The 115,343-nt window shown below is 42.2% G+C and carries 112 protein-coding genes and 1 pseudogene (2 of these 113 only partly in view); 45 read left to right on the top strand and 68 right to left on the bottom strand.

Annotation, left to right across the window (positions count from 1 at the left end; genetic code table 11):
- The 25 genes from IL356_RS14795 to IL356_RS14675 form a co-directional block, all read right to left on the bottom strand.
- Positions 1-118, bottom strand: the 5' portion of a protein-coding gene (locus IL356_RS14795; RefSeq protein ID WP_121848304.1) for a heavy-metal-associated domain-containing protein. 113 nt of this gene lie to the left of the window's left edge; only the first 118 of its 231 coding nucleotides appear in the window; its start codon is at positions 116-118; its stop codon lies beyond the left edge, outside the window.
- A 371-nt stretch (positions 119-489) separates the two neighbouring features.
- On the bottom strand, positions 490-1,056 hold the full coding sequence (locus IL356_RS14790) for a helix-turn-helix domain-containing protein (protein WP_121848303.1): 567 nt from the start codon (positions 1,054-1,056) through the stop codon (positions 490-492).
- Between the two features lie 262 nt (positions 1,057-1,318).
- Positions 1,319-3,139: an efflux RND transporter periplasmic adaptor subunit gene (locus IL356_RS14785; RefSeq protein WP_121848302.1), complete on the bottom strand. Its 1,821-nt coding sequence runs from the start codon at positions 3,137-3,139 to the stop codon at positions 1,319-1,321.
- A gap of 37 nt (positions 3,140-3,176) precedes the next feature.
- Complete coding sequence (locus IL356_RS14780) at positions 3,177-3,320, bottom strand: hypothetical protein (RefSeq protein WP_162987835.1); 144 nt, start codon at positions 3,318-3,320, stop codon at positions 3,177-3,179.
- 30 nt (positions 3,321-3,350) lie between these two features.
- Positions 3,351-4,055, bottom strand: coding sequence for a PepSY domain-containing protein (locus IL356_RS14775; RefSeq protein WP_121848301.1), 705 nt, complete (start codon positions 4,053-4,055; stop codon positions 3,351-3,353).
- A 25-nt stretch (positions 4,056-4,080) separates the two neighbouring features.
- Positions 4,081-5,307, bottom strand: a complete 1,227-nt coding sequence (locus IL356_RS14770; RefSeq protein WP_121848300.1) for a permease — start codon at positions 5,305-5,307, stop codon at positions 4,081-4,083.
- A gap of 86 nt (positions 5,308-5,393) precedes the next feature.
- Complete coding sequence (locus tag IL356_RS14765; RefSeq protein WP_121848299.1) at positions 5,394-5,972, bottom strand: DUF2911 domain-containing protein; 579 nt, start codon at positions 5,970-5,972, stop codon at positions 5,394-5,396.
- A 6-nt stretch (positions 5,973-5,978) separates the two neighbouring features.
- The gene (locus tag IL356_RS14760; RefSeq protein WP_121848298.1) at positions 5,979-6,455 is read right to left on the bottom strand and encodes a YybH family protein; all 477 of its coding nucleotides are present in this window, start codon (positions 6,453-6,455) and stop codon (positions 5,979-5,981) included.
- 18 nt (positions 6,456-6,473) lie between these two features.
- On the bottom strand, positions 6,474-7,022 hold the full coding sequence (locus tag IL356_RS14755; RefSeq protein ID WP_121848297.1) for an ion channel: 549 nt from the start codon (positions 7,020-7,022) through the stop codon (positions 6,474-6,476).
- A gap of 48 nt (positions 7,023-7,070) precedes the next feature.
- Entirely contained in the window at positions 7,071-7,622 is a 552-nt protein-coding gene (locus IL356_RS14750) for a YceI family protein (RefSeq protein WP_121848296.1), read from the bottom strand.
- Positions 7,615-9,141: an FMN-binding glutamate synthase family protein gene (locus IL356_RS14745; protein WP_121848295.1), complete on the bottom strand. Its 1,527-nt coding sequence runs from the start codon at positions 9,139-9,141 to the stop codon at positions 7,615-7,617. Before IL356_RS14745 ends, IL356_RS14750 begins: the two co-directional genes overlap by 8 nt.
- A 10-nt stretch (positions 9,142-9,151) precedes the next feature.
- Positions 9,152-9,826 (bottom strand): DUF2231 domain-containing protein, encoded by a 675-nt coding sequence (locus IL356_RS14740; RefSeq protein WP_225621510.1) that lies wholly within the window; start codon positions 9,824-9,826, stop codon positions 9,152-9,154.
- 322 nt (positions 9,827-10,148) lie between these two features.
- Positions 10,149-10,688 (bottom strand): hypothetical protein, encoded by a 540-nt coding sequence (locus tag IL356_RS14735; protein WP_121848293.1) that lies wholly within the window; start codon positions 10,686-10,688, stop codon positions 10,149-10,151.
- Positions 10,689-10,838: 150 nt separating this feature from the next.
- Entirely contained in the window at positions 10,839-11,360 is a 522-nt protein-coding gene (locus IL356_RS14730) for a DUF3347 domain-containing protein (protein WP_121848292.1), read from the bottom strand.
- Positions 11,361-11,376: 16 nt separating this feature from the next.
- A complete protein-coding gene (locus IL356_RS14725) occupies positions 11,377-11,832 on the bottom strand; it encodes a heme-binding domain-containing protein (protein ID WP_240467932.1) in 456 nt (151 codons plus the stop codon).
- Positions 11,833-12,486, bottom strand: coding sequence for a DUF3347 domain-containing protein (locus IL356_RS14720; RefSeq protein ID WP_121848291.1), 654 nt, complete (start codon positions 12,484-12,486; stop codon positions 11,833-11,835).
- Positions 12,487-12,507: 21 nt separating this feature from the next.
- Positions 12,508-12,981 (bottom strand): DUF302 domain-containing protein, encoded by a 474-nt coding sequence (locus IL356_RS14715; RefSeq protein WP_121848290.1) that lies wholly within the window; start codon positions 12,979-12,981, stop codon positions 12,508-12,510.
- A gap of 10 nt (positions 12,982-12,991) precedes the next feature.
- On the bottom strand, positions 12,992-13,378 hold the full coding sequence (locus IL356_RS14710) for a DUF302 domain-containing protein (protein WP_121848289.1): 387 nt from the start codon (positions 13,376-13,378) through the stop codon (positions 12,992-12,994).
- 4 nt (positions 13,379-13,382) lie between these two features.
- Positions 13,383-13,472, bottom strand: coding sequence for an SHOCT domain-containing protein (locus IL356_RS20155; RefSeq protein WP_225621523.1), 90 nt, complete (start codon positions 13,470-13,472; stop codon positions 13,383-13,385).
- 160 nt (positions 13,473-13,632) lie between these two features.
- Positions 13,633-14,169: a hypothetical protein gene (locus IL356_RS14700; RefSeq protein WP_225621509.1), complete on the bottom strand. Its 537-nt coding sequence runs from the start codon at positions 14,167-14,169 to the stop codon at positions 13,633-13,635.
- 41 nt (positions 14,170-14,210) lie between these two features.
- On the bottom strand, positions 14,211-15,533 hold the full coding sequence (locus IL356_RS14695; RefSeq protein ID WP_192466561.1) for an APC family permease: 1,323 nt from the start codon (positions 15,531-15,533) through the stop codon (positions 14,211-14,213).
- 3 nt (positions 15,534-15,536) lie between these two features.
- On the bottom strand, positions 15,537-17,993 hold the full coding sequence (locus IL356_RS14690) for a multicopper oxidase domain-containing protein (RefSeq protein ID WP_121848286.1): 2,457 nt from the start codon (positions 17,991-17,993) through the stop codon (positions 15,537-15,539).
- A 75-nt stretch (positions 17,994-18,068) separates the two neighbouring features.
- Positions 18,069-19,286: a TolC family protein gene (locus tag IL356_RS14685; RefSeq protein WP_121850657.1), complete on the bottom strand. Its 1,218-nt coding sequence runs from the start codon at positions 19,284-19,286 to the stop codon at positions 18,069-18,071.
- Positions 19,283-23,047, bottom strand: a complete 3,765-nt coding sequence (locus IL356_RS14680) for an efflux RND transporter permease subunit (RefSeq protein ID WP_067033771.1) — start codon at positions 23,045-23,047, stop codon at positions 19,283-19,285. The genes IL356_RS14685 and IL356_RS14680 overlap by 4 nt, the downstream gene beginning before the upstream one ends.
- Before the next feature lie 104 nt (positions 23,048-23,151).
- On the bottom strand, positions 23,152-23,568 hold the full coding sequence (locus tag IL356_RS14675) for an HYC_CC_PP family protein (protein WP_121848285.1): 417 nt from the start codon (positions 23,566-23,568) through the stop codon (positions 23,152-23,154).
- Positions 23,569-23,836: 268 nt separating this feature from the next.
- Between IL356_RS14675 and IL356_RS14670 the strand changes: the two genes are divergently transcribed.
- Positions 23,837-26,071: a TonB-dependent receptor family protein gene (locus IL356_RS14670; RefSeq protein WP_162987834.1), complete on the top strand. Its 2,235-nt coding sequence runs from the start codon at positions 23,837-23,839 to the stop codon at positions 26,069-26,071.
- Positions 26,072-26,134: 63 nt separating this feature from the next.
- Here the strand turns inward: IL356_RS14670 and IL356_RS14665 are convergent, their stop codons facing one another.
- Positions 26,135-26,719 (bottom strand): RNA polymerase sigma factor, encoded by a 585-nt coding sequence (locus tag IL356_RS14665; RefSeq protein WP_121848283.1) that lies wholly within the window; start codon positions 26,717-26,719, stop codon positions 26,135-26,137.
- Between the two features lie 115 nt (positions 26,720-26,834).
- Here IL356_RS14665 and IL356_RS14660 point away from each other — a divergent pair, with 115 nt between their 5' ends.
- The 5 genes from IL356_RS14660 to IL356_RS14640 all read left to right on the top strand — a co-directional run bounded on the left by IL356_RS14660 (position 26,835) and on the right by IL356_RS14640 (position 36,184).
- Positions 26,835-27,986: a FecR family protein gene (locus IL356_RS14660; protein ID WP_121848282.1), complete on the top strand. Its 1,152-nt coding sequence runs from the start codon at positions 26,835-26,837 to the stop codon at positions 27,984-27,986.
- 104 nt (positions 27,987-28,090) lie between these two features.
- A complete protein-coding gene (locus IL356_RS14655; RefSeq protein WP_121848281.1) occupies positions 28,091-31,354 on the top strand; it encodes a SusC/RagA family TonB-linked outer membrane protein in 3,264 nt (1,087 codons plus the stop codon).
- 19 nt (positions 31,355-31,373) lie between these two features.
- Positions 31,374-32,711, top strand: a complete 1,338-nt coding sequence (locus IL356_RS14650) for a hypothetical protein (RefSeq protein ID WP_121848280.1) — start codon at positions 31,374-31,376, stop codon at positions 32,709-32,711.
- Positions 32,712-32,808: 97 nt separating this feature from the next.
- Positions 32,809-35,379 carry a spermidine synthase gene (locus tag IL356_RS14645; RefSeq protein ID WP_121848279.1) on the top strand — a complete coding sequence of 857 codons (2,571 nt, stop codon included), beginning with the start codon at positions 32,809-32,811 and terminating at the stop codon, positions 35,377-35,379.
- 1 nt (position 35,380) lies between these two features.
- Complete coding sequence (locus tag IL356_RS14640) at positions 35,381-36,184, top strand: DUF6503 family protein (protein ID WP_162987833.1); 804 nt, start codon at positions 35,381-35,383, stop codon at positions 36,182-36,184.
- An 11-nt stretch (positions 36,185-36,195) separates the two neighbouring features.
- Here IL356_RS14640 and IL356_RS14635 read toward each other — a convergent pair whose 3' ends face one another.
- Positions 36,196-36,639, bottom strand: a complete 444-nt coding sequence (locus tag IL356_RS14635; protein WP_094997503.1) for a QcrA and Rieske domain-containing protein — start codon at positions 36,637-36,639, stop codon at positions 36,196-36,198.
- A gap of 421 nt (positions 36,640-37,060) precedes the next feature.
- Here IL356_RS14635 and IL356_RS14630 point away from each other — a divergent pair, with 421 nt between their 5' ends.
- From IL356_RS14630 to IL356_RS14440, 39 genes are all read left to right on the top strand, one after another.
- A complete protein-coding gene (locus IL356_RS14630) occupies positions 37,061-37,480 on the top strand; it encodes an HYC_CC_PP family protein (protein ID WP_094997502.1) in 420 nt (139 codons plus the stop codon).
- A gap of 179 nt (positions 37,481-37,659) precedes the next feature.
- Positions 37,660-38,241: a helix-turn-helix domain-containing protein gene (locus IL356_RS14625; RefSeq protein ID WP_094997501.1), complete on the top strand. Its 582-nt coding sequence runs from the start codon at positions 37,660-37,662 to the stop codon at positions 38,239-38,241.
- A gap of 72 nt (positions 38,242-38,313) precedes the next feature.
- A complete protein-coding gene (locus tag IL356_RS14620; protein WP_121848277.1) occupies positions 38,314-38,721 on the top strand; it encodes a c-type cytochrome in 408 nt (135 codons plus the stop codon).
- The gene (locus IL356_RS14615) at positions 38,718-39,875 is read left to right on the top strand and encodes a porin family protein (protein WP_121848276.1); all 1,158 of its coding nucleotides are present in this window, start codon (positions 38,718-38,720) and stop codon (positions 39,873-39,875) included. Before IL356_RS14620 ends, IL356_RS14615 begins: the two co-directional genes overlap by 4 nt.
- Before the next feature lie 22 nt (positions 39,876-39,897).
- Positions 39,898-40,218, top strand: a complete 321-nt coding sequence (locus IL356_RS14610; RefSeq protein WP_094997498.1) for a hypothetical protein — start codon at positions 39,898-39,900, stop codon at positions 40,216-40,218.
- A gap of 97 nt (positions 40,219-40,315) precedes the next feature.
- Entirely contained in the window at positions 40,316-40,786 is a 471-nt protein-coding gene (locus tag IL356_RS14605) for a hypothetical protein (protein ID WP_121848275.1), read from the top strand.
- 34 nt (positions 40,787-40,820) lie between these two features.
- Positions 40,821-41,090, top strand: coding sequence for a hypothetical protein (locus IL356_RS14600; protein WP_225621508.1), 270 nt, complete (start codon positions 40,821-40,823; stop codon positions 41,088-41,090).
- A 15-nt stretch (positions 41,091-41,105) separates the two neighbouring features.
- Positions 41,106-41,321, top strand: a complete 216-nt coding sequence (locus IL356_RS14595) for a heavy-metal-associated domain-containing protein (protein ID WP_094997495.1) — start codon at positions 41,106-41,108, stop codon at positions 41,319-41,321.
- Between the two features lie 27 nt (positions 41,322-41,348).
- On the top strand, positions 41,349-41,567 hold the full coding sequence (locus IL356_RS14590) for an SHOCT domain-containing protein (RefSeq protein WP_094997494.1): 219 nt from the start codon (positions 41,349-41,351) through the stop codon (positions 41,565-41,567).
- A 39-nt stretch (positions 41,568-41,606) separates the two neighbouring features.
- A complete protein-coding gene (locus IL356_RS14585; protein WP_094997493.1) occupies positions 41,607-41,822 on the top strand; it encodes an SHOCT domain-containing protein in 216 nt (71 codons plus the stop codon).
- 66 nt (positions 41,823-41,888) lie between these two features.
- Complete coding sequence (locus IL356_RS14580) at positions 41,889-42,335, top strand: hypothetical protein (RefSeq protein ID WP_094997492.1); 447 nt, start codon at positions 41,889-41,891, stop codon at positions 42,333-42,335.
- Positions 42,336-42,413: 78 nt separating this feature from the next.
- On the top strand, positions 42,414-42,689 hold the full coding sequence (locus tag IL356_RS14575; RefSeq protein WP_121848274.1) for a DUF5676 family membrane protein: 276 nt from the start codon (positions 42,414-42,416) through the stop codon (positions 42,687-42,689).
- Between the two features lie 359 nt (positions 42,690-43,048).
- A complete protein-coding gene (locus IL356_RS14570; RefSeq protein ID WP_225621507.1) occupies positions 43,049-43,657 on the top strand; it encodes a lycopene cyclase domain-containing protein in 609 nt (202 codons plus the stop codon).
- 54 nt (positions 43,658-43,711) lie between these two features.
- On the top strand, positions 43,712-44,188 hold the full coding sequence (locus IL356_RS14565) for a universal stress protein (protein ID WP_121848272.1): 477 nt from the start codon (positions 43,712-43,714) through the stop codon (positions 44,186-44,188).
- 7 nt (positions 44,189-44,195) lie between these two features.
- Complete coding sequence (locus IL356_RS14560; protein ID WP_121848271.1) at positions 44,196-45,611, top strand: NAD(P)/FAD-dependent oxidoreductase; 1,416 nt, start codon at positions 44,196-44,198, stop codon at positions 45,609-45,611.
- The gene (gene nhaA / locus IL356_RS14555; protein ID WP_121848270.1) at positions 45,604-46,932 is read left to right on the top strand and encodes a Na+/H+ antiporter NhaA; all 1,329 of its coding nucleotides are present in this window, start codon (positions 45,604-45,606) and stop codon (positions 46,930-46,932) included. The genes IL356_RS14560 and nhaA overlap by 8 nt, the downstream gene beginning before the upstream one ends.
- Before the next feature lie 10 nt (positions 46,933-46,942).
- Positions 46,943-47,959 (top strand): type II glyceraldehyde-3-phosphate dehydrogenase, encoded by a 1,017-nt coding sequence (locus tag IL356_RS14550; RefSeq protein ID WP_121848269.1) that lies wholly within the window; start codon positions 46,943-46,945, stop codon positions 47,957-47,959.
- An 8-nt stretch (positions 47,960-47,967) separates the two neighbouring features.
- Entirely contained in the window at positions 47,968-49,029 is a 1,062-nt protein-coding gene (locus IL356_RS14545; protein WP_121848268.1) for a class I fructose-bisphosphate aldolase, read from the top strand.
- A 13-nt stretch (positions 49,030-49,042) separates the two neighbouring features.
- The gene (locus IL356_RS14540; protein WP_094999230.1) at positions 49,043-50,407 is read left to right on the top strand and encodes a dicarboxylate/amino acid:cation symporter; all 1,365 of its coding nucleotides are present in this window, start codon (positions 49,043-49,045) and stop codon (positions 50,405-50,407) included.
- Positions 50,408-50,426: 19 nt separating this feature from the next.
- Positions 50,427-52,124: an alpha-amylase family glycosyl hydrolase gene (locus IL356_RS14535; RefSeq protein WP_094997484.1), complete on the top strand. Its 1,698-nt coding sequence runs from the start codon at positions 50,427-50,429 to the stop codon at positions 52,122-52,124.
- A 17-nt stretch (positions 52,125-52,141) separates the two neighbouring features.
- Positions 52,142-54,682, top strand: a complete 2,541-nt coding sequence (gene glgP, locus IL356_RS14530) for an alpha-glucan family phosphorylase (protein WP_094997483.1) — start codon at positions 52,142-52,144, stop codon at positions 54,680-54,682.
- A 26-nt stretch (positions 54,683-54,708) separates the two neighbouring features.
- Positions 54,709-54,927, top strand: a complete 219-nt coding sequence (locus IL356_RS14525) for a hypothetical protein (RefSeq protein ID WP_094997482.1) — start codon at positions 54,709-54,711, stop codon at positions 54,925-54,927.
- Positions 54,928-55,000: 73 nt separating this feature from the next.
- Positions 55,001-56,227, top strand: a complete 1,227-nt coding sequence (locus IL356_RS14520) for an acetate/propionate family kinase (protein ID WP_121848267.1) — start codon at positions 55,001-55,003, stop codon at positions 56,225-56,227.
- A 12-nt stretch (positions 56,228-56,239) separates the two neighbouring features.
- Positions 56,240-58,624: a phosphoketolase family protein gene (locus IL356_RS14515; RefSeq protein ID WP_094997480.1), complete on the top strand. Its 2,385-nt coding sequence runs from the start codon at positions 56,240-56,242 to the stop codon at positions 58,622-58,624.
- Between the two features lie 52 nt (positions 58,625-58,676).
- Positions 58,677-59,672: a 2-hydroxyacid dehydrogenase gene (locus IL356_RS14510; RefSeq protein WP_121848266.1), complete on the top strand. Its 996-nt coding sequence runs from the start codon at positions 58,677-58,679 to the stop codon at positions 59,670-59,672.
- A gap of 57 nt (positions 59,673-59,729) precedes the next feature.
- On the top strand, positions 59,730-60,560 hold the full coding sequence (locus IL356_RS14505; RefSeq protein ID WP_094997478.1) for a universal stress protein: 831 nt from the start codon (positions 59,730-59,732) through the stop codon (positions 60,558-60,560).
- Between the two features lie 20 nt (positions 60,561-60,580).
- Complete coding sequence (locus IL356_RS14500; protein ID WP_121848265.1) at positions 60,581-61,135, top strand: potassium channel family protein; 555 nt, start codon at positions 60,581-60,583, stop codon at positions 61,133-61,135.
- Positions 61,128-61,967 carry an ATP cone domain-containing protein gene (locus IL356_RS14495; RefSeq protein WP_121848264.1) on the top strand — a complete coding sequence of 280 codons (840 nt, stop codon included), beginning with the start codon at positions 61,128-61,130 and terminating at the stop codon, positions 61,965-61,967. The genes IL356_RS14500 and IL356_RS14495 overlap by 8 nt, the downstream gene beginning before the upstream one ends.
- Before the next feature lie 36 nt (positions 61,968-62,003).
- Positions 62,004-62,258 (top strand): hypothetical protein, encoded by a 255-nt coding sequence (locus tag IL356_RS14490; RefSeq protein WP_121848263.1) that lies wholly within the window; start codon positions 62,004-62,006, stop codon positions 62,256-62,258.
- Positions 62,259-62,271: 13 nt separating this feature from the next.
- The gene (locus IL356_RS14485) at positions 62,272-63,663 is read left to right on the top strand and encodes an MBL fold metallo-hydrolase RNA specificity domain-containing protein (RefSeq protein WP_121848262.1); all 1,392 of its coding nucleotides are present in this window, start codon (positions 62,272-62,274) and stop codon (positions 63,661-63,663) included.
- A gap of 70 nt (positions 63,664-63,733) precedes the next feature.
- Complete coding sequence (locus IL356_RS14480; protein WP_121848261.1) at positions 63,734-65,236, top strand: thymidine phosphorylase family protein; 1,503 nt, start codon at positions 63,734-63,736, stop codon at positions 65,234-65,236.
- Positions 65,237-65,248: 12 nt separating this feature from the next.
- The gene (locus IL356_RS14475; RefSeq protein WP_121848260.1) at positions 65,249-66,142 is read left to right on the top strand and encodes a ribose-phosphate pyrophosphokinase; all 894 of its coding nucleotides are present in this window, start codon (positions 65,249-65,251) and stop codon (positions 66,140-66,142) included.
- Positions 66,139-66,789 carry a hypothetical protein gene (locus IL356_RS14470; protein WP_094997471.1) on the top strand — a complete coding sequence of 217 codons (651 nt, stop codon included), beginning with the start codon at positions 66,139-66,141 and terminating at the stop codon, positions 66,787-66,789. The genes IL356_RS14475 and IL356_RS14470 overlap by 4 nt, the downstream gene beginning before the upstream one ends.
- A gap of 6 nt (positions 66,790-66,795) precedes the next feature.
- Entirely contained in the window at positions 66,796-67,089 is a 294-nt protein-coding gene (locus tag IL356_RS14465) for a phosphoribosylpyrophosphate synthetase (RefSeq protein ID WP_094997470.1), read from the top strand.
- Positions 67,090-67,154: 65 nt separating this feature from the next.
- Positions 67,155-69,257: a copper-translocating P-type ATPase gene (locus tag IL356_RS14460; RefSeq protein WP_121850656.1), complete on the top strand. Its 2,103-nt coding sequence runs from the start codon at positions 67,155-67,157 to the stop codon at positions 69,255-69,257.
- Complete coding sequence (locus IL356_RS14455) at positions 69,257-70,516, top strand: MFS transporter (RefSeq protein WP_121848259.1); 1,260 nt, start codon at positions 69,257-69,259, stop codon at positions 70,514-70,516. The genes IL356_RS14460 and IL356_RS14455 overlap by 1 nt, the downstream gene beginning before the upstream one ends.
- Before the next feature lie 2 nt (positions 70,517-70,518).
- Positions 70,519-71,712, top strand: coding sequence for a phospholipase D-like domain-containing protein (locus tag IL356_RS14450; protein WP_121848258.1), 1,194 nt, complete (start codon positions 70,519-70,521; stop codon positions 71,710-71,712).
- Positions 71,713-71,886: 174 nt separating this feature from the next.
- Complete coding sequence (locus tag IL356_RS14445; RefSeq protein ID WP_067035861.1) at positions 71,887-72,339, top strand: pyridoxamine 5'-phosphate oxidase family protein; 453 nt, start codon at positions 71,887-71,889, stop codon at positions 72,337-72,339.
- A 199-nt stretch (positions 72,340-72,538) separates the two neighbouring features.
- On the top strand, positions 72,539-73,045 hold the full coding sequence (locus IL356_RS14440) for a hypothetical protein (protein ID WP_162987832.1): 507 nt from the start codon (positions 72,539-72,541) through the stop codon (positions 73,043-73,045).
- A gap of 25 nt (positions 73,046-73,070) precedes the next feature.
- On the opposite strand, the gene IL356_RS14435 is transcribed toward IL356_RS14440, so the two are convergent.
- From IL356_RS14435 to IL356_RS14220, 41 genes and pseudogenes are all read right to left on the bottom strand, one after another.
- Positions 73,071-73,889, bottom strand: coding sequence for an NHL repeat-containing protein (locus IL356_RS14435; RefSeq protein WP_121848256.1), 819 nt, complete (start codon positions 73,887-73,889; stop codon positions 73,071-73,073).
- Positions 73,879-74,220: a hypothetical protein gene (locus tag IL356_RS14430; RefSeq protein ID WP_162987831.1), complete on the bottom strand. Its 342-nt coding sequence runs from the start codon at positions 74,218-74,220 to the stop codon at positions 73,879-73,881. The genes IL356_RS14435 and IL356_RS14430 overlap by 11 nt, the downstream gene beginning before the upstream one ends.
- 5 nt (positions 74,221-74,225) lie before the next feature.
- The gene (locus IL356_RS14425; RefSeq protein ID WP_121850655.1) at positions 74,226-74,711 is read right to left on the bottom strand and encodes a heavy-metal-associated domain-containing protein; all 486 of its coding nucleotides are present in this window, start codon (positions 74,709-74,711) and stop codon (positions 74,226-74,228) included.
- A 25-nt stretch (positions 74,712-74,736) separates the two neighbouring features.
- The gene (locus tag IL356_RS14420) at positions 74,737-75,606 is read right to left on the bottom strand and encodes a hypothetical protein (RefSeq protein WP_225621506.1); all 870 of its coding nucleotides are present in this window, start codon (positions 75,604-75,606) and stop codon (positions 74,737-74,739) included.
- Between the two features lie 18 nt (positions 75,607-75,624).
- A complete protein-coding gene (locus IL356_RS14415; protein ID WP_094997464.1) occupies positions 75,625-75,894 on the bottom strand; it encodes a thioredoxin family protein in 270 nt (89 codons plus the stop codon).
- Between the two features lie 157 nt (positions 75,895-76,051).
- Positions 76,052-76,414, bottom strand: coding sequence for a metal-sensitive transcriptional regulator (locus tag IL356_RS14410; protein WP_121848254.1), 363 nt, complete (start codon positions 76,412-76,414; stop codon positions 76,052-76,054).
- 66 nt (positions 76,415-76,480) lie between these two features.
- Entirely contained in the window at positions 76,481-76,696 is a 216-nt protein-coding gene (locus IL356_RS20150) for a GDCCVxC domain-containing (seleno)protein (protein ID WP_094997462.1), read from the bottom strand.
- A 1-nt stretch (position 76,697) separates the two neighbouring features.
- Positions 76,698-77,321, bottom strand: a complete 624-nt coding sequence (locus tag IL356_RS14405; protein ID WP_094997461.1) for a class I SAM-dependent methyltransferase — start codon at positions 77,319-77,321, stop codon at positions 76,698-76,700.
- 16 nt (positions 77,322-77,337) lie between these two features.
- Complete coding sequence (locus tag IL356_RS14400) at positions 77,338-78,684, bottom strand: dihydrolipoyl dehydrogenase family protein (protein WP_121848253.1); 1,347 nt, start codon at positions 78,682-78,684, stop codon at positions 77,338-77,340.
- A complete protein-coding gene (gene merTP, locus IL356_RS14395) occupies positions 78,685-79,308 on the bottom strand; it encodes a mercuric transport protein MerTP (RefSeq protein ID WP_121848252.1) in 624 nt (207 codons plus the stop codon).
- A 1-nt stretch (position 79,309) separates the two neighbouring features.
- Positions 79,310-79,681, bottom strand: a complete 372-nt coding sequence (locus IL356_RS14390; protein WP_094997458.1) for an ArsR/SmtB family transcription factor — start codon at positions 79,679-79,681, stop codon at positions 79,310-79,312.
- Between the two features lie 146 nt (positions 79,682-79,827).
- The gene (locus tag IL356_RS14385; RefSeq protein WP_225621505.1) at positions 79,828-81,042 is read right to left on the bottom strand and encodes a hypothetical protein; all 1,215 of its coding nucleotides are present in this window, start codon (positions 81,040-81,042) and stop codon (positions 79,828-79,830) included.
- Positions 81,032-81,352 carry a QcrA and Rieske domain-containing protein gene (locus IL356_RS14380; protein WP_162987830.1) on the bottom strand — a complete coding sequence of 107 codons (321 nt, stop codon included), beginning with the start codon at positions 81,350-81,352 and terminating at the stop codon, positions 81,032-81,034. Before IL356_RS14380 ends, IL356_RS14385 begins: the two co-directional genes overlap by 11 nt.
- Positions 81,353-81,472: 120 nt before the next feature.
- Positions 81,473-82,672 (bottom strand): di-heme oxidoredictase family protein, encoded by a 1,200-nt coding sequence (locus IL356_RS14375; RefSeq protein WP_121848250.1) that lies wholly within the window; start codon positions 82,670-82,672, stop codon positions 81,473-81,475.
- Positions 82,673-82,859: 187 nt separating this feature from the next.
- The gene (locus IL356_RS14370; RefSeq protein WP_121848249.1) at positions 82,860-84,827 is read right to left on the bottom strand and encodes a heavy metal translocating P-type ATPase; all 1,968 of its coding nucleotides are present in this window, start codon (positions 84,825-84,827) and stop codon (positions 82,860-82,862) included.
- 3 nt (positions 84,828-84,830) lie between these two features.
- Complete coding sequence (locus tag IL356_RS14365) at positions 84,831-85,187, bottom strand: SpoIIAA family protein (RefSeq protein ID WP_121848248.1); 357 nt, start codon at positions 85,185-85,187, stop codon at positions 84,831-84,833.
- A gap of 57 nt (positions 85,188-85,244) precedes the next feature.
- A pseudogene (locus IL356_RS14360) lies at positions 85,245-85,511 on the bottom strand (Fur family transcriptional regulator); the annotation flags it as partial.
- A 150-nt stretch (positions 85,512-85,661) separates the two neighbouring features.
- On the bottom strand, positions 85,662-91,070 hold the full coding sequence (locus IL356_RS20315) for a PQQ-dependent sugar dehydrogenase (protein WP_121848247.1): 5,409 nt from the start codon (positions 91,068-91,070) through the stop codon (positions 85,662-85,664).
- Between the two features lie 452 nt (positions 91,071-91,522).
- On the bottom strand, positions 91,523-92,365 hold the full coding sequence (locus IL356_RS14330; RefSeq protein WP_121848246.1) for a universal stress protein: 843 nt from the start codon (positions 92,363-92,365) through the stop codon (positions 91,523-91,525).
- A 275-nt stretch (positions 92,366-92,640) separates the two neighbouring features.
- Complete coding sequence (locus IL356_RS14325; protein WP_162987829.1) at positions 92,641-92,817, bottom strand: hypothetical protein; 177 nt, start codon at positions 92,815-92,817, stop codon at positions 92,641-92,643.
- A gap of 14 nt (positions 92,818-92,831) precedes the next feature.
- The gene (locus IL356_RS14320) at positions 92,832-93,005 is read right to left on the bottom strand and encodes a hypothetical protein (protein WP_162987828.1); all 174 of its coding nucleotides are present in this window, start codon (positions 93,003-93,005) and stop codon (positions 92,832-92,834) included.
- Between the two features lie 3 nt (positions 93,006-93,008).
- Positions 93,009-94,007 (bottom strand): sodium:calcium antiporter, encoded by a 999-nt coding sequence (locus tag IL356_RS14315; protein WP_121848244.1) that lies wholly within the window; start codon positions 94,005-94,007, stop codon positions 93,009-93,011.
- On the bottom strand, positions 94,004-94,915 hold the full coding sequence (locus IL356_RS14310) for a cation diffusion facilitator family transporter (RefSeq protein WP_081894367.1): 912 nt from the start codon (positions 94,913-94,915) through the stop codon (positions 94,004-94,006). Before IL356_RS14310 ends, IL356_RS14315 begins: the two co-directional genes overlap by 4 nt.
- A gap of 36 nt (positions 94,916-94,951) precedes the next feature.
- Positions 94,952-95,752 (bottom strand): cation transporter, encoded by an 801-nt coding sequence (locus IL356_RS14305; RefSeq protein ID WP_121848243.1) that lies wholly within the window; start codon positions 95,750-95,752, stop codon positions 94,952-94,954.
- A gap of 43 nt (positions 95,753-95,795) precedes the next feature.
- A complete protein-coding gene (locus tag IL356_RS14300; protein WP_121848242.1) occupies positions 95,796-96,005 on the bottom strand; it encodes a hypothetical protein in 210 nt (69 codons plus the stop codon).
- A gap of 18 nt (positions 96,006-96,023) precedes the next feature.
- Entirely contained in the window at positions 96,024-97,427 is a 1,404-nt protein-coding gene (lpdA, locus tag IL356_RS14295) for a dihydrolipoyl dehydrogenase (RefSeq protein WP_121848241.1), read from the bottom strand.
- 87 nt (positions 97,428-97,514) lie between these two features.
- Entirely contained in the window at positions 97,515-97,949 is a 435-nt protein-coding gene (locus IL356_RS14290; protein WP_121848240.1) for a Fur family transcriptional regulator, read from the bottom strand.
- Between the two features lie 39 nt (positions 97,950-97,988).
- Positions 97,989-99,977, bottom strand: coding sequence for a heavy metal translocating P-type ATPase (locus tag IL356_RS14285; RefSeq protein ID WP_121848239.1), 1,989 nt, complete (start codon positions 99,975-99,977; stop codon positions 97,989-97,991).
- A gap of 26 nt (positions 99,978-100,003) precedes the next feature.
- Complete coding sequence (locus tag IL356_RS14280) at positions 100,004-100,360, bottom strand: SpoIIAA family protein (RefSeq protein WP_121848238.1); 357 nt, start codon at positions 100,358-100,360, stop codon at positions 100,004-100,006.
- Positions 100,361-100,452: 92 nt separating this feature from the next.
- A complete protein-coding gene (locus IL356_RS14275) occupies positions 100,453-101,223 on the bottom strand; it encodes an AlbA family DNA-binding domain-containing protein (protein ID WP_121848237.1) in 771 nt (256 codons plus the stop codon).
- A gap of 14 nt (positions 101,224-101,237) precedes the next feature.
- Positions 101,238-101,588: a SpoIIAA family protein gene (locus IL356_RS14270; protein ID WP_121848236.1), complete on the bottom strand. Its 351-nt coding sequence runs from the start codon at positions 101,586-101,588 to the stop codon at positions 101,238-101,240.
- A gap of 33 nt (positions 101,589-101,621) precedes the next feature.
- Positions 101,622-102,044, bottom strand: a complete 423-nt coding sequence (locus tag IL356_RS14265; protein ID WP_121848235.1) for a Fur family transcriptional regulator — start codon at positions 102,042-102,044, stop codon at positions 101,622-101,624.
- Between the two features lie 11 nt (positions 102,045-102,055).
- Positions 102,056-102,394 (bottom strand): P-II family nitrogen regulator, encoded by a 339-nt coding sequence (locus IL356_RS14260; RefSeq protein ID WP_121848234.1) that lies wholly within the window; start codon positions 102,392-102,394, stop codon positions 102,056-102,058.
- A gap of 114 nt (positions 102,395-102,508) precedes the next feature.
- Complete coding sequence (locus IL356_RS14255; protein ID WP_121850653.1) at positions 102,509-103,753, bottom strand: efflux RND transporter periplasmic adaptor subunit; 1,245 nt, start codon at positions 103,751-103,753, stop codon at positions 102,509-102,511.
- 16 nt (positions 103,754-103,769) lie between these two features.
- Positions 103,770-108,173, bottom strand: coding sequence for a CusA/CzcA family heavy metal efflux RND transporter (locus IL356_RS14250; protein WP_121848233.1), 4,404 nt, complete (start codon positions 108,171-108,173; stop codon positions 103,770-103,772).
- 117 nt (positions 108,174-108,290) lie between these two features.
- Complete coding sequence (locus IL356_RS14245) at positions 108,291-108,599, bottom strand: DUF6660 family protein (RefSeq protein WP_121848232.1); 309 nt, start codon at positions 108,597-108,599, stop codon at positions 108,291-108,293.
- A gap of 118 nt (positions 108,600-108,717) precedes the next feature.
- Entirely contained in the window at positions 108,718-110,394 is a 1,677-nt protein-coding gene (locus IL356_RS14240) for a DUF6035 family protein (protein WP_121848231.1), read from the bottom strand.
- A 5-nt stretch (positions 110,395-110,399) separates the two neighbouring features.
- Positions 110,400-111,278: a HEPN domain-containing protein gene (locus IL356_RS14235; protein WP_121848230.1), complete on the bottom strand. Its 879-nt coding sequence runs from the start codon at positions 111,276-111,278 to the stop codon at positions 110,400-110,402.
- A gap of 627 nt (positions 111,279-111,905) precedes the next feature.
- On the bottom strand, positions 111,906-114,884 hold the full coding sequence (locus IL356_RS14230) for a TrlF family AAA-like ATPase (RefSeq protein ID WP_121848229.1): 2,979 nt from the start codon (positions 114,882-114,884) through the stop codon (positions 111,906-111,908).
- A gap of 122 nt (positions 114,885-115,006) precedes the next feature.
- A complete protein-coding gene (locus tag IL356_RS14225; protein ID WP_162987827.1) occupies positions 115,007-115,252 on the bottom strand; it encodes a hypothetical protein in 246 nt (81 codons plus the stop codon).
- Positions 115,253-115,329: 77 nt separating this feature from the next.
- Positions 115,330-115,343: the 3' portion of a trypco2 family protein gene (locus IL356_RS14220; RefSeq protein WP_121848227.1), read on the bottom strand. It continues 715 nt past the right edge of the window; 14 of the gene's 729 nt are visible here — the last part of the coding sequence; the start codon falls outside the window, past its right edge — the gene reads right to left on this strand; its stop codon occupies positions 115,330-115,332.

The raw sequence follows: 115,343 nt of genomic DNA, 5'->3' as shown, positions 1-115,343 counted from the left end.
CGGCATTTTTCAAATCGACCGATACATCGGCTACTCCTGCGACATTTAGAATTGCTTCTTCTACATGATCTCTACAACCGTTACAGGTCATTCCCTTTATTTCATATCTTTTTTTCATGACGTAATTTATTTCAGTTTTTTTCGTGAAACCGGAAATTTTCCGATTTCGTAAGTATTTATTACTTTTTAATTATTTTCTGCACGCTAAAGGCCTTCATGATTTTTTCGCGAAAAAGAATTCATCACTTTGGCCAACCGGCGATAACCAATTTGGTTATTCTATTCATGGTTCTGAGTTATTCTTTTGTGCTACACCAAACCATTAAAAGAATGTGCATAATGAATAGTACTCCAAAATAATGCTTACAGTAAAAATCATATGTTTCTAATAAAAAAAACATTGACCCATTTGAGAATTGGGACATTCATCTAAAGCAACCCGACATAAGCGTTTCTTTGCGAACTTATGGCAAAACCTTATAGTAGAAATTATATGTCATCCAACGATTTCCTGTTTTTATCTATACTTTTTTTGAATTGCGAAGGGGTCATTCCCGTTACCTTTTTAAACTGGTTGCTTAAATAAGCCACACTGCTGTACCCCAGGTGATAGGCAATTTCGCTCAAGGTAAGTTCGTCATACACCAATAATTCCTTTACCCTTTCAATCTTTTGGTTGATGATATACTGTTCAAAAGTGATGCTTTCCACGGATGAAAAAAGGGAACTTAAGTACTTGTATTCAAGATGGAGTTTTTCGCTTATATAGTCCGCCCATTTAATATCCAATCCATCGGAAGAGTGATGGATTTTGTCCACGACCAAGGTTTTCATCTGTTCTATAAGTTGACTTTTACGGTCGTTTATCAAGCTGAATCCGGATTCCTGAAGTCCTATGGACAAGGCCAATTTTTTCTTTAAAGCAAGTGTTGCAGGCAATTCCACTTCTCCCAATTTTATAGATACATATGGAATTTCCAAATCCTTCAAAATATTGGATACTGCCGCTATACATCTGGGGCAGACCATATTTTTTATGTGGATGATGTTGCTCATGTTATTCCGGTTTCAACTTCTATCATAAGGAAAGTTACTATGAAAATGCATTGATAATTACTAATATAGTGGCTATAAGAAATAATAGCACTATCGCCAGTATTCCGTAAATTTTATCTTTCTTATCGATATTGTTTTGCGGTTTTTTTCTCTCTTCCTTTCTCCTTTTCCTTCTGTTCTCGCTCATCGTCATCCGACTTTTTTAAAGTAAAAAAGCGGAACTTAGTACCTATTGGCCACATCCGCCTTTTACGGAAATTAATTATTCCAAAGTAGCTTTTACCTCTCCACAGGTCATCATCGCTTCTCCATAATATGGGTTTCGAATCTCCTTTTCCAGGCTTAGCCAATTGGCTCCCTTATTGCTATCTGCCATCGGGCAAAAGCTGTTGTACACTTTTTGATTGACTCCAAAAAGCTGAACACCGCTGATCAAGTGGGCCGATAGATGTTTAAAGTGGTCCCTTTGCTCCTTGATCTCAGAAGTGCTGGCCATTGCATTGGACGATGCTTTGAGCTCTTTTTGAATGGTCATCCAATGATCATGGGCCTCTTTGTCTTTTAGCAACTTCATATCGACTTTGGCCAAACTTTCTTCCATTTGTTTTGCTTCTTTTTGTGCGGCCGCGCCATCATCATTTACCAAAGCATCCTTAACATCTATATAGGCTTCGAAAACCTGCTTCAACTGACCTTGAAACTCACTTGATACTTCAATCCTTTTTTTCATCTTAGAATGGTCGGTGCCCGTACTTGTTGAGGGTTCCATTTTATCTCCTTCCTGCATACCCAAATGACCCTCATGCCCGGTCATGGTTTTGCCTCCCTCTGCGTTCATCATCGATTTTTTACCCTGTAACTGTGCGGCCGCATCAACGGTAAATGTTCCGTTGGTCACAATTTGATCCCCCTTTTCAAGCCCGCTAATTATTGTATAGGTATCGCCATTGGTACTTCCAAGGGCAACTTCGCGCATTTCAAAGACAGGCTCATTGGGATTGGTCTTTACATAAACCACCGATCGTTCCCCTGTCCACATTACGGCACTGGCCGGTATGATAACGGTATTCTCCATCTGCATTTCGGCAGCATTGATCGTACCTTCCACGAACATACCCGGCTTCAAGAGATTATCCTTATTGTTAAGTATTGCCCTTACCATGACCGTTCTTGTAGAAGAATTAAGTAACGGGTCTACAAAGGATATTTTTGCCGTAAATTCTTCATTGGGATAGGCATTCGTCGTTATCTTGACCTCCTGACCCTCCTTCAACGATGCTATCTGATTTTCATAGGCATCGAATACCGCCCAAACGGAATTTAAGTTGGCAATTTTGTACAAAGGCTGCCCTTGTTTTACATAATCTCCTTCTTCAACCATGATATCGGTAATCGTTCCTGAAACTGTGGCATAGACTGGAAAGTTTTCCTGCACTTTGCCCACTTCTTCTATCTTATCTATTTGATTGTCAGAAAGCTTCCATAATTTTAATTTATTGCGAACGGCATTGTATAATGCCGGTTGCGATTCCTTCATGGATGCGGCCGTCAACAGCTCTTGTTGTGCGCTTACCAATTCTGGGGAATAGATGGTTGCCAAAAGTTTGCCCTTGGCAACGTTCTCTCCGGTATAATTCACATTTAGCCGTTCAATGCGACCCGCAAAATATGTAGCTTGGGTAGCATTGGCTTCTTCGTTCTCGCGAATCTTTCCTGAGAGTTTAAGTGAACTCCCATCCGAACCACCTGTACCAACGGTAGAGGTGCGTATATTGGCCAAGGCCAAGGCGTTGTCCGTCATTTTTATTTCATTGGCACTAAGCCCCGTCTCTCCGGTTTCAGCAGGAATGAGATCCATACCGCAGATTGGGCAGTCTCCCGGTTCGGGTTGCATAATCTGTGGGTGCATGGAGCAGGTCCACATCTGATTCTCGGATTCTCCGGAATGGTCATGGCTATCGGACATATCCGAAAGATCTTTTATAGCCGATTGATCGGCCTCAGCGTTTGAGAAAATAAAATATCCCCCCAATAAACCGACCGCTAAGGCGGCTACTACAATGTAAATGATGTTCTTGTTCATGATATTGAAGATTGAAATGTTATTGTTTCTTAAAAATTTATACGGATTCACTAATAGTTTTCAAAACCAGTACAATGAGCGTATGTACTATAAAAAGTATGATAATGCCCGCTAAAATATAGGCGCCTTCCTTTTCAAATGGCACTTTTCTAATCTCGCCGTTCGGGTTTTTTTCTTCCATAAATTACGTCTCCATTCATTAAATTACTTTCTAAATCTGTTTTTTTATCTTTCGAATAGATGGCGATGATATATACCATAGGACAAAGCCGCTCAACACGGTTATTAGTCCCAAAAGCGAAAATGACCTTAACAAAAGGGTGTTGAAATTATCTCTTGTGTCATAGTCCATGGTATGGGTCATCCACAGAAAGTCGAACCAGCGCCAATCTCTATGCCGCACCGTTTGAAACGCCCCATTTTCGACAGCCACATAAGCCTTTAAATTTTTTGGTGTTTCATACGAAATCTCATAAGCCGGTAGGGGACGTCCTCGATATTCGTGGTGGTCTCCGACTTCTTCTATCCTTTTTATTGCGGCTATTTTAAGCTCTGGAAGTATATATCTTTGTGCTACCTCTCGGGCTTCTTCTTTAGTGATACCGTCCTTTTCCTCTCCTGTTTTGGCATTATAAAGCTTTGCTTCGTTTATCCAATAGTAAGGTTCTTTTGCTATTTCCAATAATTCCAGCGTTTGGATGGGTTGCTTACTATTTAATTGGCCTGTACCCAATAAATCTGAAAAAGCCGTCTGTTTTGGCTTCTGGTTTTTGAACTGGTCGCCGTGTATCTCATCAATATCCGTCCAGCTAAAATACATACCGCTAATCGTCCACATCAGGAACTGAATACCCAAAAAGATACCCAAGTAACGGTGGGCTTTTCGAATCCATTTTGCTGTTTTGCTGTTGACCATATTTGTTTTATTCTATATCCGAATTTTAGTTCACTAAAAATTTTACAATAAGTCCCCCAGCGAGCCATATATAACAGATGAAGGCTGCATATTTTAAAACACTTTCCAACAATGGACTCTTGGGTGCCATCTCGCTCATTGAATGTTCTACATCTTTTTTCTTGAAAAAACCCAGATAAACGAGATAGGCTGAAATGATGAGAAAAGCAACGTTCAAGAAAAAGGTATAATCAATCTTGAAAAATTCGCTATCCTGAATCTTCACCTGTGATGAATCTGGTAGTATATTCAATGCATCAAACCCATAATGCAGCGTCAATGCCGTACCAATTAATGCTGTAAACAATAAAAACGTGATAAACAATGACATTTTCCAACCATAATACTTTGCATTGATTCTCAGTACTGGAAAAACCACCAAATCACTAAAAATAAAGGCCATTACGCCAGCAAAACTCACGCCTTTTCCAAAGAGCAAGGCAGCTAACGGAATGTTGCCCATTGAGCCAATAAAAGTCAAAAATGCGGCGACTGGCCCAACAACGATATGTTCCAGAATTTCCAGAAATGTGAAATCTGTATTACCCTGACCGCTATTGATAAATAAGGTCTTAAAGAACGAATCTGGCACAAAAGCCGCTGTTATACCTGCAATGGTAAAACCTACGGTTACATCCTTCCAGACCATTTGCCATTCCATCTTATATTTTTTGGCAACGCGCGCCCAACTGTCTTCGTTCTTGATTTGTTTCTTCCAATCTTTGGAACCGTCCATCTCATCATCATCTTCATTTTCGAGATTTTTTCGTGCTTTCTCAATTAGTTTTTTAGGATTGATGAGTCGTATCAGAATCCACGAAATACCAATCAAGAGAATACCACCTACATATTCGCCCACCACGAACTGCCATCCTAAGAATATGGAAATAATAATCCCCAATTCTATGACGAGATTGGTCGATGCCAACAGAAAGGCAATGGAAGACACAAAACTTGCCCCTTTCTTAAAAATAGATTTTGTACCTGCCAAAGCCGAAAAACTGCACGAGCTACTTATAAAGCCGAAAAACGTGCCCAAAAGCACACTTTTGCCTTCATTTTCGCCCATTGTTTTTTGCATCCGCTTTTCGGTCACGAAAATCTGTATCATACTACTGATGATATAACCCAAAATGAATGCCCAAAGCGCCATCCAGAAAAATCCGGTGGTCGTATAGGCGGCTTCGCCCCATTGTTTTAAAAATTCGTTCACGGTTTAAACTGTATTAGTTTTTTATTCGTTGATGATACACGTGTTTTTAATTTCTTTATCATTGAGCTTTGGTTGACCATATCTTGCTATTTTACTTTGAATGGAATTACTACTTTAAATTTTTCCCAAGCTAATGTTATGTCACCTTCCGTATCACTAATTTTATTGATATTATATTCTAAGTGTTCCTTCAGGCTATCCGCAATAATCGGTGTCACCTTAAATCGTATTACATCATCTTTTTCGTCATATTCATCCTTTCCGTGCTGGTTCCAATTGGAATTTAAAATGATGGTCCATTCTTCTTTTGAAGGAATGGTAAAAAATCCATATTTACCTGCTTTCAGTTCCTTACCATCTATTTCTAAATTCGTATCTGTCTCTATCCACGTAGCCATATGTGCCCCAGCTTGCCAGACTTGGTCATACGCCAGCAAACCACCAAAAATCATCCTGTCCCTAACCCCTGGCGATGAATAATCAATATGGATGTGCGCATTACCAATGGTCGCCATTGCAAAGGTGTGGGGGCTTAACACTTTTTTTGGCGGTTGTTCTATGGTTGTTTCTTTCGACTGTTCCGGCAATGGCTCGGTTTTCTTCTCTTTACAACTGATAATAAGAAGAAGACCGAACACTATACTAATTGAAATATATCTACTCATCGGTTGTTACTTAGTATTTCTTGAAGATGAATGGGTTTTTATTATTTTCCATTTTCCATCTATTTTTTTAAGGATTGAGGTTGCTACCCCTTTTTTCTTTATGGTCCGGCTATTTCCCTTGTCGTCCGGATTGAGGACAATGGTATATACGTATGTTTCGGTAGTAAAGGCATAGGGTACATCTACCTTTACATCGATTTCATAATCTGAAAATTCAAATTTTTCAAAGTGACCCAATTCCGGTCCTAAATGATGTTCTATATAGTGGCTGTACGTACCCTCGACGCCTCCCGATTCAAAAACCTCGGAATCCTCGGTAAATAATTCGAAAGTACCATCGGTCGTTAGGTTTTGTAGGGCATCCTTATAGCTTTTCATTACTGTAAGCACTGCTTCTTTTTCTGTTTTTGCATCTTGTCCAAATAGTGGGCTCGTCGCTATTATGAGCAACATTACCACCGTAGTTAATTTTAGTGTTTTCATACTTTTAGTTTTTAAAGGTTATTTATTTACTCGAATTCTATTCACATTTGCGATACCAAAGACCAGGACGAAAAACCGCAGTGCCACTTCAAGCGCCACCAGGATTTTCGCGGGTAAGGAAATTGGGACTATATCACCATATCCTACTGATGAGAATGTTATCAAACTGAAATAGGATAAATCAAAAAATACCGACAGTCCATCATTGCCAATACTGTTGTTCATTTTAAAATGAATAGCATCCACAAACTGCAACGCTGTGTAATCTATTGCAAACGAGAAAACTATCAACACAATCAGGTATCCGAACAACACCAGTACGTGGCTCAATAGATGGCTCTGACCAATTATCTTCATTAGTTGGTTAAAGGACAAGGCTATAATGAATCCTATCTTTAGTAATGTTAAGGCCAGTAGGATAATCATAGCATAAGACCCTTCCATAGTAGGTAGCGCATACAGTTCGATTACTGAAGCAATAAGCAGCACCAATAGAACATACTTTGAGCTGTTGAAAAGCTGCCCATAAAACGCCCTTGTGGTTTCTATGTCTTTTTCTTTATCCATTCTTATTTGTTATCTGTAAAAATCTCATCATAGGTCTTTGTTTCGTTCTCATTTTTTCTTCTCAAGAAGCGCATCCACACTCAAGTCATGCTTGTCATTAACCTTTATAAATGTAAAACTGGGGCGTTCTAAATTATAATCGGTAATCAACAAGGACCAAGAAGCTTTTAACTGAATTGTTTCTTCTGAAACAAGTTTCAACTCAATAGGAATTGTTATTTCCCGTGTAACTCCCGCAAGGGTAAAATCGCCCATTGCGCTGAGCGTTTGTGCCGCTTTTTCGTCAAAATCAAAATCGTCTTTAAGCTTTCCTTCAAAAACGACATTGGGATTTTTTTCCGCTTTTACCAACTCGTACATATGTCCATCCCGTTTTTCATTGTCTGTCTTTATGGATTTTACAGGTACCGAAAAGTTCAACGCACCGTCCTTAAAATCAATGGTGCCCTGTAAATCATCAGATTTACCGATATAGGAATTAAGGGGCATTTTTGCCTTAAAGGATGCGCTTCCTTCCTTTAGTACAAAGTTTTGGGCGTTAATAGCCACGTTGCCAGAAAACAACAGTATTATTAAAAAATACATTGCATTTTTATCCATTGCTTTTTATTTTTCGACCATTCAATCCGTTTGAATATAACTCTTGGTATGTTTTTGTCCCGTTTTCATTGATTCGGCGGACAATGAACTTCTTGTCGATACCTTTTCTACTTTCAAGCCCCATTGATTTTAGCAGCTCCTTAAAAGCTTCCATGGTGTTTTTATGGTAGTTGGCTACTTTGGTCTTTTTATCTTCTACTACCAATGATGCGACCCTTGAAGGTTCCATTGTGGTGATTCCCGTAGGGCAGGTATCCAGATTGCATTTTAAGGATTGTACGCAGCCCAAGGCAAACATCATCCCTCTGGCACTATAGCAAGCATCGGCACCAAGTGCCAACATTCTATAGATATCAAAAGCTGAAATTATTTTTCCTGCCGCCATTACTTTTATTTCATCTCGCAATCCATACTTTTTAAGAATGCCGTTTGCAAAATGTACGGCTTTAATTATTGGCATTCCAGCCCAATGTAGCGATTCCATATGTGCAGCACCGGAACCACCTTCTGCGCCGTCAATGGCTACAAAATCTGGATAGTTTTGCTTTTCAGCAAAAGTGCGAACCATTCGTTCGAATTCGTCTTTCTGTCCGATGCACATTTTAATCCCTATGGGTTTTCCTCCAGACAGCTTTCTTAAATTTTGTACAAAGGCAATCATTTCCAAATCAGTACTAAATTCAGCGTGAGTTGGTGGCGATAGAATTTCGGTTCCTTTTTCTACGTCCCTGTACTTTGCGATTTCCTCGGTATTTTTTTTGGCAGGAAGAATGGCACCAAAACCGGGTTTTGCACCTTGTGAGACTTTTATCTCAATCATTTTGACCACCTCATTGGATGCGATTTCCGCAAATTTTTTAGGGTCAAAATTTCCTTCTGCATCTCGGCATCCAAAATATCCAGTGCCAAATTGAAAAATAACATCGGCTCCATATTCCTGATGGTAGGGCGTAAATCCACCTTCGCCAGTATTTTGGGCAAAGCCTGCGATTTTTGCACCGCCATTAAAAGCAAGGGTCGCATTTTTACTTATGGAACCATAGCTCATCCCTGCCAGATTTAGGATGCTTGCCGAATAGTGTTTTGAGCATTTTGAACTCCCTATGGTAACCCTAAAATCATCTTTGATTTCCTTTGCAGGATACGTGGAATGGGTAAACCATTCGCGACCAACTTCGTTATACGGAATCTGCGTTCCAAAGGGTTGGTTTTTGACTACGTCTGCGGCACGTTTATAAACAATTTCTTTCTGTATCCAATTGAAAGGTTTTCCCTCTGTTCTATTCAATAAAACCGTTTCTTGAACGACGTGACGTTGTTTTTCCAATAGATTGGTAATTCTTCCCAGCAAAGGATAGGTGCGTCTTATATTATTGGATTTTTGAAAATAGTCCTTAGTGCCGAGAAGCATAAAAGGTGCGATCAACAGCGCAAGCCACCATAAATGAGGCTTCCACATTATAAGTCCTGCAAGTACCACTAGCAGCGTTATCGACGATATTAAAAATATTCTTCTCATGCTTTATTTTTTAATGCGAATGGCTTTCTTCCTCTGGCGTTTCAGTTTCCAAATACTGGCCCTGTGGGCCAACGCCCTGAATATAAACGAGCTGAGCGCCATAATGTCCTGCTTGTGAAACGGAGAACGCCGAAAAGGCCATAACAAGGAGAACGGCTATTTCAAAACCTCGATTCAGTTTTATCCAAAAAAGGCTGATAACCTTCAATACTGCGGCCAGAGCGCTCGACCAAATGGTCCAATCTGCATATTTATCATGGTTATCCAATACTTTTTGGGCTATATCCGTAAGGCCATGGGTATGCGGGTGTACAAAAGTTCCCGCTACGTAGGCCCCAATAAAACCAGTACCAATAAGAAACAAGATAACCCAGTCCAAGTTCCTTTTAAGGACGAACAGCTGAATACCTTGGAGCAATGCCGCAAACAAAAGGAGTACGATAGGAAAATGCACCACCAACGGATGTAAATTGTCGAATTCATCCAAAGCCACCTCCTCCTTGTTTATGGGCTTTTCAGCGTGGATTTCGGTATGTTGCTGTAGTTTTTCGGACAATTCAAGAGCATAAAAGGTTCCCAAACTATTCGCCGAATATCCCGAATTGTTCCCAATGGACTCAGGGGCACTTGCATGAAGCGACATTAGGCTTAAAAGCAGTACTAAAAATGAAACTGTTTTTTTCATAATCAATCGTTTTTATGATGAACTATTCATAATCTGTAAAATAAGCGCACCTATAACAATAGTGCCTATAATGATGTAAATGGTATAGTTGAACCACTTTTTCCAACCTTGTTTCCCTGACTTTTCCGGGCCATTTTTACAACAATCTTTCATTTCAATCCTAATTCTGTTTATTGTGCCTGTCAAGGGAAGGGCGTTAAACACTAAATCAACCAAATTTCCCTTCCCATAACAGGACTTTTTCTTCATTAAAAAAATCAGGGCGGTCAGGAACTACACTAAATAACTAACCAATAAAAACACATTCCCGACCGACCCAGATTTACTTTTCCAAATTCACTTCGTTTATAAAGTTTTTTCCAATCACAAAAATTAAATAGGGCAACACGGCAAATTGTAATAGTGGCGACAGTCCCACATTAACCCATGGTACAATAGGCATTGCCTCTGCATAAGCCCAATCGCCACGTGAGGTATGCCAAATTTCTCCCAAAATTGCACCAGCACTTCCGATAAAAATCAACGGGAATATTTTATTGATACCCATTGACCTTGTCCAAAAGACATTTTTATATACCAAACCAAATCCGAAAAGCAGGATAAGCACCATCAACATATCAGCTACAGATGCGAGGGCACAAAACGATATATGTTGCCAATCGTATTCAAAACCTTCATAGAGCGGACCTTGCGCCAGCTCCCAGATAAAATTGAACGAAAACGCTATTACTGCAATACCGATGATATAGTTGTTATAATTTTTTTTGTCCCGTACCTGTTTGGCAAAATAGAGATATAGCAGAACGACCGAGGTCAGCACAATGGTTGGTACTACAAAAATGTCAAGGCTTAATGCTTCCATTTAGGTTTTGCTTACGTTAAATCTTTTTTTGCATTTTATTTTTTTAATACTCATAAAGCTGTACTCAGCAACATTCAACTATTAATACCTGAAAAGGGTAAGCATTTTAAACACTAACCATTAACTATATTCAACCTCCCCAATCAGGTTTTACTTCTCTATTACGGCCGTCACTTTTCCGCAGCTGAGCATTTTTGCCCCATAATACGGGTTGCGGATGTCTTTAATGGCGGATAACCAATACGCACCCCCGTTCAAGGCCATAGGGCAGAAATCCTTATAGATTTTCCCCGATGTAACAGTTCCTTTCAACAAGGTTTCTATTTCATTGCTCAAATCGGAAAAAGCCTTTCGCTGTCTCTCTAAATTGTCGGTAGCAGCGATTTTTTGCGAGGCCGATAATGCCGCATCGGAACCCTCGACTTTTTCAAGTGCTTCGTTCAACATTACCGCTCCCTTTTGGGCATCGCCCGAATTGGAACCGACCAAGTCATTTTTAATGTGCTCGTAATGTTCGTAGGCATTGGCGATGTTCTTGTCGTTAAATTCCAACTCGACCACTTTCATCTCCATCTTGCTATGGTCATGGTTCAGTTCTATTTTGTGCTGTGCGTAGCCCATTGTAGTCCCCAACATGAGCAGGGTTACTACACCATGTTTTAAATTCTTCATTTGTTGAATTTTTAGTTTATAAACTGTCCTTTAATTTTGAAACCCAATCGAGAACGGTTTTCCTCTTGTCCTCCGAAAGTTTTGCTTCCCTATGAATTAGTGTATAAGACCAAAGGGGCATTTCTCCATTTTCTATCTGACTTATGATCGATTTTAACTTGCTATTCTTTCTTCTGTTTGAATAATCGGCCCATTCGTTAAAATTCAATTCTTCCTTGCCATGGGTAACATGATCCTCCAAAAACCAGGCAACGGGTTGCACTTTGTTGTACCAAGGATAATCCGTGTTGTTGCTATGGCAATCGTAGCAAGAGGTCTTGATGATGTTCTCCACTTGTTTCGGCACATCGTTTACCAGCATAAAATCAGTTTTTGGTATTGTGTCGCTTTGGTTTCGGGAAGTGGAAAAAAACTGTATCCCCACAAACCCGACCAAAAGCACAAGCACTATGATTTTTACACTTTTCTTCACTTAGTTGATTTCCTTTTGTACACTACCGCAGCTCATCATTTTTGCGCCGTAATACGGATTTTTTATTTCCTTGGTAGCACTCAACCATTGCGCTCCTTTGTTGTTATTGTACATGGGGCAATAGGCCTGATAAAGTGTTCGATCTGAACCTGTGATCGCCAAAAGGTCAATGACATCTTTGCTCAAGACATCAAAATGTTCACGCTGGTGCCCGATGTCACTTTTCGCGATATGTTCTGCATGTTCGGTGGCATCTTCAATAATGTCTTTCAACTCATCTTGCTGTTCATCACTGAATTTGCTCGTATCGAGGTTCTTTAGGCTGCCTTCAAGCTTTTCCCCTGCCTTTGCGGCCCCATCTTTGTCATCGGACACAAGAGCATTCTTTAGGTCTAGGTAATTGGCAATAAGTGTTGTTGATTTTGATGCGTGCTGTGCGTTGCCCATCATTTTATCCGACGATTCCATATCGCCATGATCCATTTTGCTATGGTCTTCTTCCATTGCGCCATCCATATGACTATTGTCATCCATTTGTTCCGAATGGTGGCCGTCTTCGTCGTTGTGCTCTTTTTTAGCGTCTTTACATGAAGTAGCCGTAAGGGCTACCAATGCAATTGCCATAATACTTGTTGTTACTTTTGATTTTCTCATGATTATTGATTTTGATGTTAATTATAGTTTTACGTTTTGCTGCTCAATAGTGTCGAGCAATTTTTTCAAGATATTCTTTGTATTTTTCGCCACCTCCATTATTTCTTTTTTCTTAGCGGAAGACCAAGTGATATCGGTATTTTCTATCGACACTTCGATAATCGTGTTATGTTCCACTTCCTTAATGGTTACGTTGCACGGAAAAAGAACGCTCATTTGAACATCCTTTGAGATTAGGTTTAATGCAGTTTCTTTTTCACATACCATTAGAATGAGGTGCCGAGGTATCTTTTCCATATCTGAACTCAGATACTCTCGCACGTCAAATTCGGCAATAAGGTCAAGACCTAACTTTTTCAAGCCATTTTTTACGTTTTGTACGGTTTCCTCAAATGTCAAACTACCATACCTCCGCGTAATGCAATACGGGGTGCTCTGACTTTCTGAATAATCTTGTTGCGAGACCTGTTTGTTTTTACCCTTACTATTTTCCATTGTTCCGCTTCTAAAGTTTATCGATTACATTTTCCAATTTGGCGGTAATATCACTTGCGATTTCGGCCAATATTTCATTGTCGACGGCTTGCATCGACGCCATTGGGTTTACCGCCGCCACCTCTACATTCCCTTTCGATACTTCCTGCACGATTACATTGCAAGGCAACATAGTACCTATCTTATCTTCGGCTTCCAGTGCCTTATGGGCATAGGGCGGATTACAAGCACCAAGTATTCTGTATTTTTTGAAGTCCACGTCCAGTTTCTTCTTCAAGGTTTCCTTGACATCGATTTCGGTCAGGATGCCAAAACCTTCGTTTTTCAGTTCTTCCGTTACCCTCTCGATTACCTTTTCAAAGTCTTCGTTAAGGGTCTTGTTGAAATAATATTCCATCGTTTTAATTTTTAGAGTTAATAGTTCGTTTTTGTTCTTCGTATTCTTCTTTGGATATTTCGCCCTTGGCGAACCGGTTGTCGAGTGTTTTCATAGGGTCCTCGATATTTCTAGGGCCTCTCCTATTTTTTCCATTAAACAGGAAAAAAACCAACACCAAAATGACCGGTATCAATACCCACCACCACATCATCATAATTGTAGAATTTTAATAGTTATTTTCTGTTTTTCAATCCACCTCGGTATTCGAAGGCTTACGCTCCTTTATTTTTCATTTTTTCTTTCATCATTTTCATCATCTCTGGATTTTTTTCCATCATTTTCTGCATCATTTCTTCCATCATATCAGGATTCTCATCCATCATATTTTTCATTCTTTCCTTCATCTCTTTTTTCATCATTTCATTAATATGTATTTTTTCCATCAGCATCTTACGGCCCTTTTCGCTTTCCATCATCTTATCGAGAATTTTGGACTCCATCTTTTTCTTCATTTCTGGGTTCTTCTCCATCATCTTCTGCATATGGGACTGCATTTTTTCCTTCATCTCAGGGTTTTTATCCATCACCATTTTCATATCCCCAGATTCCATCTGCTCCATATGAGCCTTCATTAGCATCTTTTTGGATTCTTCATTTTTTCTTGCCTCACTGATGAAGTTGGTAAATTGTACAGGGTTAGAAATAATTTCTTGATAGATGGCATTTCTGTTTTCATCCACCCGCATGGTCTCGGCAGCATTGAAAGTTGATTTACAGCCTACCATCGTTGCTACTAATCCGATTGTCATTAAAATCATTTTTGTTTTCATCTTTTCATTTTTCAGGTTAATCAATCATTTGTTTTTTCTACTTTTTCATTGTTGCCATTTCTTTTTAAAAACCATTTTTCCCCGGTAAAAACGAGTATTATAAGCACGGCCGCTACAACCACCACCAACAGATCACTGGATATTTTGATCCATAAAAAAGCTCCCAGAACAATAAGATCAAGTATAATAGCGGTACCGATTATTGCAGCATTCGCTTGTATTTCTTTTCGTAGGTTTTTCAAAACACCCCAATGGATTCCAATATCCATGACCAAATAGAGTATGGCCCCTAAAGATGCAATTCTTGTCAAATCAAAAAGAACGGTCAATGCAATTGCCGAGACTACGGTATAGACAAGCATATGCTTTTGTATGCCTCCTGGCATTCCAAAATGGTTATGGGGAATCAAATCCATGTCAGTCAACATAGCCGTCATTCTTGAAACGGCAAAAACACTGGCAATAACCCCTGAAATTGTGGCAACGATGGCTATACCTACCGTAAACCAAAGCCCGTACTTGCCAAAGGCAGGTTTGGAGGCCTCCGCCAAGGAATAGTCCTTGGCCCGTATGATTTCTTCTATCGAAAGGTTGGAGGAAACCGCAAAAGCGACCAAAAGGTAGATAAGGGTACAAATGGCCAGTGAAATAATGATGGCCCTACCGACATTCTTGTTGGGATTCACAATTTCCCCACCGCTATTGGTTATGGTCGTAAAGCCTTTGTAGGCTAAAATCGACAATGCCAAAGCCCCAAGATAACTGGAGACCGGATATTCGGATAAACTGCTGGACGGGACTACTTCAGAAAAGGAGAATCCCGCAGCCCACAAACCACCTATCGCAAAAATGGAAATACCCCCTATTTTCAGGATGGCCATTACCAACGAAGATTTGCCGATGACGTTATTCCCCGAAATATTGATTAAGAAAGCCGTAATCAACAGTACAACCCCTAAAACAGGAACCCATACACTATTGTCGCCAACATCGAACATTTGTAAGGTGTACGAGCCGAAGGTACGGGCGACCAGACTCTCATTGATAACCATGGAAATAGCCATCAACAAAGCCCCGGAAGCAGTCAGTGCCCCTTTACCATAAATCTTTTTCAGATAGGTGGCAATACCCCCAGCTGATGGATAGGCATTTGATAATTTAATATAAGAATAGGCACTAAATCCCGAGATAATGGCACCCACCAAGAACGCAATAGGAAACCACTGGCCCGACAGTTCTGCTACCTGACCTAATAAAGCAAATATTCCGGCACCAATCATCACTCCCGTACCTAACGATACGGCTCCGGTTAAACTCAGGCTATTTTTTTTATATCCTTCCATCAATTAAAATCGTGCTAATAGGCCGCCACCCCAACCGTATCGGTTGTTATAGTTGCCTTGGATTGAAAAATTACGGGAAAGAATGTATGCAACCCCTACCAGCCATTGTGTTTCACTTTCAAATGAGTTGTTATTCCCTAAATCGTTGACCCACCCGAAGTCTGCTCTATATTCGTATTCGCCTTCCAGAAAAATTCTAGGAAAAATCAATAGCTCTCTGTCCAGACGTATTCTCGGACGCAGTTGATGGTCCATACTCACATCTACATTGAACCTGTAAGGCGTAAAATATTTTACACCGACCAATCCTACGGTATTGAACTCATCGTAGGAATCAGGTATTTCGGTTTCGGTGTTAACACCCACATAGAGACGTACCCAATCATTTAGGTATCTATTATAGTTAATTTCAGCTTCAAGGTTTTGGTCATAATCGAACTCTGCTCTTAAACCAAATTCATTGCGAATATTACTTGACGTTAAAAAGAGTTCATTAAAGTTTGAGCCGGCACGAGCCAATCCCCATGAATAATAATGGTCCGTTTCATCGATGAGTTTTTGAACGGGAAAATCCTTCATTCTCTCGTCCCTTGGGGTATCGTAACTGAAAACCCTTGCCATTCCGCCCATCATATGATATAAAATGTGGCAATGAAAGAACCAATCGCCATACTCTTCGTTATAGAACTCTATGACCACTTTCTGCATAGGGGGTACATTTACCGTATGCTTTAATGGGGAACGTTCGCCATTTTCGTTGATGACCCTAAAATAATGCCCGTGCAGGTGCATTGGGTGGTGCATCATCGTAAGGTTGTTGAGCGTAATCCGAGTTACTTCGCCTCCCTTGATTTTTATTTTATCGGTTTCTGAAAGGGGTACGCCGTTCATACTCCATACATAGCGCTGCATATTTCCCGTTAGGTTCAACAGTATGTCGTTTACCGGTAAATCAGCTTTGTAGGTGGTATTCTCCTTTGCCGTTAAAAAGTCGTAGTTGAAATAAGTTTTACGAGTGTCGTAATCAAATGAGGAAGTATCCTTCTGCATCTTGGGCATATTGTGATTCATATGCCCTTTCATTTTATTTGATTCTCCGTTATGGTCCATTGACATCGAGTCCATTCCTGCCCGTCCGGCAGGCGGGTTCATTCCCTTCATACCGTCCATCTTTTTGTCCATCTCCATTTGCATATGATTGTCATTCATATCCATAGGTTTTTGGTCATCCGTTTTCATCTTATCGCCCATTTTGCCTTTATTCATTGACCTCTTATCGTTCATCCCCATATTCATCTGACCGTCTTTCATATCCATCTTCATCCCATACTTCTGCATTAAAACTTCGGGCGTGTTCTTCTTTTTGTTTCCCACCATTGCAGGTGCTCCCATTTTCATATCCATTTTGGCCATTTGCTTCATCATCGCCACTTTGTCCGGTCTGTCAATCGTTTTCGCAGGATAAAGAGTTCCCTTTCCCAAACGCAATGAGGTATGCCCGGAGCCATCTTGTGCCGTTGCCGTAACTTCCAAAGTGCCGTCAGGTATGGTGACGATTACATCATAGGTTTCTGCAACGCCAAATAGAAATCGGCTTTTGGATACGGGTTGCACATCAATACCATCGCCGGAAACCACCATTGGGTTACCCCCGCCAAAATCCATCCAATAATAGGTAGAGGCCGAAGCATTGATAAAGCGAAGCCGCACCTTTTCTCCAGGCTTGAATTCGGGATATTCTGCCAATGTTTTCCCGTTGGTCAGAAATGCCGGATAGTAGATATCGGCAATATCGGCGCCTTCCATACGGTCTCTCCAAAATTTAAGTTGAGCCCCAAAAGCACCTTCTTTGATGACCCTACCCAAGGGAACCGATGTACCTTTTTTGACTTGATACCATTCGTTTCCCCTTTTTAGGTTACGCAGTACGTTCATCGGTTTTTCGTTGGTCCAGTCAGAGAGTACTACAACCAGATCTTTATCATAGTCCAAGGTTTTTTCCTTGGGCTGAATCATAATGGAACCATACACACCTTTCTGTTCTTGTAGCATCGTATGGGAATGGTACCAATATGTACCCGATTGATTGATCGGAATTCTGTATTGGAAAGTGGTTCCTGGCTCAATTGGTGGGGTAGTCAAATAGGGAACCCCATCATAAAAATTGGGGAGTATCAATCCGTGCCAGTGTACCGATGTTTCAACGTTCATTTTATTGGTTACGTTGATGATGGCCAGGTCGCCTTCGGTAAATTCCAAGACTGGTCCGGGAATACCGCCATTGATGGTCATTCCGTTGGCAGTTACCCCTCCAAGCGTTATTTTGTTATTTTCCAAAACAAGATTGTATTCCTTAACGGGTCGCCCTTCTTCCTTTCGATCCTGCCCGTTGGTCCCTACTTGGGCAACACCTGCGCATGAAATGAGAAGTACCAACAACACTGTAATTTTTCTGATCATAATTCTATTTTTTTATTTATACTAGACTATTTTATTAAATTCAATCGATACATCTTGCTCTTATCTATATTGATCTTAGCTCCTTAGATAATTGATAATGGCCGACTGCACATAGTAGCCCTTGATGGATTCGATTCGATTGATTTGAAACCTAAGCTGAAGCTCTTGAATATCGAGCACATCGTTAAAATCAATGGTTCCGGTCTCATAACTTTTGATAAGGATTTCCTCTCCGTCCTTGGCCTGTCCGATATTTTTTGTTTGTGTACTAAACCGGATTCTGGCGGCTATTCTATTATTCACGGCCTCGCTCAAAAGTGTTTCGAGTTTGTTTCTTCGTTCTTGCTTTTGGGCGGTTATTTCCTCCTGCTTTAATTTGTTCTGTTGGGAAATGGATTTGTATTTATTGTTGAATATCGGGATGGATACCGATATCATCGGCATCAAGATGTCCTTTCCGTTATCATCGAAAGACATGTTAGGCCTTTCGGCGACGGGTATGTAATCCAATCCGAAGCCAAGGTCCGGTAACGCTTCTTTTTGGTTCAAGATTTCCGATTGTTCGACCGACTCGTACAACTTGTCATACTTTAAAAGTTCGGGGTGCAGGTCAAGGCTTCCTTCTTCCGTTATCGGGTCTTGTTCGGGTACCGTAAGCCCTTCGTAAACTTCGACTTGGGTTTGTTCGTCCCTATTCAATAGATTGTTGAACAGCGTTTGTTCGGCCAGATACTCCTGTTCCAAAACTTCTTTTTGCTGAACCAGTTCGTTCTGCCGAATCTGCAAGCGCAGCACATCTACTGCGGAGGCATTACCAACTTCTACAGAGGTCAAGGCCAATCGTTCATAGGTTTCCAGCAATTCAATATTCTCGTCCAAAACGCTTTGCTTCGCCCTTATCGAGAATAATCGGTAATAGGACTGAGATACCGACAACGCCAATTTTCTTTTGACGATGACCAGCTCTTCGTATTGGGCATCGGCCAATGAACTTGCATAATTTTCACGGGCGGTAATGGTACCGAACCACGGGATCATCTGTTTTGCCGAGAACCGTGCTTTCTGTGCTCCGGTCCGTGTTTCGGGCTCGCTTACGAAAAGTCCGGCACTTACCTCCGTATTGGGCAAAGTATTGACCTCGTTCACTCTTTCGGAGGCAATATTGTACCGCAGCTCAAAAGCCTGGATTTCCGGATTGTTGAGTTCGGCCTGTTGGATAAGGCTTTCCAGTTCCTGTCCGTTCACAGAAGCGATGGATACTATTCCGATCAATATGTATAGGTATTTCTTCATTTGGACATTCTTTTTAATTGAAACTCGGCCTTCCAACTGTACAACACTGGAACAACAAATAGGGTAATCAAGGCGATAAGCATCCCCCCGAAAGAAGGGATCGCCATCGGAATCATAATATCGCTACCACGGCCGGTGGATGTCAATACCGGAAGCAGTGCCAGAATAGTGGTTGCGGTCGTCATCAAACACGGACGGATACGTTTTTCACCAGCTTCGACAACCGAATCCCTAACGGATACAAGGGAATCGGGCTTGTTTCTATCAAAAGTTTGGGTCAGGTAGGTGGCCATGACCACACCATCATCGGTTGCAATACCAAAGAGCGCAATAAACCCAACCCATACGGCAACACTCAGGTTAATGGTATGCATCTGGAAGAGGTCTCGTAGGTTTTCCCCGAAAAAGTTGAAGTTCAGGAACCAATCCTGACCATAGAACCAAATCATCAGAAAACCTCCGGCAAAGGCAACAGCAATCCCGGTAAACACCATCAATGAGGTACCTACTGAACGGAATTGGAAATAAAGAATCAAGAATATGATGGCCAATGCCAGCGGTACTACGACCGATAGCGTCTTTTCGGCACGTAGTTGGTTTTCATAGGTACCGGTAAACAAATAATTGATGCCCTTGGGAACCACCAATTCTCCATTATCTATTTTTTCTTGTATAAGGGCCTGTGCATTCTCGACCACCTCGACTTCGGCAAAACCGTCCAACTTATCGAACAGTACATAACCCACCAAAAAGGTGTCTTCGCTCTTGATGACCTGTGGTCCCTTTTCATATCGAATGGTAACCAACTCGCTCAAAGGAACCGGGCTTCCCTTGGCAACGGGAACATAAATATTCTCTAAGTCCGCTGGATTCTCTCGCAATTCCCTTGGATACCGTACTCGAACTCCATAACGCTCACGGCCTTCAACAGTTTGGGTAAGCACCATGCCGCCAACCGCTACTTGCAACACGCTTTGCACATCTTCAATGGTAATGCCGTATCGTGCCAAACGCTCCCTGTTGATATCTATAAGCAAATAAGGCTTTCCGACAATTCGATCGGCAAACACGGCTTCATCCTTGACCCCCTCGGCCTCCTTTAAAATGTCCTCCAGCTTGAGGCCAAAGGCTTCTATTTCCTTTAAATCTTGCCCTTTTACCTTGATACCCATGGGCGCACGCATGCCGGTCTGCAACATGACCAAGCGGGTTTCAATAGGTTGCAGTTTGGGCGCGGATGTAACGCCTGGAAGTTTCGTTACACGTACAATCTCGTTCCAAATATCATCGGGGGATTCAATTTCAGGCCGCCAGTTTCTAAAATATTCCCCATCATCGTCGGGAATCAAATCCTTTTGTTTAACAGAGAATGCAGAAACTATGGCAGATTCATCGTAATTTCCTTCATCATCTACAACCATGTTCGGATTGGTCACAAAGGTGCCGTCCCTGAGTTCGAAGAGGCCATCTTCATTGACCTTGAACCGTTGGCGCTCCCTGTTCTCGTTCAACATGTATTCTGGCTTGTACTGGATGACGTTCTCATACATCGACAAGGGCGCCGGATCCAATGCGGATTCGGTTCTACCGGATTTGCCGACTATCGTTGCTATTTCAGGAATACTGGCTACAGCCATATCCAGTTGCTGCAATACCCGTTTGTTCTCTTCGACACCGGCGTGCGGAAGGGAGGTAGGCATCAACAAAAACGAACCTTCGTTCAATGAAGGCATAAACTCCTTGCCCGTATTGCGCATAATCATTACTCCGAATACCACAATGGCGGTGGGTATGGAAAGAAATATCAGCTTATTCCGTAATGCCCAGCGAAGTATCCTTGTATAATAGTTCCGGAATATGGTAAAGAAGCCCAGTAGTCCGAAACATATAAGCGAAACAAAAATCAGGTTCCAAAAAATACTCTTATCAAGACCGAGAGGTCTCCAGTATTCCGCCAAAACAAAAACAATTGCAAAGGCCGAAATAATGATATTGATAAGATTGGCTCGTTCTTCGGAAAGCGAAAATCCAGTGGAAATACGTGATGCCAATTCCGGATTTTTTAGCAAGCCTACGATACCGAAGGCAATCAATATAAATCCTAATAAAAAGCCATAAGCAAGGGCTATAATCCCTAGAAGTATCAATATTCCATTAACGGCGTATCCAGTAGTTTTCTTTATGCTTTTTTTTCTAAATAGAAAGGCCGCAAATGGTGGTATCAAAAATAAGGCTACGATAATGGATGCGGTAAGCGCAAAGGTTTTTGTAAAGGCCAAGGGTCTGAAGAGTTTTCCTTCGGCCCCGATCATCGTAAATACCGGAATAAAACTGATGATGGTGGTCATCACGGCGGTCAATATGGCCCCCGACACCTCTGCGGTGGCATTGTAGACAACGGTATTAATGGGTAGGCCCTCTTCATTTTCGTCCAAATGCCGTATGACGTTTTCCGAGAGTATGACCCCTACATCCACCATGGTTCCAATGGCAATGGCTATACCCGAAAGTGCCACGATGTTTGCATCCACATTGAATAGCTTCATCGCAATAAACACCATAAGCACTGCAACCGGTAACAGTCCCGATATCAGGATGGATGCCCTTAAATTGAAGACCATGATAATGATGACCAAAATGGTAATGAATATTTCCAAGGTCAGGGCCTCGTTGAGGGTTCCGAGCGTTTCTTGAATAAGTTCGGTCCTATCATAAAAAGGAACAATGGTAAGTTGGGATGTTCTGCCATCCTCAAGTACTTTTGAGGGCAGTCCGGCACTTAAATCATTGATTTGGTCTTTGACATTATTGATGACTTCCATGGGATTGGCACCATACCGTGCGACCACTACCCCCCCGACAACTTCTGCTCCTTCCTTATCCAATATGCCGCGCCGTGTGGCCGGTCCGTAGGAAACATTTGCAATGTCCTTTAAGCGAATGGACGTGTAATCCTCAGAGGTAACGACTGCATTCTGTAGATCCTCGATGGACTTCACATACCCAAGCCCGCGAATGAGATATTCGGCCTGGTTGATTTCCAAGGTCTGTGCCCCAATATCACGATTACTTTGTTTTACAGCTTTTACCACCTGCTGTAGCCCAATACCATATTGCTTCATCAGTTCGGGATTCACATCTACCTGATATTCGAGTACATAACCCCCTATAGAGGCCACCTCTGAAACACCGCTTGCCGATGATAGGGCATATTTGACATAAAAATCCTGAATACTTCTAAGCTCCTGTAAATCCCAGCCGCCTGTGACATTTCCTTTCTCATCGCGTCCCTCCAAAGTGTACCAGTAGATTTGTCCAAGTCCTGTGGCATCCGGCCCCAATGCAGGGTTGACCCCGTCGGGCAGTAAACCGCTCGGTAAGGAGTTCAATTTTTCAAGGATTCGACTGCGGCTCCAATAGAACTCGATATCCTCTTCAAATATGATATAGATACTTGAAAATCCGAACATGGAGGAGCTACGGATGGTCCTAACCCCTGGTATTCCCAAGAGTGAGGTTGTCAATGGATAGGTAATTTGATCCTCGATATCTTGTGGGGAACGACCGTCCCATTTGGTAAAAACAATCTGCTGGTTTTCCCCGATGTCAGGTATGGCATCTACGGCAACAGGGTTTCTTGGTAATGAGCCAGTGCTCCACTCGAAAGGGGCGTTTACGGTTCCCCAGCCTACAAAAAGGACTAGGAGCAAAACGGCTACCAATTTATTTTCGATAAGGAATTTGATGCTTTTATTCAGCATGGTATTGATGATTAAGTAATTAGAAGTGCTGGCCGGAAACCAACGAAAACAGGATAAGCCCTAAACTGCTATCAGTCGGGCTGTAAAATGCTATTACTTAAAAATCAAATGAGGAAAATCTGATCTAGGATCTGTATATCCTTGACCAAAAGTGGAGGGGGGTAATCACTAAACGGGACTATGTTTTCAGGTAGTCCTTCGTAAAGATTAAGATAGGTGTAGATGAAGCTGGCAACAAACTGTTGTTGTTCAAAGCTTAATTTTTCAAACGATACTTTTAAGTCGTTCTGGCCATCAACGGTAAGGACTTCATCGCTACAGCAATCGGCTTTGACCAAATTGAACTCTGGTAACTCTGCTGTCTCCTGAACTTCCATGTCGCAAGATTCTGCATGGCCCATGAAAGAATAATCAACCAGAACATCCCCACAATAGTGTTGCGCAACCGAAAAAGAGAAGGTTGAGAACAGCACTAATAGTGCCATGGTAAAAGACGTTATTTTATGAAAAATACTTTTCATGAGTTTTGCAAAGCTACAAAAATTTTAACATGGGGATTTCGTTTAACAAAATTTTAGAACTAAAATTAGTCGGATTCTATGATATGCAAAGCTAATTGTTTGCCTTTTGAAAATAAATGACAATTATCATAACTAAAGCATAAAGCAGTTAAGTTATAGGCATACCGAAATTAGAAAATTATTTAGAATCTTTCTCAATAAGATTGTGTCAAATCAAAAAATGTACTACGTTTGCACTTTATTTTTATTCAATCTAAATAAGTATAATATGCGATGGCTTTTAACTGTATTTTCAACAATGCTCCTGACGGCGAATTTAGGGTTATCCCAGGAAAGCAATGATGGCAAAGATTCAACTGCCCTGAAAACGGAAATCCTAAACGAGGTCATAGTCAATGGAAGTGCAATTCTAGGGAGTAAATTTGAAGCCATGAACAGAACGGGTTCCGCAAATTATATATCGGCGAAAGAACTCCAAAAATTCAGTTATAACGATATTAACAGGATATTGAGAAACGTACCCGGGGTCAACATATACGAGGAGGACGGTTTTGGATTACGGCCCAATATCAGTTTGAGGGGTACCTCCCCAGAACGTAGTGCAAAAATCAATCTTATGGAAGATGGGGTACTTATAGCCCCCGCCCCCTACAGTGCCCCTGCCGCATATTATTTCCCCACCATCGGAAGGATGCAGGCCGTGGAAGTATTGAAGGGAAGTAGTCAGGTCCAGTACGGGCCAAATACTACGGGTGGCGCTATCAATATGATCTCTACCCGGATACCGGACCGGTTTACGGGAAGAGCGACCTTATCGGCCGGTAACTTCAATTCAAAAAATACACAGATCGTAATAGGCGATAGTTTTAAGAACTTCGGATTCGTAAGCGAATACTATAACTACAATTCAGACGGTTTTAAAAATATTGACGGAGGGGGAAATACGGGTTTTGATAAATCGGACTATTTGGCAAAGTTTCGAATGAATACCGATGAAGGTGCCAAAGTCTATCAATCCCTTCTCTTTAAAATCCAATTTTCCGAAGAAAGGGCCAATGAAACCTATTTAGGGTTGACCGATGCCGATTTCAATGAAAATCCGTATCGCAGACACAGGGCATCCTCGGAAGATGTGATGGACGCGGAGCACCAACAATACCAATTAACACATTTTCTTAAACTTTCCCAGGCCCTGTCCATTACCACCACGGGATATGTGAACAAGTTTAAGCGCAACTGGTATAAATTGGACGATGTAAATCTTGGGGAGCGTGTTGGCATAAACAATGTGCTCGCAGATCCGGAAACCTATGCCATGGAATATAATTCCCTGTTGGGAAACACGGATACCCCGGAAGATGTGTTCGGCATAAAAGCGAATAACAGGAGGTATACCTCCCAAGGAATACAGTCCATAGCCCGCTTGCGCTGGGGCGCTGATTGGCTGCAAAGTCTGGAGTTGGGTATTCGCTACCATGAGGATGAGGAGGATAGGTTTCAATGGGTAGACAGGTATGGTTTTCAGAACAATGAACTAATACGCACAACGGTTGGCATCAAAGGGGCGGATGCCAACCGTATCAGCAACGCGAAGGCAGTTGCTGCACATACCCTGTACAAACTAAATTTGGGCAGGTTTACATTGACCCCGGGTATTCGATACGAGAATATTACGTTGGGCAGGATAAATTACGGTACCAACGATGCAACGAGATCGAGTACGGACCTTTCCGAACGTGAGAACCAAGTGGATGTTTGGATACCGGGAATAGGGGCAAATTATACCTTTACCGAAAATCTTTCCGTTTTTGGCGGGGTGCACAAAGGGTTTTCCCCTCCCGGCAATACCGAAGGCCAAGATGCGGAAAGAAGTATTAATTATGAATTGGGCACCCGTTTTAATTATCGCGGAATTCAGGGCGAAGTGGTAGGTTACTATAATGACTATCAAAACTTGTTGGGGAGCGACCTAGCGGCTACAGGTGGTACGGGCAGCTTGGACCAATTCAACGCTGGCGAGGTCAGGGTCAGCGGTGTAGAAGTATCGTTGAACTATAACCTTTTGAACAACAGCTCGGAAAAGGTCCGCTTACCGTTAACGTTTAACTATACCTTGACCGATACCGAGTTCCTTAGTTCATTTGACAGTGCCAACGCTATATTCGGGGAAGTCTCGGTTGGTGATGAAATACCCTATATCGCCAAGAACCAGTTCAATTTGAACCTTGGCCTAAAGCACAAAAAATTTGCTGTCGACCTGGGCGCACGCTATATCGATGCATTCAGGACACAAGCAGGAACAGGGACCATTCCCACAAATTTAAGGGTGGATTCCAATTTTGTCGTTGACATGTCGGGACGCTATTTCTACAATAGTCATTTTACCTTTTCCTTCAATATCATTAACTTGTTTGACACCACCTATGCGGTTTCAAGGGTTCCTGCCGGACTACGGCCTGGGCATCCATTCGGGGTTAATTTTTCAATAACCTATGGCCTTTAAAAGGAAGAATCATAATTTTTAGACCATGTCAATTGAAAACCGATGTAAGGACATTTGTCCTTTTTACGTCACATGGCCAAGAATTAAAAACAGCACTTGAATTTTTTCTTTTAATTTTTCCCTTAAAATTTTGAGGGCTTTGGTAAGATGTCCTTCGACCGTTTTGATGGAGATACCCAAATGTTCCGCAATCTCAGTATTGGTTAGACCTTCTTTCTTACTTAACTTAAATACTTGGTTGCATTTCTTGGGAAGCTGTTCGATCTCTTTTTCAACTAGTTCCACCTTATGTTTTAAGTCTTCTTGATATTCCCTTTCAATTACATGGTCCAAAGTTTCGGCATAGGTAGTCTCGAAAAAATAAGTTTCTTTCTTATACTTTTTTACATGGTCCAAAAAATTGTTTCGGACAGACTTGAAGAGCCATCCCTTTACGATGGTTCCCTTTTTTATATTATCCCTTTTCTTCCATAGTTTGAAAAATGCTTCCTGCACCAAATCTTTTGCCAAAGCTTCGTTACGGCTTAAACTTTTTGCGTACCAGTAGATTTCATTGTAATAGGACTCAATGACTGTTTTGAAAGCCTTCCTATCCCCTTTTTGGATTGCTTCAACCTTAATTTTTTCATCCAAGTTATTTGAATTCATAGGCTATTTTAACAAAAAAAAATCAATATTATAGATTATTGACAATAAAAAGTAAGGGTATTGTATAGTTCAATCGTTTACATAATATGAATTGGGACTTTCCTAAAAATCATCAATGAAAAACAAGAAAATAGAAATTATCATACACAAATTTTTGGCCAATACGGCAACTTTGGATGAGATTGATATTTTGGCCAAATGGGTCGATAAAAATAAATCTAGCTTTCAGGAAGAGGTGGAACTTCATCATCTAATAACCGGGGCTGGAGAAGAAGAAAGTACGGAACACCTAAAGAAAAATCTGACATCGGCCTTTTATCACGCTAGACTCGTCGCAGGCAGGGTCAAAAAAAGGAACTTACTACTCAGGTATGCCGCGATTTTTGTCGGCGTTCTTATGTTAGGTATTTATGCTTACGAGCAACGTAGTCCTGAAGTAATTCTTGAAAAAGAAGCCACGATTACTTTTGAAGATGGGTCTAAAAAGGAAACCTTAAATGACAAGGCAACCGGAATAGTGTCTACTACAAATGCTTATGTGGTAGAGCAAGAAGGCACTAAAATTACCTATAAAAAAGTAGCATCGAACCAAAAAAAGGTGAATCGGTTGGTGTTCAACACCTTGGATGTACCTTATGGGAAAAAGTTTCAGTTGGTACTATCCGATGGTACGGAAGTATACCTTAATTCGGGTTCTTCAATTACATACCCAGTGGTATTTTACGACGAAGGCCCAAGGAATGTTGTTCTTAGAGGGGAAGCTTACTTTACCGTTGCTCCGGATTCTTTAAGGCCATTTACGGTCAGCACACAGCTTCTTGATGCAAAGGTCCTAGGGACGGAATTTAATATTTCCAGTTACCGAGATGACGAACATATTCAAGTGGTACTTGTTGAAGGTAGTCTGTCAGTCGGTCGGAATAATTCTATTGGTTCGGGAGATGTAATCCTAAAACCGAATCAGCTGGCTTCCTATTCCTATTCCGATGATGAACTAGCCACTGCTAATATAGATGTTAGCAGTTACATTGCTTGGAAAAATGGCATATTGTTGTTCAAGAACGAAGACTTTTATCATATCGCAAAAAAACTTGAAAGGCACTATGATGTAAAAATCGAGATAAAGGATATGCAGGTAAGCAAAGAAAGATATACAGGAAGGTTTAAAACGGAAACCATTGAGGAAATACTACAGGCTTTTCAACGGATTAAAAGTTTTGACTACAACATTGAAAACAATAACATTAAAATTAACCTTAAAAACTAAGCGTATGGAGTGAACCTTAAAAGAATCAGGGATTGCTGGAACAATCCCATGATTCCAAACGAATTTAAAAACTATTTGACCAATTTCTAAACTCTCTCAAAAGTATGAAAAACACACTATGTAAAAGGTATTTTACGATTAAAATAGACCTGAAAATGAAAATTACCATGTTGTTTCTTTTGGTTGCCTTTTTTCAACTTCAGGCAAATAACACGTATTCCCAGAAATCCAATATTTCTATGAACATGAAGGATGCTACGATAGCCTCCGTATTTGAAGAAATAGAGAAAACGACCGATTTCAACATTCTTTATAAGAATTCCACTTTAGACATCAATAAACGTATTTCCGTAAACGTCGACAAAGTCAAGATAGATGAACTGATGGGTATAGTTCTAAAGGAAACCAATGTTTCTTTTGAAATTAGAAGAAAACTTATCGTGTTGGTTGAAAACGGCAAAACGTTGAATTCCGGTACAAGTCCGGCCTCATCCAATCCTCCAAAGGTTCCGGATCAAACTATGACGGTAACTGGCACGGTAACCGATCAAGACAATATTCCCTTAGGTGGAGTGAGTATTGTCATCAAGGGCTCCACTAAGGGGGTTTCCACCAATTTTGATGGGGAATATGAAATAGAAGCTTCTGAGGGCGATATTCTTGTGTTCTCCTATATTGGCTTTTCCTCACGTGAAATCAGTGTAAAACAAGCAGACGTAATTAACGTTGCCATGATGCAAAGTTCAATGGATTTGAACGAAGTAATCGTTACCGCAACCGGTGCGCGCCGTAAGGTTGAGATGGGAAATTCCATTGCGAATCTCAACGTTGCCGATGACGTAAAGCAGCGGCCGATAAGCAATGTCTCGGACCTACTTCAGGGGCAGGCGACCGGCGTTCAGATTTCAAGTAGTGGAGGTTCTACAGGCATGGGCTCGCGCATTAGGATCAGGGGTTCGAACAGTGCATCCCTTTCCAACGAACCAGTAATTTATGTTGATGGTATTTTGATTAATAACGAGGCAAATTCAATCTCTTTTGAAACAGGTGGGCAATCCCCTTCCCGTTTAAATGATATCAACCCAGAGGATATTGAGTCTATCGAAATCATCAAGGGTCCTTCCGCGGCAACATTATACGGATCTATTGCGGCCAACGGTGTAATTCGTATTACCACTAAAAAAGGTAAACAAGGAGAACCAAGATGGTCTGCATTTTTCGAGAGCGGTTTGGTAGAAGATGTAACAACCTATCCCAAAAACTATCAGGCACTTGACGCAGCAGGCAATCCCGGTTTCAACTTTGAAGCGGCCGAAGGCACTTTTGTCCACAGTACGGTCAATTCTTTTCAGCCCTTGAACGACCCGCGTACCTCGCCTTTTAGAACCGGACAGTCTTATGGCGGTGGGTTGAGCGTATCGGGAGGTTCGGAAGTACTCACCTATTTCCTTTCGGGAAGTCTTACCGACGGTGAAGGCGTGTTGCCCGTCAATAACATAAAAAGAACGAATTTCCGGGGAAATTTCGGAGCCAAGATTACTGATGACCTTAAGGTAAATTTGATCACGGGCTACACCAACAGTAATCTGGAACTTCCCTTGAACGATAATTTTGCCCTCGCATTAATGAGTCAGGGCCTAAATGGTACATCGACCATAGATGTCAACAACGGTTGGGGTGAATTTACACCCGATGAACTGTTTACCATAGACACCCGGCAAATAATCAATCGTTTTACCAGTGGTCTTGAACTCATTTGGCAACCCTCTGAAAAATTGAACCTAAGAGCCTCCGGAGGCCTAGATTTTACATCCCGTTGGGACAGTCAGTTTTTCCCCACGGGTGAAGCCCCTGATTTTCTAAACTACGACGAAGGTGCCCGGTTCTCTAATAGGTTCAACGATTTTGTCTATACTTTGGATGCCGTAGGTTCTTACAAAACAGATCTTTGGGAGGGCATAAATTCCAGAACTTCCCTTGGATTCCAATATTTACAGAATCTTTCGCAAGGCACCTTCGCAACCGGTCTTCAGTTGGTTGCGGGTAGTAATTCTATTGCGGGGGCAGCAGTAACACAAAGTAACGAACAGACCATCGAGTCGCGTACCGTAGGGGTCTTTGTGGAGGAACAGATCGGTTTTAATGACAAATTGTTCGTGACTGGTGCCGTACGGGCCGATCGCGGGAGTTCTTTTGGTGCCTCGTTCAATTCGGTATTTTACCCCAAAGTGAGTGCTTCTTGGCTGATTTCGGAAGAAGAATTTTTCAATGATTCCGACAAATATGGCATAAGCTCGTTACGGCTTAGGGGAGCCTGGGGAGCCTCGGGGGTACAACCGGGCACCAATGATGCGCTGAGGTTTTTCAATCCCATAGCCGCTACACTGGACGGACAAAGTGTTACCGGGGTCACTATTGGCAGCGTTGGAAACTCCGACTTAACCCCAGAGCGGTCAACGGAAGTTGAGTTCGGCTTTGATGCGAAACTATTGTCCGAAAAAATTGGCTTTGAAATGACCTATTTTAATAAACGTACCGAAGATGCTCTTATATTTAGGCAATTGCCCTTATCGCTCGGCGTGGGCGAAGGGCGCTTTGAAAATTTGGGTTCCGTTAAAAACTCGGGTATTGAAATTGGATTGAATACAAGAATCATCGAAACCGATAAGTTTTTCTTTGGGGTCGATTTTGTGGGTTCGTTCATAGATAATGAATTGATAGAATTGGGTGAGGGCATACAACCGGTCATTTTTGGTCAACAACGTCACGTTGAAGGCTTTCCCCTTGGCGGTTACTGGGATGAAACCTATACTTTTAACGATGCCAATGGCGATGGTTTCATTGGGCAGGATGAGATACAAGTTGGGGAAGTAGGGTACTTAGGTACGCCGTTTGCCACTACCGATATTTCATTTACCCCAACACTTAGTTTTTTCGAAAATCAATTTGTGCTAAGAGGACTCTTAAACTACAGGGGTGGTCAAAAACTTTATAACAACACCGGTACTTGGCGAAACGGGAATAGTAACAACCAAGAACTGAACGATCCCAATGCCTCGCTTGCCGATCAGGCAAGGGCCGTTGCATCAAAATTTTTGGGCACTAATGCTGGTTATATCGAAGATGCTTCGTTTTGGAGGCTACGTGAAATTTCGTTGACCTATAATGCGCCTGTCACCTTTTCGAGTCAACTTGGTTTTGATCGTATAAGCCTGACGCTTTCCGGGCAAAACTTGGGTGTATGGACCGACTACACGGGACTTGATCCGGAAATAAGTTCTGAGGGGCAAGCCAATTTTACTACTGAGGAATTTCTCAGTCAACCACCCGTGCGTTCTTGGAAAGCAAGGCTAAACCTATCTTTTTAATATAAAAAAATCTAAGAAAATGAGAACATTACTGAAAATAAAAAACAACTATTCCAGATTGATCTTTAATGTCGTTGTTTTGGTTGTACTTACATCGTTGAGTATTTCTTGCGATTCGGTGGTAGAAGTTACAGATCCTGATATTGTTACACCGGAATCACTTAATAGCGAAGCCGGTATACAAACCCTACGCGCGGGTTCTTTGGGAGATCTTGCCGTGGCCATGAGCGGTTCCGCAGCAGGCCATGGGGCTACCACGGGCCTAATCGTTATGAGCGGCCTTATGGCTGATGAGTATAGTTATTCTGGAACCTTCCCCACTAGACGTGAGGCTGATACCCGAAACCTTCAAGATATTAACGGTGACATAAATACAATTTATGGTAACCTGCACAGATCACGAACCGGGGCCGAAACTACTATAGACCTTCTTGCCAATTTCGGCGGAAATCCAGAAGTGGAAAGCGAGATGCAAAGTATCGTTGGGTATGCCTATGTCATGTTCGCAGAAACCTTTTGCGGTGGGGTTCCCTTTAGCAAGGCACCTGCCGACGGAGGTGAATTGATCTATGGGGAGCCTTTGACTACTGAGCAAATGTTTAATGCTGCGGTCGAATGGTTTGATCAAGCCATCACCAACGCCGGCAGCAACGATAAATTGGCCAACCTGGGGCGGTTAGGCAAGGCCCGCTCCCTTTTGGGCCTAGGACAAATTGATGCCGCGGCTGGCGAAGTAGCTGCTGTTCCATCAGATTTTGTTTACAATATTGAACAATCGGACAACAGTCGTAGACAAGAGAACGGTATTTATATAATGACCACTGTTCGCCGTCAGTTTTCTATAGCAGATGGCAAAGGCGGCAATGGTCTAATGTACCGCTCCGCTATGGATCCCCGGACACCTTGGGACGGGGGCACGGAATTTGGACAAGATGATATTACCCTGTATTACAACCAACTCAAATTCAATTCCTCCAGTGTACCCGTGGCCTTGGCCTCAGGAATAGAAGCAAGGTTGATCGAAGCCGAGGCGGCCGCTAGTGCAGATGATGCCCAAACCGTCGAGAATATACATAATGAACTTAGGGCCGCAATGGGTCTATCAGAGTTAGACCTCTCAGGAATTAGTGGCGAAGACCTGTTGCTGGCCCATTTTTCAGAACGTGCCTTTTGGTTGTTCAGTACCGGTCATCGACTGGGAGACCTAAGAAGACTTGTGGATGTTTATGATATGATGCCCTCTAGTGTGTTTCCATGGGGGCCTTATTTCAAGGGAGGGGAATATAATCCCAATCTTAAATTTCTAGTCCCACAGTCAGAATCGAACAACCCCAATTATGTTGGCTGTTTGGATTGAAAATATTTGAAAATGTCATACAAAAAAGAGAGGAGGCTTTTTAGGGCCTCTTTTCTTTTTAAGTTTGCTGAAGGCAAAGTTGTCAATTACATTTTTTATGAAAAACCTGTTAGCGATTCCAAAATTTGAACGTTCTGGAAGCTTCATTTTCTTATGTGCCTTGTTTTTGTTGTCCGGCACCGCTGGCCTTATATTCCAAGTGATTTGGATGTACCGGCTGGGACTTGTGTTCGGGAATGCGGCGTATGCAACGGCTGCAACATTATCCGCTTTTTTTCTCGGATTGGCCCTTGGGGGACGGTTTTTTGGCAAGGCTTCCGCCCGTTTTAAACGGCCACTTCGCTTATATGGCTTTATGGAGCTAGGTATTGCCGTAACGGCACTCTTGTTGATTCCTGGCCTCCATTTCTATGAAAAATACTATTCTGATATCGTATCTTTTTTAGGGGTTTCAAGAAGCGTTCTCTTAGTCATCAAGTTTGTATTTGGTATTTCATTACTTTTTTTTCCTTCATTTTTAATGGGAGGCACCTTTCCCGTTTTGGCACAGTACATCGGGAAAAACCGAATTGACCTTTCAAGACGTGGAACGATTTTGTATGCCGTAAATACCTTAGGGGCCGCTCTAGGTGCTTTTGCTGCCGCGTTTTATTTGTTAGCTAGGTACGGGGTCAGTGCAACCTATAGCTTTGCCATGGCCCTGGCTCTTTCCGTAGGGGTTCTGGCGCTTGTTATCGACCGCTTTTATAAGACTCCCCGCCCCGCTACTCTTGAAGCCTTCGATTGGCCTGAAAAGCACGAAAAATCCACTTACGCTACATCCGAATTGGGTTATGGCCAATTCATCACGGTCGCCTTTTTTTCCGGGGCCTTGGCACTAGCGGCCGAAACCTTATGGACTAAAATGTTCGCCCAAGTTTTACAAAATTCGGTCTATTCGTTCGCTGCAATATTGGTAGTGTTCCTTTTATCCCTAGGGCTTGGCGGTATTTTATCCCATGTGCTGGTAAGGCTAAGGGCGCCGTCAACAAAACTTTTGATCTTATTGTTGGCCTCGGCCGCAATTTTGATAGGAATATCTCCAACGGTATTCAGTACTGTGACAAACGGACTTGAGTACCTTGCAGTGAACGCATCTTGGCTTACATATATATGGTCCGTCTTTAAACTAAGCCTAATAGTAATTATGCCTCCAACTATTATTTTAGGTGCCGTGTTTCCCTTTCTGTTGAAAGCGGCCCCTACAATCCATATGCCATCTGGGATAATCGCGGGCAAATTAGTACTCTACAATTCGTTGGGCGGCTTTGTGGGGCCGGTAGTGGCAGGTTTTGTTCTACTTGATTTGGTCGGCCTCTGGAATAGTATAAAAATCATTGCTGTTCTGTATGGCATCTTAGCTCTATTGATTGTTTTCCCAGCATCCGGAAAAAAGAAAATTATTCAACTTTTATTACTAGTTACATTGATTTTCGGAATATTCGTGTTGAAAAACCCACCTCTTGTACAATTGAAAACAGGAGAAAAAGTACTGGATTATTGGCAATCAAGCGACGGTGTCGTCTCTATAATACAATTGGCGGGAAATTTAGAGATGCGATTAGATAATTTTTATGTGCTCGGGGATTCGAAATCGTTTTTGGTCGAGCAAATGCAGGCCCATGTTCCGCTTATGATACATCCAGCACCTAAAAATGTGGCGTTTTTGGGACTGGGGACCGGCATCACGGCAGGTGCGGCGTTTAACCATGATGTAGAAAATGTAGTAGCCGTTGAACTGGTGTCCAACGTGGTTACTGCGGCAAAACGTTATTTTTCACCTTGGACCAATGGACTTTTCAAAGATAAACGGGCGAATATAGTAGCTGACGATGCCAGAAACTTTCTTCTGGGCGCCAATAAGAAATTCGACGTTATTATCGGAGACCTTTTTACCCCGTGGCATGCAGGTACGGGAAGTCTTTACACCCTTGAACATTTTGAACAAGTTAAAAAGCGATTATCGCCCGGTGGCATCTTTGCGCAATGGTTACCGCTATACCAGCTTACACCTGAGAACTTCAATACCATTGCCGCTACATTTGCAGCCGTTTATCCACAAGTGACACTCTGGCGGGCCGATTTTTCCAAGGACCGGGCCAGTATCGTACTCGTTGGCCAGGAAGCAGGCTCACAGCTTAACGATAATACCTTACGCAAAAATATTGTCCATGTAGTGGGTAAGCAAATTGACCCGGAAAACAACCACATGGCCGGTCTTTTTTATCTAGGTAACTTGGAGGCCATTAGAAATCGGTTGTCGGGTGTTGAACTGAATACCGATGACAGAAGGTCTATTGAATTTAAGGCACCTATTCTATCGCAACAAGCCAATTCGGGCAGTGCAAGCTATATTACAGGCAAGGAGTTGGATGATTTGTTGACCTTATTAAATACTAATCTTCCTGCTGGGAAGGACCCCTATCTTTCCAACTTAGCAGAGGAAGAAATTCGATTTGTAAAAGTGGGGGCGCTTTACCATCGTTATTTGCGATATGTCAGTACCGGGGAAGAAGATAAGGCAAAAAAAATACGGGAACAGATACAGTTCTTGGCTCCGGACTTTTTACATACGGAGACCAAAGCTATTAATGAAAAAAATAAGGGAATACAAACAAACAAGAAATAAAATGAATTACCAAAAAACAACTGGACCGATCAAGGACTATATGAAACAAGTAAGCAACAAACCATTCTTTTTTTCGATTCCAATAATCATATCCATACTATCTTTTAGTCTTTCCTTTGCGCAACAAGATATCATCGATAAGGCCATAGCGGTTTCGGGAACCGAAAAATTGAAAAATGCAAAGGCTTCATTTGATTTTAGGGATTACCAGTATACATACAAAAGAAACCAAGGGCGATTTGAATACACAAGAATCGGCAAGAAAGGCGATGGCACGGAAATACGGGATGTCTATACCAATAAGGGGCTGGTCCGCTATGTGGCCGATACCTTGATAAGCCTTACCGAAAAAAGAGAGAAAGCCTATACCAATTCGGTAAATTCAGTGATGTACTTTGCATTTCTTCCATTATGGCTCAAAGACCCCGCGGTCATTGTAGAAGACCAAGGTAGAAACTTGATAAAAGGTAAGGAGTACTATAAAATCCGTATTACTTTTAAGCAAGAGGGCGGTGGCGATGATTTTGAGGATGTGTTCCTCTATTGGTTCGATGTCAAGGATTATAGTATGGACTACCTCGCCTATAAATACTTTACCGGCAAAGGGGGAATGCGGTTTCGGGAAGCTTACAACCAGCGCAACGTTAATGGGGTCGTAATACAGGATTACCGTAACCTACAACCTAAAATAAAAGACGGCATTGATTTTGATGAAATCGAGAAGGCTTTTGAAAATGACCAACTGGAAGAACTCTCACTCATTCAATTGAAAAATGTGAAAATCAAAACGATACCCAAACCTTAGCTCAGTCTAATTCATTCAAAGACCCGAAGTAGGTTTCCCGTAAGTTCAGTCTGGAATATTTTTAAAGGGTTGCTCGTAATACTGTTCAAGGGCTTTCCGGTTTGGTCAAAGCGTGCGCCATGGGTAGAACAATAGTAAATACCGCCGTCGTTCTCCACAAACCTAACTTCCTCGGTCTGTTGATGGCTGCATATCTGACTGGCCGCCACAAAATTACCTTCTAAATTTTTAACTACGACCACATAGTCCTTCAAAATATAATCGCCGTTGTTCTGTAAGCCATTACCCTCGTTGGAGCTAAGGTCTATCGTAAAATCGATTCCGGTAGGTATCGGTCTCATATCCTCTGGGGAAACGTCTCCGTTACCATCTTTGGAACAGCCTTGAACACACGGAAAAACAATGGCAAACGCGGCACCGGCACCCAAACTTCGTAAAAATTGTTTTCTTTCCATAACAAAGACTTTTTAAAAATAAACGTCTTTTGCTAAAAAATCGTATGCAAAGAACAAATATGTAGTCTTCAGCGCATATTATAGAAGATAGTAAAATCAATAATTTCTCTACAAGGGGGTCTAATTGAGTGTTTGAACGCATCCGATTTATACTGTCCTATACCCGCAAGCGTCAACAATTTTTTTTAGTACTATGCTGATTGTGTTTAGTAAAGAACAAGAATAGCTTTTATTCGAGTTGCTACATTCAACTTTTTTTACAAACATGACGATCGTCATGTTTGTGTTTGATCACTTACGTTACTTTTGAAAAATAATGTCATTTAAATTGAGTGTAACTATATAAAAATGAGATTATTATATATTTTTTAAATTGACAGGTAATTTTAAAACCCAAACGGTTTTTTGCTAATTTTAGAGTATGAAGCGCTTTTTACGTAAAATAGTATCCATCGGTTTGACGTTCGCAATACTTTTTGCGACCACATCCTTTAGCGCTGATATGCATTTCTGTTGTAACAAATTAGTGGATATTGCCGTATTTGGTAAGGCAAAATCTTGTGATGATAAAGTTCAAAAAAGCGAAAGTCCTTCCAAGGAGTGTTCTGTAGGAGCCGAGGATTGTTGCAGGAATGAAACATTTAGCAAGGCCGGTGATGACAACGTTAAAAAGGTTACCGCGGAATTCAGCATCGAAAACTATGTTTTCTTACATAGCTTTTTTTACACCTATATAAATCGATTTGAAGGGCTAGATAAAAACATCGTTCCCTTTGTAAATTATGATCCGCCATGGATAGAGAAGGACACTCTTGTGCTTCATGAAACTTTCCTTATTTGATTTTTTTTCAAACAGATTATTGATCCAATAATCTGTACTTCTTGTTGGCCGACATCGCGTTCTGCCCTCTAATGTCGTACCCTTTATTCCAACGACACTCGCTCCAATTGGTCAAAATACCAAATAATAATGAGTCCTTATGGACACAAGCAATTAGAACATTTAATAAACCCTAAAGTATGGATTCTCAGAGAGAATACTGGATCAAGAATATGGTCTGCAGTCGGTGCCTTAAGGTCATAAAGCAGGACCTTGAAGAAATCGGTGTAGAAGTGCTTTCCCTTGAACTGGGCAAACTATCAGTCCGTATCACTACTGAAATTGATAAAAAAATCGATTTGAAAATAGCGGAGGTGCTTCATTCCAACGGATTTGAAATCGCCAAGAACGAGGAGGAAATGATCGTTGAGAATATCAAGATCACCTTAATCGAACTTGTAACAGACCTTCCTTTACATATTAAGGAAAAGACTTCCGAACATTTGGCGGCAGAACTACATCGGGATTATAAGATGTTAAGCAAGATTTTCTCTAAAAAAGAGAACATTACCATTGAAAAGTACTTTATAAAACTGAAGGTCGAAAGGGTCAAAGAGCTCATACAGTTGCAACAGCATGCGTTCTCAGACATAGCCTATCTACTTGATTATAGTAGCGTGAACCATTTATCCAGACAGTTTAAAAATGTTACTGGATTGAGCATGACAGATTATAAAAACAGCCAAGTATGGGAAAGAAGCTTCCTTGACGAAATTATATAGATAAGAACGAAAATTATGCAGATGTAAACATCCAACAAAAAATAGATTTACTAACAATTCAATACCAATAAAATGAAAAACAAAAGAGACATACGTATTTGGACCATAATAATGGTCACAGGTTTGTTAATTCTCGGGTTCAATGGCCATGCCCAAGAAAAATGGGTAGCCCCTGCAAGTGCCGATAAGATTGTCAACCCCTTAAAGGGGGACACAGATGCAGTGGCAAACGGGAAAAGGACGTACAGAATGCTCTGTGTGGTCTGCCATGGAGCCAAGGGCAAAGGTGATGGCGTTGGTGGCGCAGGATTAAAGCCGCTACCGACCAATTTGACCAGTGCCGAGTTCCAAGCCCAGACCGATGGCGCAATTTTCTGGAAACTAGAGGAAGGACGCTCACCCATGGCCTCCTATAAAACCGCTCTTCCCGAAAAGAAAAGATGGGAATTGATTAACTATATCAGAACCTTGAAACAATGAAAAAGCTAATATATTTTCTAATAGTAGTGGTCTTAGGTACAACTTCATACGCCCAGACCTATAACACGTTTGAACCGAGCAAGACCCAATTTATGCTGCGTGGTTACGGGCATACAGGATTTGAGTATATGGATTCTGGGGATGAAACAGAATCCACATTTTTGGGTGCGGCCTTTGCCCCAATATTTCTTTATAAACATTCAGATAGGCTGATGTTCGAGGCAGAACTAGAGTTTGTTCTTGAAGGGAACGAACTGGAAACCGGTTTGGAATATGCGGACGTTATGTATGTACTTAATAGAAACATGACCGTTAGGGCCGGAAAATTTCTTTTACCATTTGGCACTTTTATGGAACGCTTGCATCCTGCATGGATTAACAGATTGCCCAATACGCCTTTGGGCTATGGGCATGACGGGATTGCACCTTCCTCGGGTATAGGGGTAGAATTAAGAGGGGCATTTGATTTGGGAGGCCCTACTTTGAACTATTCGGTGTACTCCACAAACGGTCCACGTCTCAAGGACGGTAGTTTAGAACCTGAAGAAGCGGGGATGCTTCAATTCGAGAATTATGAGGACACCAATCTTGCCAAGGCTTATGGAGGTCGAATCGGGTTGCTGCCTTTTTCTGATTCTTCCTCAGAAATAGGGTTTTCAGCGTATTCCACTAGTGGAACGGGGGAAGAAGATTCAGAATATGAAGATATAGGTGCCTTTCTCTATGCCTTGGATTTTTCCTTTGTCAAACAAATATCAGGAATAGGCGGCGTAGTTGACGTAAAGGCGCAATACAATAATTCCAATGTGGATACGGCAACTTTTACAGAACTGGAGGATGGTATCGCAGAAGAATACTCTTTTGATAACCAAAGTAATTCCTTTTATGGGCAATTGAGCTATAGGCCGACAATGGCAAGCAACGACTTTGTCAAGAAATTGGAGTTTGTTGGAAGATATTCAGATTTCAATGCTCCCGAGGGTGCCGAATGGGAGGAAAAATCAGTTCAGTATGCCTTTGGCGTCAACTATTGGCTGAGCTGGCGTTCTGTAGTCAAGTTGAGTTACCAGACCACGGAAACAGAAGGAGGCCATGACGGTAATGGAATCACAAATACAGATGGATTATTTCTGCATTGGGCCATAGGATTTTAATCGAATCATAAAAAGCAAAAAAATGAAAACAACATATAAATTATCGATAGTCTTGGCCTTACTGGCCATCACGGGTTTGACGGTGGTTGCGTGCTCTTCAACCAAGAAAAAATATTCGGATGTGCCCACCGAAACGGTAGCGGATACAGCTGATGATTTCAAGATAGAGAAATCAGGTGCACAGCTTTGGGGAGAGACCTGTAATCGCTGTCATATTGCCCCATCTCCAGCAGATTACAACGATACCGATTGGGAAACCATTAGCCTCCATATGAGGGTAAGGGCCAATCTTACCGAAAATGAAAGTAAAAAAATTGAAGAGTTTCTTAAATCAGCAAATTAGGTTTAGAGGTAGATGCTCCCATAGTAATAGATGCTTAGCTATGGGAGCAAAATTCCAAAAAAAGATAACAATTAAATCATAATTAAAATATAACACTATGAAAACAATAACAATCATTATTTCGGTATTCGCAATGGTTATCCTATCCAGTTGCAGCCAGAAAACAGATTCTAATGCTATGCTCGAAAATTCACAAACGAGAACGGCACTCTTTGATGCAATTGCCAATAATCACAGCTATATGACCGAATTCATGGACAATATGAAAGGGAACGACCATGCAATGCAGATGATGCAGGGCAACCAACAGATGATGGGTAATATGATGAAAGGCCAGAGTATGCAAATGATGATGAAAGATAGTATGATAATGAATAACATGATGCAATCCATGATGAAAGATGGAATGATGATGGGCAATATGATGAAAATGATGCATGAAAAAGGCATGATGAGCGAAGATTGTATGGAGTCTTGCATGGATATGATGGCCGAGAAAGGAGTAGATAATATTGAACAGGCCAAATTGGAATTGAGCAAAAGCCAAAGTCATGGCGATCATCATTAAAGTATATAACATTTAAAACTAAAAAATAGAAATCATGAAAGGTCATTGGATATGGATGGTTATCGGTTGCGGACTTCCGTTACTATTAATTTTTTTCGCCCCAGCATTGGGCATTACGGGATATAACGGACTTTTTGGCTTTATCATCCTGATGTTCGTGTTTCATCTCTTTATGCCGCATGGCGCACATGGCCACGGTAGGCATAACCATTCGGAACAGAATTATAAGCAACACGAGTATGGTAAGGACAAATCGTTGGCATCTGAAACCAATGAGGAACATAAGGGCCATAGCCATCATTAAAAAAAGCAGAAACCAATGAAACACACATATCAAATAAACGGACTAAGCTGTGGCGGATGTATAGCAAGGGTAAAAAAAACCATGGAAGCGCACCCGGACATTGAGAAAACGGAAATCTTTTTAAGCCCAAAAGGAAAGACGATCATAAGTATGAAAGAGAAACTTTCGGTAGAAGATTTGCAAAAGCAACTCAACAAACTTGAGGGCTATACCATTACTGAGGTCATTTAAAATAATAGTAACCATAAAATTAAGAACATGTTTTACAGAGATGGATTTTTTTGGGGAATGCACCTTATCTGGTGGGCAATTTGGTTCGTGGCTTTAGGCTGGATTTTTTTTGCGCCGTCTGGCACATCTGATGCAGAAATCAATGAAGACGATCCGGTAACAACGCTCAAAATCCGGTTTGCCAAGGGCGAGATTTCCAAGGAGGAATATGAGCAATCAAGGAATCTTTTAAGATCGGACAAATAGTCCAACAACTAACAACTATTAATCTTTAAATCTAAAACTATGCATTTTTTTGACGGACACTGGGGCGGTATGCACTTCGTATGGTGGATCATATGGTTGATCCTCTTAATATGGATCTTCTTTGTGCCATACGACATCCCTTACCGAAAATCGAAGAAGGAAGACCCTCTCGCAATTCTCAAAAAAAGATTTGCCAATGGGGAAATTACAAAAGAGGAATTTGAAGAATCAAAAAGGATTCTAAAATCCGAATAGTGTCATTTCAACTTTAACATGACACTAGGAAGTATCAGCAACTAGTAACCCTTAAAATGAATCAAAATGAAAACAGAAATCAAAAAAGCAATAGGAATTGTATTGGCCGTTTTCACATTATCGGCCTGTGCACAAAAACAGGAAAGTGCTGTAAAGGATATGCTTAAAGACCCCTCAAAACAAGAGGAAGTCTTGACCTTGATGGTCGAAGACCACGATTTGGGCAAAAAGTATATTACCAAAATGATGGATAATGATCATGCCACGGGCATGATGGTAGACGAACTCGTAAAAGCAGCGGCAAACGATACCATTCTCGCCGGTAAACTGAGCGATATGATTACCGGATACCCTGACCTTATGCTATTGACCACCCATCATTTTATGCCGGTCATTGCCAATGACAGCCTTTTGAGCGACAACTTTTGTGACCACACTTTGGAGCATGAGGAATTGGAAAAAGCTATGCACAATAAGATGGAGTACAAAAAAAGTATGGAAAAGAACCATTAATTAAAATTTTGGTTTAGCACAAAGGGTCTTTACTCCACAAATGAATTTGGAACAACTATTAACATAAAAACAACAATCATGTATCGATTAAACGTAAAAAAACTTGGTTTTGCTTTCGGTCTCACAGGAGCTTTGATTTATCTGGGCTGTATAGTCGTCATGGCTACCGCAGGGCAAGAAGGGAGCATATTATTTTTCAATAGCCTATTGCACGGTCTGGACACGACCAATATTATAAGAATGGATGTCCCCCTACTGGAGGCTCTCTTTGGCATCGTACAAACCTTTATTCTAGGTTGGCTCATCGGAGCATGCATTGCAGGCTTTTATAACGCACAAATTAAGAGGAGATAATCTAAGCTTGTGGATAGAAGAGGCTTTATGATATGGCACTGTATTGACCGCTGGTATGTTGTTTTTTCCTGACAATCTGCTAGCGGAAAGTGCCAAAGAACTGGGTAAATAACAAGGGTCTCACGGAATCCTTATTTGGAAAAAGTGAGCACCGTGTCCAGTAGGCTTTCGTGTATTCCTTAAGTTAAATATTCAATAAACAGTTCGGCGACAGGGAAGACCTGTTGAATCTGGAACATAATTATATCAAATAGAAGATTCCCATGCAATACGTTTGGTTTATATGGTCGTTTATCCTCCTTGCCCTTTGGGGCCTGGTTTACCTCCTGAAAAAGGATTCTAGGAAGGAAATGCTCAAAATGAGTTGGATAACGATGCCCTTCGGGCTTACAGAACCATTGTTCGTTCCTGAATATTGGCATCCGCCGTCCCTTTTTGATTTGGCGATAAAGACAGGCTTCGATATTGAAAGTCTCATCTTTTCATTCGCCATTGGGGGTATTGGTACGGTATTGTATAATCTTATTTTCAAACGTGGCTACGTTGAATTCCCGCACACCGAAAGAAGTCATAGAAGACACTCCCTTCATGTATATATTCTCTTTGTTCCTGTTTTGGTTTTCGGGGCCTTGAGTCTTTTTACCGAATTGAACCATATTTATTGTGGGATTCTGGCCATGTTCATAGGCGGTTTGGCAACGCTTTATTGCAGGCCAGATTTAATAGAAAAGATTTGGATCGGAGGTCTATTGTTCACGGTGCTCTACTTTATTTATTTCGGTAGCATCCTTCCGTTCTATCCCGATTATGTGGAACTCTACTGGAATCTGGAGAACCTGACCCATATATTGGTTATTGGTATCCCCGTTGAGGAACTGTTGTTCGCTTTCACTTTCGGAATGTACTGGTCGGGGCTATACGAGCATTTGTATTGGAAAAAATTGATGAAACCCTTGGTCATAAGTTGATTTGGCAATATGTGAATTAAACATAATTAATCATGAACAAATAAATTTAAAAAGATGAAAATAGTATTAGCAATAGATGGTTCTGACTTTAGTAAAGTCGCCATAGATGAACTTGCAGCGCTGCCGTTGCCTGCGGGTACCGAAGTATGTATTATAAATGTGTTCGAAAATCCCATGTTGGCCGCTCCTGGTGCCCTTCCATTGGGCGGCACGCTTGGCAATTATTATGAAGAAACCGTTTCCAATGCGAAAAAATCGGCAGAAGATCTTGTTAATGAGGGCTCAAAATCATTAAGAAATAATAATAACGCATTGTCTATAACAACAGCGGTGGTCAATGGACTTCCCAAAAGTGCAATTCTAGAAAAGGCGGAAGCCTTTGATGCCGATTTAATTGTAGTCGGGTCTCAGGGTCATGGTGCATTTTCTAGATTTTTGCTTGGCTCGGTCTCCCAGTCTTTGGCAACACATGCCGACTGTTCCGTCATGATAGTCCGGAAACGCGACTCGAAAGAAAAAAATAAACAGTAAAAAGTTAATGAAACAGAATCAAATGTTAAACGGTATCGACGATCATACGTGCAAAGTGACGGAAACAATCTGCTTGCCAAATTCTAGGTTGCCACGGGTAGTTATAGTTGGAGGGGGCTTTGCGGGTCTAGCATTGGTGGAAGGGCTGAAAAACAAAGATGTTCAGGTTGTACTGATAGACCGCAACAACTTTCATCAATTCCAACCCTTATTTTATCAGGTAGCCACTAGCGGCCTCGAACCCGATAGTATTGTGTTCCCTTTTAGAAAACAAATTAAGGGGTATAAGAATGTGAGCTTCAGGCTGGCCGAGGTAAAGGAAATTCAAGCCTCTACCAATACTGTCATAACGGACAAAGGAAAACTTACCTACGACTATCTGGTCTTAGCAACGGGAACAAAGACCAACTTCTTTGGTATGGAAGAAGTGGAAAGAAATAGTTTGGGCATGAAGGATATCCGAGATTCCCTAAATATCCGCCACATGATGCTGCAAAACTTGGAGCAGGCCGCGATTACATGCGATGATGAGGAACGCGATGCCCTCACGAATTTTGTGATTGTGGGCGGCGGCCCCGCCGGAGTAGAAATGGCAGGTGCCTTGGCGGAGTTTTGCAAATACATCCTTCCAAAGGACTATCCCGAGTACCCTTCTTCCATAATGAACATCTATTTGGTGGAAGCTATGGACGAACTACTCATGGCGATGTCAGACAAAGCTTCCTCAAAAACCCTGACCTATTTGGAAAATCTAAACGTAAAAGTGTTATTGAAAGAATCCGTTAGCAATTATGACGGTACGGTAGTGCAAACCAAAAGTGGGAAGACGATTTTAGCAAAGAACTTGATTTGGACGGCAGGTGTAAAAGGGGACTTCCCAAAGGGTATCGATGAAAGGCATGTAGTGAAGGGAAATCGCTTAAAAACCGATACTTATTTGAAAGTAGACGGTCAAGAAAACATTTATGCCATCGGGGATATTGCCGCCCTGATTTCCGAAGAGACCCCAAAAGGCCACCCACAGGTAGCACGGGCGGCCATCCAACAGGGAAAATACCTTGCCTGCACATTGATGGGGATCATCAATGATAAACCAATAGGGTTATTTAGCTATAAGGACAAGGGTTCTTTGGCTACCGTTGGTAAGCGCAAGGCTGTTGCAGATTTAGGTAAACTAAAGTTTGCCGGCTATTTTGCTTGGTTGCTGTGGTCGGTCGTACACCTGTTATCCATTAGTGGGTTTCGAAACAAGTTATTGGTCGGCTTCAATTGGGCCGTAAGCTATTTTTCCTATGAAAAGAGCAATAGGGTAATTATTAGGAATTTCAAACTTAATACTACTGGGAAAACTCAAACAAAGGATAATTCCGAAAATCATTTGGAAAAGGATGTAAACACAAAAAAATCCAGTATTGATGTCTAAACACCATACAAATAACAGCATTATTAAATTCTTCGGCAGCACGGCCAAAGAACTCAATAACAGTGGTGTTGTTCTCTTTATCACGGTCGTCGTCGCAATGGTCTGGGCCAATTCGCCGTGGAAGGAATATTATATCGACTTAATGCAAACTGATATTGCCTTTACCGTTGGCAGTCTTCAGCTATCGGAGCCACTGCTGTTATGGATCAACGATGGTTTGATGGCCCTCTTCTTTCTACAAGTAGGTCTGGAGCTGAAACGTGAAATAATCGGTGGTAAACTTTCATCCCCAAAGAATGCGGTGCTACCTATTGGTGCAGCTATAGGTGGCATGGTACTTCCTGCCCTTGTTTATTTTATGTTCAATAGCTCGGGCGAAGCTTCTAATGGTTGGGGCATTCCCATGGCCACGGATATTGCCTTTTCTCTAGGGGTTCTGGCCCTTGTCGGCAAAAGACTGCCAGCCTCTTTAAGGGTTTTTCTTATTACGTTGGCGATAGTGGATGATTTGGGAGGCGTCTTGGTCATTGCCCTATTTTATACTTCCGGTATATCCGAGATGGATCTACTACATGGGCTATTGTTCTTCGGAGCTTTGATTATAGGCAATTATGCGGGAGTGAGAAGCACTTGGTTCTATGCCATCATTGGTATCGGCGGTGTTTGGCTGGCCTTCTTTTTTTCAGGGGTACATCCAACCATTGCGGGGATTCTGACGGCATTTGCCATTCCAGGTAGGGTAAAAATTAAGGAGAATACCTTTTTAGAGCGTTTAGACCACCTGCATAAAAGGTTTCAGGAAACCAAGTCGATAAAGGGAACACTTATCTCAAAAACGCAATTAGAGATATTGGAGGATATCAAGACTACAAGTTCCGAGGCTGAAACTCCACTTCAAAAATTGGAAAGGACTTTAAACCCAATAGTGGGCTTTGTAATTCTTCCCTTGTTCGCTTTGGCAAATGCTGGAATACATCTTCATGGAGATTTGTTGAAAGTACTATCCAGCCCCGTTAGCTTGGGGATTGGACTAGGTTTGATTTTTGGAAAAGTCATGGGTATTGCCACTTTTTCAAGACTATTGGTCGCATTAAAACTCGCCAAGCTTCCGGAAAACGTGAATTGGAACATGATTTATGGCGTGGCTTTTCTTGGAGGAATAGGCTTTACAATGTCATTGTTTATAAATGAATTGGCTTTCACGGACGAGTCCCTAATATTTACGTCCAAAGTAAGCATCCTATTCGCTTCTATGATAGCAGGGGTAATAGGCGCGGTACTATTATACAGAAACAGTAAAAAATTAATAACAGTTAAATAATAATAAGGATATGAAAAATATTGCAGTAATAGGATACGGAGTCATCGGAAAAAGAGTGGCCGATGCCATCAATGTACAAGATGATATGAACCTTGTCGGGGTTTGCGATGTCATAAGTGATTGGCGCATACAGACCGCCATTAAAAAAGGGTATTCAGTGTTCGCGGCTACAGGACAAGCAATGGGGCAAATGAAGATGTCTGAAATTCCTGTAGCTGGATCCATGCAAAATCTTCTGGGTCAAGTAGATTTGGTAGTAGACTGCACCCCAAAGAACATAGCGGCAAAGAACGTAGAGGTCTATAAAAAACAGGGTATAAAATTCATTCTTCAAGGGGGTGAAAAGCACGAGACAACAGGGCATTCCTTTAGTGCGGAAAACAATTACAAATCCGCTGTAAATCTTGATGCTACAAGGGTGGTTTCCTGTAATACCACATCAATCTTGAGAACATTGACCGCTTTAAAAAGGGCAGATTTATTGGATTATGCACGGGGAACATTATTAAGAAGGGCCACCGACCCATGGGAAAGCCATTTAGGAGGTATAATGAACACCATGGTGCCCGAAAAGGAAATTCCAAGCCATCAAGGGCCCGACGCGCAAAGTGTCGATCCCGATTTGGATGTCATTACTTCAGCGGTCAAAGTTCCCCAAACCCTTAGCCACATGCATTATTGGAACGTGAAGCTAAAGAAAGAAGCATCTAAAGAAGAAGTGCTCAACGCCTTTAAAACCTCTACACGCATTAAGCTAATCCATTATGATCAAGGATTGGTTTCCAACAATACGATCAAGGAAATGTTTATGGATATGGGAAGACCTTGGGGCGATATGTATGAGGTAGCCCTTTGGGAAGATATGCTAAAGGTTGTGGGCGATGAACTTTTTTATGCCTACGTGGTCGATAACCAGGCGATCGTAATCCCCGAGACCATCGATGCCATTCGGGCACTTACCGGAATCGATTCCGATGGTAACAAATCCATCGCAAAGACCAATAAAAGTCTAGGTATTAATCAATAGCAACAACAATGAAAACATACGAAAATATAGTGGAACAATTAGGGGACAAAGCGTCCTTCTATTTGGACCACGTAAGCGAAAAAATTACCAAGGATGAACTACAACTGCCCGATGCTGATTTTGTCTCTAAAGTTTTTGCCAATAGTAATCGAAATCCACAAACGCTTCGGAGTCTTGCCCAATTGTACGGGCATGGCAATCTGAAGGATACTGGATATTTAAACATACTTCCCGTAGATCAAGGGGTCGAGCATAGTGCCGCTTTTTCGTTTTATAAGAATCCCGATTATTTTGATCCTGAGAATATTATAAAATTGGCCATTGGAGCTGGTTGTAATGGGGTAGCCTCAACTTTTGGGGCATTAGGTCTCTATGCCCGTAAATATGCCCATAAAATCCCCTTTATTGTCAAGTTAAACCACAATGAGTTATTGTCCTATCCCAATACATATGACCAAAACGTGTTCGGAAAGGTCAAGGAAGCTTGGGATATGGGCGCAGTTGCTATTGGGGCGACCATATATTTTGGATCTAAGGAAAGTAATCGACAGTTAAATGAGATTGCGGAAACCTTTGCCGAGGCCCATAGCCTCGGTATGGCCACGATATTGTGGTGCTACACCCGTAACGACTCCTTCAAAACGGATAAGGAAGACTATCACACCGCTGCGGATTTAACAGGTCAGGCGAACCACCTAGGGGTAACCATACAGGCTGACATCATCAAACAAAAGTTACCCACCACAAATTATGGCTTTAAGAATCTGCAATTCGGAAAATATGACGATGCCATGTACGAGGGCTTAACAACAGAGCACCCCATTGACCTATGCCGGTTACAGGTCGCCAATTGCTATATGGGTAAAATTGCATTGATCAATTCCGGCGGGGGCTCCAAAGGAGCATCCGACTTGACCGAAGCCATTACAACCGCAATCGTAAACAAGCGCGCTGGGGGTTCTGGTCTTATTTTGGGAAGAAAAGCTTTTCAAAGACCTTTTAAGGAAGGGGTGGAATTGATACATGCGGTCCAGGGCGTTTACCTTGAGAAAAGAATCACAGTGGCATAATACAGATATAAGCATGCTCGATACGGAAATAAAATCATTAAAATCCCTAAACCACTACCTGCGTAAACTGGTAGAAAATAGGCTTTGGCTCAAGGTTATCATTGCCTTGTTCCTAGGTGTCGGGGCCGGCCTGTTGTTAAGCCCCCAAAACGGTTGGATCACCAAAAGTACGGCCGATGTTTTAGGGAATTGGCTGGCCTTGCCGGGAATGCTCTTCCTGAAACTGGTGCAGATGATCATGATTCCCTTGATCGTGGCTTCCATCATTACGGGTATCGCTAGTAACGATAAGGATAACTTGAAAAGGTTGGGTGGTGGCGTACTCTTATATTTCATATCGACAACAATTATATCGGTAACCATAGGCACCGTACTTGCACTGATCTTTTCCCCCGGAAAATATCTGCACCAACAGGCGGAAGTCGATCATACAAATGCATTGGCCGACGCTGCCAAAAGTTCGGAACTATCCTTTGGAATAAACGATATTCCGAATGCCATAACCAATTTACTGCCCGAAAACCCATTGGCCTCCATGGTAAGTGGCGAAATGTTGAGCATCGTCATTTTTACCATTATCATAGGGGTCGCCGTATTGTCGCTGACCGACGACCTGCTTAAACCTGTAAAATTGCTCTTAGGGGCCATACAGGAAATCTGTATGACGGTGGTCAAATGGGCCATGTTATTGGTTCCGGTCGCCGTATTCGGTCTAATGGCACAGCTTACGTCGAGCGTTGGCCTGAACTCCTTAACGGGTCTGGGATTTTATGTGCTCGTGGTACTGATGGGATTGCTCATATTGCTCGGCATTTACATCATGCTGGTCAGCATACTTGGCCAGAGCAACCCTTTTAAATTTTTGCGAAAGATCACGGATGTACAGCTTTTGGCGTTCTCAACAACAAGCTCTGCCGCGGTAATGCCCTTATCGCTGAAAACAGCGGAGGAAGAACTCAAAGTGGATGGGGCCATCAGTAATTTCATAATCCCCATCGGGACTACCGTGAATATGGACGGGACGGCCCTCTATCAGACCATAACGACCTTGTTCATAGCACAGGCCTATGGCCTTGAAATGGGCCTTCTCAATGTCATCGTTGTCGTAGTTACCATAGTCGCCGCTTCCATCGGCACCCCGGCCATACCGGGTGGTGGCGTGGTGATTTTGGCCTCTGTACTATCCAGTGCAGGAATTCCTGCCGAAGGAATCATCATCATCATCGGGGTCGAGCGCTTGCTCGGGATGTTCCGCTCTGCGATCAACGTTACCGGAGACCTAACGGCCTGCATGGTATTCGATAGGTTTTATGGAAATAAGCCAGGGGGAACCAAAGTGAGCGATGTAAAAAGGACTACCGAATATTCAACTGTTTAATTATTAAAAGAAACGGATAATGATAAAATCAATTAGCAAAATAGATCTTTCCCCGAAACCGGGCAAGGCATACTGGGTAAACTGTCACAGGGAATGGCGGGAGGAGATCATTTATTTTATGATGGTCGACCGGTTTCATGATAGCAATAAACGGCATTCGATGAATTTCGATATCCGGCATGCCGGTTTCGGGAACGAAGAACAGCTGCAAAAGCCTTTTGGGGGCACCATCAAAGGCATCACAGACAATATCGATTACATCAAAAATTTGGGCTGTACGGCTATCTGGTTAAGTCCCGTGTTTGAAAATAACCCAGGATCCTACCATGGCTATGCCATCCAGAACTATATGGACGTGGACAAACGCTGGGGCACCAAGGAAGAACTGGAACAATTGGTGGACAAGGCACACGGGCTTGATATAAGGGTCTTTTTGGATATCGTTCTGCACCATTCAGGCGATAATTGGTCCTATCCTTTTGATTATGATTATTTCTATGCTGGTGGCCAACGGTTTCCACTAGGAGGTTGGCGCCAGAAGGACAGGCCGCTTCCAGTCGAACTGGCAGACCCCGAAATGTATAACCGAAAAGGGCAGATCAGGAATTTCGATGCGTATCCCGAGACCCAGGAAGGCGACTTCTTTACCTTAAAAACATTTAGGAACGATGGTTCTCCCGCCAGCGAAAGTTTACTGGATATATTGGTCAAGATACACTGTTATTGGATACGCGAGACGGATGTGGACGGTTTTCGTTTGGATGCCGTCAAACACATGAAAGGAAACGACATTAGCCGTTTTTGTTCCAACATAAGGGAATATGCCTACACCTTGGGCAAAAGAAACTTTTTCCTGTTTGGCGAAATTATCGGTAATGATGAGATGGGCAATCCCTATATAGGCCCCAAAATGCTGCCGAAGGACCGGAATGTATATTACGGGCTAGATTCCATTTTAGATCATCCGTTGCATAGTGTTTTGGCAGAAGTGATAAAGGGTAATTCATCCCCGAACCGATTGATACAACGGTATTCGGATTTGCAAAAGAATGCCCTAAGCCGAGGCGAATATGGGGAATTCCTGGTAACCTATATCGATGATCACGATCAGGTGGGGATGGACTTTAAGCACCGCTTTGGCCATAATGCCGCTCCCGAGCAAATTGTTGCGGGCGTGGGCTTTCTTATTTGTGCCCTTGGCGCTCCATGTATTTATTACGGTACTGAACAAGGATTTGAGGGCAACGGAATGGATGACCGATATATTAGGGAAGGAATGTTCGATCCTGATGATAAGGAGACGAACGTATTGAACCAAGATTCATGGATATTCAAGAGAATTTCGGTCTTGGCACATCTTAGACAAAAGGAAGCCATTCTAAAGTTCGGTCGAATGTATTTCAGGGAAACTTCAAAAAACGGACTTGATTTTCAGTTTCCCGATTGTGAGGAATGTCTTTTGGCATTTTCAAGAATCCTGCATCAGGGCGAAATTCTCGTAGTCTATAATTCTTCCCCAAAGGATACCAAAGAAGAATATATAGCGGTCGATACCAATATCAATGAAGAGGGTATACTTATGGAATGCCTCTATGGTAACAAGAAAAATATCAAGATAGAAAAAAATACAGATAAAGAAGCTGACCGCCTTTTCATCAAGGTAAAGCTAAAACCCATGGAGTTTTTGATGTTCAAGAACAATTCATTCAAATTTTAATTAACGGCATTATGGTTATGAAAGAACAAAAGATCGATACAAGTAAATTCTACGGATTGATGCATACTGACATCGAGGGAATCGATGCCCTTATAGAACTGGCCCTGAACATCCGTTGGTCATGGAACCATGCCTCGGATAAATTATGGGAACATCTAGATCCGGAACTATGGGAATTCACACGCAACCCATGGGTCATTCTACAGACGGTTTCACGGGATCGGTTAGAGGAGCATTTGACAGACCCAGTTTTTCAGGAAAAACTCAATGATTTATTAGAGGCAAACGAACAGGCGATTTCCGCTCCCTCTTGGTTTCAGCAAAACCATCCAAAGACCGCGCTTACCACTATCGCCTATTTCAGTATGGAATATATGCTTAATGAGGCCCTACCTATTTATGCCGGTGGCCTGGGCAACGTGGCAGGCGATCAACTAAAAGCGGCCAGTGATCTGGGCGTGCCTGTTGTCGCTGTGGGATTGCTTTATGCCAAAGGCTATTTCCGACAGGAAATAGGCAAATATGGAACGCAAAATGCCTTGTTTCCCTATAATGACCCAGGACAATTGCCCGTTACACCCTTACGCTTACCGAACGGGGAATGGCTTCGTATAAAGGTATCGTTGCCCGGTCATCCGATTTGGCTCCGTGCATGGCAGGTACAGGTAGGAAGGGCGAGACTCTATCTTTTGGATAGCAACGACGCCGCCAACTTGCCGATTCATCGTGGAATTACCGATGAGCTGTATGGTGGAGGGCCCGAACTGCGCATAAAACAGGAAATCATATTGGGTATAGGAGGATACAGATTACTAAAAGCCTTGGATATAAAACCCGAAGTCTGCCATATGAACGAAGGCCATGCGGCCTTTCTGGTTCTGGAACGTGCCAATGATTTTATGAAGGCAAACGGAACTTCTTTTGAGGAGGCACTTGCCGTAACCCGTACGGGCAACCTATTTACGACACACACGGCGGTTGCAGCTGGTTTTGATCATTTCAGTCCCTCGTCAATGGAATACCATTTAGGCGCTTATGCCAAAAAACAACTGGGCTTGGATTTTAATGATTTAATGGCCCTAGGGCGGGCCGACATCAATAACCGATCAGAAAGTTTTAACATGGCCTATCTGGCCATTCGTGGCAGCGGGGCGGTAAATGGTGTTAGCCGTTTGCACGGTGAAGTAAGCAGAAATCTTTTTAACAATCTTTTCCCGCGCTGGCCAGTAGAGGAAGTTCCGGTAGGCCATGTAACTAATGGGGTGCACATGCCATGTTGGGATTCCAAATATGCAGATGAAATCTGGACGGAATCCTGCGGAAAGGATCGCTGGAGGGGCGAACTCGCTGACCATACAGCGCATATTTCGAAACTATCCGACGAAAAATTATGGGAATTTAGGACTCGCTCCAGAAATCGCCTTGTCGATTTTATAAGGGCAAGGTTTGAGAGGCAGGCAATAGTCTTGGGCCTACCGTCGGAAGTGGTCGGGATCGCAAACCAAGTTTTTGACCCGGACACCCTGACCTTGGGCTTTGCCCGCCGATTTGTGCCTTACAAAAGACCGGACCTCTTATTACACGATCCCGAACGTTTGGTCCGAATTCTTAATAATTCGGAACATCCGGTACAATTGGTCTTGGCCGGTAAAGCTCCGCCATTTGATGAAGCTGGAAAAGGATTGATACGAAAATGGGTACAGTTTATCCAACAGCATAATTTGTATAAGCATGTCCTTTTTCTAAGTGATTATGACATGATGTTAGCGGAAAATTTGGTCCAAGGTGTTGATGTGTGGCTAAATACCCCGAGACGGCCCTGGGAAGCTAGCGGAACCAGTGGTATGAAAGTACTTGTAAATGGCGGCCTCAATTTATCGGTACTGGACGGTTGGTGGGCCGAGGCCTATACTCCCGAAGTGGGCTGGGCCTTGGGCGATGGCCAAGAACATGGCGACGATCCGGCATGGGACGCTCACGAGGCAGCAACACTATATGAGATACTGGAGCAGCAGGTCGTCCCCGAATTCTACGCACATAACAAAAAAGGAGTATCGGAAATTTGGGTGGAACGCATGAGAAAAAGTATGGCGACCCTAACGCCCCGTTTTTCCACCAACCGAACGGTTCGCGAATATATGGAGGACTTTTATCTGCCAGCGGCAATCAACTATAAAAAATGCGCAGCTAGAAAAGGAGCTAAAGGGAAAAAAATTGTTAGCGTAGGAAATGAGCTCAAAAACAAATGGAATGCCATACAATTTGGGAGCGTCGAAATTGAAAGTGCACGTCAAAAGCATCACTTTAAAGTACCGATATGGTTGCCAGAAATAAACCTTAAACATATTCAGGTAGAACTATTCGCGGAAGGAATCAACGGTGGAGCGCCCGAAAAAATCAAGATGAAATTTGATTGGATGGGGGAAGATGGGGCACATAACTTTTATGCACAGGTAAATACTTCCCGACCTATCAATCACTATACCGTTCGTATTGTACCCAGTTACGAAGGCATTTCCGTGCCGTTGGAAAACAACTTGATACAATGGCAGCATTAAAAATGGAATTTTAAATAAAAAGAAAAATGGAAACATTAGAATATCATGAAACTATATTAAATAAAGTCAGCTTCGACAAGAAGTTGTTAAAGATGGAACTGAAAAAGGCGGTTCGCAATACCACTTGTTCCCAACAGCCAGCGCTTCTTGAATGGTGCGGAGAACACCTTGGCGAGGAATACAAAAAAATGGCTGCCGGTTTTATGGAAAACAAGAGCTGTGCTTTTGAAGAGCAAGATTCATGATTGGTATGAATAGTCATTTTGGTCACAAAACCGAGTTATCAATATTCTAATTATTAAATACCTAGAACAAAAAATGCTTCCGGAAAATACAAATCTTCTAACCATCAATGGCGGTTCATCCAGCATCAAGTTCGCTATGTATAAAATGGTCATGAACCCAGAGCCCTTATTTTCCGGGAGTATCGACCGCATTGGATTGGATGGTACCACATTCAATTTTACCTACCCTGACAATGATGAAAAGATAAGTTATAAGATATATTGCCCGGGCTTTTATGAAGCTGCCATATTTCTAGTCCTTTGGCTCAAAAAACAACCTGGTTTTGATAGGGTCACATGTATTGGACATCGCATTGTCCATGGTTTGAACCACACACACGCAGAAGTAATAAACGCGTCTTTACTAAAGGAATTAAAAAATATCCGTGATTATGATCTAGATCATCTTCCTGCAGAGATCGAAATCATCGAACTATTCAAAAGTAGATGCCCCGACCTGTTACAGATAGCATGTTTCGATACTTCCTTTCACACAACGATGCCCCGTATTGCTAAAATACTGCCCATACCAAGGCGATTTGACAAAGCAGGTATTCAGCGGTATGGTTTTCATGGCTTGTCCTATACTTATCTCATGGAAGAACTCAAAACAAAAATGGGAGTTGAGTCTGATGGGAGGGTCATTCTGGCCCATCTTGGGAATGGAGCCAGTATGGCAGCCGTTAAGGATGGAAAAAGCATTGATACCACCATGGGCTTTACCCCCACAGGTGGTTGCGTCATGGGCACACGGAGTGGCGATTTAGACCCCGGCGTGGCTTGGTATATGATGAACAGCGAAGGAATGAACACCAAACAGTTCAATCATTTGATCAATCATGAATCAGGTCTTCTGGGAATTTCCGAAACAAGTGCCGATATGCAAGATCTGTTACAAAAAGAAAGCTCGGACGAAAGGGCGGCAGAGGCAGTAGCCCTTTTCTGTTATCATATACAAAAGTGGATCGGTTCGTTTATGGCCGTGTTGAGAGGCCTTGATATATTGGTTTTTTCCGGGGGTATCGGCGAGAATGCACCTATAATCCGTTCAAGAATTTGTGAAGGCTTGGGCTTTGCCGGAATTGAATTGGATGAGGACAAAAACAATCAAAATGAGTTTCAGATCTCCATGATAAATGGCAAAGTAAAAGTATTGGTAATGCCTACAAATGAAGAGTTGATCATTGCAAGAAACACAACGGATTTGTATAACAAGTCCAAAGACAAAGAAAGACAGCTATACAAAGAAAGACAGCTATAAAATAAGTAAGACATGGAAAATCAAAATAGTAAAAAAGGAAAAATGGAAATAGCTCCGGAACTTCTGGATAAAATGGATGCGTACTGGCGGGCGACCAATTACCTATCCGTAGGTCAGATATATCTACGGGATAATCCCCTGATGCGGCAACCGTTGAAAGCGGAACATATCAAACCCATGTTATTGGGGCATTGGGGTACTACACCGGGCCAAAACTTTATTTATGTACATCTAAATCGAATCATTAAAAAATACGATCTGAACATGCTTTATGTGTCCGGCCCCGGACACGGAGGGCCGGCACTTGTAGGGAGCACCTATCTTGAGGGAACCTATAGTGAGATCTATCCGGCCATAAGCCAAGACGAAGAGGGATTGAGAAAACTGTTTACCCAATTTTCCTTCCCTGGCGGTATTCCCAGCCACGTCTCCCCCGAATGCCCCGGATCCATTCACGAAGGAGGCGAGCTAGGCTATTCGCTTAGCCATGCTTTCGGGGCGGCCTTCGATAATCCGGATCTGATAGTGTCCTGCGTGGTGGGCGACGGGGAAGCGGAGACAGGTCCGTTGGCGACCGCATGGCACTCCAACAAATTTCTGAACCCGGTTATGGACGGAACGGTACTTCCTATTCTGCACCTTAATGGGTATAAAATCGCTAACCCCACGATTCTTGCCCGAATTGGACATACAGAGCTGGAACAACTTTTTTTAGGCTATGGATGGAAGCCCTATTTCATCGAAGGCGATGATCCTATGACAATGCATCGGAAAATGGCGGAATTGTTGGACCAAGTGATCGAGGAAATCAAAACGATCAAGGAAAACGCCGCCCAAGGATCTGCTACCGAACGTCCGCAGTGGCCCATGATTATTTTGAAATCCCCCAAAGGGTGGACAGGCCCCAAATTTGTGGATGGCTTGCCCGTAGAAAACCATTTTCGATCGCATCAGGTTCCGTTGCCCGATGCCGCCAGTAATCCAGAGCACTTAAAGCAATTGGAAGATTGGTTCAAAAGCTATAGGCCCGAAGAGTTTTTTGATGAACAAGGCCTTCTTTTAAGGGAATTGGCCGATCTGGCCCCTGAGGGCGAAAGGCGAATGGGTGCCAACCCACATGCCAATGGAGGTCTTTTGTTAAAAGACCTCCATATGCCCGACTTTAGGAAGTATGGTTTGGACGTATCGCTACGTGGAAAGATGGGAAACGGGGATACCCGCGTTCTGGGAGAGTTTGCGAGGGATATTATCAAGCTGAACCGGTCGCAACGGAATTTCAGGATCTTTGGACCGGACGAAACACTTTCAAACCGTTTGAACTCGGTTTTCGAGGCTACTAGTAGGCAATGGGAAGCGGAGACCATGGATACCGATGAATTACTTGAAAAAGACGGCCGTGTAGTGGAGATGTTAAGCGAGCACCAGTGCGAAGGCTGGCTTGAAGGTTATCTCTTGACTGGAAGACATGGGCTGTTCAATTGCTACGAAGCATTTATACATATCATCGATTCCATGTTCAACCAACACGCCAAGTGGCTAAAGGTAACAGCGGAACTGCCCTGGCGCAGAAAAATTGCTTCCCTCAACATTCTTTTGGCCTCGCACGTTTGGCGGCAAGACCACAACGGGTTTACCCATCAGGATCCCGGGTTCCTTGATGTCGTCATGAATAAAAAAGCCGAAATAATTCGGGTATATCTTCCGCCCGATGCCAATTGTCTTTTATCGGTAATGGACCATTGTTTTCGCAGTAAGCATTATGTAAATGTGGTTGTTGCCGGAAAGCACCCCGCACCGCAATGGCTTCCCATGGAAGAAGCGGTCATACATTGTGCCAAGGGAATCGGTATCTGGACCTGGGCGAGCAATGACAACGGTACGGAACCCGATGTGGTCATGGCCTGTGCGGGAGACGTACCTACCTTGGAGACCTTGGCAGCGGTATCCATATTACGTGAAAAATTGCCAGACCTGAAAATACGCGTGGTAAACGTGGTAGATTTGATGAAGCTACAAACCGATACGGCGCATCCGCATGGATTAACCGATGCTGATTTTGATATGTTGTTCACAAAGACCAAACCGGTCATATTCGCGTTTCACGGCTATCCCTGGCTGGTGCACCGTCTTACCTACAACCGTACCAATCATGTTAATTTTCATGTTAGGGGCTACAAGGAAGAAGGCACCATAACGACCGCTTTTGATATGACGGTATTGAACGATATGGATCGTTTTCACTTAGTGCAGGACGTATTGGACCGATTGCCAAACTTGGGCGATGAAGTGGCTTATCTAAAACAGGAAATGCAGGACAAGCTGATCGAGCACAAGTATTATATCCGTAAAAACGGGTTGGATATGCCCGAGATCAGAAATTGGAAATGGAAAAACTAATTGGCTTTATAGACCACTTAGCATCAAGTGCAATAAAAATTAACTACACAGAATGAAGACAACTGTATTTAGCACCCATAAATTCGAAGAATCGTATTTGACATCCGCCAATGACGGCAAACATGAATTGAGGCTATTAGAGGAACGACTGTCCGAGCATACCGTTCCCTTGGCAAAAGGCTCGGAGGCCATAAGCTTATTTACAGGCGATGATGCATCCGCCAACATACTAAAAAAACTAGGTGCGTTCGAAGTCAAATACATAGCTCTTCGTTCGGCAGGCTACAACCATGTGGATATGGAAAAGGCGAATGAAATGAACATCAAGGTGGCTCGTGTTCCTGCATATTCTCCTTACGCAATAGCAGAACACACGGTCGCACTAATATTGGCTTTGAACAGAAAATTGATAAGGGCTCATAGTAGGGTACGTGAACAGAATTTCTCGTTGAACGGACTCACAGGGTTTGACCTGAATGGAAAGATCGTCGGTGTAATGGGCACAGGGAAAATTGGGGCCGTACTCATTAAAATACTTCACGGCTTTGGCTGCAAAATTTTGGCCTATGATGTCAACAAGGATGAAGACCTAGTAGAGAAATTTGGTGCCCGCTATACCGACTGCAAAACGTTATGCAGCGAAGCGGACATTATAAGCCTTCACGTTCCCCTCACATCAGAAACAAGGCATATCATAAATGCCGAGCAAATTGGGGTCATGAAAAAAGGTGTTATGCTCATCAATACGAGCAGGGGCGGCCTGGTAGATACCAAAGCGGTCATTGAAGGTTTAAAAACAGAAAAAGTCGGATATTTTGGGATGGATGTTTATGAAGAAGAGGAAGGATTGTTTTTTGAAGATCATTCCGATGAGATACTTCAGGATGACGTAATTGCGCGTTTGATGACCTTCAAGAATGTTCTAATAACGAGCCATCAGGCATTCTTGACCGATACCGCATTGACGAACATTGCGGACACTACCGTATATAATCTGGATTGTTTTGAAAAACAAATCGAATCGGGAAACGAAGTCTCCAATGAATAAAGGACAGGCTCCAATTGTAAGCTTTGAAATACATATAAACCTAAAAACAATAGCACTATGAAAAATATATTAGTACCCACTGATTTCTCCGAAAATTGTAACAAAGCCGCCGATTTGGGCGTTGAAATGGCCAAATTATATAATGCGGAAATTCATTTCTTTCACTTGATACATACTCCCGTAGACTGGGTCAAACTCGACAAGCTAAAGGAAAAAAGATATCCTAAGACCTTGAAGGAAATCGGATCGGCCAAATCTGCATTGCGGGAATTGGAAAAAAAAGCGGAGAAGGAAAACCTAAAGTGTCGCACCTTCTTGGAGTACCAGATTGAGACCACCAATATTTTAAAACATTCCGGTCATTTCCACCATGATTTTATTATCACGGGGAGTAGCGGCACCAAAGGCACAGCGCGGGAACTGTTTGGCAGCAATGTGGAAAAAATTGTACGGAAATCAGATGTCCCCGTAATCGTGGTTAAAGAGGACGAAGTTTCCTTTCCTTTTAAAAACATTGTATTTGTTTCTGATTTTATGGAGGATGTGAGTGGTGCTTTCGAACATGTAATCTCAATCGCAAAAAAATGTAATGCACATATTCGTTTGTTGCGCATCAACACCCAAACGGATACCAATAGCATCGCGGCAGGATTAAATCCGATTAAGAGATTCTTGGAAAAGTTTCCCGATTTGAAAAATTATTCCATGTACGTCAATAACGAACCCTCTGTGGAAACGGGTATAAACACGTTCCTAAGACACGAACCTGCGGATCTGATTGCTTTGTCCACCCATGGTAGTACAGGCTTTTTGAGCCTGTTTTCCAAGAGCATCGCCGAGGGTGTGGCCAATCATTCGGCACTTCCGGTAATGACGATCAAAATTTAAAAAAAAGCATAGATAGTACGATGTCGAATAACTTAAATCAAATACGAGAAAAGCCCTTTTACAAGTTATTGTTGGGAAGAACGGTATTGCCCCTCGTTACCATTTTGGGTATCGGCATCTTGTATGTTGTTTTAATGTCAATGGTCGATCATAAATCTTTGCCATTCCACATTATAATTGCAACGGCGGCCTTGGGTAAGACCATCGTGATTACGATGACTACCTTGAAGCGATTGTCTAAATTGATAAAAATCTGTCATTCATTGGAGCGATTGCTTTGGGTTTTTGGGCTGATAATCGTCATAAGCATATTCTCCTTTGCAACCGATTATGCCTGCCTTTTTCAATTCAGCCATACCACATTTGAAGGAGTTCCCGATTATTCAAATTCGTACTTGTATAATTTGTACCACTTTTTCTACTTCAGTGTGATTACTTTTTCAACGGTAGGCTACGGCGATATTGTTCCAACTTCCGATGAAGCCCGGTTCGTTGTCATGCTCGAAATATTCTTAAGTTTTTTCCTAATCGTATTTGCTTTGGCCAATATTAAAAAAATACACATCAATGGATAAGATACATATCATAAAGGCAAGCGGGGAGAAAGCTCCTTTTGAAATAGAAAAAGTGAGACATTCATTAGAACGAGCCGGTGCCAATAAATTGTTGGTCGAAGAGATAGTTCGAGATATTGAAAAAGCAGTTTACGAGGGAATGACCACCAAAAAGATATATCAAATGGCCTTTAAAATATTAAAGAGAAAATCTAGGGTAAGCGCTTCAAAATACAAACTCAAAAAAGCACTTATGGAATTGGGACCTACAGGCTATCCATTTGAAAAATTTGTTGGGGCCCTATTGAGTCAAGAAGGTTTTGATACAAAAGTCGGGGTAATCGTTCAAGGCAATTGTGTTCAGCACGAAGTAGATGTGATTGCCCAAAAAGACAATAAACACTATATGATCGAATGTAAATTCCATAGTGACCAGGGCCGATTTTGCAATGTGAAAATTCCGCTCTATATCCAATCCAGATTTTTGGATGTGGAAAAACAATGGGAAAAACAGCAAGGCCATAAAACCAAGTTTCATCAAGGGGGTGTTTATACCAATACCCGCTTTACCACAGATGCCATACAATATGGTACCTGTGTTGGGCTGATACTTGCAAGTTGGGATTATCCGAAAGGGAACGGTCTGAAAGAACGCATAGACAGATCCGGCCTACATCCCTTAACCTCTTTAACAACATTGACAAAGGCCGAGAAATCCAAATTATTGGATAAAGGCATTGTGCTCTGCAAGGATATTAACGAAAACCCATCACTATTGGAGCAAATAGGTATCGCTAAGCAACGACAAAAAAAAATTCTCGAAGATTCGGAAGAATTATGCACAGCGCATTAAACCAACAAACATTAATTAATCCTAAAAAGAAAACATTTGAAAACGGAAGAACTGAAAAAACAGGAGAGTATTGACCTAGAGCCATTTTACCAAGCATTGGAGGATGATTCCAAATTACTTGAAGAAGCTTTTGAAATACTATTGGAGATGGTAAGCACCGATCCGAAATCTGCCAAGAATATGGCAGCTCTCATTAAAAAGGATTTTCATGGTCTCTATAAAGAAATAGCGGAGTTATGCCAATCGAACCAAGATAAGGGGAACACGCCTTCCTGTTGTGGGGGACACTAGACGGGTACTATAAATGAAAAACAACAAAATAAACATTCACTTTTTAGGAGCTGCTGGAACCGTTACCGGTTCAAAATATCTCTTGGATACCGGCGAACGCAAAATCTTGATTGATTGTGGTCTTTTTCAAGGGTTAAAGGAACTACGCTTAAAAAACTGGGAGTATCCTCCCGTTGAAGTCTCGGAAATTGACGCGGTCTTGCTCACGCATGGGCATATGGACCATACAGGCTATCTGCCCAGATTGGTCAAACATGGTTTTAATGGCCCCATCTATGGAACGTACCCCACATTGGACATTGCCAAAATCATATTGAACGATAGTGCCAAGATTCAAGAACAGGAAGCCGAACGTGCCAATAAGGAAGGTTATTCCAAACACAGCCCCGCCGAACCACTTTATGACTTAAAGGATGTTGAAAAAACCGTTCCTTTTTTCAAGGGAGTACCGCCCGGCCAATGGCTGCCCTTAATGAAAAACATAAAGGCTAGATTTCAGTACAACGGCCATATCCTAGGTGCTACCTACATTGAATTGGATGTTCTCGGAAAACGTTTTGTTTTTTCAGGGGATATTGGCAGAACCAACGATTTATTGCTATATCCACCGCTGAAACCAAAAAAGGCGGATGTTCTTTTTATAGAATCGACCTATGGCGGCAGGTTTCATCCCGAAGAGGCGAGGGCACTTCCCGAAATTGAAAAATTGGTAAACAAAACCATCGAAAGGGGCGGAAGCCTTTTCATACCAAGTTTTTCCGTAGAGCGTGCCCAATTGATGATGCTGATATTTTGGAGGTTGTTAAAACAAAATAGAATCCCCAAAGTGCAAATGATTATGGACAGTCCGATGGGTGCAAATGTATTGGAACTGTTCCATCGTACTAGGGACTGGCATAGGTTGGAAGATGCTGAGTGTGACGAAATGTGTTCCTATTTTACTGTGGTTAGCAGTTATCGTGAAACTATGGAATTGAGAAGCGACGATAAACCTAAAATCATCATCGCCGGAAGTGGAATGCTAACAGGAGGTAGAATGCTCAATTATCTCGAAACACAAGCACAAAACCCCAATAACACCTTGCTTTTTGTGGGCTATCAAGCGGAAGGTACTCGGGGAAGAAAATTGTTGGAAGGCGACAGGGAATTAAAAGTGTACGGAAAAACAGTATCCTTTCAAATGGAGGTGGCAGAAATAGAAGGTCTTTCGGCGCATGCAGACCATGCCGAACTATTGGATTGGCTAAGCAAGGTCGAACAAAAACCGGAACGGATATTTATTGTTCACGGAGAGAAGGAAAGTGCGGAGGCATTGCAAAAAGGCATTAAGGAAACCTATGATTGGGGTTCTGAAATTCCTGAATTATATAGCATAGAATCCGTAGGAACTAATCAAAACAACTAATGGACTTGATTATAGGAATACTATTGTGGGCATCACCAGAACTATTAAAAATAAAATAACGAAAAGAGTTATGGAAGAAATATCGAGTACTTTAAAATATAAACACTTGGGCATTTATACACAGAATGAGCATGTGGTCTATATGCGGGAAGATTGCCATGTCTGTGTTTCCGAAGGTTTTGAAGCATTGACCAGAATCCGTGTATCCAATTTCAGTACGTCCATCGTTGCCAGTCTTAATGTAATAACATCGGATGTACTGCTAGCCGGAGAGATAGGGTTATCCGAAGCGGCGGCGAAAAAATTAAAAGTGTCCGGAAATGAAACACTAAGGGTGTCCCATTTAGAACCTATAGATTCCTTAAGCCACGTACGGGCAAAAATCTACAATCAGAAACTGGATTATACGGCCTTCGATGAAATCATTACCGACATCGTTGAAGGAGATTACTCGAACATTCATCTTTCGGCCTTTATTACGGCTTGTGCCGGAAATAGATTGGATGTCAATGAAATCTCGGAACTCACAAAAGCCATGATCGCTTCTGGAAAACAATTGGACTGGAACAAGGAGATTGTGGTCGATAAACACTGTATCGGAGGTTTACCGGGTAATAGAACCACTCCCATTGTTGTGTCCATTGTTGCAGCACATGGGCTTACCATGCCCAAAACCTCCTCCCGGGCCATTACATCTCCGGCGGGAACAGCCGATACCATGGAGGTATTGACCAATGTTACCCTCTCTTTGGAAGAAATCAAAGCTGTTGTTGAAAAAGAAGGCGGATGTTTTGTTTGGGGGGGTACCGCACAATTAAGTCCGGCAGATGATATGCTCATCAAAATTGAAAAAGCCTTGGATATTGATAGCGAAGGGCAGTTGATTGCATCCGTGCTTTCTAAAAAAGCGGCCGCAGGTTCTACCCATGTGGTCATTGATATTCCCGTCGGTGAAACGGCCAAGGTTCGTACCAATGACGCTGCCATGAAGCTTAAGGAACATCTCGAAGTCGTGGGCAAAGCTGTTGGCCTTAATACAAGAGTAGTTATTACAGATGGTACACAGCCTGTCGGCAGAGGTATTGGCCCCGCGCTTGAAGCAATGGACCTCCTTAGTGTACTCAAGAATGAAGTTGATGCACCGAAAGACCTAAGAGAAAGGGCAGTTCTATTGGCGGGCGAGCTGTTAGAGCTTTCTGGCGAAATCGAATTAGGAAAAGGGAAGCAAACCGCCAGAGGGCTATTGGAATCAGGTAAGGCATTCAACAAATTTCTCGCTATCTGTAAAGCCCAAGGTAATTTTAAACAACCCCTTCTAAAACCTTATAAATTCGAAATAAAAGCCAAAAAAACAGGTGTTTTACGACGTATCGACAATAGAAAGATTGCAAAACTCGCCAAACTTTCCGGTGCGCCCCAATCCAAATCTGCCGGTATTTTATTGAACGTTCATTTAAACGATGAAATAGAAAAAGGCCAGTTACTCTATACGCTCTTTGCAGAATCGCAAGGGGAGTTGAACTATGCCTTGGAATATTATGAGAGCCATGACGATATTATAACAATAGAATAAAAAAAAGGACAAATGAAAACTATATTATTCAGTCTTCCGGGAAACCAAGAACTCACGGAATTGTTAGCGGAGAAAATGAAAGCGGAAATCGGGGAATGCACCATACGCAAGTTTCCAGACGGGGAATCCTACACGCGTATCCTTTCCGATGTGAAAGACAAATGTGTGGTCATGGTCTGCACCTTGCACGAACCCGATGAAAAACTATTGCCATTGTATTTTTTAAGCCACACCGCAAAATCTTTGGGCGCTATGTGCACTTGCTTGGTGGCTCCCTATTTGGCCTATATGCGACAGGACAAGGTCTTTGATGAAGGGGAAGGCGTCACCTCTAGCTTTTTCGGGAAATTGATTTCAGGTTTTGCCGATAGCATCACGACCATTGACCCCCATTTGCATAGAATACATATGTTGGGCGAGGTATACAATATTCCGAACAGGGTCATTCATGCAGCGGACGAAATCTCCAAATACATCAAGAAGAACATTCATAATCCGGTACTTATCGGGCCCGATTCCGAAAGTGAGCAATGGGTTTCCGATGTGGCAAAAAAAGCGGGAGTACCCTTCACGGTGTTACAAAAGGTCCGCCATGGCGACCGTGATGTTGAAGTTTCTGTTCCCGATGTAGATAAATATAAGGAAGCGACGCCAGTTTTAGTAGACGACATCATTTCTACGGCCCGGACCATGATAGAAACTACGGAACATTTGAAAAGTACGGGAATGAAACCTGCAATATGCATTGGTATTCATGCCGTATTTTCAGGAAATGCCTATCAAGATTTGTGGGACGCTTATGTGGAGGACATCATTACCTGCAACACGATTCCACATCAGTCCAATAAAATTGATTTGAGCGATGTGATCGCCAAGGAAGTAAAAGAGTTGATGCACCACATATGAAAATAGGATTACACTTAATAGTATTCGTTTTTATGATTTTTTCCGCATACCCACAAGATAAAATGCTAATCGGACAATTGTCCGATAGAAGGGTGGTACGGGAAAATTTTGATAAAAATGGAGACTTTCTGAACAAGCAAACTTTTAAATCCGGAAAGCTAAAAGTAGTCAATGGTTACTATGAAATTATTGTCACAACCGAGCTTTTTGATAAAAAAGGTACCCCGACCGATAAATATACCACCACTTACCGATGCAAACCGGATGAATCCAGTATTTTGGTAATGGCATTTCCGTTTTCAAACCCAAAATCAAAGGAAACCGAAATCAATACAGTGTCCAAAAATTTCAAAGAACTCTATGATCTAGCGAACTTGGAGAATGTTGAACTCGAAATGAGCTTTGATTCGGGATTGTTGAACTTCCTTGGTTCCAACAGTAAGATTAAAATTTATGACCGCGTGTTGGAATCTAACGGAAATGGGAAAATAATCAAATCCAAAATCAATATTAAGGCCTATGCCATTGGTATACGAATTAAACAATTGGACTATGTTGCAAGTGAAAAACTTACAAGTGAGAACTTGTTATCATTCCAGAAATTTACCGAGAAAGACGGCAGCTATTTTACGATGACATACAAATAATAAATGATGAGAAACTATGACACCCTATCAGAGGCAATAAATGATTTACAGATCAGGGGATATACCTATGATTTTAATTTGGCCCCCGACTGTATAAAATGTGCTTCATTGGAATTGGAAATCCATCCCGAAGATTTTGATGTGGATGAAACCCATCGTTTTGAAGGTATGAGCAGTACGGACGATAACAGTGTTCTTTATGCCATTTCATCAAAAGATGGTATAAAGGGGCTTTTGGTAGATGCCTATGGGGTCTATGCTGAAAATATCTCGGAAGCAATGCGAAAAAAATTACGATAACCCTTAAATAGAATACTATGGACAATCACGAAGAGCAAAAGAACAAAAAAATGGACCATTTCAAAATGAATCACGACAAAGATGACCATTCAAAAATGGATCACTCGAAAATGGACCACTCAAAAATGGAAGATCCAAAATCCGACGACCATAGCAAGATGGATCACGGTTCTGGCGACCATTCAGGTCATAATCCAGGTCACGGTCAAATGGGACACGACCATCACAAAATGATGATTGCCGATTTTCGAAAACGGTTTTGGGTAACGCTCGTGCTGACCATTCCCATATTGTTCTTCTCGCCAATGATACAGGAGTTTTTCGGATATGAATTTCTCTTACCAGGAAACCCATATATCCTATTTGCACTTTCCACCGTAGTGTATTTCTATGGTGGCTGGCCATTTTTAAAAGGATTTTGGTCAGAAATAAAGAAGGGTTCACCAGGAATGATGACCCTAATTTCTATGGCTATTAGCGTCGCCTACTTTTATAGTACCGCTACAGTATTCGGTTTACGTGGTGAAGATTTTTTCTGGGAACTTTCAACACTGATCGCAATTATGCTTTTAGGCCATTGGATAGAAATGAAAAGTGTGCTAGGTGCATCAAAAGCCTTACAGTTATTAGTAAGTATGATGCCAGCCGAAGCCCACAGGGTAAAGGGTGATACTATAGAGGATATTCCCTTGGAAGATTTGTTAAAAGACGATGTGATTTTAGTAAAGCCTGGTGAAAAAGTTCCTGCTGATGGGATTATAGTAGATGGTTCGAGTTACTTAAATGAATCAATGCTTACAGGGGAATCCAAGCCCGTGAAAAAAGATGAGAACGACAAAGTAATTGGTGGCTCAGTAAACGGCAATAGCACCTTAAAGGTTAAGGTAGAACATACCGGAAAGGACAGTTATCTCAACAAAGTAATCACAATGGTTGAGGAAGCGCAAAAGACCAAATCTAAAATGCAGAACCTTTCTGATAGGGCCGCAAAATGGTTAACCTACATTGCGTTAGCGATTGGCTTTGGGACATTAGCTGTTTGGCTCATTTTAGGCTTCCCTTTTGTATATGCCTTAGAGAGAATGGTAACGGTTATGGTTATCGCTTGCCCACACGCATTAGGACTTGCCATTCCGTTAGTTGTTGCTATATCTACCGCCGTATCTGCCCAAAATGGCTTATTGATAAGGAATCGAACAGCTTTTGAAGAATCCCGAAAAATATCAGCTTTATTGTTTGATAAAACCGGAACATTGACAAAAGGTGATTTTGGTGTCACAAGAGTTGAATCGGTTAAACAAGAATATTCAACAAAAGAAATCTTAAGGCTTTCAAGTGCTTTGGAACAGAGCTCGGAACATCCTATTGCAGTTGGAATTATAAAAAAGGTCAAAGAAGATAATATTACAATCCCGAAGCCAGAAAACTTTAATGCCATTACTGGTAAAGGTGTAGAGGCCAATGTGGAAGGTAAGCAAGTGAAAGTAGTAAGTCCGGGTTATTTAAGGGATGAAAAAATCACTATACCTGAAGATGCCTATAGTGACGCTGCTGAAACTGTTGTTTTTATATTAATCGATGGACAGCTAGCAGGATACATTGCTCTTGCCGATGAAATAAGACCAGAATCTGCGGAAGCTATCAAAATATTCAAAAAGAATAATATCAAAGTTTTGATGGCCACAGGTGACAATGAAAAAACTGCAAAAGCCGTTAGCGATAAATTAGGTTTGGATGGCTATTATGCCGAGGTACTACCCCATCAAAAAGTGGAAATCGTAAAAGAGTTGGAAAGCAAAGGAGAGTTTGTGGCCATGACGGGCGATGGGGTCAATGACGCACCTGCATTGGCACAAGCCAACGTTGGAATAGCTGTGGGCTCCGGCACCGATGTCGCTGCGGAGACTGCGGACATTATTCTAGTGAACAGTAACCCACAGGATATTGCCAATTTGATTTTGTTCGGCAAGGCCACCTACAACAAGATGATCCAGAACTTGATATGGGCCACCGGCTATAACGTGGTCGCCATCCCATTGGCAGCAGGTGTTTTGTACTCATCAGGCTTTGTACTGGGTCCCGCAGTTGGTGCCGTGTTTATGAGTTTAAGCACCATTATTGTAGCCATTAACGCCCAATTGTTGAAAAGAAAAATTGGGAAAAAGTAATGAATAGAAAGGACAAACTCAACAGGATATTTTTAGTTCTGTTAAGTTTATTTGTGGTAATGCTCGGGTACGGTATTTTACTGCCTACCCTTCCGTATTACACGGAAAGACTGGCTCTAAAAGACAATCTGGATACGGACCTTATCAACTTCCATATAGGAATGTTGACCAGTATTTATCCGTTGTTCCAGCTCTTGTTCGTTATCGTCTGGGGCAAGCTTTCCGATAAATACGGCCGTAAACCTATAATACTATTGGGGCTTGTAGGTTTTATAGTGATGAACTTGCTAACGGGTCTTGCCACTTCCCTGTCGATGCTCTATATGGCCCGTATCATAGGGGGCATCTTTACGTCAGCGGTCATTCCCGTCAGTAATGCCTATTTAAGTGATATTACCTCAGAAAAGCGAAGGACCAAAATAATGGCCTGGTCCGGGGTCGCTATCAGTTCCGGTGTGATATTTGGCCCTGTTCTGGGGGGATTTCTGTCGCAAACGAACCTTCACTATACATACTCTTTTGGAGTGTTCCACCTAGACCGTTTTTCGGTTCCCTTTATTTTGGCCGCTCTTTTGGGCTTTGTGGTATTGCTGATAATCATAAAATGGCTAAAGAATACGGAAGTAAAAAGTCGTATTGCTTCTGAGGTAGTCAAATTCAGTTTTTCCCTTAGTAACTATTTTATCATTTTGTTGCTTTTATCCTTTGTGATGCAGTTCGTGGTTACCCTGTTTGAGACCGTGTTTTCAATTTATGGGAAGGATGAGTTGGCCTTTACAACCAATCAGGTGGGTATTGGTTTTATGCTTTGTGGTTCCGTGATGGCCGTTTTGCAACCGGTATTCGCAACCTATGGCAAAAAAATATTGACCTCTAAACAGCAAATAACATTGGGGTTATTGATATCGGGTGTTTCGTTAATCGTCTTCCCTTTTGTGAGTGGTGAACTATACATTTATGTTACTATAATAATTTTCGCAGCCGGGGGAGCCATGGTGACACCAAACCTGCTTTCGGCAGTTTCTTTGATATCCAAGGAAAACACGGGAAGGAATATATCCATTCAAAGTTCCACGAACAGTATCGGTCAAATTTTGGGTCCGGTATTGGGGACTTGGCTGATTGCCGGAGGGTTTTATTATCCTTTCATCATTGCCGGAGTAACCGTTTTGGTTTCTATGGGATTGGTTTATTTTTTGAAGCAACAAGATAAAGAGGTTAATCAGATCTTATTGGCCGACCAGCATAAAAAAGGGTAGCGATGGATTATAAATGGAAAATTGAAAAACATACTAAAACAGCGTTTCAAAATGCTAAAGACAATTCAAAATATGTTGAATTGGTCCGTTCGGGAGAAGACTATTTTTTAAGGCTGGAAAAGTTAATCGATAAGGCGGAAAAGGAAATCCATTTACAGACCTACATTTTTGAAAACGATGAAACAGGAAACCGTATAGCCTCCTGCTTAAAGAAAGCCGCTCAACGAAAAGTAGAGGTATATGTCTTATTGGATGCCAATGGTAGCGCTGCATTACCCAATAGTTTTGCCCAGGATTTGGTACAGCATGGTATTTTACTTCGCTTTTTTTCGCCATTATTCTCCTTGAACAATTTTTATATCGGTAGGCGGATGCACCATAAAATTGCGGTCGCCGATGAAAAAATAGCACTGATAGGCGGAATCAATATTGCCGATAAATACCGCGGAACCAAGGCTTCTAAACCTTGGTTGGACTATGCCGTTCAGTTGAATTGCCCGGCAGCTAAGAATCTACAAATATTGTGTAGCGATTATTTTTATAAAAGGGGAAGCTCAAAAAAAATACCACCCGTGTTACATTCGGCAGGTAGCGCACTCGTGGGAATTTTACAAAACGACTGGCTGCAGCGAAAAACGGAAGTCTGTGATGCCTACACGAACGCCTTCATTTATGCCAAAGAGGAAATAGTAATCGTGAGCTCGTATTTTTTACCTGGAAACAGATTGGCAAAGGCTTTGAAAAAGACGTGTAAAAGAGGAATAAAAACAACGGTGATCTTAGCGGGTATTAGCGATGTGCCGTTGGTGCGTAGGGCCACCGAACATTTGTACTCGTCTTTTCTAGACCATCATATGAGAATTTTTGAATGGAATAATTCCGTAGTACACGGTAAAGCTGCGGTGGTTGACAACAAATGGTCTACCATAGGCTCATTTAACCTGAACAGTCTTAGTTGCTATGGCAGTATTGAAATGAACGTAGAAGTTCACTCGGTCAATTTTGCCAAAATTCTTCGGGCCGACTTTGAAATGGTTATAAGCCAGTGTAGCGAAATTACAAAGGGGAGTCTAAGACAAAGAGCCGGTATATTCAATAAGTTGGGTAATTGGATTTCTTACCAAATGGTACGCACAGCCATGCTTTTTCTAACCTTTCTTCCGCATTTAAGGTTTTTGAAAAATTATAGGTTATAATATGTTGGCAAGTGGTTAAATGGTTTCGCCTCTTTATCTGTCTGTACGGACAAGGCGATAAATCATGAGGCACAACAACTTAAAAAAGGAAATATATAATCGATGATGGAATACAAGTGGAAACTACACTTTGAAAAACACATAAGCAATCAGTAATATTCAAAAACAATAGCAATGACAGATTTAACAACTAGTGCGATTGAGCGCGTCCTCAGAAACAATTACCTCGGCCACTTGGCCTATCTATGGCAAGGGAAGCCTTATTTGATTCCCATCACCTATTATTTTGATCCTGCCGACAATACGATCATTAGCTATACCTCGGATGGCCATAAAATCAATGCGATGCGAAATAACAACTCGGTTACCGTACAGGTAGAAGAAATACAATCGATGTTCAATTGGGAATCGGCCATGGTGCACGGCACATTCGAAGAACTTGAGGGCAATATTGCCAAACAAAAGTTACACCTTTTTACCGAAGGCGTGAAGAGCATTATCCGTAGAAAAGAACGGAGAGAGGTTGAGTTTATCAATGAATTTTCGAGCAAATTATACGAAAGGGGAAATCCGATTGTCTATCAGGTCAAAATACTTGAGATTTCAGGAAAACGACGGGAAACGTAAAGGCAACATCGCTAATTGGATAGACTTTTTTGGCCTTGACAACCCAATAGGTCTAAATTCCAATGCGAGAATCTTATTTGTATTTTGAAATTATATAGTGAATGGCCATTTAAAACAACTTGGAACCTATCTAACTATAGTTCTGTAAAATAGATGTACTAAATGTTAGGATAAGATGTAACTTTATATCAATCAAGTAATGCCAAAACAAACAATTTACATAGTGTCACTTTCCTTGTTGGTTATGTGGTCTTGCAAAAAAGACGACCAAAGTTCACAACAAGTCAACCTTTTGTTTACCGAAAATAATTTAGCAGGAGATTGGAAAAGGATTGCAGAATTTAGAGGGCAACCAAATGATTCATTGGGCATATTGGAGCCCTTGGAAGATTTGTTTGCCCAATTCGAAAATTGCCGAAAAGATGATATTCTCAGATATGTTAAGGGTAACGAGCAAGAAGATAACCGCTATTTCTGGGGAATCGGGGCAATTGCCTGTCATAGCCAGATATCAAAAACTTTCACTGAAATTGGCACTTGGTCTCTCGAAGAATCAGGAAAACTGAGCCATGTTAATTCTAATACAAGTGAATACCATATTGTAATTCAATTAAATGCCCAACAATTACTTGTCAGAAGTGAATCGGATGAAAACGAGACTGGTGGGACTACGTTTGAATTTACGGAGTATGAACGTATAAGATAACATTTATAAAAATATCCAATTGATATTACCTACCATAAAGGGATATTGAATTGTTCTTGAAATTGGCGATGAAAAGCATTCCCTTGTCAAAGTGAATATCTGTTGGATAGAAAATGGCTTCCTTTAATATTTGCAGCAACTTTCCTTGATAATCAAAAATTAATATCCGGTTATTTTCTTGGTCGGTGATGGCTAATTCATTAGTGCTCAAAGCAATGCCGGAGGCCACGTTTATTTTTTCATTTAAGCCGATAGTCTTGATGTGGTTTCCATCAAAATCAAAGACCTGAACCCGATGGTTGTACGCATCGGCCACGAATACCTTACCATCCTTTAGTTTTACATCTATTGGATAATACAATTGGCCCTCATTATGGCCTTGCTTTCCAATAGTATAGCTATAATTTGGTGTCTGAACGATGATACGATGGTTATAGAAATCGGCTACCAGAATGGTATCCCCATATACAGAAACACCCGCCGGGGCCTGTGGTCGTTTGTTGATTTTCAACGGACTGGTTTTACCTTTTTTATATTGCCAGATGGTGTCGGTCAAGAATTCGGGTATGTAAAGTGTTTCCTTATCCATATGGATGTTCATCGGCCGTTGTATCCCCGTGATGGAATCCAACACCTTTCCATTCAGGTCGATTTTATACAAGCGGAAATAATCCGGATCTGAAAACCAAATGGCCTCCTCGTCCTTGGCCAAAGCCAAGGGGCGGGCTTCTTTGGGAAGTATAATTTTCCGTTCGAACTGCCATTGTTCTTTCGTTCTTTCACAACCAGATGTGAGAAGAACCAAAGCAAAAACCGAAAAAATGAATAACTTTCTAAAGTTCATACCAGTAGTTTAAAATCATAAGAGCAAGAATCAGCAAGGTAAATGTCCAGTGAAACCAAGTGTTGATAATGCGTTTCCTTTTGTCGTTTTGGCAGGTTTCCTCTCCACTGCATTTTCTTGAATTTTGAAAATTCCTTAAATGGGCGAACCCAAGGGCACCGGCCGAAAAGATGGTCAGAGAGGGTTGGGCAGGATGTACCCATTCAAAAGTTGAGCCCAAGAAACCAAATCCCGCGCCGACCGATAGCAGAGCAGGCAAAAAACAGCACATCAAGGGAAGAAGGGCGGCAACCAAGCTGCTTCCCAATACCATTTTGGAAATAGTCTTCATAAAACCTATTCGATTTTGGTTAGTACGATGGACCATTGGCCAGAGAGGTTATCATCTTCCTCATCCTGTACCGTTCCGCTTATGGTTGCTGTTCCAACGGTTAATTTTTGTAACAACGCCTTAGGAGTATCCTGCGATACCGAAAATCGTTCATTAGCGGTCTCAATGTACCATTGGCCATCTTCTTTCGTTGCGTTTCCAATTAGGGTCACTTCAGCTTTTTTTGCCGAAAAACCGTTCTTTTTTACCTCTTCCTGAATGCTACGTAATTTAAGTCCGTTCTCGGCAGCCAATCCCATATATGCCTTTCCGTCATTGAGGCTAACACGCACTTCCTGAAGCCCATCCATCTTTTTCAGTCCCCGCTCTAGGCCATAGGCGCAAGGGGCGCAATCCATTCCATACACTTCTTGGTCAACTTTGGTAATTTGCCCCGATGCTGTGCCAATTCCGAACAGACCTATTATCATAATTCTAAATATATTTCTCATTTTATACATTTTTAAAATTCTTGCTTTATAACCAATAGCTTAAGTTTATGGCCAATCGATACCTTTCTTTCACTGCCCCAAGTGTCAAGTCCTGTACGACCGGAAACATCGCACCGAACGATATTCCCCAAGCACCGTAAAGTCCCAGAAAAGAGGGCCCGACCAATACTTTTGTGCTACGCGAATCTGTAAAGTCCATTTGCCCCTCAAATTTATTGTCGCCAGGGAATTCGGCCAACGATTCTATAAAGATGCGCCAATCGGGCTTTGGGTAATCGCCCATAAATATATTGGGGCGATACCCCACTACCGCACTGGCGTAGGGCAGGTCGCCCAATTGTTCGCCATCTTTCTCAAAATAATATTGATAACCACCCCCAATCCATCCATACCAAGTACGCGAGGCATAGCCCGTTGAAATGGCAGCGTGTACCGAGTTGCCCACGTTGACCTGTCCCCTGACATCATCGGTTGGTGCAGAAACGCCCACGATGGCGGTGGACTCAAAACGCTTCCCCACACCAAAAGCATTCGAGAAAAACCGGTACCAAAGGGAAGCCTCAATATCACCGTTGGCGGTCATATTGCTATTGCCCCTTGTCCTTGGTGCATCACCCAACCGTTCTATCATCGTGGGGGTGGTCAGGTTGATCTGCAGGTCTTCCGTAATGCCATAAGAGAACAAGTAGCGCAGCATATATGACGTTTCGGTCTCCGTACCCAGGCTCATCCCGGCCACGTTCAAATCAACCCCGCCTTTGGCAAGGGTCGGGGTCTGTAGCCCATAGAGCGGGCCGTGGCCTTGGGCCATCGCCGTTCCTGATATGGCCAATAACACTATCAATTTAAAATAGCCAATGTTCAGCGATATTTTCGGGAATATTTTGCTAATCATACTTGACCTCTTTTTTAATTATGATTGTCCAATTCCAGCTTCCACCAATTTCGCTTCGGTGATGGCCGAATCCTTACAGCAATCCAAAAGTTCACCGCTCACTACCACAGCGGGAACTTTCTTTATCCCATATTCAGCTATCTTATCAAGACAGGTCTTGTCTTCACATTGCTTGACCAGATCATAGGTCGTTACCTCACATCTACCACAGGCCAGTTCCCTGATCATTTCGACCACCGGATCGCAGACCGGGCAATTGGCCGTAAAAACTTCTACTTGACGTTTCATACTTCTGTTTTTTTTTACTGTTTATATTTCCTTGACTTGTCATTGGATCCAAACAACGAATCAAATGTAGGTCGGTGGGTAGGGTGGTCTCCAAATAAAATTTCAAAAAAAATGACCCACATCGTGTGGGCCATCAAATCGGTTGTGATTGTGGGGGTCAATCATTTTTGTGGTTTTCGAGCTTGGCCTTTAGCGCATCAATTTCCTTCATCTTTTCGGTCAGGTTGTCCAATTCCAAATCCGGAAACTGTTTTCTTATAAATTCGATACGGTCTTCATTACCACAATTTCCGGGGCAGGCCTCAACGGTTTCGGATATTTTTATGGCCAAAGCTTTTCGATAAACTTCGTCCAATAACAGGAAATGGGCTTTATCCAATCCTTTCTGTGCTGCCTTGAACTGTATTAAAATCTTCTCTGGGTCTGTATCTTCATCGAGCATTTTAATGAGGCCACCAATTTGCCCATTGATACTTTGCAACCTCGTTTTTATGTCCTTGCTTAAATCTCGTGGTATCATCGATTTTAAAATTTTGGCAATATATAATTGTACTGGGGGTGCTCTACAAATTTATCCTGAAATTATTCAACAACAACCAGAGCCTTCTTGTATTGGTGGGCAGGCAACCGTCCCATAAGAGCAAAAGACACAGCAATCGCCTTCCTTTGGTCTTAATATTTGATTGCAGTTTTCGCATTCATAGAAAAACTGACAGGCCGTTGTTGGCATTTCCTCCTCTTTCGTATGTCCACATTCGGGACAGGTAATGGTTGAATTTAAAAGGATTCTCTCGTAGTCCATATTATTTTTTCTGAAACAGGTTATAAATAAAATTTTGCTCTGTTTTAAAAGGGGTTTTGTGAATTTTTTCAAAGGATTCCAATAGGGTGAAATCTACTTTAAACAATTCCTTTAGTTTTTCAGGAGAATATTGGGTAATCTCCAATCCACTACATCTTTTTGGACCGGTGGTCGAAAAAGTTGCCAGTATAAAATATGCTCCCGTCTTAAGGGAACGACCTAGTATGTCAATATACTTTAAGATATCTTCTTCCCGTGTGAAGAAATGAAAAGTAGCCCGGTCGTGCCATAACTCAAAGTCTTGGGTCGGTTCAAAATTCAATATGTCCGAATTTATCCACTGCACCTTTGCGGCTGACTTGCCTAATTTTGATTTGGTACGCTGAAGTGCATTTTCTGAAATATCAAGAATGGACAGGTTGTTATAGTCATTTTTCAACAAATGACTTATAAGGTTTGAGTTTCCCCCGCCAATATCAATAATTGAACTATCTTTAGGTAAGTCAAGGGAAGCTATAATATCCAATGAAGTCGAGGGTTTCCCTTCAAACCAACTTACTTCTTCATCACTTTTTCCGGTATAAACCTCTTCCCAGTGCTTTTTAGTGTATTCATCACTTTTCATAAATTTTGATATTTTGTTAAAGCATATAGGGAATATCCGAGGATAATGTTGGATAAGAAAAAATCATCGTCCTTAAATCGTTGATTCTCATCTTGGTCTTTATCGCTATTGCGAACAAATTAATGGTTTCCTCGGCGTTGGGACCAATTAAATGTGCTCCCAGTATCGTATGATCTTCTTTATCGACAATAGTCTTAAAGGCATATTCCTTAACATTCAACCGCTCTGCGTTGAACCAATTGCCCACCTCGTTATAATTGACCTGATATTCGATTTTTTGTGATTTGGCCTCTACCTCGGTCAGACCTACGGCTGCTAATGTTGGCAAAGTGAAAACCACGGAGGGCATCGGTGGATAGCTCACTTTTTTCGTGTTCCCCTTGATGATATTCGAAGCTACAATATGTCCTTCCATAACGGCTACAGGTGTCAGGGGCAGTCCTTTTGAATCTGCCGCATCTCCGGCCGCATAAACATTTGGGTTCGATGCGCTTTGAAGATATTCGTTGACGGCAACCCCTTCTTTTGAAAAGGATATTCCGGACTTGTCCAGCTCCAAATCAAAAATTGCAGGCGGGCGACCGGCCGAATTGAAAACGGTTTCCGTTCTAAATGTCATTTCTTTACCGTCGGTAGTTCCTGTAACTGTATAGTGGTTATCTCTCTTTTCGATTTTAGAAACTTTGGTCGCTAGAACCAGTTTTATTCCCAATTCCTTCGTGGCATTTATCAAGTGTACTACAATATCCTGTTCAAAGTTTTCCAAAGGTCGTTTGCCCCTATGTACAATAGTTACATCGGCACCACAACGGGCGGCGATATGTGCAAATTCAAAGGCGATGTAACCTCCACCAATAAAGAGCAGGGATTGGGGCAGCTCCTTTAGATTGAGGAAATCGGTACTCGAAAGTGCCAAGTACCCACCTTCAAAATCCAGTACCTTTGGTTTTGCGCCCGTTGCAATCACAATCTTGTCGGCTTCGATAGTATCTGTTCCCAACTGTAGGGTATTTTTGGACAGAAATTTTGCCGAAGAATGATAGGTGTCTATATCATTATGCCTGTATCCTTTTTCTATTTTGGGCGGCATTGCATCCACAAAGGATTGTTTGAAGGCCATAATATCCCGCCAATTGACATTGGGAACCGTATCGATACCCTTATCCTTTAAGCGTATTGCAAAATCCCTTACTTCTGTCGCACCGATGATTACCTTTTTGGGGTCGCAACCTCTTAGCGCGCATGTTCCACCATAGGGCAGCTCGTCAGTAACGCCTACCTTAAGGCCTTTGGAAGCACATTTATTGGCAATGGTCATCCCTGCCATCCCGGAACCGATAACAAAAACATCGTACTTTTTCATCTACTCGTTTTCTTTGTTTTCACCATCGATTACTTTATAACCTGTGCTGTTTATCGCTTTTTGGATTGCGGCCAAATCGGTTTTGGTCTTATCATATTCCACTACGGTATTCGCACCTTCGTAACTTGCCTTGACCGATAGTATTCCGTCCAGTTTATTTACCTCGCTCTCTACGTGGGCTTCACACCCTGCGCAGGTCATTCCCTCAACAGTAAAAGTGTACTTTACGATATTGGATTGCGAGACATAAATAACATCCTTACTGGGCTGTGCATAAAATAAATTGGAGTAATAGGGGAATGCCAGCATCAATCCTGCGAAAACGGTAACTATTAAAAGAAAGCTTTTGGATTGCCAAAAGGAGGGTTTTACATCATCCTCACAGGCACAGTCAATTTCCTCCTGCGTTTTTGGTCGTAGTTTCTGATACCAGGCAAAGACCAATACGAAGATAGTGATGCCGATAAGATAAGGTCGAAATGGTTCCACCCAAGAAAAGGTAGATGCGATGCCAGTGGTTCCGGCAATCAATGCCAAAACCGGGGTTATACAACATATTGATGCCGCTATGGCTGTCAATATTCCTGCATAGGCTACCTTGTTCGAGGTTTTTCCTGTTTCCATTTTATGCTACCTTTTTATTTTTCTGAATTTTGGTAAATACATTTTCCAATACCTCATTGTGATTCTGGACCAATGAATAATACAGGGTCTGCCCCTCACGTCTTGAAGTAATCAATCCCACATCCTTCATTTTACGGATATGCTGCGAAATCGCAGGGACACTCATTTCAAGTATATCGGCAAAATCGCAGGGACAAAGCTCACCTTCCTCGTTCAACAGGAATAGTATCCTTAATCGCGTTTCGTTACCGGCCAGGGCTAGCACTTTGCTGATTTCGACAATCGCCTCTGAGTTTGTTCCCAAGGTTTCGCGACAGCGCATTAACTGCTTTTGGTCGGCCTCCGCACGTGTACAACTTAATTCTGGTGCCATAGTACTGTTTTTGACAAAGGTATAATAATATAATTATTTAAGCAAATACTTAAATAATATTATCCATCGATGCTCTTTTAAAATCACACCTTACTTAAGTACATTCTACCCGATATGAAATGAAAGCCGCTACGTTGAATATTTTATTAAAAATAGGTGCTAAACCCAAAATACCATGAAGCCGTTCTTGAAGCCGGATTGTTGAGAATATCCTGTTGCCACTGGTATCTGTAGTTAATCCTTAGAACGGTCTGTGGTGTAGGCCTAAAGCTTATTGCAGGTGTAATTGCGAATAAATCATCCCCAATATTCGTATTGGTCTGGCCAAAGTTGCCAATATTGTAGTCCACATAATCCGTTCTGAGCGACAGGCTGAGTACGGCATCTTCCCAGTCCAATACTTCGGTCTTTAGTACCGGTTGGACAATATCCACAAAAAAACCAACTTGCCGATTGCCAAACTGCTGGGTAAAAGTGTCCGGAACATCGAGCCATATGTAGGCCATCTCACCGATAAACCTTGTCCCCGTTTTTTTAATGGCTGTATTTAAATCCAAGGCAAGAACATCTACCCTCCTTGATTTGGTATCAACCTGAAGCCCGTCAACTTCCTGCCTATTGTAGGTCCCGCCCATATAGGAAATACCCAATTCCCCTAATTTTCTATGCTTGATGGCGAACTTTCCATTGATGAGGGCATTGCCGCTAAAATTCTCCTCGAATCGCGAGGAATTTTCCTTGACCGAAGCCAAAAATGTTCTTTCTTCCTCGTTATCTATAATGCTTGTATCAAAGCCATTGGTGAGATATGCTTCATAGCCCAAGGTCCAAGCTCCCTTATATGCCTTTCCATATATACCAAATCCGGCATTGGAGAAAGTGGCGGGCAACAAATTGGTGCTGACATCTGGCCGCTCGACGAACTCCCATTTTGGTCCGTCATGGTTTTGGTTAAAGGATCCTATTGGGTTCAGTACGATGCCTCCCCTAAGGTTCAACAAGGGGTGCAAAGCAATGTCCATGGAGGCGAATTCAATGGCAATTTCCTCTGTCCCGTTTTCAAATTCCAGTTCGGTCAAGAATTTAATTCGCTTTGAAATGGATGCCGAAACGAAAAGGGTCAATCTTCGGGCCTGAAAAGAAAGCCCCTCCGACAATCCATCCTCAATACTGTAGATTGAGTTCGCCTCTAGATAACCGCCCAGATTGACTGGAAATTTATCGAAAGTCAAAAAAGGACGGTCATAAACCGCATCCATATTCATCGATTCCTGAATACTGTCCCTGTCGCTAGTTTGCGAGCTAAGGGTTAAAACGTAAATGTTCATTAAAGCAATGGCTGCATATATTTTACGAGACATGCACATAGATATTCTCATTATCGGCGGTTATTTCAAATGACTTTAGATTTTCTTCGGCCAGTCCTTCTAAAACTCTGCCCGAAGGGTCGAACTCACTGCCATGACATGGACAATTGAATATGCCGCCGCCGATGTTGAGTTCACAGCCCCTGTGGGTACATTGCATCAAACTGGCCAGATAATCACTGTTTTGTGTTTTGAAAATTCCTATGGGGTATCGCATGGAATGGCTCTGGATGACCACAAAATCACGTTCAATCTGCTTTTCACCTTTCACCTGCTGAAACTCACCCTTTGAAACTCGTAGCACTCCCCCTTCTTCAACGAAGGATGCATAATACAGGCCTGCGCAACTACTTAGTAAAGCGGAGGAAGCTGGCAGGACTGCAATCAGATATCCAAATTGTTTAATAAAATCTTTTCTATGCACCTATAGGGAATTAATGAATTTTATCAGTTGTGATTTTTCTTTTGGGGTCAGGGACAAATACTGGGCTTTTGAATTATCGGCCTCACCGCCGTGCAATTCAATGGCCTCTTCAATGCTCGAAGCCCTTCCGTCATGTAACAGGAACATTTGCCCGCCTTGGGAATTGCCCGATAACCCAATTCCCCAAAGAGGTGGGGTTCTCCATTCCGAAGTCCCAACATTTCCTTCGGTGAATCCATCATCCAATTCCGGCCCCATGTCATGTAACAACAAATCCGTGTAGGGATGAAATTCCTTAAAGGATAACGATTCAATTGGGGAAAATCCTGTGGTCAAAGTGGGTGTGTGACAGGCAGCACATTGTATGGATTGAAAGAGTTCTTTTCCAGTAATAATATCGGGATCCGCCTGATTTCGGGGTACGGGTGCTTTCAAAGTCTTGAGATAGAACACGACATCATTCAAGGTTTGGGTGCTTACCTCTGGGTCTTCTTCTAGCCCGCTGAATGGGTCAATAGGGTCATAAAGGGATGTAATTCCTATGTCCTGGTTATATGCGCTGACGCTTTGGTGCAACAAATCATAACTACCCGCTTTCTTTCCAAACCTGAAGATATAATTGTTTCCCTGGGGAACACTATTATTCCGAATCTTGGTGAATTCAGGAGGAATATTGTAGTGAGGTCTTCCACTAATACCGTCCTGATTTGCATCAGAAGGGTCTGCGAGAGCCAAAATATCTGCGTCAGGGACAGCATCCAACAAACCCAATCCCGTTACCGCCGGAGCGACCAATATGGAAAATGGGAAGCCGTCCGGCACGGTCTCCGGTTCAAAACCCGGTATGGCTTTATTTTGAATTTGGTTCCTGCCATCACCAAGGGATAACATCGAGGGTAAGTTTAAGTTATTGTTGCCAAACCTGACAAGTTGATTGAAAGGATGACCCTTGCCATCCCCTGAATGGCAACTTTCACAGCTGGTACCAACAAACAAGGGGCCAAGGCCTTTTTCAACGGTAAAAACATCATCATTGAAAGCAATATCGCCAGCTAAAAACAGTTGTTGCTCGCTTACGGACAATCCGTCCAATGGCCCGTCCAACAGCTCAAATTCCATAGGTTCTTCCGGACCCAGATTTTCACAGCCAAGTAGAGCGATTAAGGACAGGCTAATAAAAAAATAAATGATTTTAGGCATTGCTACAATTATATTTTTGTAAATATAAATATATTTTTAGTTAAGCCTAAATTTAAGTATAATAATTTGTCAAGAAAGAAGTGTTTACATCTTAAAAGGGTCGTGGATTTAATTATGCAAATCCCGTACTATCGGATATTGATAGTTGGCCAGAATGAACATTTATATTTCGATATTTACTATGGGCTTATGCCCACTTCATCTTCTGCAACCGAACGGCATTTAATATAGCTAACAAAGCCACACCCACATCGGCAAATACCGCTTCCCACATTGTTGCCAATCCGCCTGCACCAAGGATAAGCACAATTACTTTCACCCCGAATGCCAATCCAATATTTTGCCAAACGATGCTTCGGGTTGAACGCCCAATTTTAATTGCCCTGGCAATTTTACTTGGTTGATCGGTTTGGATGATAACATCTGCCGTCTCAATGGCTACATCGCTACCCAGACCGCCCATTGCGATACCTACGTCACTTGTCGCAAGTACCGGAGCATCGTTGATACCGTCGCCCATAAATGATACCGTGCTATCAGGTTGTTTCTTGAGTTCTTCGACCTCGTTCAGTTTATCTTCGGGTAGCAGACCGCCCTTTGCCCAATCGATTTTCAATTCTTCGGAAACCTGTTGGGTAATGGAATCCTTGTCGCCAGAAAGCATTATAATTTTGGATATTCCAGCCTCTCGTATTTGCTCAATAGCTTGGTGGGCATCTTCCTTCAACTCGTCGGCAATGGTTACATAACCTGCAAACTTTCCGTCAATGGCGACCATCACGATCGATTCGACAATAGAATCAGTCTCTTCAGGGACATTTATGCCATTGGAGGTCATCAATGCTTTGTTCCCGACCAGAACCTGCTTTCCGTTGACCGTACCTTTAAGACCTTTTCCGGCAACTTCGGAAACCTCGGTCGCTTCAAAATCCGCACCATCCGACTTGTACTCCAAAATTGCTTTTGCGATGGGATGGGTGGATTGTTCTTCCATCGCCATCAGATATTGCATAAACTCCGCTTCCGAAAAAGCGGATTTATTGACCACTTTCTTAATCTTAAAGACCCCTTTGGTAACAGTTCCCGTTTTGTCCATTACCACTGTATTTACCTTGGTCATGGCATCCAAGAATGATGCGCCCTTGAACAGAATCCCATTACGGGATGCCGCACCTAGGCCACCGAAATAACCTAGGGGAATGGAAATGACCAATGCACAAGGACAGGAAATTACTAGGAATATCAATGCTCTATACAACCAATCCCTAAACACATAATCATCAACAAAAAAATAGGGCAAGAAAGTCAGGCCAATAGCAAGGAAAACAACGATAGGCGTATAAATCCTTGCGAACTTTCGGATAAACAATTCCGTCTTTGATTTACGTGCGGTGGCGTTCTGTACCATGTCCAGAATCCTGGCAATGGAACTATCCTTAAATTCCTTGGTCGTTTCCACTTCGATGACACCATCGAGATTTATGCTTCCTGCAAATACTTTTTCTCCGGTCGCAATAGTGGCAGGCTTGCTTTCGCCTGTTAAAGCTGCGGTATTAAACGACCCTTTCTCTGAAAGCAAAATACCGTCGAGAGGTACTTTCTCGCCCACGCGCACTTGAATTTTCTCGCCAATCTCGACGGTTTCAGGATTGACAGAGACAAAATCATCATCACGATAGGCCAAGGCTTCATTAGGGCGTACGTCGAGCAAAGCCTTGATGTTTCCCTTGGCACGGTTGACGGCGGCATTCTGGAACAGTTCGCCTACGGCATAGAACAACATCACGGCCACACCTTCGGGATATTCACCTATGGCAAATGCCCCCAAAGTAGCAATAGACATCAAGAAAAATTCCGTAAAGAAGTCGCCTTTTAAGATACTATTCCAACCTTCCTTGATTACAGGAAAACCTACGGGAATATAGGCTACCGTGTACCAAACGATTCTGACCCATCCCTTAAAGAAAGGAAAGGCATCGAAATAATCAATGGCGATACCGGCTATCAACATGACAAAGCTGAAAATCGCGGGTAAGTAAGTTCTGAATTTGGATGCTTCTTCCGGACTGCTGTGATTATGGCCGTCATCGTGACTGTGATCGCCCTGGTGTTTCTTAGGGTCTAAATCGCGTAGGTTTACTTTTTTCTTTTTCATAGATTATGATGCCATCCAAGCCATAGCCTGTGCTTTGTTTTCCAATTCAAAATATTTAGCGTCACTGCCCGTAAAGAAATCGGTAGCACTTGCTGCCCATTCCTGCCATTTCTTGTCACCTACAAATGCCATTTTTCCATAATCGTCGATATGTGCGGCATCAGTTTTTATATCTTCCCAAAAACCTTTGAGCGTGTAGCCTTCAAAGTCATCCATTTCAAAATAGAAGTCCACTTTATGGCCCTTATCGATGATTTGATGTATGCGGTCGTGAACGGTCTTTAAATTTTTTTCGTTCAATTTGCCCGACAACCTTGCGGCAATCAGGTTTTCTTTTTTCGTATCTATAAACTGTATCATAACTCATGATTTTTCAATGGTCAAAGTAAAGGTTTAAAGCGTGCAACGGAAGTGCATTTATTGCCCACTGCATTTCTCACAAATGCCTTTTAGAACCAAATTGGCATCCTCTGCGATGTACCCATCGGGAAGGTTGATGTACGGAATCTTATGTTCTGTCAAACAAACGGTCTCACCACAATTGACGCAGTGAAAATGAAGGTGTAGGTCTCGTTCCAATTCACAATTGCAGCCTTCCTCACATAATGCATACTTGGTCATGCCCGTGCTATCATCTATCTGATGTACTATGGCTTTATCTTCGAAAGTCTTAAGAGTTCTGTAAAATCAGAATCCGCATGTCCTGTTAATTGCCATAGATACTCAATAAAAAAATCCTTTTAGCTATTAGAAGCGAAACATGGGATTGTATTTTTGGCAAAAAGCCCTGAAATTTATCAGGGCTTTTTTGAATTGCTTATACAAGTTGTATATTTAATTATCAACTATTAGCTTAATCAATGTCGGCTTACCTTGATTCATTTCTACACCAAGGAAATAGACACCATCTCTTAATGTAGATGCGGGAATATCGTATGTACCGTCAGCGGATAGCACATCAGGTGCGTTGTAAACAGCTATATATCTTCCACCGACATCGTGCAAATAGATTTTTAAGACCACCATATCTGCTGGTGCATTGATGACTCTTATTTTGGCAACACCACCTTTTGAAGGATTTTCTGCCAAAATGACTTCCATTTTACCAGAGGTACCGTCGGTCACGGTAATGGACAAGGTGGCCGTGCTTGTACGGTTTCCCTCATCTGTGACAGTCAAGGTTACGGTATAAGTGTCAGCCTCATTATATGTGTAAATTGGATTCATTTCGGTGGAAGTCCCTCCATCTCCAAAATCCCATGCATAGGCCACAACCCCAACATCATCGCTAGAGTTACCACCCGTAAAAGTGACCTCTAGAGGTGCGACACCTGTTAAAGGAGCTGCTTCCGCGACTGCAACTGGAGGCATGTTTCCACCTTCAGAGCTGACCATAACAGTTACTTCATCAAAACCTGTTTCATTTTCATCATCTATGACAGTCAATCTAAACACATAACTACCTAAAACCAGATCACTAGCCGTCAGATCCGCAGTTGTTTCCCCGACCAAAGTGGCTGTAGTGGGACCGCTCACTTGTGTCCATTGATAGCCTGTAATCGAGCCACCATTGGGGTCGGTTCCTGAACCATTCAATGTGATACTATTGGAGGGAAGTACAACCGTCTGATCTTGACCGGCATCGGCAATAGGATCGTTGCTAACCGGTGGAGGCGTTGTATTTTCATATATTCTGGGTCCCATATGCTGTAACCAACCATTTGAAACCACATCAAGGTCACCATCATTGTCGATATCGGTAACCCTGGCACCATCGTGATGTTCTAAATTGAGTGACCCATCATCAATAATTTGTGTTTCCCAATCCCCTGTACTACAAAGGTCGTTCTCGAAAACAATCAATCTGCGGTCGGCCAACCACTCACCCACGACAATATCCTGATCTCCGTCAAAATCGAAATCAATGGCAAAAACGCTTAGACTTCCTGCAATATCGGTTGCAAGAATATTTCTTACCCAAGGCTGCGTTGGGTCCGCAGGTGCGGCAAACCAGGCAAATTCAGAGTTGTTCGGGTTGCTTCCCAATCCCAATTGGCCAACAACGGCATCCAAGTCACCATCCCTATCAAAATCGGCCAATTGTGCACGATCCGGAGTGGTAACGTAGGTAATTCCCGTGGAAAAAGTTTCCCAAGTACCCCCGCCATTATTCCTAAGCCAATTGACACCTTGAAAGAGATCCAGGTCACCATCTCCGTCTATATCACCGGCTTGAAGATCTTCTCCCGCAGAATCGGGGCTGATATCCACCAAACTCCACATACCTGTTGTCGGGTTCGCCGATGGAGTGAGCATTTGAACTGGTGATCCCGTAGATTCGGCACCATTCCAGTTAATGGCCATTTGATAACCGGCACCAAAATCGCCTCCGGCCAAACCCGCTAGAAATGGTTCACTATAATTGGTATTCCCAGCAGGTATATTCGTAAATACAGTGAAATTACCAGAACCATCGTTCTGAGCCCACAAAAGCTGGGCACTTTCATATTCGTTATCTGGGGCAATACCCAAGGCGGTGCCCAATAAATCAATATCTCCATCCCCGTCAAAGTCATGCACGTGGACCACATTTCCGAATGTTCCACCAATTGTACTTTTCTGCCAGTTACTGGAAGCCGATCCAGAATTTTTATACCACCAGCCACCAGTTACTATGTCCTTCAGTCCATCGCCATCCAAATCATCATCGGCAAAGGTATATACAGCAGTGTACGGGTTTTGATCTAGTTGATGAACTATCCAAGAGTCAGGAAAGTCAGTTTCATTACAGACCGATTGTTCTGTAACCGCAACCATCACTTCATCAAAAATACCTGTGGGCGAGTGATTGGCAAAGAAAAGTTCGACACGAATCGTATGACTGCCTATACTCAGATTGTCAAGTGGAATTGGGTCATGACTATAATAAGGTTCGACCATAACCCCATCTATATAGTAATGTATATGAGTGTCACCCTCTTGAATTGTCCAATTTTCCACCATGAATGCGACTTCGAATGGCTGATTGACACTCCATCCATTTTGGGGCGAGGTAATCATTATATCAGGTGTCGATGCAAAAGCATCTGGAGGTAATATTTCTATTGCGGACAATTTTGGATTTTCGTTGATCGATGTTAATGTGATACTCGCAAATCCATCAGTAATGGAAATATCGTCCAACTCCTTCTGGAGCGCTGTCGCAGGATCTACTTCTGCGGAGATGTCAAAATTGGTCAGTACGGGATTCCCTTCTATAGTCACGTTAAAAACACGTGTGCCGGGGCCACCAGGTACACTACCAATTCCAAAATACAGTTCGGCAAAATGTAAACGAATATCATATTCGCCAGATACGGGTACAGGAATTTCATATGAGAAGCTGCCGAAACGTTCTGTTTGATAAAGTTCGTCTTGCGTCGTACCATTTATGGGCATAGAGGCACTGAACAAGCTTCCACCTGTCGAATATTGATCCGCGATAAAAGTTTCGGCACCATATGTCAATTGGGGACCTCCCACGTTAATTCTAATAGAACTTATGATAGAAAATGAATAATCTTCTGTTACAATTGGTATACCAGAAATGTTTTGAACATCGTTAACGGTTAGATTGTAGGTCGTATCACCACTCAACGGAGAAACCGTTAAAAAAACGGTCAGTCCATCTGATTGCAAAACCGCGGAAGAAATGGCAATGCCATTGTCTATCACATAGTTTGAAACTTGATTCGCAGTAGCCGCGGTAACATACTCCGAAAATTGGACTTTGACCTGTGTAGAGCCCATTGCTTCAACAGAGGATATCTCAGGTGGAGAACTGTCGGTTGACACTCCATCTCCGATAAATTCCACATAATTCAGATTAAAGATATCTTGCGTGCCGCTAGTACTTTTAAATACAAAGAATAGATCATTTTTTCCGACAGGTGCCGAAAAGATAGATTCCACGGCCTGCCAATTGCCCAAGCCACCGGTTGAAGGTACCGTGGTGGTCGCCAAAAGAGTTCCTGTAGGGCTTCCCAACCTAAATTCTATGGTACCACCGGCAGTTGCTGCCGCCACCTTGTATTTAACAGCAGTCATGTTCAACAAATTGCGTTCTGAAAAAGAAATATACCCATTGTTGTCAACACTCAGGGCTTCGGATCCGCCCTCCAAAAAATCGGTATTTGTGATTATGGTGGTTCCATTTTGAGTGTCGAAGTACTCGGCTTCCTTGCGCTTTGGATGTAATAGGATTTGATCGAACGCCGTCAGCCCCCCCTGATCCGTGTAATTGGCATTCAAAACGTAGAAAATGTCCATCTCCCCCGTAATATCATGTCCGTCGTAGCCCAAATTAAAATTCTGGGTACAGCCTGTCATGGTTGCCAAATCATGAAAATGATTTAGGTGGCCAAGAGCAGGAACCACATTAACATCGTTGCAGTCAATTCCAGAACCGGTAGAACCGTCCTCGGTATCGGATACGATCAAATCTATCGATACATCATCTCCCCAACCGATGAATCCGCCGTCAGGAGGTAAATTATAAGAAAAAGTGGCGGCGGTATTGCCGGCATAGATAGTGATATTATTTACCCCAAATGCACCGCCTGGGTCGGTAACTGTCAATTTCACATTAAAGGTTCCTGCCGTATTGTATACATGGGTCGGGTTTTCGTCGTTGGAATCTGTATTTCCATCGCCATCAAAATCCCATTCATACGTTAAGGGTGTATCCCCATTCGGATCATTCGTTCCGGCACTGGAAAAATTAACCGTCAAGGGCAAAGGGCCACTATTCGGGTCAGCACTTATCATGACAGTCGGGGGTGCATTTGAAGTAATACCCGTATAATCAACCCTGATTAACTTACCAGTACCTGCATTTTGCGGGCAACAGCCAGCGCCGTAAGCCAAAATATACATCTTGCCGTCAGGGCCGAATTCCATGTCGATAAAACCGTCGCCAGACCCAGAGGGAAATACGGCCGGTGCGAACAAATCATTACTTATAATATTTCCTTGCGCATCCATTTCAACAGCCCAAATTTTACTGCTATTGAAGTCATAATAAAAGAAAATCTCATCGAACTCTACGGGAAATCTTTGGTCATCGGTCAGCGCACCATCATAATAATATCGAGGGCCGGCAAAATGACTTTTATGGAAAAATTCGAGCCAAGCCGGTTGGGCAGGAGGTAGAACAGTGGCCCCTGTATTCCATGTGGAAGTATTTTCAGGGGCAGCCGGGTCGTTGTAAAATGGTGACGGAGTACGATAGGCAACTTGATAGGCATCGTTGTCGACACCTGAAAAATATGGCCAGCCATAATTCCCCGATGCCTTTGTCAAGTTCATCTCGTCCAACCCTTCCGGGCCTAGAGCACTGGCGGCATTTGCGTCCGGGCCAACTTCTCCCCAAAACAGCCAATCCGTATTTTCTTTGTCGACAAAAATTCGATAAGGGTTTCTAGCACCCATAACATAGATTTCGGGTAGGGTATTCGGAGTACCAGCTGGAAACAGATTGCCTGCAGGTATGGTATAAGAACCATCGTTTTGGGGAGTTATCCGAAGGATTTTACCCCGCATATCGTTGGTATTGCTCGAGCTTTTCTCGGTAGTGGCAGAAATACTCGTCTCATTATGGGAGGCGTAGGCATCGCTGTAGTACGAATTGTCGCCTACTGCGATGTACAGGTTACCTTGCGAGTCAAAGGCCATATCCCCACCTGAATGGTAACTGATAATCCGTTGAGTACCCCACTCCAACATTACAATCTCGGAAGACATGTCCAGAACATCACCGTTCATGGTAAATCGGGATACCCTATTGGTCGACTGACCGAGCACAGCATAATGTAGATAAATGTAATTATTTGTGATAAAATCCGGGTCGAAAGCAATACCCAACAAACCTTCTTCGAACTCATGAAAGACCGGTACCGTTCCCGCTGAAACAGAGGTCTGGGTATCCGTTTTGTAAATTATTACTTCGCCGTACCGATCAAGGATAAAAATGCGCCCGTCCGGTGCGAATTGCATGGTTGTGGCATTGGCTAATCCTGTCAGCAACGGTACTTGTTGGAAATCGTCAGGCAATTGCCCTTTAACTGAAATGGAGCTTAATAAGGCAAGTGCCAATATCAGACCACCTACAATTTTGTTCGAAATGGAGCAAAATTTAGAATAATGGAGATGAAATATTGAAAAGAAAGCTGAGTTGCAAGCGCGAATAGTGTAGATTTTTTTCATAATCAATAATAGTTATTGCAATTTTATTAAAAGGCACTAATTGCAGGGGAAGTGGCATCAACTTACAAAGGTAACTTAATAACAACTTTAGGCCGAAATACCCCACTGATTTTCGTTAAAATCAAGTGTTTTTCGATAAATTACTAACATTCTCTTTATGATGTACTTAAAGTAAAAGGGTCTTTCCACTTTTGGTATCCTAGTATTAAAAACACTCCTTTTCAATTTATAGAAAATGACGGATTCAATATTGAAAATATATATAATTTTCTTTAGCTCCACTTCATCTTCTGCAATCGAACTGCATTGAATATCGCCAATAACGCCACACCAACATCAGCAAAAACGGCCTCCCACATCGTTGCCAAACCGCCTGCGCCGAGAATAAGAACGATAATTTCGCATAGTAAGCTATACCTAATATTTATTGGAGCATCTCATAGGTAGAAAGGCTACTTAACTATCAGCAATGGGGCCTTGGAGGCATACAACATTTTTTTTCTTAGCCCCTTTTTGAAAAGTGCCTCAAAAAATCCGTGTTCCCTGTAAAGCAAAACCAATAGGTCTATTGGGGTTTCAGTCAAAAATTTATCGATACCCTCTTCGGGTTTGTCTTCCTCGATAACTGTAAAGAACCATTGCTTAGGTACAAGAAGTTTGCCAAATCTTTCACGAATAAATGCTTTCTCCGGAACCCTTTCCTGTTCGTCCGCTATATGTACAAAGTGCAACTGTGCATTATAGTTTTCCAATAATCTGGACAATATTTCAAAATCTATTCTATTATCCGTACTATCCGTATCCACTGCGACCCCGATACGCTTATATGCAGTATAGCTGGCATCTTCAGGTACGGCCAGTACTGGACAAGATGCCTTTTGTGTCACCTTTTCGGTGACGGTTCCAATAAAAATTTCATCAAATCCTGAAGACGTGCCCTTGGTACCCATAACGACAAGTCTGGTATTCATTTCCTTAGCCAGGCCAGAAATCACATCGACCGTTGCCCCGAAACCGACCATTGCTTGAAATTCCAACTTGTCCAGTTCAGGAAAGCCTCTTAGAAACTTATCCAATTTTTCTTTATTGATTTTCTCCTCGGATGCCGTGGTATCTGCTACATTGTGTGCCATAGTTGCCATACCGATAGGCGTACCGGATGGATATGCCACTGAATAGGCGTGGACAAAAACCAGTTTTGATTTCAATTTTTGTGCTAGCCCAATTGCGTAGCTCACCGCATTTTTTGAAACCTGTGTAAAATCTACAGGTATTAAAATTCCGTCATCTTTCATATCATTTTGTTTTTATTGATTTGACTCCATTAATCTTTCTTTTTAGGTTTAATTATTCAATTGAAAAGTAGGTAAAAACCATATAGAATTGCATCTAGAAAGGCAATTGTCAGCACCGCAAGGAACATTGCCACAAAAACCAACAGGCAATACCCTTTCTCCTTTCTGGTTCTTACTTTCCTGTTTATTGAATTCTCCTTTTTTTCCTCTAGTCTCCGCTTTCTCCTTTCCCGTGACATATTATACTGTGCTTTACTAAAATCAACGCACCAATGCTATCCCCTAAGGTCATAAAACCATTCTTCTGCACGTTTGATTCCCTCCGTAATGGCCTTCTCACGAGAATACCCATTCTCCTTTACCAATTCTTGTGCAATTTTGAGGGCCTTCTTCCGAACTGACGGCTGTAGGCCATCAAGTTTTGTTTTGAAATCTTCAAATGTCCAGTCCATATTGTATACTTTTTTTAGAGCTTTCGCCCTTCCATCTCTGCTTTTACAATGCCGCGTTCAAGGTCTTCCTCCTTGGAGCATTGGTTTGTCGTATAGTATTCTTTAGCATACTTTACGGCCAATTTGTGGATGTTTTCATCCAGCATATTGAGCCTCATCGAGCAATCTTTAAAAAGTTCGTCTTTCATCTATCAAAAAAGTTTCAACACGTAAAAAACCATGACCAGTAAATAAACTATATATGCCGCATCAAATACAAAAATCTGCCAACGAGAGAAACCGTGCAGTTCCTTGCTTTGGTGCACAAATAGTGTGTAAAGCAGCGGCATAAGCCCGACAAAGGCCATGTTGACCCAGAACAGTTCAAAGTCCTCAATGGGGGTGGTTACCAAAGCCAGCGGAAAAAATGCCACCGTCATCGTTACGGCATTGTCTGCAATAACACTGGTGGTGCCCGCTGTCACCTCGCCCCCTTTTACCACGCTCCAGGTCTTGAATATTTCCGGTGCCGTGGTCATTATGCCCGTGATGAAAAGGCCTCCCACGATTTCAGAAATATTTAGGGCAGAAACAATATTTTCGGTCGCCTTCACTATGAAAAAAGCGCCAACTGCTATCGCAAAGGCCCCGGCAATCGATAACCAGACCTGTTTTTTGTTCCATTCTACTTTTTTGCCCTTTTCCTTGCCTTTTATGATTGCGTGGGTCAAGAACGCAGCATAGGCCGCCAGCATAATCCACCCGTCCACAGGTTGCAGGCCACGCCAGGGCTTTGGCAGAGTTAAAATGGCCACAAGGGCGATAATGCCCAGATAAGGAAGGGACAGTACGGAAACCGAACGTTTGTTCAACGCCAGAATGTTTTTATCAAGATGTTCTTGATGTTCCTTGTTGTTCTTGAATTGTTTCCTGGAAGCAAAATAAGCTATGGTCACCATCAAGGGAATGGAAATAATATTGGAACCCAATAAGTTGCCCAGGCCAATATCGGAAACGTCCCGTGCCGCACTGGTTATATTGATGGCAACTTCAGGACTGGCCGTTACAAGGGCAAGAAAAGCGGCTCCAGCGGATGCGGTAAGCCCCCATTGCTTGCGGAGCAACTTTAAAGGAGTCAACAATCGATCCGCACCCCAGTGTGCTGCCCAGGCCGCTAGGCCCAAAACGAGTACCCATGGCCATATGTTCATAATTCTGTCATTTTAACATTTCTCTCTTTGCTAGGTTCGATATGGATGTGCACGTCAAGTATCTCGGAATATGACCTGAACAATCTCTCCTTTACTTTGTGTGCAATATCATGGCCCTCGGTCACAGTTAATTCCCCATCGATCCAAATATGCATATCGATATGAAAGGCCGTTCCCATCTTTCGGGAATGGCAGCGCTCTACCCTTACCACTTCAGGAACGGCTTCGGCCAGTCGGATAACCTCATTTCGAAATTCGGGCTCAACAGCTTCGTCCAGCAACTCCCTTACCGATGACCTAGCTATTTTATAGGCATTGAACAGAATAATGCCCGCTGCAATGAGTGCCGCGAAATCATCCGCTATCTCAAACCCTTCGCCACCGATCAATGCTATGGAAATCCCTATAAAAGCGGCTATCGACGTAATGGCATCACTCCTATGGTGAAATGCATCGGCCTTGACGGCCGAACTATTGATTTCATCACCTGTTTTCATGACATAGCGATACAACGCCTCTTTCGTGAGGACAACAAATACCAGTATGAAGAGTGTGAAGGGTGCAGGAGTTTTGTGGGGTACCAGAATATGGTCGATGCTGTCCCTTATGATTATACCACCTGCAATGGTTAGGGCTATGGCAATACCCACCGCCACCAGGGCCTCTATCTTACCGTGTCCGTAGGGATGGTTTTCATCCGGTGGCCTTGACGACCATCTCAACCCGGCCCATAATAGTGCGGATGTCAGCACATCCGCCCCGGATTCGATCGCATCGGCAATAAGGGCATAAGAATGCCCGAACACCCCGCCCAAACCTTTGATCAATGCCAATAATGCACTGATCAAAATACCTACGAGGGTAGTTTTGAGTCCTATTCGGGATATGGCATTTGGATTCCTTTCCAAAATCTTTCTTTTGCTATTTCTTTTCTTCCCAATACGTTATTTGGACAATTTTAAAATTCTAATGGCTCCTCGCATCACAAAGGCAAATACAATACCGCCTATGACCAAATCGGGCCATTTACTGTCTAAAAAATAAACCAGCACCCCTGCCAGTATTACCCCGCCGTTCACAATAATGTCGTTTGAGGTAAAGATGGCACTTGCCTGCATATGCGCTTCCTTGCTTTTGGCCTTGTTTATCAACCATAGGGAAACGAGGTTGCCGATAAGGGCGAAAATGGAAACGATAATCATCCATTGGAACAAAGGGGTTTCGCTACTGCTCAAAAACCTTCTCACGACTTCCGAAAATCCCAGCAGGGCCAAGGCCATTTGAAAATAGCCACTGAACTTCGCCACTTTCTTTTTTCTGGAAATAGCGCCGCCTACGGCAAAAAGGCTCAATGCGTACACAATGGAATCGGCCAGCATATCTAGTGAATCCGCAATAAGGCCCATCGAGGAAGAAATCCATCCCGTGGTCATTTCGATAACGAAAAACCCAAAATTGATGTACAAGACCCACCAGAGTATCTTCTTTTGTTTGGTCTCGTCTTCGGCAATAGGTGTTTCCGCCTTTTCTGTTCCCAAGAGTTTTTCCCCCAGCTTTAATGCACCCAATGCCACATTTATTTCTTGGGCATTCCCCTGATGGTACACATCTAATTTTCTTTTCGGAATGTCAAAGTCCAGATATTTGATTTGAGGATTTGACTCCAGTTTCATCCTTATCATCTGTTCTTCGGAAGGGCAATCCATTTGACTTACCTTAAAAGTGCTTTTGTTTATAGTGGACATTTAAATAATCTGTATTAAATTCTAAGTTTGGTGTTTTAAATCTTTACTTATTATGGTATTCCATATATTTTTCCAAAATCGATTTTAAGCTCTCCAAATAATCAGCGAACGATTTATAAGTCAGTTTTGCTTCATCATCTATGGGAATAGTTATGGGATTCTCATCCAAATAGCGATAGAGTTCGGGATATTCGTGTTCAATCCTTACTGTCAATTCGTTGATTTCTTGGGTTAGTTTTTGAATTTTCCTCATCTTCGTTTTTTTATATTTTTATATATGCAACGCCCTGTCTTCGGTAGCGGCCAAGCAGGCTTCCTTAAAGGTTTCTGAAAATGTGGGGTGTCCGTGGGACATTCTGGCAATATCTTCTGCCGCTGCCCTGAATTCCATCGCCACGACAGCTTCCGTATAACTATCGGCTATGCGCGGACCTATCATATGCACGCCCAAAATCTCATCGGTTTCCTTGTCTGCAATCACTTTTATAAAGCCGTCAGTGTCCATACTTATCTTGGCCCGTGCATTGGCCTTAAAGGGAAACGAGCCCGTTTTTATTGCTCTTCCTGCTTCTTTAAGTTCCTCTTCGGTACGTCCTACACCGGCCACTTCGGGCTGTGTATAGACAATGTTTGGTATGAGGGAATAATTGATATGCGGCTTTTGTCCCGCAATGCGTTCGGCCGCAAAAACACCTTCTTCACTGGCCTTATGGGCGAGCATCGCCCCACGGACTACATCTCCAATGGCATAGACCCCTTTTACATTGGTCTCCAGGTTATCATCTACTTTTATTTGTCCTTTTTCGTTGGTTTCCACTCCCACGTTTTCAAGGCCAAGACCTGATGTAAAAGGTTTTCTCCCAATGGCCATCAGGCAATAGTCTCCTTCCAACTGCATTTCCTTGTCGTCTTTCCTGTTCTGTGCCGTAAGGGTTACTTTATCATCTGCTGCCAAAGCTTTTGTGACCTTGTGTTCCAGATAGAACTCGATATCTTGTTTTCTTAGGGACCTGTACAATTGATGCCCTACGGATTTGTCCATTGTATAAATAAGCCCATCAAAATACTCTACGATGGAAACCTTTGAACCTAACCTGGCGAAAACCGAACCTATCTCGACCCCAATGACACCACCTCCAACGACCATCAAGTGTTTGGGGATTTCTTTAAGGGCAAGGGCTTCCGTAGAGGAAATAATCCTTTTTTTATCTATTTCTATGTTGGGCAAGGATGCAGGTTTTGACCCGGTGGCGATGACCATTTTATCGGTTTCTATGGTTTGTGTTTTGTCCTCGCCCTTAATTTCAATGGTGTTTTTGTCCTTGATGTTTCCGTGGCCTTCATAAACGGTAACCTTGTTCTTTTTCATCAGGTAGGCTACCCCGTTGATGATTTCCCCCACGACGTCTTGAACCCTTTGGTTCATTTTTACAATATCTACATTCGCCTCCTTGACATCAATGCCGAAATCCTCGAATTGGTGTTTGAGCTTGTGGTAATGTTCCGATGCTTCCAGCCAGGCTTTTGAAGGGATACAGCCCACGTTAAGGCAAGTGCCGCCAAGGGTACTGTACTTTTCGATTATGGCCACTTTAAAGCCCAGTTGTGCAGCACGTATGGCACACACGTAGCCACCTGGACCGGAACCAATAATTGTTATATCATATTTTTCCATAATTGTATTTTTTTGGTTAAATAAGGTGGAAGAACCTTGAACTTGACTCTTGGGCGCAAGGGTTCAAAGTTCTGGAACTCCCACCTGTTATTTTTCCTTACATTTCACGCATATCCCTTTTAATACCAAGTTGACATCGTTTATTTTATAATCATCTGGCAAACTTTCTTCTGGTATTTTATTTGGCAAACAGATTGTTTTCTTACATTCGGTACAATGAAAGTGCAGATGTAAATCTGAACCATACTTACCTTTAACGTTTTCATTAGAAATCGCAAATTTTGCCACTCCGGTTCCATCATTTATCTGATGAATAAGTCCTTTATTCTCAAAAATCTTAAGGTTGCGATAAAAGGTCGTTCTGTTTGCTGTCTTATTGGTTTCGCTCTTTTCGGCAAAGACCTTTTTTAAATCGGAAAAGGACACGGCACTTTGCTTCCTTCTCAGATACCTGTATATCTTGGACCTCATTTGAGTAGGGCGAATACCGTGACTTGACAATATTTTTTCCGTTTTGTTCATTTTTTAATCTTGATTCAAAGGCAATCTCCTTTATTGAATTTATTTTTTGTAGGCGAGCAAACGCAATGCATTGACCACCACTACCAACGTAGAGCCCTCGTGAATGGCCACGGCTATCCCTATACTTGCCCAACTCATAATTGTCGCAGGAATTAAAAGGGCAACAACCCCCAAGCTAACCCATAAGTTTTGCTTGATTATCGCCTTCGCTTTTCTGCTCAAACCGATGGCAAAAGGCAAGGTTTCCAGTTTGTCTGCCATTAGTGCTATATCTGCGGTTTCTAAAGCCACGTCGCTTCCCGCCGCACCCATTGCAATACCAACGGTACTGTTTGCCATAGCAGGGGCGTCATTGACCCCATCACCTATCATTGCCAGTTTATTTTCCTGTTCCGCAAGTTTTTTGATGGCCTCCACTTTTTCTTCGGGAAGCAGGCTTCCGCGTGCTTCGGTCAACCCAATTTCCTCGGCTACAGCGTCGGCCACTTTCTGGTTGTCTCCGGTAAGCATTATCATTTTCTTGATGCCTATTTCCTTTAGTTGGGCAAGGGTCTCCTTGGCTTTTTCCCGTGGGGTGTCCATCAGCCCGAGCATCCCTATAAATTCATCGCCCCTTTTTATTAGCATCGTGGTCTTTCCTTCCCCTTCAAGAGTTCTTACCTTTTCTGATACATCGCTGGGAACGCCCTTATCAATACCCTCAAAAAGCTCAAGATTGCCTATGTAAATGGAATCCCCTTGATAGTTTGCCTTTATGCCCTTGCCTTGTACGGCCTCCAAATCATCGGCATCGGGAATTTTGGCGTCCTTCCCAAGCCGTTCCATTCCGTCACGTACAACAGCCTTTGCCAGGGGATGGTCGCTCAGTTCCTCAACCGCAATAGCAATTTCCAACAGTTCATTTTTATCTATGTTGCCAAAACTTTCGACATCGGTAAGTTTTGGTTTTCCTTCGGTAAGTGTTCCCGTTTTGTCAAAAGCGAGAGCGGTAAGTACCCCTAAGTCTTCCAAGGGGCGACCGCCTTTTATCAAAACCCCGCCTCGTGCTGCTCTTGCCACACCACTCAATACAGCAGATGGCGTAGATATAGCCAAGGCACAAGGACTGGCTGCCACAAGTACCGCCAGGGAACGGTACAGGCTTTCATTCCACGTTTCATCAATGACCAGGAAAGCAGAATTCAATAGTATGACCAATAAGATTACCGATGGCACGTAGTACCGCTCAAACTTGTCGGTCAATAATTGTGTGGGCGATTTTTGGTCCTGGGCCTCTTGAACCATAGTGACCAAGCGGTTGAGGGTAGAATCTTTTGCCTCTTTAATCACCTTTATTTCGAGGGTGTTGTTGCCATTGATGGTTCCTGAAAAAACACGGTTCTCGTCGGGAATATCGCTTTTTGCTGTATATTCCTTATCGGGATTTTCTATTGGTGTTTTGTCCACAGGAACGCTTTCCCCAGTAATGGGTGACTGGTCTATACTACTATTGCCCTTTACAATAACACCATCAGCAGATATTTTACTGTTTGGGCGTACCACGATGATATCACCTATCTGTAACTCTTCAATACCTACTTCAACAGTATCGCCATCCTTCTTTAATAGTGCGGTTTTAGGCGCTAGGTCTGTTAACGCTGCAATGGATTTCTTGGCCTTGCCCATCGCATAGTTTTCAAGTGCGTGACCCAGACTGAAAAGGAAGAGCAACAAGGCACCTTCTGCCCATTCACCCAAATAGGCGGCTCCTGCAGCTGCGACCAGCATCAGGAAATCGATTTCAAATTCGCCTTTGGACACTTTGGTAATGGCCTCCTTTAGGGTAAAATAACCTCCAAAAAAGTAGGCTGCAATATAGAGCCCAAAAGGGATGTTAGCTGAAACCCCTGAATACTTTTCCAACAGGAAACCTGTTATTAGTGTGACCCCACTTAAAATTGCAAAATAGAGCTCCGTGTTTTTGCCGAAAATGCCACCGTGGTCGTGATTGTGGCCATCGCCTTTGCTGTGTTTTTCCTTGTCTTTCATATTATTAATGGTTTTGTTATCGTTAATTAAGATTTAATCCACTTTTGGGCTTGTGATTTCTCGGAAATATCAAAAAATTTAACTTCAGACTTTATGAAAAAATCAGTTGCCTTCGCGGCCCATTCCTGCCATTTTTTGTTGCCCACAAAGGCCATCTTGCCATAATCTCCCAAGTGAGCCGAATCAATCTTTAGGTCTTCCCAAAAGCCTTTAAGGGTATAGCCTTCAAAATCTTTCATTTCAAAATAGAAATCCACTCTATGCCCTTTTTCTATGATGTTGTGGATAAGCGGATGCATCTTTTCCATATCCTTTTCTGTAAGTCTTCCACTGATTTTAGCGGCAATTAGGTGTTCCTGTTCCAAGTTTATTATCTGTACCATATTTGTATATTTTTTTAAATCAATCTAATTAAAACAATTGTGCAACGGAAGTGCAAATAATCCTTCCTGCATGGCCCAATAACCTCCCGTTTTTAGTTGTACTGTGCCTTTTCCTTACCTATATACACCAGGGCTTCGGGCAAATCGAGTTCGCGTGTGGCATTGCCCGTGCGTATATAAAACCGTGACCGTCCCTCAAGGGTCACATATACCGGCATTTGGGCTGGTAAAATCTCGATACAGCACACTTGCTTTAGACCAAACCCAAAAAATGCTACGTTCACTAGCGTACAAAGATGGGTTCCCAGTTTTAGAGCGATCAATTGCATCAAATACTGCTCAAAGCCATCGCTGTCCGGCTTTTTAAGCGTATCGAAATCCTGTTGCAGGCCCAGAATGGTTCCCCCGTCATCAACACCTATGAGCAACTTGCCCCCCTCGGTATTCATAAACCCGGCAATGGTTTTTGATATGATAAACTCAAGTTGTTTGTTGACCTTGCCCTGCTGCACGTCCCATCGCAAGCTTGACTTGAATTCCACCCGGCTGCTCTCTCCCTTGTTTATGAGTTCGAGAACGGTTTGCCTGTCCATCCGTTGCCTGTTCAGTTGAAAAATCTTTTTTCTGAGGAAGAACATCAGGGCAAGGCTGCTTCCCATTGTCCCGAACAACAGGTTTCCAAGAATTTGGTCAACATCGGCAACGTTCCATGCGGTTTTGAAGGCCTCGCCAAAATAGCTTGGCCAGTGACCGGAATCGCCCGACCGGTCAAAGAGAAAAAGGGATAGGCCCAAGGGTTGCAGTATAAAGACCCCAAAGGCAAAACCTGCCAAAAGCCATATCCCTATTTTACCTCTTTGCATCGATAGGGGTGTTATTATCGTTCGAGCCAGTTGTTGGCCATATCTCCATCTTCCGGCCCGAAAAATTTTATATGAGCCTCGCTAAATGGCAATAACGATTCGGTAAACCGTTCTTGCCATATTTTATCGCCTACCAAGGCTATTTTCTTAAACCGTGCCTCTTCGGAAAATGAAAAATCTAACCTCTCAACGCTACTTTTCCATACCCTTTTTTCGGGAAGGCCCATTTCCATATACCAAGCGGCTTGTTCATTTTCTTTTAAATGTTCGTTAAGAGCTTTGATCAGGGTTGCCCTATCATCGGTATCCAGCTCTTTATCTGCGATGGTATATATGATTCGGTCTTTTTTATAGATTGCTATCATCGTTGTATTCTTTTAATGTTCCGCGCCTGAAGGCTAATCCAAATTGTCACTGCATTTATTGCATATACCCTTTACGACCAGATTGATATCCTCTGCCATATATCCTTGGGGCAGATTGACCTGTGGAATTTTACGGTCGGTCAAACAAACGGTCTCGTTGCACCGGGTGCAATGAAAATGCAGGTGCAGGTCGTTGCCCACCTCACATTCACAATTCTCTTCGCAAAGGGCGTATTTTATAACTCCTGTACCATCCTCAATTTGGTGTACGATGGCGTTTTCTTCAAAGGTTTTCATCGTCCGGAAAAGGGTGCTCCGTTCCGATTTCTCGAAAAAATTCTCCAGCTCTCCCAAACTGATGGCTACCTCGCTTTCCAGCAGCTTTTTATAGGTTAACAGTCGCATCGGCGTGGGCCGTATTCCCTTGCTCTCCAGTTTTTTGACAATTCTTTCCATTTTAAAAGGGGTTAAAGGTCATAGCGTTTTAAGGATTCGCCTGTTTTGATCTGGAAGGCATCCTCAATATTAGATAGATAAATAATCCCATCGCCCGGGTCGGGCGTTTTTCCGTTTTCCGTAATAATTTCGATTGCCATTTGTGCTTCCTCATTTTGGCACACCAGCTCCACTTTTACCACCGGGCTATCGGATACGTGAAAATCCAATGAGGGTTTCGCGCCTTTTGCCTTGAACGCCCCGGTACCCTCCGCTTGTGAAAGCGTCATACTTTTAAAACCATTGTCGCTAAGGGCTTCGATGACCCTTTGGATGCGGTTTGGTTTTACAAATGCTTTTATTTCTTTCATTATGATACTATTTAGATTTTTAATCGATTGTGAACCGGGCCTGCTTTCTGATTTTCAACTAACTAATTAAGACGATAACAAACCCGGAATCAAAACCTTTATCTATATTGTTGTTTAATGTCCGTGCTCCAGTTCGCCCTTGACCATTTCCGAAGAAAGGGTGTAGGCCCCGTTTGTTACTATTTTGACATTTTCGGGCGTTCCTGCAGGCAGGTTTACTTCTACAAAACCCAAGTCGTTGACCCCTGTACTCACGGGAATGCGTTTATATTTCATTTTATTTTCTTCTGGTGCCCCATCCTCATCCACGATAAAAACATAGGACTGTTCGCCTTCTTTGACAATGGCTTCCTCGGGTACTGCAAAGCCCGATTTCTCTCCCTGCACGATTCTTCCTTCTGCATACATTCCTGGTAAGAGGTCGCCATTTTTGTTATCGATATCCGCGTGGACGTGCAGGGCTTTTGGATCTTCCTCAAAGGTTTTACCTATCGAGTGCACTTCTGCAGTTAACAGTTCATCCGGTTTCGAGGCAACGGTAAAATGGATTTTTTGACCTACCTGAACCTTTGGGATATCCTTTTCATACACTTTAAGGTCCAAATGGAGTTCTGAATTATCGCTAACCGTAAACATTTTTGATTGTGGGGCCACATAATCCCCCAGGCTTACCATTACTTCATCCACAAAACCGGATATAGGTGTCGATATGGGTATGGCCGAGTAGATCTGTCCTTCTTCCACCTTGGAAGGATCGATACCGAGCAAGCGCAATTTTGATTTTAGGCCGTTGACACTTGAGGTAGTGGAACGGAACTTTGACTGTGCCATCTGAAATTCCTTCCCGGAAGAAACGCCTTTGTCGTACAAGGTCTGCTTTCGCTCAAAATCCTGTTTAAGGAAAACGAGTTCATCGTTTTTTTCTTGGTACTCCTGTTGCATACTGATAATATCGGGATGTTCCAAATAGGCCAAAACCTCTCCTTTTCGCACTTCATCTCCTTCGATTACTTTGATGGAACGTACATTTCCGCCTACGAAAGGACTAATATTGGCCCTGTCCTGAGGATATAGCTCAAGCCTTCCGGTTACCTTGATATTGTTACCGAGGTTTCTTTTTTCCAAGGTTCTGGTCTCCAGGTCAATGGTCTCTATTTGTTGTGTAGAAAGTACTACAACACCTTCTTCTCCTTCTTCCCCGTGGCCGCCTTCCTCTTCGCCGTGGGCTTCTTCCCCACCTGCTTCGGTTTTTGATACACCTTCAGCTTCATTATGCCCAAGTTCAGATTTTGGGGCATCGTTACAACTCATGAACATAAGTGTAAATAATACGGTGCTTATTAAGATTATATTCTTCATTTTTCCTTTTTTAAGATTATAGATTGCCCAATTGATATTGCAGCTCAATGGCCTGCTGGTTATACTGATTTATAAATTGTAGATGGTTTTGTTTGATTCTTATGGCACTGTTCAGGATCGTGATATAGTTCACATAATCGATTTCCCCTTCCCTTGAGGCCAGTTCCGCCGTTGCTATCTGTTCTTCCGCCAAGAGCAAAGCCCCTTCTTGATAATAATCAAGCGTCTTTTGGGTCTTCTCCAAGGATTTTAAAAGTTGGGAAACCCTACTTTCGGTTATGGCCTTCTGTTCCAGATACTGATTTTCGGCTACCATTGCGTCTGCTTTGGCGGCTTTGACCCTGGATTTTTGAGGGAAGAACCAGAGCGGAATGCTGATACCCGCCTGATAGGTGTTGAACCCTGATACATCGTCTACGATCTGCCTTCCGTACGTGAGGTTGAACTGGGGCAGGAACTGTGATCTTTCCACGCCCACGTTTGCTTTGCTCACTTTGGCATTTTGCAGTGAATATTGCAATATTGGGTTGTCGGCCACTGATGTGGAATCCAAAACGGCCCGATAATTTAGCGGTGTATAGGATCGGCCCACCGTTTCGATGTCTTGGTTTATACCCAAATATTGCTTTAGCGCGCGCTTTGCAATCTCGATATCGTCATAGGCCTGTTGTCTGAGCACCTGTATCTGTTGATACTCCGAGGACGCCGCAATAAACTCCAGTTTTCCGGTTTCACCCGTATCGTAACGTAGTTCCGCGGCCGTCCTGAAATTGGCGTAAACACTGTCCAACTGTTCCGCGAAGCGCAATTGTGCCTTGTTATAATTGATACGGTCATAGGCCTGCATCACGTTACGGATCAACTGTTGCTCGTTGAGGGCATAGAACTTTTCGCCGAGCTGAACACGCTCTTTATAGAACTTGGATTTTGAAAACCCAGAGAGCAAATCAACATTTTGCTGCTGCACCCCGATCGTGGTCTGTACCCCGGGCAGGTCATTGCCATATTCTTCCTTGCCCGTAAAGATTTGGGTATTACCCAGATCGAAACTTGTTCCTTTCATCGCCTGCTCGCGCTCGATAAAAGCCTGGCTTTCCTTAAGCGATGGATAATTCTGTTTTGCTAGGGAAATAGCCTCCTCCAATGTTACGGTCTGGGCGATTCCACTTTCCTGTGCATTTACTGTATTGGAAGTGAAAAATCCTCCCAAGCACAATAGCACCACCAGAACTGTTGTGCTTTTGTTGATATAGCTTGGATCATCTCCTTTACCGTTACGCTCTTTGCGGGCTTCCAGCCAATAATATAATACCGGAAGGACAACAAGCGTTAAAAACGTTGCCGTAAGCAATCCGCCAATAACGACGGTTGCCAATGGTCGCTGCACTTCAGCACCTCCCGAGGTAGAAATCGCCATTGGTATAAAGCCCATAATAGCTGCCGTTGCCGTCAACAAAATTGGGCGCAAGCGCTCGTGAGTTGCCTCGTATATGCGTTTTTTTAAGTCTGTCATTCCACTTTCCTTTAATTCATTGAATTTGTTGATCAGTACCAATCCGTTCAATACCGCCACTCCAAAGAGCACGATAAAACCGACACCTGCAGAAATACTAAAAGGCATTCCCCTTATCCAAAGGGCAAATACACCACCAATAGCTGCCAGCGGTACTGCCATATAAATCATAAGTGATTGCGAGAACGAACTCAGCGCAAAGTAGAGCAATATGAATATTAGGAAGAGTGCAATGGGCACTACGATCATCAATCGGTCGGTCGCACGTTGCAGGTTTTCGAACGAACCGCCATAGGTCACAAAATAACCAGGTGGCAATTTTACTTGTGCTTCCAGTTTTTGCTGTATTTCCTCGACCATTGATTTTACATCGCGCCCACGAACATTTACCCCTACCGAAATACGACGCGAGGTATTGTCCCTTGAAATTTGCATCGGGCCAGGTTTGTAACTGATTTCCGCCACTTCTTTTAAGGGTACTTGGTTGCCGCTGGGCAGGTCTATATACAGATTTTTAAGGTTGTTGATATCCTGTCTAAATTCCTTTGCCAAACGAATGACCACATCGAACCGTTTTTCGCCTTCAAAGATTACACTTGCCTGCTCTCCAGCAAATGAAGCACTCACATAATCATTCAGCTTATTAACCGTTATACCGTATTGTGCCATTTTCGCGCGATTGTATTCCACTGTCATTTGTGGTAAACCGCTCGTGGCCTCCACATTGAGGTCCGCTGCGCCGGGAACGGTTCTGATGACGGCGGCGATTTCTTGCACCTTGTCAGCTAACACATCCAAATCTTCTCCGTACAATTTTATAGCCACGTCCTCCCGAACACCTGTAAGCAGTTCATTAAAACGAAGTTCAACAGGTTGCGTAAATACGAAATTTACACCGGGTACTACTGAAATTTTTTCCTGTATTTTTTCTATGAGTTCTTCCTTGCTATCTGCTGAAGTCCATTTACTTTTATCTTTTTCAAGAATGATGTAACTATCGGCTATGTCCATAGGCATTGGGTCCGTAGGGATTTCGGCCACGCCAATCCTTGAAACTACTGTTTTTACTTCTGGAAATTCATTGATTAAATTTTGAAGTTTTTTTGAAGCCTCAATGGATTCTGTAAGACTGCTCCCCGGTTTTATCAAGGCCTGAAACGCAATATCGCCCTCATCAAATTTTGGGATAAATTCGCCACCCATATTGCTGAAAATAAATCCTGCAATCAACAACAACCCGACCGCAACAATAACGACACCAGCCCTAAACCGAAGCGCGAAATTGAGAAACGGTACATACGCCTTGTTTAAACCGGACATTATTTTATCACTGAACCTATCAATCTTGTTTTCAAATTTGGCAAACCAACTGTTCTGATTTTTAGCAGGTTTAAGGAACATTGACGAAATCATTGGCACGTAAGTAAGACATAGGATAATCGCTCCTAAAACTGCAAATCCGAAAGTAAATGCCATTGGACGGAACATTTTTCCTTCCACACCGGTCAAAAAGAGAATCGGTGTAAATACAATAAGGATAATAAGCTGACCGAAAAATGCCGAATTCATCATCGTACTCGCCGATTCATAGGCGATTTCATCCATTTCAGATTGGCCAATGGCGGTTGTGGTTTTTTTCATCCGTTGATGAATGTGGAATACCATTCCTTCCACAATAATCACCGCACCATCCACAATGATCCCAAAATCGATTGCTCCCAAGGACATTAAATTTGCCCACACACCGAATTGTTTCATCAAAATAAAGGCAAAGAGTAATGATAGCGGAATTACCGACGCCGTAATCAAACCGCCACGGAAACTTCCCAAAAGCAGGACAAGCACAAAAATCACAATCAATGAACCTTCAATAAGGTTTTTTTCAACGGTGCTTGTGGTCCTTCCAATAAGTTCACTTCGGCTTAAAAATGGTTCAATGTAAACGCCTTCTGGAAGTGATTTTTGAATTTCATCGATACGCTTTTGTACATTATCTATAACAGTGCCAGGACTTTCGCCTTTCAGCATTAAAATTTGTCCGCCAACAGTTTCGTGTCCATCTTGGGTAAACGCACCATAGCGCACTTGATTCCCGTAGCCCACTTTTTCGGCTACATCCCTAACTAAAACAGGGCTACCGTTCTGTGAGGTAACAACCGTATTTTCTAAATCGGCTAGACTACGAGCCAAACCTTCGCCGCGGATAAAATTTGCTTGGTGGTTTTTCTCGATATAAGCACCGCCCGTGTTGGCATTGTTCACTTTCAGGGCTTCAAAAACCTGATTCATTGTAATGCCAAAACTTTTTAGTTTATCAGGATTTATGGCCACTTCGTACTGCTTAACATAGCCACCAAAAGCATTGACCTCGACAACTCCAGGCACTAATGCCATTTGGCGTTTAACAATCCAATCCTGAATGGTACGAAGCTCCATAGCATCGTAATTATCTTCGTAACCTTCTTTTACCTTTAGGGTGTATTGAAAGATTTCTCCCAAACCTGTAGTAATGGGGGCCATAAATGGCGTACCAAAACCTTCGGGAATTTCCCCGGCGACTTCGGTTAATTTCTCTTGTACCAATTGCCGAGGAAGATAGGTGCCTGCTTCGTCCTCAAAGACGATGGTAACCACGGACAGTCCAAAACGGGATACTGAACGCAGCTCGATAACGTCAGGAAGGTTGGCCATTGCCAACTCAACAGGGTACGTTACAAATTGTTCAATGTCTTCAGTTCCTAAATTTGGTGCAACTGTGATAACCTGTACTTGGTTATTAGTAATATCGGGTACGGAACCCAGATTTATAGTGGCCATAGACCAAATGCCCGTGCCCACAAGAGCCACTATAAAAAGCCCAATAATGAACTTGTTATTAATGGAATATGAAATGATTTTGTTAATCATAGAAAGAGATTTAATTCAGTTTAAACTTCGCAATACAAGAGATGCAATGCATTTATGATGCGATGCTTGCTTTGAAAAGCATCACGTTAGGACATAGCTATCCTTAAAAAAACTGAATTAAGCTCTAGGTGGTTGTAATACTGAAGATACTACTCCATCGGAAACGCTCTCGAAGTGCGAGAAGTTTTCCTGTGAAATAGGATTTGGTAAGGGTGTGAAAGCGATTATACCAAAATCAATCGTATGTACGTGACAGCAATGGCATTGGCAGAATGGGGAACACAGCTCACAATCTTGATCGTGGTCGCCATCATAGTCCATTACCGAAACGACCTGGGCATCGTCTTTAGCCGTTCCCGAATCGCCACAGGGCACTACATTGAGTGCCAAAAAGTAAAAGGACAATATGATTGTTAAAAATTTCACGGTACAAAAATATAAAAAAATTGATGCAACGGCTATGCAAAAACTTGAAAGACTGAAGAATTGGCAATTTATGATTACGCATCAAAACACAAGAAATAATCCTTTGGTGCTAATTCAACTACCATACAGATTCATCATGTTTCAATTCAGGATATAGGGTATTCAGTAAAGGTATACAATCAACTTTCTGCGTTGGATTCGTAGCACGGAAATTTGTCAACTTTTTTTGAAAGGTTTTCTTTTTGTCCAAAAGCATCAATTTTTCCCAAATACCATATTTCTTAAAGGCTTTTTCGATATAACTCCAATAGTTTGTATAACTATGTATAGCATTGTTCGCAAAAGCTACCCATTGATTCTTTTGATATCGGTATCCAATAATCTCATTTCTTTTTGCACTTTCAATTATACAGATAAGAGGTTTATGTTCGAAAAGTTCATCTATCACATAACAACCACTAAGCTCATTTGCCAAATGAAAAACTATTAATGTCGATTCGTATTCAATAGGGTCTGTTTCGATTTGGGCCAATATTGCTTCGTCCTCTTTCTTTAAGTTATATCCTTTTCGGATAAGTCTTCTTAAAAGCCACATCTTATGCTCAATAGCTATGTTTTCAAACATAGTTGCAAGAAGCGTTTTGTCGTCTTTGGATTTTTCGTTTAAGTCGATTTCCAAATATGAACTATCAATCATGTGTTCCAAGAAACCGATATGACCCTTTTTTGCTATTGAAAACCAATGGTGAATTCTTGGTTGACCATCTTTAGGTTTAAACGCATCGGATTTATTTAATATCGATAGTTCGAATTCATCTAAATTTTCCATTTGTTCTTCGATGGAAGAAAAATTATACCCTTTGTTTTTCCATAAGAATCGCAGGTCATCGATTATAGAGTTTGCTTTTTCTTCAGCCACTACCTTCTTTCGACGCTCTTGATTTTTGACTTCCTCTTCTCTTTCCTTTTGAAGACGTTTGGCATGTTCTTTCTCTCTAACCTTGAGCTTTTTCCCATAGTCAAAATAATAAATCTGATAGGATTCAACATTGAACTTGAGTTGTCCAAGACTGACGGATTTTTCTATCCATTTACTGAGCAATTTATTATCCTCCGTTAGAAATGGATATTTGTACGTACACAGCAATCTAAAAGGTTCTGAAGCTTCATCCAGTTTGAAAAAGTTTTGAAAATCCGTAAGATATTTGATATCGCGTTCCATTTGTCGCTGGCCATGAACGTCAAAATCATCCAATATCCAAATCAGAAAAACTCCTTTCCGTTTGTAAAAATCATGACGGTCATAAATGTAGCGCAAGGATAAATCGGATAGCTGTATTTCGAAAACGAGTTCTTTGTCCAAATATTTACAATACACGTCGGGCCTACGTTTTTCATTTCCAATAGAAATAAAGGTATTATCTACGCAGATGGAATCAACACCATCTAAATTGAAAAGTTTCTCGGCTATTTTGTTTTTAAGTGTTTTATGCCTTGCACTTTCTTTTCCACGATAAAGCTGTGCCAATTGTTCCGTTTCCTCTTGCGATAGGTTGGCCTCCTTTAAGTAACAGAACGCCGCATTTGGTTGATGCTTGAAATGTAATCTGTCATACTTACTACCGGAAACGTTCAATTTTTGGTCACACTCGCAACAGTAGAGTTCCACTTCATCCCTATGATACTGCCTGCGAAGCTCAAATGAATTTTTAGCGGTGTCAAAGACGTCATCGGCTTCCAGAATCTCCCCAGAAGTTTTGTCAAAAGCTACTTTTATACTTCTTTGAAACGACATCTCTATTATTGGGCAATTATAAGGTTCGAAAACAAGTTTTGTAACTCATGTTTATTCCCATTCATTTTCTCCAATCGAAGTATCGCCTCCTTTAAACATTCCATAAAATCCAATTGTTTCTGTACAATTGGTAGTTCTTTAGTATAGATATCCTCAGGATTGACTCCGTTTTTGGGATATCTTGTCCGCGAACTATGTTGAATGGTCAGTAAGGCGCAAAAGTAAAATGTATGGTCTATAAATATAGAATCAAATTGAATTGGTATCAGGTGATGCATTAAATTTTGAAAATACATTTGCGACTTTTTTTTATCCGCAAGCATATTCAAAATTTCCCTTTTTGTTTCCAAAGCTTCCTTCGTACCTAATTCCCCAAAGTATCTTGCCATGGCCTGCATTTGTGACCTAAGTATTGAATTGCTATTTTCCGGAAAGGCATATTCAATGGTTTCTAAGCCCGTTAGGATTTCTAAAACGCCATCCAGATCTTCCAATGTAAAATTAACCAAGTCGCAATTTTTCAATCTGTCTATACCACAAATGGCCTCGGAAATTGATTTATGGTGTTTGGCAAAGCTCTTATTGGAAAGCGGCTCCAGATCTTTCGGCATTGGATAGCGTTCAAGAAGCTCTATTGCGGCCTTCATTTTTTCTTCTTTTTGCACCATAATCTTTCTTGGAATTTTAAATTGATCGTGGGATGTCTCCTCGATTTCCTTTTCGGTAAAATCGCCAGAGAAAAGAGCCGCAGCTTTATTGGCTTTCTCGCTTGCCTGTTGGAACAGAAAATATGAATTTCTATACTTTCCGTTTCGGTGGAGCAAGATGGCAGATTCCAAATCATTAAGAGCGATATTTAGCCATGTATTGATTATTGTTTGCATAAGAGGTGTACGTGTAACCTGAATGATATCTATAAATATATTGATATTTCTTTCAGTTAATAATCTATAAGCCAATATGTCAATGTACTTTCTTGAATTTACTTCTCATAGATGAATTTGTTTAAGGAAGCTTACTATATTTATTCATGAAAAATCTAAATAAATCCTTTGAAACAAGACTTTTTTATAATACTTTTACCGTATATAAAACCGCATACAGCGTATGTATTTTATAAAAAAAAGCGATTATTAACTCGCTGTCAATTAAAGAGTTATGAAACCGCGGGATAGAGCAGTAGGTAGCTCGTCGGGCTCATAAACCGAAGGTCACTTCTATGAGTCTGTAAATGTCCGTTCTATCCATGGAGCAAATTTTGACTTGCCTTAAGGAACACAAGAAAGTTCCGAATTACGAAAAACTATTTGAAGTTGACAAAAAACTTCTAAAGCCAAAAAGAAAATTCTTTCCCATTTCTTTATGTAAGACCAGTTCTAAAAAGCTTAAGTAAATCTATTTTTTGAGCCATCATCGATGCTATTCATGTACGAATAAAGTGGATTAGGATTTAGTATTCTTTTTGCCAACTCATCAATACCATTCCGTTACTTAACATGAGAAATAAAAAATCAAATAGAAATTCTCAACCTTTTTGCCCGTTCTTCAAATGCACGTTTGCCCCCTTCTAGAATGTTGCAAACAGCATTTCGAATTTGGGGGTTTTCCAATCCTCCACTTTCATATGCAATGTCTGGAAGAGAACCCATTTTGTGCTCTCCTCTAGAGGCGACAATGACCTGATCTGCATCAGTATTGACAACAAGGTTAGCATTGTGAGTGACTATAATTATTTGCCTCCTGTTTTTGGCTTCTTTAAACCTATCGACCAATTCGTCAAAGATTGATTTAGGATCAAGATTTTCCTCTGGTTGATCAATAATCAATGGCCGTTCATCATCAATATCTATCGATAGATAGAGCAACAATAGAACAATCCCTCTCGTTCCCGGGGAGAGCTGTTGCACATCGACTCCTTCATATTGGAGACCATAGTTCACACTCACATGGCCAATACTATATAACCAGTTGGAAATCTGATCGTACCAATATTTTTTTGTTTCCCGATTTTTTCTAGCATCTTCGAATGCATGCTTCCAAAAATCTGGCCCATATTTTGATCGAAAATCCGCCATTGCTTGAGCAATTTCCTTGCAAGAACCTGTTTTCCATACTTCTTCGAGTTCTCTTTTGATAATTTCTGTAAGGGTGCCAACACCCTTAAAGGGACCTATTCTCGATCTATCGATCAATCTCTCACCGGATTCAGCCCATTGTTCAATATTTACAATGCGCCTTACTGAAAAAGTCAATTTGGACAGGGTGCCATCCTGAGAACTAAGCCTCTCCTGCAAAGGGCTGTATAATTTGGATAATAGCTTTTCTTCCTTTTCAATTTGTCCGATCAATAGCTCATAAGTGCTCTTTCGTTTAAGGAAAAGCTCTTCAATTTTTTTTGGAGCGGCTTCCGCTTTTTCTATTTCCTTGTCTCTTTGTTTGAGTGCCGACTCTAAAACGGCTATTTTATTGGAGAGGTCCGTATACTTTTTTCGTTTCTCATTATCTACTCCAATCACTGCTTCCAAACGCCGTTGTTCTTTAATAAGCAATGAATAAGTATTCGAGGATAAATTATCGTAAGAACTCAAATAGGCCTCTGTTTTTTCATTAACTTTTTCCACCTCATTTTCAGTTTGGCCTTTGTGCTTCTTTATCTCCTTTCCTACTTCAATCAACTTTTCATTCAATAGAGATTTGACATCTCCCTTATAGGTTAAAGTGAATTTTTCCCATTGTTCGTCGGTCAGATCGGCTTCTGCATATTCTTCTTTAAGAGCATTAAGTTGAACTAGCGAACTATCATTTTGAAATTGTTCAGCCTCCTCCCTTAAACCTTGGAGTTTTAATTCTTTTTTTTCAAATCCTGCGATCAATTGAGACTTTGTCTCTGCGGCTTCACGAACCTTGTCAAGTTTTTCAAGAACCTCTTTATTGTCAGATGGAGTGAGTTTTTTCCGGTCCTCCTTCATCCTAGTTATAGCATCATTTTCTATAGTCCTTTTCTTTTTCAACTCTTCGATATTGCGTGCCAAATCATCTTGAACAGATATTTCATCACCAATTTCTTGAAGCAGTTCCTGATATTTGTCAATACCGCGTCTAATGGACTCTGTTTTAATTTCTCTTAATTCCTTAAAAGACCTTGTTCCTAGGCGTTCATCCACACCATGGGCATCAAAAATAACCTGTTCAATCGCATTAACAAGTTCATCGGCCAGCCCATCCGAAGAGCAGAGATATTCAACAAACTGTTGAGATAAATAGCGAACTCTGGGCTCTTCACTCTCGACTGGTAATTTTTGAACATCCACGGGAAATTCCTGGTGTTCTCCATTACCCCAGTTAATCGTGCTTGTTGTTTCTGTTAGAAGTTTTTGGGCCCGTTCAAGGAATGATCTCTTTGTATGGCTTTGGTCGACACTTCCCGCCCCAGCGGCTATCATTTCCACCAATGCGGTTTTACCTGATCCTCTAGCCCCAATGATTGCAACCAATCCCGAGTTTATACCTATCTCCTGTGTTTTTAACCAATCTGCATTTTTAACACTTACTTTTTCAATTGTATGGGAAGGATAGCCATCACTTGGTATTTCCTTCCCAATATAAACCCTTCTTTCAGGTTCAAAACAAATCTGTCGTAAGGTCTCAAATTTTAAATCACCTCTAATCCAACAATAGCGGTCTAAATCAGGGTTTCCTACGTGCTCCAAATCATGGGCATCGCTCCCATGTAAACATGGTTTAAGGCCGTTGTACTTCTCAATGATTGCTTCTTTGGAATCTGTCCCTTTTCCACACCAATATTCCCTATCACCTGGTCTACCAGAAAACACAATATGTGCCATGCGTTGAAGTTCTTCCCTTAACGCTTTTAGTCCATCCTCCTGAAGTTGAGCAGTACCATCCCCTTTACTTGCGGGAATTGCGACTAAAATGTTCTCACGCGCCCATTTATGATTACTGAAAGCCTCTTGAAGATTGTCAGATGAAACCTTGAATTGTTCTATGCCTGTTTTTAACAAATGCTGGTTATCAGTAGTTTTCTTTAAATAGGCAGCGCCCAATTTGATTAGTTCGTCATTCGTGCAACCATAGATTTCACTATCATACTTAAATTTTAAATCCCTAAGAAATCTCTTTGTTTTGTCAATGTGTTCAGGATCTTCTGGACTTACCAATAAATGCAAATTTATCGGAGACCCTTTTCCTGCATTAACGGCAAATCGAAGTTCTATGTTAGGAAAAAGTAGTTTTACATTAGGTAATTTTCCGGCATTGAAAATTGGCAAGATTTTCTCATAACCGTCAAGAACGTAGTATTCGGTAATACCTAAAGCTTTAATCGGAGGGGAAGAAATGTTTATTCTTTGGACAAATTCATCCAATGCATTTTCACCTTTGTAATTATCGTTCTTTAGTGTCCCCGGAATATGGATATGAGGATCCCACCTATGCCAAATTGACCCAATTGGGTTAAATATTTCGTTCATATATATTCTTTCAAAATATGATTGGGCCTCATCACAAAATACCAAGTATCCAATTAACAAACAAATAGACAAGAACTTCTACCGAATATAAATTTAATTGAAGTATAATCAAATTATTCGCTTCAAAGTGTTTTAATGCTTTCAGCAACTGTTCTTAATCTTTTTCTCCAATCTTCAATTTTATCTGGACAATACTGATACAACCCAAGTTCACTATAAGCCGATGCTATTTTAATTTGCCCTTCAATTTCTTTTTTGACTTTATCAGCGGAATCTAGCCTTAATGGTGGAGCATTCTTAAATAATCTTTCATAAGCCTCAACAGTACTTTCAAAAATTTCGCAAGCTTCCTTTGATTGCGTATCCATTGTCATTGTAATTTTTATTTTTATCCCTTGAGTCGTAAATTGGATGCTTTTTGTGAAAATATGGCATAATGCATATTTTAACTAGGGTCTT

Origin of the sequence: Euzebyella marina, assembly GCF_014855515.1 — a bacterium.
GTDB lineage: Bacteria > Bacteroidota > Bacteroidia > Flavobacteriales > Flavobacteriaceae > Euzebyella > Euzebyella marina.
Note: the sequence above shows the minus strand (reverse complement) of the source record. Positions and strands in the feature narration are given on the sequence as shown.

Bases quoted from the DNA above. Each gene is read 5' to 3' on its own strand.
- IL356_RS14790 (WP_121848303.1), bottom strand. From the start codon at position 1,056: ATGAGCAACATCATCCACATAAAAAATATGGTCTGCCCCAGATGTATA.
- IL356_RS14785 (WP_121848302.1), bottom strand. From the start codon at position 3,139: ATGAACAAGAACATCATTTACATTGTAGTAGCCGCCTTAGCGGTCGGT.
- IL356_RS14780 (WP_162987835.1), bottom strand. From the start codon at position 3,320: ATGGAAGAAAAAAACCCGAACGGCGAGATTAGAAAAGTGCCATTTGAA.
- IL356_RS14775 (WP_121848301.1), bottom strand. From the start codon at position 4,055: ATGGTCAACAGCAAAACAGCAAAATGGATTCGAAAAGCCCACCGTTAC.
- IL356_RS14765 (WP_121848299.1), bottom strand. From the start codon at position 5,972: ATGAGTAGATATATTTCAATTAGTATAGTGTTCGGTCTTCTTCTTATT.
- IL356_RS14760 (WP_121848298.1), bottom strand. From the start codon at position 6,455: ATGAAAACACTAAAATTAACTACGGTGGTAATGTTGCTCATAATAGCG.
- IL356_RS14755 (WP_121848297.1), bottom strand. From the start codon at position 7,022: ATGGATAAAGAAAAAGACATAGAAACCACAAGGGCGTTTTATGGGCAG.
- IL356_RS14750 (WP_121848296.1), bottom strand. From the start codon at position 7,622: ATGGATAAAAATGCAATGTATTTTTTAATAATACTGTTGTTTTCTGGC.
- IL356_RS14745 (WP_121848295.1), bottom strand. From the start codon at position 9,141: ATGAGAAGAATATTTTTAATATCGTCGATAACGCTGCTAGTGGTACTT.
- IL356_RS14740 (WP_225621510.1), bottom strand. From the start codon at position 9,826: ATGAAAAAAACAGTTTCATTTTTAGTACTGCTTTTAAGCCTAATGTCG.
- IL356_RS14735 (WP_121848293.1), bottom strand. From the start codon at position 10,688: ATGGAAGCATTAAGCCTTGACATTTTTGTAGTACCAACCATTGTGCTG.
- IL356_RS14730 (WP_121848292.1), bottom strand. From the start codon at position 11,360: ATGAAGAATTTAAAACATGGTGTAGTAACCCTGCTCATGTTGGGGACT.
- IL356_RS14720 (WP_121848291.1), bottom strand. From the start codon at position 12,486: ATGAGAAAATCAAAAGTAACAACAAGTATTATGGCAATTGCATTGGTA.
- IL356_RS14715 (WP_121848290.1), bottom strand. From the start codon at position 12,981: ATGGAAAATAGTAAGGGTAAAAACAAACAGGTCTCGCAACAAGATTAT.
- IL356_RS14710 (WP_121848289.1), bottom strand. From the start codon at position 13,378: ATGGAATATTATTTCAACAAGACCCTTAACGAAGACTTTGAAAAGGTA.
- IL356_RS20155 (WP_225621523.1), bottom strand. From the start codon at position 13,472: ATGAAAACACTCGACAACCGGTTCGCCAAGGGCGAAATATCCAAAGAA.
- IL356_RS14700 (WP_225621509.1), bottom strand. From the start codon at position 14,169: ATGACAATCGGATTAGTAGCAACGATGGTAGGCTGTAAATCAACTTTC.
- IL356_RS14695 (WP_192466561.1), bottom strand. From the start codon at position 15,533: ATGGAAGGATATAAAAAAAATAGCCTGAGTTTAACCGGAGCCGTATCG.
- IL356_RS14690 (WP_121848286.1), bottom strand. From the start codon at position 17,993: ATGATCAGAAAAATTACAGTGTTGTTGGTACTTCTCATTTCATGCGCA.
- IL356_RS14685 (WP_121850657.1), bottom strand. From the start codon at position 19,286: ATGAAGAAATACCTATACATATTGATCGGAATAGTATCCATCGCTTCT.
- IL356_RS14680 (WP_067033771.1), bottom strand. From the start codon at position 23,047: ATGCTGAATAAAAGCATCAAATTCCTTATCGAAAATAAATTGGTAGCC.
- IL356_RS14675 (WP_121848285.1), bottom strand. From the start codon at position 23,568: ATGAAAAGTATTTTTCATAAAATAACGTCTTTTACCATGGCACTATTA.
- IL356_RS14670 (WP_162987834.1), top strand. From the start codon at position 23,837: ATGCGATGGCTTTTAACTGTATTTTCAACAATGCTCCTGACGGCGAAT.
- IL356_RS14665 (WP_121848283.1), bottom strand. From the start codon at position 26,719: ATGAATTCAAATAACTTGGATGAAAAAATTAAGGTTGAAGCAATCCAA.
- IL356_RS14660 (WP_121848282.1), top strand. From the start codon at position 26,835: ATGAAAAACAAGAAAATAGAAATTATCATACACAAATTTTTGGCCAAT.
- IL356_RS14655 (WP_121848281.1), top strand. From the start codon at position 28,091: ATGAAAAACACACTATGTAAAAGGTATTTTACGATTAAAATAGACCTG.
- IL356_RS14650 (WP_121848280.1), top strand. From the start codon at position 31,374: ATGAGAACATTACTGAAAATAAAAAACAACTATTCCAGATTGATCTTT.
- IL356_RS14645 (WP_121848279.1), top strand. From the start codon at position 32,809: ATGAAAAACCTGTTAGCGATTCCAAAATTTGAACGTTCTGGAAGCTTC.
- IL356_RS14640 (WP_162987833.1), top strand. From the start codon at position 35,381: ATGAATTACCAAAAAACAACTGGACCGATCAAGGACTATATGAAACAA.
- IL356_RS14635 (WP_094997503.1), bottom strand. From the start codon at position 36,639: ATGGAAAGAAAACAATTTTTACGAAGTTTGGGTGCCGGTGCCGCGTTT.
- IL356_RS14630 (WP_094997502.1), top strand. From the start codon at position 37,061: ATGAAGCGCTTTTTACGTAAAATAGTATCCATCGGTTTGACGTTCGCA.
- IL356_RS14625 (WP_094997501.1), top strand. From the start codon at position 37,660: ATGGATTCTCAGAGAGAATACTGGATCAAGAATATGGTCTGCAGTCGG.
- IL356_RS14620 (WP_121848277.1), top strand. From the start codon at position 38,314: ATGAAAAACAAAAGAGACATACGTATTTGGACCATAATAATGGTCACA.
- IL356_RS14615 (WP_121848276.1), top strand. From the start codon at position 38,718: ATGAAAAAGCTAATATATTTTCTAATAGTAGTGGTCTTAGGTACAACT.
- IL356_RS14610 (WP_094997498.1), top strand. From the start codon at position 39,898: ATGAAAACAACATATAAATTATCGATAGTCTTGGCCTTACTGGCCATC.
- IL356_RS14605 (WP_121848275.1), top strand. From the start codon at position 40,316: ATGAAAACAATAACAATCATTATTTCGGTATTCGCAATGGTTATCCTA.
- IL356_RS14600 (WP_225621508.1), top strand. From the start codon at position 40,821: ATGAAAGGTCATTGGATATGGATGGTTATCGGTTGCGGACTTCCGTTA.
- IL356_RS14595 (WP_094997495.1), top strand. From the start codon at position 41,106: ATGAAACACACATATCAAATAAACGGACTAAGCTGTGGCGGATGTATA.
- IL356_RS14590 (WP_094997494.1), top strand. From the start codon at position 41,349: ATGTTTTACAGAGATGGATTTTTTTGGGGAATGCACCTTATCTGGTGG.
- IL356_RS14585 (WP_094997493.1), top strand. From the start codon at position 41,607: ATGCATTTTTTTGACGGACACTGGGGCGGTATGCACTTCGTATGGTGG.
- IL356_RS14580 (WP_094997492.1), top strand. From the start codon at position 41,889: ATGAAAACAGAAATCAAAAAAGCAATAGGAATTGTATTGGCCGTTTTC.
- IL356_RS14575 (WP_121848274.1), top strand. From the start codon at position 42,414: ATGTATCGATTAAACGTAAAAAAACTTGGTTTTGCTTTCGGTCTCACA.
- IL356_RS14570 (WP_225621507.1), top strand. From the start codon at position 43,049: ATGAGTTGGATAACGATGCCCTTCGGGCTTACAGAACCATTGTTCGTT.
- IL356_RS14565 (WP_121848272.1), top strand. From the start codon at position 43,712: ATGAAAATAGTATTAGCAATAGATGGTTCTGACTTTAGTAAAGTCGCC.
- IL356_RS14560 (WP_121848271.1), top strand. From the start codon at position 44,196: ATGAAACAGAATCAAATGTTAAACGGTATCGACGATCATACGTGCAAA.
- nhaA (WP_121848270.1), top strand. From the start codon at position 45,604: ATGTCTAAACACCATACAAATAACAGCATTATTAAATTCTTCGGCAGC.
- IL356_RS14550 (WP_121848269.1), top strand. From the start codon at position 46,943: ATGAAAAATATTGCAGTAATAGGATACGGAGTCATCGGAAAAAGAGTG.
- IL356_RS14545 (WP_121848268.1), top strand. From the start codon at position 47,968: ATGAAAACATACGAAAATATAGTGGAACAATTAGGGGACAAAGCGTCC.
- IL356_RS14540 (WP_094999230.1), top strand. From the start codon at position 49,043: ATGCTCGATACGGAAATAAAATCATTAAAATCCCTAAACCACTACCTG.
- IL356_RS14535 (WP_094997484.1), top strand. From the start codon at position 50,427: ATGATAAAATCAATTAGCAAAATAGATCTTTCCCCGAAACCGGGCAAG.
- glgP (WP_094997483.1), top strand. From the start codon at position 52,142: ATGAAAGAACAAAAGATCGATACAAGTAAATTCTACGGATTGATGCAT.
- IL356_RS14525 (WP_094997482.1), top strand. From the start codon at position 54,709: ATGGAAACATTAGAATATCATGAAACTATATTAAATAAAGTCAGCTTC.
- IL356_RS14520 (WP_121848267.1), top strand. From the start codon at position 55,001: ATGCTTCCGGAAAATACAAATCTTCTAACCATCAATGGCGGTTCATCC.
- IL356_RS14515 (WP_094997480.1), top strand. From the start codon at position 56,240: ATGGAAAATCAAAATAGTAAAAAAGGAAAAATGGAAATAGCTCCGGAA.
- IL356_RS14510 (WP_121848266.1), top strand. From the start codon at position 58,677: ATGAAGACAACTGTATTTAGCACCCATAAATTCGAAGAATCGTATTTG.
- IL356_RS14505 (WP_094997478.1), top strand. From the start codon at position 59,730: ATGAAAAATATATTAGTACCCACTGATTTCTCCGAAAATTGTAACAAA.
- IL356_RS14500 (WP_121848265.1), top strand. From the start codon at position 60,581: ATGTCGAATAACTTAAATCAAATACGAGAAAAGCCCTTTTACAAGTTA.
- IL356_RS14495 (WP_121848264.1), top strand. From the start codon at position 61,128: ATGGATAAGATACATATCATAAAGGCAAGCGGGGAGAAAGCTCCTTTT.
- IL356_RS14485 (WP_121848262.1), top strand. From the start codon at position 62,272: ATGAAAAACAACAAAATAAACATTCACTTTTTAGGAGCTGCTGGAACC.
- IL356_RS14480 (WP_121848261.1), top strand. From the start codon at position 63,734: ATGGAAGAAATATCGAGTACTTTAAAATATAAACACTTGGGCATTTAT.
- IL356_RS14475 (WP_121848260.1), top strand. From the start codon at position 65,249: ATGAAAACTATATTATTCAGTCTTCCGGGAAACCAAGAACTCACGGAA.
- IL356_RS14470 (WP_094997471.1), top strand. From the start codon at position 66,139: ATGAAAATAGGATTACACTTAATAGTATTCGTTTTTATGATTTTTTCC.
- IL356_RS14465 (WP_094997470.1), top strand. From the start codon at position 66,796: ATGAGAAACTATGACACCCTATCAGAGGCAATAAATGATTTACAGATC.
- IL356_RS14460 (WP_121850656.1), top strand. From the start codon at position 67,155: ATGAATCACGACAAAGATGACCATTCAAAAATGGATCACTCGAAAATG.
- IL356_RS14455 (WP_121848259.1), top strand. From the start codon at position 69,257: ATGAATAGAAAGGACAAACTCAACAGGATATTTTTAGTTCTGTTAAGT.
- IL356_RS14450 (WP_121848258.1), top strand. From the start codon at position 70,519: ATGGATTATAAATGGAAAATTGAAAAACATACTAAAACAGCGTTTCAA.
- IL356_RS14445 (WP_067035861.1), top strand. From the start codon at position 71,887: ATGACAGATTTAACAACTAGTGCGATTGAGCGCGTCCTCAGAAACAAT.
- IL356_RS14440 (WP_162987832.1), top strand. From the start codon at position 72,539: ATGCCAAAACAAACAATTTACATAGTGTCACTTTCCTTGTTGGTTATG.
- IL356_RS14435 (WP_121848256.1), bottom strand. From the start codon at position 73,889: ATGAACTTTAGAAAGTTATTCATTTTTTCGGTTTTTGCTTTGGTTCTT.
- IL356_RS14430 (WP_162987831.1), bottom strand. From the start codon at position 74,220: ATGAAGACTATTTCCAAAATGGTATTGGGAAGCAGCTTGGTTGCCGCC.
- IL356_RS14425 (WP_121850655.1), bottom strand. From the start codon at position 74,711: ATGAGAAATATATTTAGAATTATGATAATAGGTCTGTTCGGAATTGGC.
- IL356_RS14420 (WP_225621506.1), bottom strand. From the start codon at position 75,606: ATGATTAGCAAAATATTCCCGAAAATATCGCTGAACATTGGCTATTTT.
- IL356_RS14415 (WP_094997464.1), bottom strand. From the start codon at position 75,894: ATGAAACGTCAAGTAGAAGTTTTTACGGCCAATTGCCCGGTCTGCGAT.
- IL356_RS14410 (WP_121848254.1), bottom strand. From the start codon at position 76,414: ATGATACCACGAGATTTAAGCAAGGACATAAAAACGAGGTTGCAAAGT.
- IL356_RS20150 (WP_094997462.1), bottom strand. From the start codon at position 76,696: ATGGACTACGAGAGAATCCTTTTAAATTCAACCATTACCTGTCCCGAA.
- IL356_RS14405 (WP_094997461.1), bottom strand. From the start codon at position 77,321: ATGAAAAGTGATGAATACACTAAAAAGCACTGGGAAGAGGTTTATACC.
- IL356_RS14400 (WP_121848253.1), bottom strand. From the start codon at position 78,684: ATGAAAAAGTACGATGTTTTTGTTATCGGTTCCGGGATGGCAGGGATG.
- merTP (WP_121848252.1), bottom strand. From the start codon at position 79,308: ATGGAAACAGGAAAAACCTCGAACAAGGTAGCCTATGCAGGAATATTG.
- IL356_RS14390 (WP_094997458.1), bottom strand. From the start codon at position 79,681: ATGGCACCAGAATTAAGTTGTACACGTGCGGAGGCCGACCAAAAGCAG.
- IL356_RS14385 (WP_225621505.1), bottom strand. From the start codon at position 81,042: ATGTCTCGTAAAATATATGCAGCCATTGCTTTAATGAACATTTACGTT.
- IL356_RS14375 (WP_121848250.1), bottom strand. From the start codon at position 82,672: ATGCCTAAAATCATTTATTTTTTTATTAGCCTGTCCTTAATCGCTCTA.
- IL356_RS14370 (WP_121848249.1), bottom strand. From the start codon at position 84,827: ATGAAAAAGAAAAAAGTAAACCTACGCGATTTAGACCCTAAGAAACAC.
- IL356_RS14365 (WP_121848248.1), bottom strand. From the start codon at position 85,187: ATGATACAGTTTATAGATACGAAAAAAGAAAACCTGATTGCCGCAAGG.
- IL356_RS20315 (WP_121848247.1), bottom strand. From the start codon at position 91,070: ATGAAAAAAATCTACACTATTCGCGCTTGCAACTCAGCTTTCTTTTCA.
- IL356_RS14330 (WP_121848246.1), bottom strand. From the start codon at position 92,365: ATGAAAGATGACGGAATTTTAATACCTGTAGATTTTACACAGGTTTCA.
- IL356_RS14325 (WP_162987829.1), bottom strand. From the start codon at position 92,817: ATGGACTGGACATTTGAAGATTTCAAAACAAAACTTGATGGCCTACAG.
- IL356_RS14320 (WP_162987828.1), bottom strand. From the start codon at position 93,005: ATGAAAGACGAACTTTTTAAAGATTGCTCGATGAGGCTCAATATGCTG.
- IL356_RS14315 (WP_121848244.1), bottom strand. From the start codon at position 94,007: ATGAACATATGGCCATGGGTACTCGTTTTGGGCCTAGCGGCCTGGGCA.
- IL356_RS14305 (WP_121848243.1), bottom strand. From the start codon at position 95,752: ATGTCCACTATAAACAAAAGCACTTTTAAGGTAAGTCAAATGGATTGC.
- IL356_RS14300 (WP_121848242.1), bottom strand. From the start codon at position 96,005: ATGAGGAAAATTCAAAAACTAACCCAAGAAATCAACGAATTGACAGTA.
- lpdA (WP_121848241.1), bottom strand. From the start codon at position 97,427: ATGGAAAAATATGATATAACAATTATTGGTTCCGGTCCAGGTGGCTAC.
- IL356_RS14290 (WP_121848240.1), bottom strand. From the start codon at position 97,949: ATGAACAAAACGGAAAAAATATTGTCAAGTCACGGTATTCGCCCTACT.
- IL356_RS14285 (WP_121848239.1), bottom strand. From the start codon at position 99,977: ATGAAAGACAAGGAAAAACACAGCAAAGGCGATGGCCACAATCACGAC.
- IL356_RS14280 (WP_121848238.1), bottom strand. From the start codon at position 100,360: ATGGTACAGATAATAAACTTGGAACAGGAACACCTAATTGCCGCTAAA.
- IL356_RS14275 (WP_121848237.1), bottom strand. From the start codon at position 101,223: ATGCAAAGAGGTAAAATAGGGATATGGCTTTTGGCAGGTTTTGCCTTT.
- IL356_RS14270 (WP_121848236.1), bottom strand. From the start codon at position 101,588: ATGATAGCAATCTATAAAAAAGACCGAATCATATATACCATCGCAGAT.
- IL356_RS14265 (WP_121848235.1), bottom strand. From the start codon at position 102,044: ATGGAAAGAATTGTCAAAAAACTGGAGAGCAAGGGAATACGGCCCACG.
- IL356_RS14260 (WP_121848234.1), bottom strand. From the start codon at position 102,394: ATGAAAGAAATAAAAGCATTTGTAAAACCAAACCGCATCCAAAGGGTC.
- IL356_RS14255 (WP_121850653.1), bottom strand. From the start codon at position 103,753: ATGAAGAATATAATCTTAATAAGCACCGTATTATTTACACTTATGTTC.
- IL356_RS14250 (WP_121848233.1), bottom strand. From the start codon at position 108,173: ATGATTAACAAAATCATTTCATATTCCATTAATAACAAGTTCATTATT.
- IL356_RS14240 (WP_121848231.1), bottom strand. From the start codon at position 110,394: ATGTCGTTTCAAAGAAGTATAAAAGTAGCTTTTGACAAAACTTCTGGG.
- IL356_RS14235 (WP_121848230.1), bottom strand. From the start codon at position 111,278: ATGCAAACAATAATCAATACATGGCTAAATATCGCTCTTAATGATTTG.
- IL356_RS14230 (WP_121848229.1), bottom strand. From the start codon at position 114,884: ATGAACGAAATATTTAACCCAATTGGGTCAATTTGGCATAGGTGGGAT.
- IL356_RS14225 (WP_162987827.1), bottom strand. From the start codon at position 115,252: ATGGATACGCAATCAAAGGAAGCTTGCGAAATTTTTGAAAGTACTGTT.